The sequence below is a fragment of the Flagellimonas sp. genome (genome assembly GCF_965222555.1).
Classification (GTDB): domain Bacteria; phylum Bacteroidota; class Bacteroidia; order Flavobacteriales; family Flavobacteriaceae; genus Flagellimonas.
The window spans coordinates 576,247-691,589 of the sequence record NZ_CBDCUG010000004.1; the positions used below are offsets into that span (position 1 = coordinate 576,247).

At 39.5% G+C, this 115,343-nt stretch carries 85 protein-coding genes and 1 pseudogene (2 of these 86 only partly in view); 52 read left to right on the forward strand and 34 right to left on the reverse strand.

Annotated elements, in window-relative coordinates; translation table 11 throughout:
* The 9 genes from ACOQO1_RS07110 to ACOQO1_RS07150 all read left to right on the forward strand — a co-directional run.
* On the forward strand, positions 1–641 hold the 3' portion of the coding sequence (locus tag ACOQO1_RS07110; RefSeq protein WP_420602169.1) for an RsmB/NOP family class I SAM-dependent RNA methyltransferase. Its footprint begins 571 nt before the window's first position; only the last 641 of its 1,212 coding nucleotides appear in the window; its start codon lies beyond the left edge, outside the window; its stop codon occupies positions 639–641.
* Positions 642–1,015: 374 nt separating this feature from the next.
* The gene (purL, locus tag ACOQO1_RS07115; protein WP_420602170.1) at positions 1,016–4,684 is read left to right on the forward strand and encodes a phosphoribosylformylglycinamidine synthase; all 3,669 of its coding nucleotides are present in this window, start codon (positions 1,016–1,018) and stop codon (positions 4,682–4,684) included.
* 37 nt (positions 4,685–4,721) lie between these two features.
* Positions 4,722–6,362, forward strand: a complete 1,641-nt coding sequence (locus ACOQO1_RS07120; protein WP_420602171.1) for a beta-N-acetylhexosaminidase — start codon at positions 4,722–4,724, stop codon at positions 6,360–6,362.
* A 194-nt stretch (positions 6,363–6,556) separates the two neighbouring features.
* Positions 6,557–8,329 carry an AMP-dependent synthetase/ligase gene (locus ACOQO1_RS07125; RefSeq protein WP_420602172.1) on the forward strand — a complete coding sequence of 591 codons (1,773 nt, stop codon included), beginning with the start codon at positions 6,557–6,559 and terminating at the stop codon, positions 8,327–8,329.
* Between the two features lie 140 nt (positions 8,330–8,469).
* Positions 8,470–8,916, forward strand: coding sequence for a MarR family winged helix-turn-helix transcriptional regulator (locus ACOQO1_RS07130; protein ID WP_420602173.1), 447 nt, complete (start codon positions 8,470–8,472; stop codon positions 8,914–8,916).
* 13 nt (positions 8,917–8,929) lie between these two features.
* Positions 8,930–11,335 carry a 3-hydroxyacyl-CoA dehydrogenase/enoyl-CoA hydratase family protein gene (locus ACOQO1_RS07135; RefSeq protein ID WP_420602174.1) on the forward strand — a complete coding sequence of 802 codons (2,406 nt, stop codon included), beginning with the start codon at positions 8,930–8,932 and terminating at the stop codon, positions 11,333–11,335.
* A 94-nt stretch (positions 11,336–11,429) separates the two neighbouring features.
* Entirely contained in the window at positions 11,430–12,620 is a 1,191-nt protein-coding gene (locus ACOQO1_RS07140) for an acetyl-CoA C-acyltransferase (RefSeq protein WP_420602175.1), read from the forward strand.
* A 14-nt stretch (positions 12,621–12,634) separates the two neighbouring features.
* Positions 12,635–14,446 (forward strand): acyl-CoA dehydrogenase family protein, encoded by a 1,812-nt coding sequence (locus ACOQO1_RS07145; protein WP_420602176.1) that lies wholly within the window; start codon positions 12,635–12,637, stop codon positions 14,444–14,446.
* Between the two features lie 103 nt (positions 14,447–14,549).
* Complete coding sequence (locus tag ACOQO1_RS07150) at positions 14,550–15,995, forward strand: pyridoxal phosphate-dependent decarboxylase family protein (protein ID WP_420602177.1); 1,446 nt, start codon at positions 14,550–14,552, stop codon at positions 15,993–15,995.
* On the opposite strand, the gene ACOQO1_RS07155 is transcribed toward ACOQO1_RS07150, so the two are convergent.
* Positions 15,988–17,787, reverse strand: coding sequence for a glycoside hydrolase family 15 protein (locus ACOQO1_RS07155; protein ID WP_420602178.1), 1,800 nt, complete (start codon positions 17,785–17,787; stop codon positions 15,988–15,990). The genes ACOQO1_RS07150 and ACOQO1_RS07155 overlap by 8 nt on opposite strands.
* Before the next feature lie 99 nt (positions 17,788–17,886).
* On the opposite strand from ACOQO1_RS07155, the gene ACOQO1_RS07160 reads away from it, so the two are divergent.
* The 6 genes from ACOQO1_RS07160 (at position 17,887) to ACOQO1_RS07185 (ending at position 25,832) form a co-directional block, all read left to right on the forward strand.
* Complete coding sequence (locus ACOQO1_RS07160; protein WP_420602179.1) at positions 17,887–20,097, forward strand: bifunctional alpha,alpha-trehalose-phosphate synthase (UDP-forming)/trehalose-phosphatase; 2,211 nt, start codon at positions 17,887–17,889, stop codon at positions 20,095–20,097.
* Complete coding sequence (locus tag ACOQO1_RS07165; RefSeq protein WP_420602180.1) at positions 20,094–21,620, forward strand: nuclear transport factor 2 family protein; 1,527 nt, start codon at positions 20,094–20,096, stop codon at positions 21,618–21,620. The genes ACOQO1_RS07160 and ACOQO1_RS07165 overlap by 4 nt, the downstream gene beginning before the upstream one ends.
* A 127-nt stretch (positions 21,621–21,747) precedes the next feature.
* Positions 21,748–22,251 (forward strand): VOC family protein, encoded by a 504-nt coding sequence (locus ACOQO1_RS07170; RefSeq protein WP_420602181.1) that lies wholly within the window; start codon positions 21,748–21,750, stop codon positions 22,249–22,251.
* A gap of 10 nt (positions 22,252–22,261) precedes the next feature.
* The gene (locus ACOQO1_RS07175) at positions 22,262–23,596 is read left to right on the forward strand and encodes a M28 family metallopeptidase (protein WP_420602182.1); all 1,335 of its coding nucleotides are present in this window, start codon (positions 22,262–22,264) and stop codon (positions 23,594–23,596) included.
* Positions 23,597–23,641: 45 nt separating this feature from the next.
* The gene (locus tag ACOQO1_RS07180; protein WP_420602183.1) at positions 23,642–25,255 is read left to right on the forward strand and encodes a M1 family metallopeptidase; all 1,614 of its coding nucleotides are present in this window, start codon (positions 23,642–23,644) and stop codon (positions 25,253–25,255) included.
* A gap of 1 nt (position 25,256) precedes the next feature.
* Positions 25,257–25,832: a YdeI/OmpD-associated family protein gene (locus ACOQO1_RS07185; protein ID WP_420602184.1), complete on the forward strand. Its 576-nt coding sequence runs from the start codon at positions 25,257–25,259 to the stop codon at positions 25,830–25,832.
* A gap of 3 nt (positions 25,833–25,835) precedes the next feature.
* Here ACOQO1_RS07185 and ACOQO1_RS07190 read toward each other — a convergent pair whose 3' ends face one another.
* A complete protein-coding gene (locus ACOQO1_RS07190; protein ID WP_420602185.1) occupies positions 25,836–27,092 on the reverse strand; it encodes an MFS transporter in 1,257 nt (418 codons plus the stop codon).
* Positions 27,093–27,244: 152 nt separating this feature from the next.
* Between ACOQO1_RS07190 and ACOQO1_RS07195 the strand changes: the two genes are divergently transcribed.
* Entirely contained in the window at positions 27,245–28,642 is a 1,398-nt protein-coding gene (locus ACOQO1_RS07195; RefSeq protein ID WP_420602186.1) for an amidohydrolase family protein, read from the forward strand.
* 90 nt (positions 28,643–28,732) lie between these two features.
* Here the strand turns inward: ACOQO1_RS07195 and ACOQO1_RS07200 are convergent, their stop codons facing one another.
* Positions 28,733–29,200 carry a hypothetical protein gene (locus ACOQO1_RS07200; protein ID WP_420602187.1) on the reverse strand — a complete coding sequence of 156 codons (468 nt, stop codon included), beginning with the start codon at positions 29,198–29,200 and terminating at the stop codon, positions 28,733–28,735.
* A 217-nt stretch (positions 29,201–29,417) separates the two neighbouring features.
* On the opposite strand from ACOQO1_RS07200, the pseudogene ACOQO1_RS07205 reads away from it, so the two are divergent.
* From ACOQO1_RS07205 to ACOQO1_RS07235, 7 genes and pseudogenes are all read left to right on the forward strand, one after another.
* Positions 29,418–32,625, forward strand: a pseudogene (locus ACOQO1_RS07205) (WD40/YVTN/BNR-like repeat-containing protein).
* A gap of 92 nt (positions 32,626–32,717) precedes the next feature.
* Positions 32,718–33,443 carry a DUF2490 domain-containing protein gene (locus tag ACOQO1_RS07210; RefSeq protein ID WP_420602188.1) on the forward strand — a complete coding sequence of 242 codons (726 nt, stop codon included), beginning with the start codon at positions 32,718–32,720 and terminating at the stop codon, positions 33,441–33,443.
* A gap of 17 nt (positions 33,444–33,460) precedes the next feature.
* A complete protein-coding gene (locus ACOQO1_RS07215) occupies positions 33,461–34,681 on the forward strand; it encodes an alpha/beta fold hydrolase (protein ID WP_420602189.1) in 1,221 nt (406 codons plus the stop codon).
* Between the two features lie 408 nt (positions 34,682–35,089).
* Positions 35,090–35,671, forward strand: coding sequence for a superoxide dismutase family protein (locus ACOQO1_RS07220; RefSeq protein ID WP_420602190.1), 582 nt, complete (start codon positions 35,090–35,092; stop codon positions 35,669–35,671).
* Positions 35,672–35,752: 81 nt separating this feature from the next.
* Positions 35,753–36,262 carry a nuclear transport factor 2 family protein gene (locus tag ACOQO1_RS07225; protein WP_420602191.1) on the forward strand — a complete coding sequence of 170 codons (510 nt, stop codon included), beginning with the start codon at positions 35,753–35,755 and terminating at the stop codon, positions 36,260–36,262.
* An 18-nt stretch (positions 36,263–36,280) separates the two neighbouring features.
* Positions 36,281–36,652, forward strand: coding sequence for a VOC family protein (locus ACOQO1_RS07230; protein ID WP_420602192.1), 372 nt, complete (start codon positions 36,281–36,283; stop codon positions 36,650–36,652).
* Between the two features lie 75 nt (positions 36,653–36,727).
* The gene (locus tag ACOQO1_RS07235) at positions 36,728–37,726 is read left to right on the forward strand and encodes a GNAT family N-acetyltransferase (RefSeq protein WP_420602193.1); all 999 of its coding nucleotides are present in this window, start codon (positions 36,728–36,730) and stop codon (positions 37,724–37,726) included.
* 75 nt (positions 37,727–37,801) lie between these two features.
* Here ACOQO1_RS07235 and ACOQO1_RS07240 read toward each other — a convergent pair whose 3' ends face one another.
* Entirely contained in the window at positions 37,802–38,449 is a 648-nt protein-coding gene (locus ACOQO1_RS07240) for an OmpW/AlkL family protein (RefSeq protein ID WP_420602194.1), read from the reverse strand.
* 209 nt (positions 38,450–38,658) lie between these two features.
* Between ACOQO1_RS07240 and ACOQO1_RS07245 the strand changes: the two genes are divergently transcribed.
* Together ACOQO1_RS07245 and ACOQO1_RS07250 are read left to right on the forward strand one after the other, a co-directional pair.
* Positions 38,659–39,201 carry a mechanosensitive ion channel family protein gene (locus tag ACOQO1_RS07245; protein ID WP_420602195.1) on the forward strand — a complete coding sequence of 181 codons (543 nt, stop codon included), beginning with the start codon at positions 38,659–38,661 and terminating at the stop codon, positions 39,199–39,201.
* A gap of 65 nt (positions 39,202–39,266) precedes the next feature.
* Positions 39,267–40,457, forward strand: coding sequence for an LETM1-related biofilm-associated protein (locus ACOQO1_RS07250; protein ID WP_420602196.1), 1,191 nt, complete (start codon positions 39,267–39,269; stop codon positions 40,455–40,457).
* A gap of 91 nt (positions 40,458–40,548) precedes the next feature.
* Here ACOQO1_RS07250 and ACOQO1_RS07255 read toward each other — a convergent pair whose 3' ends face one another.
* From ACOQO1_RS07255 to ACOQO1_RS07290, 8 genes are all read right to left on the reverse strand, one after another.
* Positions 40,549–41,304 (reverse strand): LytR/AlgR family response regulator transcription factor, encoded by a 756-nt coding sequence (locus ACOQO1_RS07255; protein ID WP_420602197.1) that lies wholly within the window; start codon positions 41,302–41,304, stop codon positions 40,549–40,551.
* A 50-nt stretch (positions 41,305–41,354) separates the two neighbouring features.
* Positions 41,355–41,684 carry a 2TM domain-containing protein gene (locus ACOQO1_RS07260; RefSeq protein WP_420602198.1) on the reverse strand — a complete coding sequence of 110 codons (330 nt, stop codon included), beginning with the start codon at positions 41,682–41,684 and terminating at the stop codon, positions 41,355–41,357.
* Positions 41,685–41,728: 44 nt separating this feature from the next.
* A complete protein-coding gene (locus tag ACOQO1_RS07265) occupies positions 41,729–42,037 on the reverse strand; it encodes a 2TM domain-containing protein (RefSeq protein ID WP_420602199.1) in 309 nt (102 codons plus the stop codon).
* Entirely contained in the window at positions 42,037–42,342 is a 306-nt protein-coding gene (locus ACOQO1_RS07270; protein ID WP_420602200.1) for a 2TM domain-containing protein, read from the reverse strand. The genes ACOQO1_RS07265 and ACOQO1_RS07270 overlap by 1 nt, the downstream gene beginning before the upstream one ends.
* A gap of 38 nt (positions 42,343–42,380) precedes the next feature.
* Complete coding sequence (locus tag ACOQO1_RS07275) at positions 42,381–42,659, reverse strand: 2TM domain-containing protein (protein WP_420602201.1); 279 nt, start codon at positions 42,657–42,659, stop codon at positions 42,381–42,383.
* A gap of 126 nt (positions 42,660–42,785) precedes the next feature.
* Complete coding sequence (locus tag ACOQO1_RS07280) at positions 42,786–44,108, reverse strand: 2TM domain-containing protein (protein ID WP_420602202.1); 1,323 nt, start codon at positions 44,106–44,108, stop codon at positions 42,786–42,788.
* A 2-nt stretch (positions 44,109–44,110) separates the two neighbouring features.
* Positions 44,111–44,734 (reverse strand): hypothetical protein, encoded by a 624-nt coding sequence (locus tag ACOQO1_RS07285; RefSeq protein WP_420602203.1) that lies wholly within the window; start codon positions 44,732–44,734, stop codon positions 44,111–44,113.
* A 161-nt stretch (positions 44,735–44,895) separates the two neighbouring features.
* Complete coding sequence (locus ACOQO1_RS07290) at positions 44,896–46,038, reverse strand: hypothetical protein (protein WP_420602204.1); 1,143 nt, start codon at positions 46,036–46,038, stop codon at positions 44,896–44,898.
* A gap of 274 nt (positions 46,039–46,312) precedes the next feature.
* On the opposite strand from ACOQO1_RS07290, the gene ACOQO1_RS07295 reads away from it, so the two are divergent.
* The 8 genes from ACOQO1_RS07295 to ACOQO1_RS07330 all read left to right on the forward strand — a co-directional run bounded on the left by ACOQO1_RS07295 (position 46,313) and on the right by ACOQO1_RS07330 (position 55,191).
* On the forward strand, positions 46,313–48,700 hold the full coding sequence (locus ACOQO1_RS07295) for a TonB-dependent receptor (protein WP_420602205.1): 2,388 nt from the start codon (positions 46,313–46,315) through the stop codon (positions 48,698–48,700).
* Between the two features lies 1 nt (position 48,701).
* Positions 48,702–49,550, forward strand: coding sequence for a DUF4249 domain-containing protein (locus ACOQO1_RS07300; protein ID WP_420602206.1), 849 nt, complete (start codon positions 48,702–48,704; stop codon positions 49,548–49,550).
* 391 nt (positions 49,551–49,941) lie between these two features.
* On the forward strand, positions 49,942–50,709 hold the full coding sequence (locus ACOQO1_RS07305; protein WP_420602207.1) for a hypothetical protein: 768 nt from the start codon (positions 49,942–49,944) through the stop codon (positions 50,707–50,709).
* Positions 50,710–50,769: 60 nt separating this feature from the next.
* Complete coding sequence (locus ACOQO1_RS07310) at positions 50,770–51,528, forward strand: hypothetical protein (protein ID WP_420602208.1); 759 nt, start codon at positions 50,770–50,772, stop codon at positions 51,526–51,528.
* A gap of 125 nt (positions 51,529–51,653) precedes the next feature.
* Positions 51,654–52,643 (forward strand): DUF3500 domain-containing protein, encoded by a 990-nt coding sequence (locus ACOQO1_RS07315; protein WP_420602209.1) that lies wholly within the window; start codon positions 51,654–51,656, stop codon positions 52,641–52,643.
* A gap of 148 nt (positions 52,644–52,791) precedes the next feature.
* Positions 52,792–53,697, forward strand: a complete 906-nt coding sequence (locus ACOQO1_RS07320; protein ID WP_420602210.1) for a DUF4382 domain-containing protein — start codon at positions 52,792–52,794, stop codon at positions 53,695–53,697.
* A gap of 120 nt (positions 53,698–53,817) precedes the next feature.
* Positions 53,818–54,570, forward strand: coding sequence for a DUF3179 domain-containing (seleno)protein (locus ACOQO1_RS07325; RefSeq protein ID WP_420602211.1), 753 nt, complete (start codon positions 53,818–53,820; stop codon positions 54,568–54,570).
* Between the two features lie 12 nt (positions 54,571–54,582).
* A complete protein-coding gene (locus ACOQO1_RS07330; RefSeq protein ID WP_420602212.1) occupies positions 54,583–55,191 on the forward strand; it encodes an FMN-binding negative transcriptional regulator in 609 nt (202 codons plus the stop codon).
* On the opposite strand, the gene ACOQO1_RS07335 is transcribed toward ACOQO1_RS07330, so the two are convergent.
* Complete coding sequence (locus ACOQO1_RS07335; RefSeq protein ID WP_420602213.1) at positions 55,192–56,961, reverse strand: type IX secretion system membrane protein PorP/SprF; 1,770 nt, start codon at positions 56,959–56,961, stop codon at positions 55,192–55,194.
* A 306-nt stretch (positions 56,962–57,267) separates the two neighbouring features.
* On the opposite strand from ACOQO1_RS07335, the gene ACOQO1_RS07340 reads away from it, so the two are divergent.
* Positions 57,268–57,747 carry a GNAT family N-acetyltransferase gene (locus tag ACOQO1_RS07340; protein WP_420602214.1) on the forward strand — a complete coding sequence of 160 codons (480 nt, stop codon included), beginning with the start codon at positions 57,268–57,270 and terminating at the stop codon, positions 57,745–57,747.
* 135 nt (positions 57,748–57,882) lie between these two features.
* Complete coding sequence (locus tag ACOQO1_RS07345; RefSeq protein ID WP_420602215.1) at positions 57,883–58,305, forward strand: DoxX family protein; 423 nt, start codon at positions 57,883–57,885, stop codon at positions 58,303–58,305.
* 18 nt (positions 58,306–58,323) lie between these two features.
* Here the strand turns inward: ACOQO1_RS07345 and ACOQO1_RS07350 are convergent, their stop codons facing one another.
* Positions 58,324–60,486 (reverse strand): TonB-dependent receptor, encoded by a 2,163-nt coding sequence (locus ACOQO1_RS07350; protein ID WP_420602216.1) that lies wholly within the window; start codon positions 60,484–60,486, stop codon positions 58,324–58,326.
* 239 nt (positions 60,487–60,725) lie between these two features.
* On the opposite strand from ACOQO1_RS07350, the gene ACOQO1_RS07355 reads away from it, so the two are divergent.
* Positions 60,726–64,121 (forward strand): response regulator, encoded by a 3,396-nt coding sequence (locus tag ACOQO1_RS07355; protein ID WP_420602217.1) that lies wholly within the window; start codon positions 60,726–60,728, stop codon positions 64,119–64,121.
* Here ACOQO1_RS07355 and ACOQO1_RS07360 read toward each other — a convergent pair whose 3' ends face one another.
* From ACOQO1_RS07360 to ACOQO1_RS07370, 3 genes are all read right to left on the reverse strand, one after another.
* Positions 64,122–67,580 (reverse strand): 4Fe-4S binding protein, encoded by a 3,459-nt coding sequence (locus ACOQO1_RS07360; protein ID WP_420602218.1) that lies wholly within the window; start codon positions 67,578–67,580, stop codon positions 64,122–64,124.
* A 68-nt stretch (positions 67,581–67,648) separates the two neighbouring features.
* Positions 67,649–68,203, reverse strand: coding sequence for an OsmC family protein (locus tag ACOQO1_RS07365; protein WP_420602219.1), 555 nt, complete (start codon positions 68,201–68,203; stop codon positions 67,649–67,651).
* Between the two features lie 174 nt (positions 68,204–68,377).
* Positions 68,378–70,228: a sigma 54-interacting transcriptional regulator gene (locus tag ACOQO1_RS07370; RefSeq protein ID WP_420602220.1), complete on the reverse strand. Its 1,851-nt coding sequence runs from the start codon at positions 70,226–70,228 to the stop codon at positions 68,378–68,380.
* A gap of 175 nt (positions 70,229–70,403) precedes the next feature.
* Here ACOQO1_RS07370 and ACOQO1_RS07375 point away from each other — a divergent pair, with 175 nt between their 5' ends.
* On the forward strand, positions 70,404–71,348 hold the full coding sequence (locus ACOQO1_RS07375; RefSeq protein WP_420602221.1) for a hydrogen peroxide-inducible genes activator: 945 nt from the start codon (positions 70,404–70,406) through the stop codon (positions 71,346–71,348).
* Between the two features lie 424 nt (positions 71,349–71,772).
* Positions 71,773–73,014 carry a D-alanyl-D-alanine carboxypeptidase gene (locus ACOQO1_RS07380; protein ID WP_420602222.1) on the forward strand — a complete coding sequence of 414 codons (1,242 nt, stop codon included), beginning with the start codon at positions 71,773–71,775 and terminating at the stop codon, positions 73,012–73,014.
* Here the strand turns inward: ACOQO1_RS07380 and ACOQO1_RS07385 are convergent.
* The 7 genes from ACOQO1_RS07385 to ACOQO1_RS07415 all read right to left on the reverse strand — a co-directional run bounded on the left by ACOQO1_RS07385 (position 72,989) and on the right by ACOQO1_RS07415 (position 78,527).
* Complete coding sequence (locus tag ACOQO1_RS07385) at positions 72,989–73,507, reverse strand: peptide-methionine (S)-S-oxide reductase (RefSeq protein ID WP_420602223.1); 519 nt, start codon at positions 73,505–73,507, stop codon at positions 72,989–72,991. The two genes, ACOQO1_RS07380 and ACOQO1_RS07385, sit on opposite strands and share 26 nt — an antisense overlap.
* A gap of 21 nt (positions 73,508–73,528) precedes the next feature.
* A complete protein-coding gene (locus ACOQO1_RS07390) occupies positions 73,529–74,113 on the reverse strand; it encodes an NUDIX domain-containing protein (protein WP_420602224.1) in 585 nt (194 codons plus the stop codon).
* Between the two features lie 198 nt (positions 74,114–74,311).
* The gene (locus ACOQO1_RS07395; protein WP_420602225.1) at positions 74,312–74,965 is read right to left on the reverse strand and encodes a DUF2461 domain-containing protein; all 654 of its coding nucleotides are present in this window, start codon (positions 74,963–74,965) and stop codon (positions 74,312–74,314) included.
* 76 nt (positions 74,966–75,041) lie between these two features.
* The gene (locus ACOQO1_RS07400) at positions 75,042–75,839 is read right to left on the reverse strand and encodes a TIGR00266 family protein (protein ID WP_420602226.1); all 798 of its coding nucleotides are present in this window, start codon (positions 75,837–75,839) and stop codon (positions 75,042–75,044) included.
* A 137-nt stretch (positions 75,840–75,976) separates the two neighbouring features.
* The gene (locus ACOQO1_RS07405) at positions 75,977–76,306 is read right to left on the reverse strand and encodes a YegP family protein (RefSeq protein WP_420602227.1); all 330 of its coding nucleotides are present in this window, start codon (positions 76,304–76,306) and stop codon (positions 75,977–75,979) included.
* A gap of 130 nt (positions 76,307–76,436) precedes the next feature.
* A complete protein-coding gene (locus ACOQO1_RS07410) occupies positions 76,437–78,011 on the reverse strand; it encodes a PQQ-binding-like beta-propeller repeat protein (protein WP_420602228.1) in 1,575 nt (524 codons plus the stop codon).
* A gap of 57 nt (positions 78,012–78,068) precedes the next feature.
* Positions 78,069–78,527 carry a DUF4442 domain-containing protein gene (locus ACOQO1_RS07415; RefSeq protein ID WP_420602229.1) on the reverse strand — a complete coding sequence of 153 codons (459 nt, stop codon included), beginning with the start codon at positions 78,525–78,527 and terminating at the stop codon, positions 78,069–78,071.
* 169 nt (positions 78,528–78,696) lie between these two features.
* On the opposite strand from ACOQO1_RS07415, the gene ACOQO1_RS07420 reads away from it, so the two are divergent.
* The 5 genes from ACOQO1_RS07420 (at position 78,697) to ACOQO1_RS07440 (ending at position 82,822) form a co-directional block, all read left to right on the forward strand.
* Positions 78,697–79,179, forward strand: coding sequence for a DUF4870 domain-containing protein (locus ACOQO1_RS07420; RefSeq protein ID WP_420602230.1), 483 nt, complete (start codon positions 78,697–78,699; stop codon positions 79,177–79,179).
* A gap of 116 nt (positions 79,180–79,295) precedes the next feature.
* On the forward strand, positions 79,296–79,625 hold the full coding sequence (locus ACOQO1_RS07425) for a PadR family transcriptional regulator (RefSeq protein WP_420602231.1): 330 nt from the start codon (positions 79,296–79,298) through the stop codon (positions 79,623–79,625).
* A gap of 11 nt (positions 79,626–79,636) precedes the next feature.
* A complete protein-coding gene (locus ACOQO1_RS07430; protein WP_420602232.1) occupies positions 79,637–81,382 on the forward strand; it encodes a PspC domain-containing protein in 1,746 nt (581 codons plus the stop codon).
* 85 nt (positions 81,383–81,467) lie between these two features.
* Positions 81,468–82,190, forward strand: a complete 723-nt coding sequence (locus tag ACOQO1_RS07435) for a head GIN domain-containing protein (protein ID WP_420602233.1) — start codon at positions 81,468–81,470, stop codon at positions 82,188–82,190.
* 182 nt (positions 82,191–82,372) lie between these two features.
* On the forward strand, positions 82,373–82,822 hold the full coding sequence (locus tag ACOQO1_RS07440) for a hypothetical protein (RefSeq protein ID WP_420602234.1): 450 nt from the start codon (positions 82,373–82,375) through the stop codon (positions 82,820–82,822).
* 75 nt (positions 82,823–82,897) lie between these two features.
* On the opposite strand, the gene trxB is transcribed toward ACOQO1_RS07440, so the two are convergent.
* The 8 genes from trxB to ACOQO1_RS07480 form a co-directional block, all read right to left on the reverse strand.
* Positions 82,898–83,863 carry a thioredoxin-disulfide reductase gene (trxB, locus tag ACOQO1_RS07445; RefSeq protein WP_420602235.1) on the reverse strand — a complete coding sequence of 322 codons (966 nt, stop codon included), beginning with the start codon at positions 83,861–83,863 and terminating at the stop codon, positions 82,898–82,900.
* Between the two features lie 633 nt (positions 83,864–84,496).
* Entirely contained in the window at positions 84,497–85,462 is a 966-nt protein-coding gene (locus ACOQO1_RS07450) for a metallophosphoesterase family protein (RefSeq protein ID WP_420602236.1), read from the reverse strand.
* A gap of 148 nt (positions 85,463–85,610) precedes the next feature.
* A complete protein-coding gene (locus ACOQO1_RS07455; protein ID WP_420602237.1) occupies positions 85,611–87,194 on the reverse strand; it encodes a SusD/RagB family nutrient-binding outer membrane lipoprotein in 1,584 nt (527 codons plus the stop codon).
* A gap of 36 nt (positions 87,195–87,230) precedes the next feature.
* A complete protein-coding gene (locus ACOQO1_RS07460; RefSeq protein ID WP_420602238.1) occupies positions 87,231–90,884 on the reverse strand; it encodes a SusC/RagA family TonB-linked outer membrane protein in 3,654 nt (1,217 codons plus the stop codon).
* Between the two features lie 150 nt (positions 90,885–91,034).
* Positions 91,035–92,252: a FecR family protein gene (locus tag ACOQO1_RS07465; protein WP_420602239.1), complete on the reverse strand. Its 1,218-nt coding sequence runs from the start codon at positions 92,250–92,252 to the stop codon at positions 91,035–91,037.
* A gap of 223 nt (positions 92,253–92,475) precedes the next feature.
* A complete protein-coding gene (locus ACOQO1_RS07470; RefSeq protein ID WP_420602240.1) occupies positions 92,476–93,069 on the reverse strand; it encodes an RNA polymerase sigma factor in 594 nt (197 codons plus the stop codon).
* Between the two features lie 294 nt (positions 93,070–93,363).
* The gene (locus ACOQO1_RS07475; protein WP_420602241.1) at positions 93,364–94,251 is read right to left on the reverse strand and encodes a sugar phosphate nucleotidyltransferase; all 888 of its coding nucleotides are present in this window, start codon (positions 94,249–94,251) and stop codon (positions 93,364–93,366) included.
* Positions 94,252–94,254: 3 nt separating this feature from the next.
* Entirely contained in the window at positions 94,255–95,358 is a 1,104-nt protein-coding gene (locus tag ACOQO1_RS07480) for a mevalonate kinase (protein WP_420602242.1), read from the reverse strand.
* Between the two features lie 145 nt (positions 95,359–95,503).
* On the opposite strand from ACOQO1_RS07480, the gene ACOQO1_RS07485 reads away from it, so the two are divergent.
* Positions 95,504–96,541 carry a substrate-binding domain-containing protein gene (locus ACOQO1_RS07485; protein WP_420602243.1) on the forward strand — a complete coding sequence of 346 codons (1,038 nt, stop codon included), beginning with the start codon at positions 95,504–95,506 and terminating at the stop codon, positions 96,539–96,541.
* A 10-nt stretch (positions 96,542–96,551) separates the two neighbouring features.
* Positions 96,552–99,170 carry an alkaline phosphatase D family protein gene (locus tag ACOQO1_RS07490; RefSeq protein WP_420602244.1) on the forward strand — a complete coding sequence of 873 codons (2,619 nt, stop codon included), beginning with the start codon at positions 96,552–96,554 and terminating at the stop codon, positions 99,168–99,170.
* Positions 99,171–99,203: 33 nt separating this feature from the next.
* Here ACOQO1_RS07490 and ACOQO1_RS07495 read toward each other — a convergent pair whose 3' ends face one another.
* Complete coding sequence (locus tag ACOQO1_RS07495) at positions 99,204–100,916, reverse strand: ATP-binding protein (protein ID WP_420602245.1); 1,713 nt, start codon at positions 100,914–100,916, stop codon at positions 99,204–99,206.
* A 59-nt stretch (positions 100,917–100,975) separates the two neighbouring features.
* Positions 100,976–103,360 (reverse strand): ligand-binding sensor domain-containing protein, encoded by a 2,385-nt coding sequence (locus ACOQO1_RS07500; protein WP_420602246.1) that lies wholly within the window; start codon positions 103,358–103,360, stop codon positions 100,976–100,978.
* Positions 103,361–103,698: 338 nt separating this feature from the next.
* Between ACOQO1_RS07500 and ACOQO1_RS07505 the strand changes: the two genes are divergently transcribed.
* The 7 genes from ACOQO1_RS07505 to ACOQO1_RS07535 form a co-directional block, all read left to right on the forward strand.
* Positions 103,699–105,057 (forward strand): Gfo/Idh/MocA family protein, encoded by a 1,359-nt coding sequence (locus tag ACOQO1_RS07505; RefSeq protein WP_420602247.1) that lies wholly within the window; start codon positions 103,699–103,701, stop codon positions 105,055–105,057.
* Between the two features lie 62 nt (positions 105,058–105,119).
* Positions 105,120–108,401 (forward strand): SusC/RagA family TonB-linked outer membrane protein, encoded by a 3,282-nt coding sequence (locus tag ACOQO1_RS07510; protein ID WP_420602248.1) that lies wholly within the window; start codon positions 105,120–105,122, stop codon positions 108,399–108,401.
* 10 nt (positions 108,402–108,411) lie between these two features.
* Positions 108,412–110,196, forward strand: coding sequence for a RagB/SusD family nutrient uptake outer membrane protein (locus ACOQO1_RS07515; RefSeq protein ID WP_420602249.1), 1,785 nt, complete (start codon positions 108,412–108,414; stop codon positions 110,194–110,196).
* A 21-nt stretch (positions 110,197–110,217) separates the two neighbouring features.
* Positions 110,218–111,795, forward strand: coding sequence for a LamG-like jellyroll fold domain-containing protein (locus ACOQO1_RS07520; RefSeq protein ID WP_420602250.1), 1,578 nt, complete (start codon positions 110,218–110,220; stop codon positions 111,793–111,795).
* A 134-nt stretch (positions 111,796–111,929) separates the two neighbouring features.
* Positions 111,930–113,342 (forward strand): sulfatase, encoded by a 1,413-nt coding sequence (locus ACOQO1_RS07525; protein WP_420602251.1) that lies wholly within the window; start codon positions 111,930–111,932, stop codon positions 113,340–113,342.
* Positions 113,343–113,344: 2 nt separating this feature from the next.
* Positions 113,345–114,991: a discoidin domain-containing protein gene (locus tag ACOQO1_RS07530; RefSeq protein ID WP_420602252.1), complete on the forward strand. Its 1,647-nt coding sequence runs from the start codon at positions 113,345–113,347 to the stop codon at positions 114,989–114,991.
* Between the two features lie 19 nt (positions 114,992–115,010).
* Positions 115,011–115,343, forward strand: the start of a protein-coding gene (locus ACOQO1_RS07535) for an arylsulfatase (protein ID WP_420602253.1). The gene runs 1,281 nt beyond the window's last position; only the first 333 of its 1,614 coding nucleotides appear in the window; the start codon lies at positions 115,011–115,013; its stop codon lies off the right edge, out of view.

Genomic DNA, 115,343 nt, shown 5'->3' on the forward strand with positions numbered 1-115,343 from the left:
AACGTAAAAATGTCTTTGTCACCGAAGCTTTTAAAAATGGCTTTTTTGAAGTACAGGATGCTTCCTCCCAATTGGTTACTCCTTTTTTGGAAGTTAAACCTGGACAACGTGTTGTTGATGCTTGCGCCGGAGCCGGTGGAAAAACGCTTCATTCAGCTTCCCAAATGGAAAACAAAGGTCAGCTGATCGCTCTGGATATTTATGAGAGTAAATTGAAAAAGCTTAAAAAACGAACTCGAAGAAATGGAGTGCACAATGTAGAAACCCGGGTAATCGATTCCACCAAAGTCATTAAAAAGCTGCACAACAGTGCAGACAGACTTCTGCTTGATGCTCCTTGTTCCGGGTTGGGTGTCATTAGAAGAAACCCAGATTCAAAATGGAAACTGGAGCCTCAATTTATTGACCGAATCATGGGCGTACAACAAGAAATTCTCCAGAATTATAGCAAAATGGTTAAAAAGGGAGGGCAAATGGTTTACGCCACATGTTCCATTCTACCGCAAGAAAACACGGAGCAAGTTTCAAAATTTTTGAATTCGGAAGCGGGAAGAGAATTCAAGTTGGTCAAAGAACAAAATATCTATGCCTCAGAAAAGGGATACGATGGGTTTTATATGGCCTTGCTAAGCAAGCCTTAACGTTCAGAACATTACGGAACAATTAACCAATTATCTGCTTTTACTCCAAGTACATAAAATAAAAAAACAAGAATCAAGGAAAAGACTATTAATAGCATATTCCCATGGATTAATTGTTTTAAAGCATGGTATTCTTCACGATTACTAAACTTCATGATTTTGTTTTATTGGATTTTATGGAAAACTACACTTAAAAAAAGCAGCTAAAAGATGGTAATTGACCAATAGCCATTTTGAATTGATGGATACATTCTAAAATCCAAAACCATAAGTTATTGACACCGATGGTTCAAAACTGTTATAAAACCCTCTGAAAAATCAAACCTAAAACTGTAAATTTGCACTTTCTTAATCCGTTCAACAACTAGGCTGATATGATTCATTTCTTTGGGGACGTGGCAACAAAGGTTTTTGCCGTCCAGACTGCTCAAGAAATTGCACCTCAAGACATTCAAAAATTAACATGGTTGTTCGGCAACCAACCTAAGATAAACGCGGCGTCTCTTGACGCCTTTTTTATTGGGCCAAGGGCCGCCATGATTACCCCCTGGAGCACCAATGCTACCGAAATAACCCAGAATATGGGCGTGAAAGGAATCCTTCGGATTGAGGAATTCCATGCTGTGGATGAAGACCATGCCGACTTCGACCCCATGCTTTTTCAAAAGTATGAAGGGCTAGATCAACAAATTTTCACCATTGATATTGTTCCCGAAGCCATTTTGGAAGTTGACGATATCTCAGCCTACAATCAACAAGAGGGTCTGGCTCTGAGTGACGATGAGATAGCCTATTTGGAGAATCTCTCTAAAAAACTGGGTAGAAAATTAACCGATTCTGAAGTATTTGGTTTCAGTCAAGTGAATTCAGAGCATTGTCGACATAAAATTTTCAACGGTACTTTTGTTATTGATGGTGAGGAAAAACCTAGTTCCCTTTTTAAACTGATCAAAAAAACATCGGAAGAAAACCCAAACGATATTGTTTCGGCCTACAAAGACAATGTTGCTTTTATAAAAGGGCCAAAAGCAGTGCAGTTTGCACCAAAAAGTGCGGACAAACCTGATTTTTACGAGGAAAAAGATTTTGATTCCGTTATATCCCTAAAAGCGGAAACCCATAATTTCCCAACTACAGTGGAACCCTTTAATGGTGCCGCTACGGGTTCCGGAGGTGAAATCAGGGATAGATTGGCTGGTGGGAAAGGCTCCTTGCCTTTGGCAGGAACCGCAGTCTATATGACTTCATATTCTCGCCTGGAAGAAAACAGACCTTGGGAAAATGGAATGCAAGAACGGAAATGGTTGTACCAGACACCAATGGATATTTTAATCAAAGCATCCAACGGAGCGTCTGATTTTGGAAACAAATTTGGACAACCATTGATTTCCGGATCAGTTCTCACTTTTGAGCATAAAGAAGAAGCTCGTCGATTAGGTTTTGATAAAGTAATTATGCTGGCTGGTGGTATCGGCTATGGAAAAGCAGAACAAGCTTTAAAAGACACCCCAAACAAAGGGGATAAAATAGTTATTCTTGGTGGTGACAACTACCGTATTGGAATGGGTGGTGCAGCTGTTTCCAGCGCTGATACGGGTGAATTCAGTTCAGCAATTGAATTGAATGCCGTGCAACGCTCCAATCCAGAAATGCAAAAAAGAGCTTCCAATGCTATTCGTGGAATGGTGGAAAGCCATGACAATCCCATTGTTTCCATTCATGATCATGGGGCCGGCGGACATCTTAACTGTTTATCAGAATTAGTTGAGGAAACAGGTGGTGTCATAAATACGGATAAACTCCCGGTAGGTGACCCAACACTATCGGCAAAAGAGCTTATTGGCAACGAATCCCAAGAGCGTATGGGGTTGGTAATCGGTGAAAAAGATATAGAACTCCTTGATCGTATCGCATCTCGCGAACGCTCTCCGATGTACGATGTTGGAACTGTAACTGGCGACCACAGATTTACCTTTGCTTCAGAAAAAACTGGGGAAAAACCTATGGATTTGGAGTTGAACGACATGTTCGGAAGTTCTCCAAAGACCATTATGGAAGATAGCTCAGCAGCAAGAACTTATGACGCCCCCACCTATTCATTGGAGCATTTCCACGATTATTTGGAGCAAGTGTTGCAATTGGAAGCAGTTGCTTGCAAAGATTGGCTCACTAATAAAGTGGATCGCTGCGTAGGCGGACATGTGGCCAAACAGCAATGTGCTGGTCCTTTACAACTACCTTTGAACAATTGTGGGGTCATGTCCCTTGATTTTAAAGGAAAGGAAGGAATTGCAACAAGTATAGGCCACTCCCCTGTTTCCGCTTTGATAGACCCATCAGCGGGAAGTAGGAATAGTATTGCTGAAGCACTTACAAACATAGTATGGGCTCCGCTCAAAGATGGTTTACAATCCGTTTCGCTATCTGCGAACTGGATGTGGCCCTGTAGAAACGAAGGTGAAGATGCCCGATTGTACGAAGCTGTGGAAGCGGTATCCAATTTTGCTATCGCATTGGGAATCAATGTCCCTACAGGAAAGGATTCGCTTTCCATGAAGCAGAAATATAAAGATGGGGATGTCATCTCTCCCGGTACCGTAATTATATCTGCGGCCGCGAATTGTAATGACATCACTAAAATTGTAGAGCCTGTATTCCAAAAAAATGGAGGCGATATTTATTATATCAATATTTCCAAGGATAATTTTAAACTGGGGGGCTCTTCTTTTGGGCAAGTACTAAATTCTGTAGGCAACGAAACTCCAACAATTGTGGATGCTGCTTATGTAAAGCAGACTTTCAATACGTTACAAGAGCTTATCAAAAATGATATGATCATAGCTGGTCACGACGTTGCTTCCGGCGGATTGATCACAACCCTATTGGAAATGTGTTTTGCTGATATCGATTTAGGAGCGAACCTCGATTTATCCAATCTTGGAGAAGAAGATATCATCAAACTATTATTCTCAGAAAATGCAGGGCTTGTTTTCCAAGTTAAAGATAACACCGTGGAAAAAGTTTTGGCGGATGCCGGAATTGATTACAAAAAAATAGGTTCTGTAAGCTCCGAAGGAACTTTGAACATCAGAAATAATAGTATTGAAATTGGGTTGAATGTGGCCTCACTACGGGATACTTGGTTCAAGACTTCTTATTTACTGGATGATAAGCAAACAGCCAATAATTTGGCCAAAGCCAGATATGAAAATTATAAGAATCAAGCCTTAAACTATAAATTCCCCTCAGGTTTTGATGGTAAGCTGCCTCCAAGAGAACAATCGAAAGTGGAACGCCCAAAAGCTGCCATTTTAAGGGAAAAAGGCAGTAATTCGGAGCGCGAAATGGCCAATGCCATGTATTTGGCAGGATTTGATGTAAAGGATGTGCACATGACCGACTTGATAACTGGTCGGGAAACCTTGGAAGATATTCAGTTTATTGGCGCTGTTGGTGGATTTTCCAATTCAGATGTTCTGGGAAGTGCCAAAGGATGGGCCGGTGCCTTCAAGTACAACGAGAAAGCAAATAAAGCCCTTAGAGATTTCTTTGCACGACCCGACACACTTTCTGTGGGAATATGCAATGGGTGTCAGCTGTTCATGGAATTGGATTTAATAAATCCTGAGCATGAAACCCATGGCAGAATGACCTACAATGATTCAGGTAAGCACGAAAGCAATTTTACCTCTGTGAAAATTCAAGAGAACAACTCCGTCATGCTTTCTACAATGGCGGGTACCACTTTAGGTGTTTGGATTTCTCATGGAGAAGGGAAATTTAGCCTTCCCCATTCAGAAAAAGAGTATGACATTGTTGCCAAATATGGCTATGAAGCTTATCCGGCAAATCCAAACGGAAGTGATTACAATACCGCTATGCTCTGCGATAAAACAGGACGCCACTTGGTAACCATGCCGCATATCGAGCGCTCCACATTTCCGTGGAACTGGGCACACTATCCAAAGGATAGAAACGATGTTGTTTCACCTTGGCTACAGGCATTTATCAATGCCAAGGAATGGATAGTGAACAATAAATAACTATTTTTAGAGACCAATAAATTTTTAAAACCAAAAAATGAATTCCAAAAATCGCTTTGCCAAGGGAATCCTTTTCCTCGGCTCAATTTTATTAATTTTCAATACGGGGTGTGTACGTAAACACAGAAGCTTTACTTCAGATGAAATCAATTTACTGCCCCAACCCAACGAGGTGACATTATCAGAAAATTCCTTTGCTCTAAAGGATGGAATGGACATTGTTTTCTCAGACGATGCCTCAGAAGATTTGGTTTCTGCTTTCAGCGAGGAGATAACCCAACGAACCGGATTGGAACTCTCTGTTTCCAACAATGGGCAAGGAGATATTGTATTTACCAGCCTCCCAGATTTAGGGGAAGAAGCTTACCAACTGGATGTCAATCCAAAGAAAATCAATATTTCAGCTAGTACCTCTGCTGGATTTTTCTACGGAATTGAAACATTAAAGCAGTTGCTGACAAAAGACACTGAGGAATCCGTATGGTTAATTCCATCAATAACCATCAAAGATGCTCCCCGTTTTGGGTGGCGGGCTTATATGCTTGATGAGTCCCGTTATTTTCACGGGGCGGATTTCGTTAAGCAAGTATTGGATCAGATGGCTTCGCTTAAAATGAACATTTTTCATTGGCATTTGACGGATGATGCTGGTTGGCGCATCGAAATAAAAAAATACCCCAAACTAACCGAAGTAGGTAGCTATAGAACAGATTCGGAAATTGAAACCTGGAAAAGTGGAAAATTATCCGGTGAACCTCACGGTGGGTTTTACACCCAAGAAGAAATTAAGGAATTGGTGGCCTATGCAGCGGAAAGACACATTACCATTGTCCCTGAATTTGAAATTCCTGGTCACAGTAGCGCCGCCATTGCCGCATATACTTGGCTAGGTACTGCTGGAAAAGATATTGATGTTCCTGTGAAATTTGGTCGTCATTACGACAATTATGATGTGACCAATCCAAAAGTAGAGCAGTTTGTAAAGGATGTTTTATTGGAACTTTTTGAGCTTTTTCCCTCGGAAGTGGTTCATATTGGCGGTGATGAAGTAGGCTATGACGTTTGGAATGAATCCAGACATGTGCAGGAATACATGAAGGAACATGGTATAAAAACTGCTGCCGACCTTCAAATACAGTTCACCAACAAAATTTCGAAATTTATTGAACAACATGGAAGACGTATGATGGGTTGGAATGAAATAATGGGAAAAAACATCCATGGTGATTTTGAGGAAAAGAAACATGATAAAGAAGCTGAGACCGAACTGGCCAAAAATACGGTTGTCCATTTTTGGAAGGGCGATCTTAATCTTGCCACCGAAGCTGCTCAAAAAGGATATGGTATTGTAAACTCATTGCACAGCAACACCTATCTCGACTATAATTACAATAGCATTTCATTGGAAAAAGCCTATGGTTTTGATCCAATCCCTGAAGGTTTGGAACCTCAATATCATGAAAACATTTATGGTTTGGGTTGTCAAATGTGGAGCGAATGGACTCCCACCAATAAAGATGTGGAGCGTCAGACTTTTCCAAGAATTGCTGCCTATGCAGAGGTAGGCTGGACCGATCCTGAAAACAAAAATTTCGAAAGTTTCAAAACCGCTTTAAAAATCAAGCAAAAAGAATGGGACACCTTGGGAATCAACTATGCAAAAGTTCTAGAGGAATAAAATCAACTAAAATTTAATCGAGGGTTTTAATCGAATCTTTGATAAATACCAACCATACGGGGCCTTCAAATTGAAGGCCTTTTTTATTCCCTTAAAATTGATTGATTTTCAAATAAGGAGCGTGACAATTGAATTTTCCATTTTAAAATCCGACTTCCTTTCCCTATTTTGCAATTACCTAACAGAAACTTACTATGCAAACAGTAACTAGACTTTTTGATTTTCCCTATCATCAATTGGAAAAATTTCCCCTTGAAAAATCGCTGGTCACTAAATATGATGGCAAATGGGTTGCCACTTCTACCAAAGCCTATATTGATCAAGCCAACGCGGTAAGTCGTGCACTTTTAAAACTAGGTGTAAAACCAAACGATAAAGTGGCGGTAATATCCATGACCAATAGAACGGAATGGAACATTATGGATATTGGAATCTTACAGATTGGTGCACAAAATGTCCCAATTTATCCAACCATATCATCCTCAGATTACGAATATGTCCTTAATCATTCAGAAGCAAAGTACTGTTTTGTTTCATGCACGGAAGTTTTAGAAAAGGTATTGGAGGTAACCCCAAAACTGAAGAAGTTGAAGGATGTCTATTCCTTTGACACCCTTGGAAACTGTAAAAATTGGAAAGAGGTCTTGGAACTGGGTGCCGATGATTCCAATCAAGAGGAAGTAGAAAAATTAAAGGCAGCGGTAAAACCAGAAGATTTGGCCACTTTGATCTATACATCGGGAACAACGGGGAGACCAAAAGGCGTGATGCTGTCCCATGATAATTTAGTGAGTAATGCCATAGAGAGTTCAAAACGTTTTCCCATAGTGGACGGAGAAACAAAGTCATTAAGTTTTTTACCCCTCTGTCATGTTTATGAACGCATGCTCATCTACTTATACCAATACAGAGGTGTAACCATTTATTACGCCGAGTCCCTTGAGACCATAAGTGATAACCTCAAGGAAACGGCCCCACATGTAATGACGGCTGTTCCAAGATTGTTGGAAAAGGTATACGACAAAATCATAACCAAAGGCACAGAGCTTAGCGGAATAAAACGAAAACTCTTCTTTTGGGCTGTTGAAATTGGGCTCCAATTTGAGCCTTACGGAAAAAATGGCTGGTGGTACGAAAAGAAATTGGCCTTGGCCAGAAAATTGATCTTTAGCAAATGGAAAGAAGGCCTTGGCGGCAACCTAAAACTTATAGCATCAGGTAGTGCAGCCCTACAACCGCGATTGGCACGTATTTTTAATGCCGCCGAGATGGGTGTTATGGAAGGCTATGGTTTGACAGAGACCTCTCCGGTGGTTTCGGTCAACGATATGCGTGAAAATGGTTTTAAAATTGGTACAGTTGGTAAACCCATAGATAGGACTGAGGTTAAAATTGCTGAAGATGGGGAAATTTGTATAAAAGGCCCCCAAGTAATGATGGGGTATTATAAAGACCCAGAAAAAACGGCAGAGGTAATCAAAGACGGTTACTTTCATACTGGAGATATTGGGGAAGTTGATGCCGAAGGCTTTTTAAAGATTACGGATCGTAAAAAGGAAATGTTCAAAACATCGGGAGGGAAATATGTTGCTCCCCAATTGCTCGAAAACAGATTTAAACAATCTCGTTTTATAGAACAAATCATGGTTGTGGGCGAAGGAGAAAAAATGCCCGCTGCCCTGATTCAACCGAATTTTGAATTCCTATATGAATGGGCAAACAGACATAGCATTACCTTGGGTGAAAATTCGGATATTATATTAAATGAAAAGGTTATTGGTAGAATCCAAGAAGAAATTGACCTTGCCAACCAGGATTTTGCCAAATGGGAAAAAGTAAAGCAGTTTAGATTAACACCAGATGTTTGGAGCATAGACGATGGACACATGACTCCTACCATGAAACTTCGGAGAAAAATTATCAAGGAAAAATACATTGACCTTTACAACAGCATCTACGGTCACTAGAGATAACATATCACTTTCCAACCAGATTTTAGAAGGTTCAAATTCAATTTTTGAGCCTTCTTTTTTTCAGCCATAATAATTGTTATTTATTATGCATGCATAATAAATTTTTGTATATTTGGACACACCAAACCGGATTTATGAAAGAGTTGACCATTGATTATGCGCTAAGGGCCACTTGGCAAGCCGTTAGTAAAATGTACAATGAAGAGGCAAAAAACTACGGACTTACAATGGCTATTGGATTTACTCTTTTAAGCATCGATCCTAAAAAAGGTACCCCTAGTACTGCTTTAGGCCCTAAAATGGGCATGGAAGCAACAAGTTTATCAAGAATTTTGAAGAGTATTGAAGAAAAAGGCTATATCCAACGAAAACCAAATCCAAAAGATGGTCGCGGGGTGTTGATACATTTAACGGCCTTGGGTTTGGAAAAAAGAAAAGATTCCAAAGATGTGGTGTTGAGATTCAATGAAGTGGTAAAGGAAAATGTAACAGAAGAAGATTTATCCGGTTTTTTCAAAACTGCTGAAATCATCAATAAACTGATTGTCGATAAAAAGATATATATCAAAACAACGAATTAATTCTAACTCATAAATGAAAAGGCATATTAATAAAGTTGCCGTTATCGGCTCGGGTATTATGGGAAGTGGCATAGCCTGTCACTTTGCCAATATTGGTGTCGAAGTTTTGTTATTGGATATAGTTCCCCGAGAACTTAACGATAAAGAAAAGGCCAAAGGGCTCACCTTGGACAATAAGAATGTCCGGAATAGGTTGGTCAATGATTCATTGGCCGCTGCCCTCAAATCCAAACCCTCCCCTATCTATCATAAAAAGTTTGCCAATAGAATCTCGACTGGGAATCTAGAGGATGATATCGCCAAAGTTGGTGAGGTTGATTGGATTATTGAGGTTGTAGTAGAACGTTTGGATATCAAAAAGCAAGTGTTTGAAAATTTGGAAAAGCACAGAAAACCTGGCACATTAATTACTTCCAACACTTCTGGTATTCCTATTAAATTTATGAGTGAAGGAAGAAGTGAAGATTTTCAAAAACACTTCTGCGGAACACACTTTTTTAATCCGGCCCGATACCTGAAATTATTTGAGATTATTCCTGGACCAAAAACTTCCTCCGAAGTATTGGACTTTTTGAACGGGTATGGTGAACAATATCTAGGAAAAACCTCAGTAGTAGCTAAAGATACACCTGCTTTTATTGGCAACCGAATCGGAATTTTCAGCATCCAAAGCCTTTTTCATGCTGTTAAGGATTTGGGAATGACCGTTGAGGAAGTAGACAAGCTAACAGGTCCCGTTATTGGAAGACCAAAGTCGGCAACCTTCCGAACAGTGGATGTCGTTGGACTGGACACCTTGGTACATGTTGCCAACGGAATCCATGAAAACTGCAAGGATGATGAACGATTGGAGCTTTTCCAATTACCGGATTTCATCAATACCATGATGGAAAACAAATGGTTGGGGAGTAAATCTGGGCAGGGATTCTATAAAAAGGTCAAGGATGACAAGGGCAAAAGTGAAATCTTGACACTGGATTTGGACACTATGGACTATCGCGCCAAGAAAAGTGCCAAGTTTGCCACTTTGGAATTGACAAAAACCATTGACAAGGTAGTTGACCGTTTTTCAGTATTGACCTCAGGCAAGGACAAAGCGGGAGAATTCTACCGAAAAAGCTTTGGGGCATTATTTGCTTATGTTTCACATCGAATTCCGGAAATATCGGATGAGCTCTATAAAATAGACGATGCCATGAAGGCCGGTTTTGGTTGGGAACATGGACCCTTCCAAATCTGGGATGCAGTTGGTTTAGAGAAAGGCCTGGAGTTTATCAAGGCAGAAAATTTAGAAGTAGCTTCTTGGGTAAATGAAATGAAGGAATCGGGAACAGATGCTTTCTATTCTGTTAAAGGTGGAGCAACCTATTATTACGATATTCCCAACAAGGCCATGGAAAAAGTTCCAGGTCAGGATGCCTTCATCATTTTGGATAACATTAGAAAATCCAACGAAGTATTTAAAAACAGTGGTGTTGTTATAGAGGATTTGGGAGAAGGAATCCTAAACGTAGAATTCCAATCCAAAATGAACACTATTGGGGGCGATGTACTGGCTGGTCTGAACAAAGCTGTTGATTTGGCCGAAAAAGACTTTCAAGGGTTGGTTGTAGGCAATCAAGGCGCAAACTTTTCTGTTGGCGCCAACATTGGAATGATCTTTATGATGGCCGTTGAGCAGGAATATGACGAGCTTAACATGGCCATAAAATACTTTCAAGACACCATGATGCGCATGCGCTATTCTTCCATCCCTACCATTTCTGCCCCTCATGGTATGTGCTTGGGTGGTGGATGTGAACTTTCATTGCATGCCGACAAGGTAGTAGCTGCGGCCGAAAGTTATATTGGTTTGGTAGAATTTGGAGTTGGAGTTATTCCTGGTGGCGGTGGATCTAAGGAAATGGCGCTACGGGCATCTGACACTTTTAGAAAAAATGACGTAGAGCTCAACGTGCTGCAAGAATATTTCTTGACCATTGGTATGGCAAAAGTTTCAACCTCAGCCTATGAAGCCTATGATTTGGGTATTCTACAAAAAGGAAAAGATGTAGTGGTTGTCAATAAAGACCGACAAATAGCTACGGCCAAGGCCCATGCAAAACTGATGGCAGAGGCAGGATACACCAGACCTGTGAAACGAAAAGATGTAAAGGTTCTTGGAAAACAGGCTTTGGGCATGTTCTTGGTAGGGACGGATTCCATGGAAGCAGGTCACTATATTTCTGAGCATGACAAGAAAATTGCCAATAAACTGGCCTATGTCATGGCAGGTGGTGATTTGTCAGAAGCAAGTTATGTATCCGAGCAATACCTTTTGGATTTGGAACGGGAAGCATTCCTTTCACTATGTACCGAAAGAAAAACACTGGAACGTATCCAACATATGTTGAAAACAGGTAAACCATTGAGAAATTAGGTATTGGATGCTTGGACTATTCGATTATTCGAACTATTTGTCCAACTATCCAAAATCCAAAAATCTGATTTATCCAAAAAAAATAATCTAAAAAATGAAAACAGCATATATAGTAAAAGCATATAGAACTGCGGTAGGCAAAGCTCCTCGTGGCTTATTCCGATTCAAAAGACCGGATGAATTGGCCGCGGAGACCATTGAACATATGATGAAGGAATTGCCTAATCTGGACAAGAAGCGCATCGACGATGTTATTGTGGGAAACGCAATGCCTGAAGCTGAGCAAGGATTGAATATGGCCCGATTGATTTCGTTAATGGGATTGAACATTGATGATGTTCCGGGTGTGACCGTCAACCGCTATTGTGCATCTGGACTGGAAACTATTGGTATAGCCACCGCAAAGATTCAATCAGGAATGGCAGATTGTATTATTGCAGGAGGTTCAGAAAGTATGAGCTACATACCAATGGGCGGTTATAAACCCACTCCAGATTATGCTACCGCCAAAGAAGGCCATGAAGATTATTATTGGGGCATGGGGCTAACGGCTGAGGCCGTCGCCAAACAATTCAATGTTTCAAGGGAAGATCAAGACGTATTTGCATACAGTTCGCATATGAAAGCCCTAAAAGCACAAGAGGAAAATCGATTCCAAGATCAGATTGTACCCATTGATGTAGAGCACACTTTTGTAAACGAAGCCGGCAAAAAGGAAACCAAGACCTATACCGTAAATAAGGATGAAGGACCAAGAAAGGGAACCAATATCCCTACATTGAACAAGCTACGCCCTGTTTTTGCAGCTGGTGGAAGTGTTACTGCCGGAAATTCCTCCCAAATGAGTGACGGTGCTGCCTTTGTCATGGTGATGAGCGAAGAAATGGTCAAGGAATTGAATTTGGAACCCATTGCTCGTTTGGTCAACTATGCAGCAGCAGGAGTAGAACCCAGGATTATGGGAATAGGTCCCGTAAAAGCCATTCCAAAAGCATTAAAGCAAGCCGGATTAAAACAAGCTGATGTAGAATTGATAGAACTGAATGAAGCCTTCGCATCTCAATCCTTGGCCGTAATCAGAGAATTGGGGCTAGATCAGGAGATTGTCAATGTAAATGGAGGTGCAATAGCCTTGGGACATCCTTTAGGATGTACAGGTGCAAAACTCTCCGTGCAGCTCTTTGATGAAATGCGCAAAAGAGACATGAAAGGTAAATATGGTATGGTAACCATGTGTGTTGGAACAGGCCAAGGTGCCGCAGGTATTTATGAATTTTTAAATTAGAAGAAAACAAAGCTATGAGTACAGAAGCCCTAAATAAGAACATCCTACGTGGCGGACAATTCTTGGTAAAAGAAACCAATTGTGAAGATGTATTCACGCTCGAAGATTTGACCGAAGAGCAAAAAATGATGAGGGAGAGCACCAAGGAGTTTGTTGATAGAGAGCTTTGGGCTCATTGGGAGCGTTTTGAGAAGAAAGACTACGCATATACCGAGGAAACCATGCGAAAAGCAGGTGAACTTGGTCTGCTGAGTGTTGCCGTTCCCGAGGCTTATAGTGGAATGGGAATGGGATTTGTATCCACAATGCTGGTCTGTGATTATATTTCTGGAGCCACAGGGTCCTTCAGTACGGCATTTGGCGCTCATACAGGAATAGGTACTATGCCCATAACCCTTTATGGGACCGAAGAGCAAAAACAGAAGTATGTACCTAAATTGGCGTCTGGTGAGTGGTTTGGGGCATATTGTTTGACAGAACCAGGAGCTGGTTCCGATGCCAATTCAGGAAAAACAAAGGCTGTGCTTTCCAAAGATGGGAAACATTATAGTATAACAGGACAGAAAATGTGGATTTCCAATGCCGGATTCTGCAACTTGTTCATCGTTTTTGCCAGAATTGAGGACGATAAAAATATCACTGGATTCATTGTTGAAAATGATTCGGATAACGGCATCACTTTAGGTGATGAAGAGAAAAAACTGGGGATTCACTCCTCCTCCACCCGTCAGGTATTTTTCAATGAGACCAAGGTTCCTGTTGAAAACATGCTTTCGGAAAGAGGAAATGGGTTCAAAATTGCTATGAATGCCCTTAATGTAGGTAGAATTAAACTGGCTGCCGCATGTCTGGAAGCACAAAGACGTGTGCTGACCGAAGCTACCAAATATGCCAATGAACGCATCCAGTTTAAGACGCCAATAATGAATTTTGGGGCTATCAAGGCAAAGATTGCGGATATGGCTGCCAACGCTTATGTGGATGAATCTGCATGTTACAGAGCTGCAAAAAATATTGAGGATAGAATTGCCATCAGAGAAGCTGATGGAAATTCTCATCAAGAAGCCGAACTAAAAGGCGTGGAGGAATATGCCATTGAATGTTCCATTCTAAAGGTAGCTGTTTCAGAACATGTGCAGCACACCACAGATGAGGGTATCCAAATTTTTGGTGGAATGGGCTTTAGTGCAGATACTCCTATGGAATCTGCCTGGAGAGATGCCCGTATTTCCAGAATCTATGAAGGCACCAACGAAATTAACAGAATGCTGGCCGTTGGCATGTTGGTCAAAAAAGCAATGAAGGGTCATGTTGACCTATTAGGTCCCGCAACTGCCGTTGGAGAAGAATTGATGGGAATTCCTTCTTTTGATACACCGGATTTCTCAGAGCTGTTTTCGGAAGAAAAAGATTTGATCTCCCGTTTAAAAAAGGTGTTTTTAATGATTGCCGGTAGTGCGGTCCAAAAGTTTGGCCCCAGTCTGGAAGAACACCAAATGTTGCTAATGTCCGCTTCTGATATTTTAATACAGGTTTATTTGTCAGAATCCGCTATATTGCGCACTGAGAAAAATGCTAAAAGGTTTGGGGAAAAATCGCAAGAAACACAGATTGCAATATCCAAACTATATTTATATAGAGCTGTAGATATTATCATTCAAAAAGGAAAAGAAGCCATAGTTTCTTTTGCCGAAGGTGATGAACAGCGAATGATGCTAATGGGGCTAAAACGTTTTACGAAATATACAAATCAACCCAATGTCGTAGCACTCCGCACGCAAATTGCGGACAAAGTAGCCGCGGATAACGGGTATACCTTTGACTAATTCAAATGATGCTGAAACAAAGCTAATTTGTGAACCGCTCCGAAAGGGGCGGTTTTTTTGTGTATTATTTTGAAGCCTTGTCCCTTCCCCATAACTTTATCCAATGGATAAAAAATTATTGAGCTCTTTATATACTTCAGAAAGTTTTAGAAAGACCGGCCATGAACTTATCGATCTATTGGCAGATCATGTTCACAATTCCACTTCCGGTGCTAATTCCAAAACCATTGATTGGAACCTCCCAGACGATGAATTAAATTTCTGGAAGAATTTTCTTGAAAATGGAAGCCAAGAAGACTTCTTCAAAGAAATCCTCAAAAGAACCACCCATACCCACAATCCAAAGTATGTAGGGCACCAAGTGGCAGCCCCAGCTCCAATCACTGCACTCACAGGAATGATCGCATCATTGTTGAACAATGGTATGGCGGTTTACGAAATGGGGATGTCTCCCACCGCAATGGAGCGGATAACAACAGACTTTTTAGGGCAAAAGATAGGGTACGATACTACTTCAAGGGGAATCCTAACTTCAGGAGGCACCTTGGCAAACTTGACAGCACTTCTAGCTGCCCGGAAAGCCAAAGCCGAACATGATGTTTGGACAAAAGGGCACACTCAGCCCCTTGGCATCATGGTAAGCGAAGAAGCACATTATTGTGTGGACAGAGCAGCTAAAATTATGGGACGGGGCGAGCAAGGAATCATTAAAGTGCCGGTAGATTCAAGTTTTGCCATGGATACTTCAAAACTTGAGGCATATTATCAAAAAGCTCTGAATAATGGAATCCAAGTTCTCGCCATTGTAGGCAGTGCGCCTTCAACCGCAACCGGAATTTATGATGATCTGGAAGCTGTTGCCCATTTTGCCGAAAAGCACAACCTTTGGTTCCATGTGGATGGAGCTCATGGTGGGGCAGCTATTTTTTCAAAAAAATACAGCCATTTGCTAAAAGGAATAGAGAATTCAGATTCGGTGGTGATCGATGGTCATAAGATGATGATGATGCCGACCATTACAACCGCTCTTATATTCAAGGATGGTGAAAATTCGCACACCACCTTCAGTCAAAAAGCCGATTACCTGTTGACGGAAACGGATGAGGAAGATTGGTACAATGGAGGCAAAAGAACCTTTGAGTGCACTAAAAGTATGATGAGTCTGCATTGGTTTATACTGCTGAAGATGTATGGTGAAGAGGCTTTTGACCAAAACGTAACCGTTCTGTACGATTTAGCCAGGGAATTTGCCAAGGTGCTCAAAACCAATAAAAACTTTGAATTGGCCATAGAGCCCGCATCCAACATTTTGTGCTTCAGGTATGTAATTCCCGATTTGTCGTTAGAAGAATCAAATACACTGAATCAATCCATTAGACAAGAGTTGTTGGAAGATGGTGAATTTTATCTGGTGCAGACCAAGTTGAACGGGGTACACTATCTCAGAACCACTTTGATGAATCCATTTACAACCATGGAACACCTAAAGTTGCTCATGGAAAAGGTTAAAGCCTGTGCCGAAAAACTCCTTGCAAGCAAAATCAGCTGATGGATTCCAGTATTTTTTCCTCGCTCTTTTTCCTAGAGAAATTGATGGCGCATTCAATCAATGCCAAATGTGAATAAGCCTGTGGGAAGTTCCCTAACAAGCGTTTGCTCTTAAAATCAATATCCTCGCTGAAAAGTCCAAGATGATTACTGTATCCCAATAAACGTTCAAAATACGCCAATGCCTTATCCTCTTCGCCTATTTTGAAAAGACTGTTGATGAACCAAAAAGTGCATATGGTAAACGAGGAAGAGGGTAATCCAAAGTCATCCTCATTTTTATAGCGATACAACAACCCATCATTGTTTAAATCTTCTTCAATGGCACGTACCGTACTAACAAATTTTGGGTCTTTGGCATGAATAAATCCATAGGATTCCATCAAAAGCACGGATGCATCTAAATGACTCGACCCATACGATTGAACAAAGGCATTGATATCATCATTCCATGCATTTTCAAGGATATCCTGTTTTATTTCCTGTTCAAGCAATGTCCATTCGTTTATCTTTCGTTCCTTCCCAAAAATTTTGGCAACTTTTATAGCCCTGTCAAGCGCTACCCAGCATAATACCTTAGAAAAAGTGAAGTGCCTATCCTCTCCCCTAAACTCCCAAATTCCTTTGTCCGGCTCTCTCCAATGTTTGTTTACGATCCAAACTATTCCTTTGGTAATGCTCCAAAGGTCCTCACCATTTTCAATATCATTTTCAAACGTAACCAATTGCTCATAAATAACATCCATCAAAATACCGTAGATGTCATTCTGCTTTTGTTTGTACGCTGCATTCCCTATTCTGACAGGTTTTGAACCTTTATAACCATCCAAATGATCCAGTGTCTTTTCGGTAAGCATCTTTTCCCTGTTGATGCCATACATAATCTGCAATTTCTCATCTTTATCGGGCATTAAATCAATAATAAACTGCAAGTACCGTCTAGCGGAATTCTTATGACCCAGTTCAGACATCACTTTGATTACCATTGAAGCATCCCGTATCCAACAAAATCGGTAATCCCAATTTCTTACTTCTCCTATAGTTTCTGGTAAAGAAGTAGTTGCGGCGGCCAAAACAGCACCTGTTTTGTCATAAGTGAGCATTTTAAGTGTTATGGCACTCCGCATGATCTCCGCATTAAACTGCTTATATGTGGGCGTTCTGTCCACCCAATCCAACCAGTAAATTTTGGTTCGCTCAAGTTCCAAGGACATTTTTTCCGTAGTCGGCCTAAAAATTTTCTCGTTATAACAGACCAAAAAATACCCATCCTCTTTTAATACAATTTCCTCACCTTCCAAAACCTGTCTTTTGTTAAATGAGGTATAGAGAAACAGTGTGTCAAACTTTTGTTTGTTGGTCAGGCTGACTATGAAATTCTTTTTAATATGATGGGTTGTCTTCCCTTGGGCATATTCCAGCTTAGGATCATAAAGCACACTAAATCTTGGAGCTCCGGATATGTGTTTCACATAACGCACAATCTCTGGTGGGGCATTGTACTTTCCGGTGAGTTTATGATATCTTGGCATAAAATCATGCACCTCAAAAGTATTTTCGCCATCTGAATACCGCGTTACAAGAATTGCAGTATTTCTATGATATTCTTGATGTATCTCGTAGTTGTATTTTGTTCGGATTTCAAAACTGCCCCCTTTTTTATCATCCAATAATTTGGCAAATACCGATGTAGAGTCAAACTGAGGTAGACAACACCAGTCAAGGGAACCTGTATCTGATATTAAAGCTGCACTTCTGCAATTTCCAATTATTCCGTAATTTAGGTTATCCATAGTAAGGATTTGTATTTCTGTTGGTTATTGTAGGTTTTACCCTATTATAAATCGAAAAAATAGGAATTTTATTACATTTTTGTCCTAAAACCACCTTTCATGAGTAAAACTATAATTATTTCCAATAGACTACCAGTTCAACTACAAATTAGTGATGGTGGCCTCACGGCGACACCTAGTGTTGGTGGTTTGGCCACAGGAATGAAATCTGTGCATAGTGGTGGAGAAAGCTTATGGATAGGCTGGTCAGGACTTACGGATGAGGAAACCCCAAAAGCGCTTGAAGCCGATATTGATAAAGCACTGAAACAGCATGGTTGTGCCAAGGTTGGCCTAACGGAGAAGGATATTGAAGGCTTCTACTTTGGATTTAGCAATAGGACCATTTGGCCATTGTTCCATTATTTTTTGGAATATTCAGAATTTGAATTGGAGTTTTGGAATATCTACAAATCTGTGAATCAGAAATTTGCAGACGCCATTATAGAAAAATCCGAGGAAGGCGATACCATTTGGGTGCACGATTACCAATTAATGCTGGTCCCGCAAATGGTTAGGGAAAAACGTCCCAACACCTCCATAGGTTTCTTTTTGCATATCCCCTTTCCTTCCTATGAGATTTTCAGGACGCTCCCGTGGCGAGAAGAACTATTGGAAGGACTTTTGGGTGCTGACCTTATTGGTTTCCATACATACGACTATGAACGGCATTTTTTAAGTTCGGTACGTAGACTTTTAGGTCTGGAGGTTAGCTTCAACGATGTTTATTTAGATCACAGAACTATAAAGGTGGATTCTTTCCCTATGGGAATTGATTACAAAAAGTTCAAGGATGCTGCTATTTCACACCAAAAGAACACGAACGAAAAACGTAGTGACCTTCAAATAAAATTGGATGACCACAAGGCATCGGCTCCCGATACCAAACTCATCTTGTCCATAGATCGATTGGATTATAGCAAGGGCATTGCCAAAAGAATCAACGCTTTTGAGTATTTTTTGAACAAGTATCCAGAGTACAAGGAAAAGGTGCGGTTGATTATCCTGGCAGTTCCATCAAGGTCAAATGTGCCACAATATCAATTGCTCAAAAAAGAAATTGATGAACTTGTGGGCAGGATCAACGGCGAGCTATCAACGGTCAATTGGACTCCTATCTGGTATTTCTATCGCTCTTTGCCTTTTGAAAATTTAATCGACCTGTATACCTCCAGTGATATTGCTTGGCTTACACCACTTCGTGATGGAATGAACCTTGTCGCCAAGGAGTATATTGCCACTCGTATAGATAAAACCGGAGTTCTAATTTTGAGTGAAATGGCAGGTTCTGCCTATGAAATGAACGAAGCACTTTTAATCAATCCCAACAACTTTGAACAACAAGCGGACACCCTAAAAAAAGCCATTACCATGCCGCGTGAAGAACAGGTTGCACGCAATATGTTCTTGCAAAACAGATTGGAGCGCTACAATGTTGAAGTCTGGGCCAACGAATTTATGAATGCCCTAAATAGCAAAAGTGAAGGTGAAAATCCGAATATCTCGCAGAAAGTATCAGATACCATTCTAAAGGAAATTGGAAAGGACTATACAAAGGCAAAAAACAGATTATTGTTTTTGGATTATGATGGCACCTTGGCCGGATTCCATAAAGATCCTCAAAAAGCTTCTCCAGATGAAGAACTTTATACTCTTTTGGACAAGCTACATCAACAAGAGAACACTACTATTTTTCTTATCAGTGGAAGGGACAAACAAACCTTTACCAAATGGTTTTTACCCAAAGGGTACAATATGATCGTGGAGCATGGGGTTTGGATATCCAGAAATGGGGAAGAGTTTAAGCTCTTGGAACAAGTTAAGGATGAGTGGATGGGTAAGATCAAACCGGTTCTTGAGTCTTTCGTGGATAGAACCCCGGGCTCTTTCATTGAAGAGAAAAACTATTCCATGGCCTGGCATTACAGGAACACGGACCCTGATTTTGGCGAAAAAAGGGCCACAGAACTTAATACGGTATTGACAAGCCTTATCGGCAACGATGACATTAGCGTCCTTAACGGAAACAAAGTCATGGAGGTTAAAAGTAGCAATGTGAACAAAGGACGGGCTTCCGTTCGTATTTTAGGTGAAGACGATTACGATTTTGTCTTTGCCATTGGTGACGATTGGACCGACGAGTATATGTTTCAAGAACTTCCAGATTCTGCTATAACCGTTAAAGTGGGGCTTAAAAAGACCCAAGCTAAATACCACGTTGAAAACACCAAGCGGGTTAGGCAACTGCTCAAAACATTTACTGAAAAATGATGTTTAGGAAATTAATCATACCTACAATAGTATTATGTTCCTTATCCATAAACAGTCAGGTAAACACCGAAGTCTATTTATTTGATTTGAAAAGAAACGGTGCAGATCTCTTATTGTCGAACCCAAAGAATATTTCCAATAACGAAGGTTATGACAACCAACCGTCCTTTATGGACGACAATACGGTTTTGTTCTCATCAACCAGAGCGGATCAGACAGACATAAGAAGGTTCAATATTGAAGCCGGAAGCACTTCTTCCTGGATTTCCAATACCCCAACAGGAAGCGAGTATTCACCTTTAAAAATCCCAGGGAAGAATGCTGTTTCGGCCATACGTTTAGATTTGGATGGGCTACAACGGCTTTATGAATATAATTTGAAATCGGGAGAATCTACCCCCATCCTAGATAAAAAGGTGGGCTATCATGTGTGGTACAACGACCATATGTTGGTTTCCACTGTTTTGGTCGACAATAGGATGGATCTTGTGATCAGTAATCTCACTGACGGCTCCAACAAAACGGTGCAACGGAATGTGGGTCGCTCTTTATCTAAAATTCCCAATTCGAACTTGGTCAGTTATATCAGCAAGAAAAACACAATCTGGGAAATAAAATCATTGGACCCGGATTCTGGTGCTACGCAAAAAATAGCCAATGTACCAGAAAAAAGTGAGGATATATGCTGGTTGGATGCCAACACCATATTATCAGGAGTTGGAAAATCAATTGTAAAGTTCAACACCAAATCGGATAAAGACTGGGAATCCGTAATTGATTTTAAACTGGATGAAATCAACAACATAAGTCGAATAGCTGTCAATGGCAGTCGAAACCGATTGGCCTTTGTAGCTGAAGAATCCCCTTTACGATTAATTGACAGACAGGTACGGACATTCAACAATAGGGACTTATTTGGTTTTGTCTCGTGCTACGCAGAAGATGTACTGGTACAGCGTTTTCCAAACAAGGTCATGTATATAGGAAGGCAAAAAATGACGGAAAACTATGAACGTTTCTATCAAAACACCAAAAATGCCCAGGTAGAGGTCATTAAGCGTATCAGAATTGGAAACAAGGTGGTTGATGAGGAAATCAGTATTGTGGATGGGCGTAAAGGTCACCAAGTGGCCATCTACGAAGTTGAAAACGGTTTAATCGCATCTATGACCTTTATTTTTCCCGAAAGAGAGCTTAACGATGCCGAGTCTATTGTCCAAGAGCAACTTGACGCCTACAATTCCAAAGATATTGATGCTTTTATGGCCACTTATTCCGAAGATGTGAAACTTTATAACTTTCCGAACGAGCTCTCAATACAAGGGCAGCATAAGATGAAAGAACGCTATAGTTCATTTTTTGAAAAAACCCCCGATTTACACTGTGAAATAAAAAACCGTATTGTAATAGGCAACAAGGTGATTGACGAAGAGTTCATAACCGCCAATGGTGCAAGTTTTAGCGCTGTTGCTATTTATGAAGTGGAGAATGGAAAAATTACCAAGGTTACTTTTCTCAAATAGCATCACTGATTTCTATGAATCCATTACGGTGTTTTGGTTTTAACATTGTTCTTTATCCAATTGCGCTTATCTTTTTGCTGATTTTTGTTACTTTCATGGACTTCTAAAAAACATAAACTATACTATTATGAAACATGCACTTCTAATTGGTTTGCTTTTAACCGTCACCCATGGGTTTTGTCAAACAGAAACTGAATTTGACAAACCGTACATTTCAATGGGAGTAATTGTTTCAGATTTAGATGCCTCACTGGACTTTTACACCAATATAATTGGCATGAAAGAAACCGGAGGTTTTACGGTGAATGATGCCATGGGCAAAAAAACTGGACTCACCGGAGGTGTTGCTTTTGATGTGAAGGTGTTAAAACTCTATGACGATCCAAATGCCACCGAATACAAGTTGATGTCCTTTGGAAATCAAAAAAGCAAGGAAGAAACCCATATACAGGAACGTAACGGAATGCGGTACATTACGTTATTTTACAAATCTCTTGATGCAGTAAATCAGCGGCTCAAGGACAACAACATAACTTTTCTAAGCGAAGAACCTACCCATATTCCAGATGGAAGAAGGTTTATTTTGGTTCAGGATCCCGATGGTGTTTTTATTGAACTCATTGGAAATTAAACGTCAGCACATGAAGACATATCTCAGCTTTTTATTCGCCTTATTCAGCTTTTCAGTTCTTTTTTCACAAACCGATTCCCGTTTATACGATATCATCAATGCAGTTTCAGCTGAACGTATTAAAGGTGATATTACGACCCTTGCCAATTTTGGGACCCGACATACGTTAAGTGACACTATTTCCCAAACTCGAGGTATTGGTGCGGCAAGACGATGGATAAAATCGGAGTTTGAAAAGATTTCATCCAATTGTAATGATTGCCTAGACGTATTTTATCAAAAAGATTTGGTCAAAAAGGGAGAAGGCTCAAGAATCGTTAAAGATGTTTGGGTGGTTAATGTTGTTGCCGTACAGAAAGGTACAAAGTATCCTAACCGTTTCATTATTATGAGCGGTGATATCGATTCGCGGGTGAGCGACCCCAATGATTTCACTTCGGATTCTCCAGGTGCCAATGATAATGCCAGCGGTATGGCAGGAACCATAGAAGCTGCGCGAGTCTTGTCAAAATACCAGTTTGAAAGCAGTATTATTTATGTTGGACTTTCCGGGGAAGAACAAGGATTGTATGGAGGTAGAGGATTAGCGGCACATGCCAAAAAGGAAGGTTGGAACATTTTTGGCATCATAAATAATGATATGATCGGCAACATAACTGGTGTTGATGGTGTTGTCAGTAATCGTGATTTTAGGATTTTCTCAGAACCCGTTCCTCCAACCGAAACGGAAGAGCAACGCAGAGCCCGTAGATTTTATGGCGGTGAAGTAGATGGTATTTCCCGTCAATTGGCGCGCTATGTGCACAAAACCACCAAAACCTACATGCCAGAGATGAATCCTATGATGATTTACCGTTTGGACAGGTTTGGAAGAGGAGGGCATCACCGGCCTTTTAATGATGCTGGTTTTGCAGGAATCAGAATTATGGAAGCACATGAAAATTATACGCAACAGCACCAAGATATCCGTGTTGAAAATGGTATAGCCTATGGTGATGTGCTGGAGCACGTAAATTTTGAATACGCAAAAAAACTAACCGCTGTAAATGCCATTAATTTGGCATCAATTGCCTGGGCCCCACCTGCCCCAACAACTGTTGAAATAGGTGGAATTGTTGAACCCTCGGCAAAACTAAAATGGAATAAAGTAGAAGGTGCGGTTGGATATAAAATTTATTGGAGGGATACCACCTCCCCAACTTGGGACAACTCAAAATATGTTGGGAATAGTACAGAATATATGCTAAATGGCATTGTTATTGACAATTTCCTGTTTGGAGTAGCATCCGTGGGAAAGGATGGCCATGAAAGCCTTGTTACTTTTCCAAACAAAATCTTTAGATAGTATAATTTAACCTCAAGCACATTCAAGAGGTTTTTAAAATAATTTATGAAGCAATTTTTCACACTCTTTCTATTTATCTCCGCAACCTATTTTTCCGTTGCACAAAACTTTACCAGACAAGACACCCTCAGAGGAAGTATCACCCCGGAACGGGAATGGTGGGATCTAAACTACTATGACCTGAACATCAAAGTGGACCCAGAAACAGAAACCATTGAAGGGTATAACACCATTCGATACAAAGTTTTGGAGGAATCCGATGTACTTCAGGTAGACTTGCAGGAACCCTTAAAAATAGAATCGGTTGTACAGGATGGTGAAGAGCTGGACTATACTTCCGAAGGTGCAGCCCATTTTGTAAAATTGAAGAAGAAGCAGGTATCTGGAGCGTATAACCATATTATTGTCAAATATTCCGGAGAACCTAAAAAGGCCGTCCGCGCGCCTTGGGATGGGGGCTTTTCTTGGGACAGGGATAAAAAAGGAAATCCGTTTGCGGCCACTTCCTGTCAAGGATTGGGGGCCAGTGTTTGGTGGCCCAATAAAGACCATATGTATGACGAGGTGGATAGTATGCGTATCAGCGTTGCTGTTCCCGAAACCCTGATGAATGTGTCCAATGGAAGGCTCCGTAGGGTTGATGAGCGAAAAGGTGAAAAAATCTATACGTGGTTTGTATCTAATCCCATTAACAACTATTGTGTAAATGTAAATATTGGGGATTATGTGCATTTTGGTGAAAAATATGAGGGAGAAAAAGGAGAATTGGATGTTGACTATTATGTGCTTCGCCACAACTTAAAAAAAGCCAAAGAGCAGTTTAAACAAACATCCATGATGCTTGAAGCCTTTGAACATTGGTTTGGCCCCTACCCTTTTTATGAGGATAGCTTTAAGCTGGTGGAAGTTCCGTATTTGGGTATGGAACATCAAAGTTCAGTTACCTACGGTAACAATTACCAAAATGGGTATTTGGGTCGCGATCTCTCCAAATCCGGATGGGGCTTAAAATTTGACTTTATTATAATCCATGAAGGTGGCCACGAGTGGTTCGCCAATAATATTACCTATAAAGACATTGCCGATATGTGGATCCATGAAAGTTTCACCGCCTATTCGGAGAATCTTTACTTGGACTATCACTTTGGAAAGAAAGCTTCAGCCGAATATGTTATTGGAACCCGGGCTAATATTCAGAACGACCGCCCTATTATCGGATATTATAATGTGAATAAATCGGGTTCAGGTGATATGTACTACAAAGGTGCCAACATGCTGCATACTTTACGTCAGCTCATTGAAGATGATGAGTTATGGCGACAAACGTTAAGGGGGCTCAATGCTGAATTTTACCATCAAACTGTAACAACGGAGCAGATTGAAAATTACATCAGTAAAAAGACAAAAAAAGACTTGTCGGCTTTCTTCAATCAATATTTGCGCACTACCATGATTCCAACTTTGGAATACTCGCTTTCAGGGAATACCTTAAAATATCGATATGTAGACATTGTTGAGGATTTTGACATGCCCGTTAGAGTTTTTATTGGTGAAAAAGAGCATTGGCTTTTTCCAAATTCCGAATGGAAAACTGAAACTTTAAGTGAAGGGGATCTTGTTTTTGACAACAACTTCTACATAGAAACCAAAAAGATTTAGTTTGGACAGTTTTCCAGAACTCTATTTTAAAAACGATAAAGAATGGAGGGTGTGGCTCCATGAGAATCATGCCACCACCCAGGGTATTTTCTTGATTTTTTATAAAGTGGAGCATGAAATGGAAAGTATGCGGTGGGAAGAAGCGGTGCGGGTAGCCTTATGCTATGGTTGGATAGATAGCACGGTAAAAAGCTTGGGCAATGGGAAGCGTAGGCAATACTTCTGCCCAAGAAAACCCAAAAGTGTATGGAGCAAAGTCAACAAGACCCATATCATCGAACTAATTGAGGGTGATTTGATGCACAAAAGCGGACTTATATCCATTGAAATTGCCAAAAAGAATGGCTCCTGGGCAGCTTTGGATGATGTGGAGAATGGTGTTATTCCCAAAGATTTGCAAAAAGCTTTCAGTAGCAATAAAATAGCTTTTCAGAATTTTCAAAATTTCACACACAGCCAACGAAAAAGTTACCTCTATTGGCTCCATCAAGCAAAACGCGATGAAACCAGACAAAAAAGAATCGTCGAAATTATAGCTTGTTGCAAAGAGAACATCAAATCGAGAAGTACTCGGTAAATTCTAGTCGGTTCTTCCATAAATTCTGTGATAAGCCAATGCCGCCATTCCGCCAACCATGGAAAATGCTGTTAACATCCAAAAAACGTTCTGATGCCCAAGCTCCTCTCCCCTATGGGCATCCAATAACACTCCATAAGCTGGCCCAGCAAAAATATCCGGAGTATATCCAATCAAGGAAATAAGACCAACAGCCGTTCCCGTTAACATCAAAGGAATTTTTCCTTTTTGCATCACCCCAAAATACAAAGCTCTGGCAGCATAAATTCCGGCTGCGACAATTACCACGGATAAAAAGAATAGCATGGTAGTAGATGGACCAATAATACCTGACCCAAATAAGATGCCCCCGATAATGCAAGCTCCAAAACTATACACCAACCAAAGTGTTATCCTAAAACGATCCACTATTAGCCCTACCAAAATACCTGTTGCTGGTCTTAAAAACTGAAAAAGCGTTCCAGTTTGTGCTGCTTTCACTTCATTGTACAACATCACCTCATTGGCATATTGTGAGATGACATCCGTAATCTTATACCCTACATAGGCACAAAGAATGATGATCATCAACAACCAAACCGAGGGAATCCTTAAAACGATACCTATTTCTTTTTTGGAAATACGCTCTACCAAGATTTTACTTTCGTCCACCCCCGATTTCATGAACAGCCAGACCAAAACACCAATTAAAGCAATGATTATACATGAGGTATAAATCACATATCGAAAAGCCTCTTGTCGTTCCTCGAGCAAACTGCCATCAACCTCTTCTCCAAGAAAAAATGAAAAAATAAGCACCCCCATTAAACCAAAAAGCGCACCTGTAAGACCTCGACCTCCATCTAGCAATCCAAAAGCCTTACCCTGTGCTGTATCTCCTCCCCAAACTCTTGTTGCTTTGATCATAGGTGCCCAAAACAAAAAAATGGTGGTAAAACCCCAATAACCATATAAAAGTTGTAACTGTCCAAAGCTGGGAAATTGTACAAATACCAACCCTCCCAATGCAGTCATCCAAAGTGCAATTGCAATCAATTTTCTTGGTGGATACTTGTCGGCCAAAGGCCCTCCAAGCAAATAGGAGATTAAAGCTACAATGCCATACAATGAAAAGCACAACCCCAATTGCGTGTTGTCCAATGCAAAAACATCCAGTACGGTACTTCTAAAAATGCGGGGTAAAACAAAAGGAAGTATAAAAACAGCCTCGCCTGCCAGAATCAACAATATAAGATAAAACCAAGGGGCCTTTTTCTCCATTGTTGCTAAAAATAAGAAAATTATACCCCCTTAAGAATTCCGCTGTCCAATTTTGGTATCTTTAGTTGATTTTGTCCTTTTGCATGCCAGTTAGCAAGAGAAACCTGAAAATAGCTCGACCAACTTTTTAATGCATCTGAAATACATTGACAATGAAAACTAAGTTTAAAAAAATTACTCTTTTCCTGCTTGTTTGCGTATTTGGAAGCTCATGTCAGGAAAAACAGAAAGTAGAAGAGATAAGTCCCAGCTTAATTCTTATTTCCAAAGCCAATGTTATAGATGTTAGAACAGGACAGATCAAAACCGGTCAGAACATTTTTATCGATTCAGGAAAGATAAAGGAAATCAATACATTGGAAATTGATGATCTGTCAAAATACAAAACGGTCATTAAGGCTGAAGGCCAATTTGTTATTCCCGGGATGACTGAAATGCATGCCCATATTCCACAACCCCCAACTTCAAAGGAACGCCTTGAAGATGTGTTGTTTTTGTACTTGGCCAATGGCGTCACAACAATTCGAGGAATGCTGGGACATCCTGATCATTTGGAGCTCAAAAAAAAGGTGCAGGACAGAACGGTTTTAGGTCCGAGAATATTTACGTCAAGTCCTTCACTTAATGGAAATTCGGTAAAAACAGCAGAAGAAGCCATTGAAAAAGTGACTGCCTACCAAAAAGAAGGTTATGATTTTCTAAAAATTCACCCGGGTATTCAACGAAGTGTGTTTGACCAGTTGGTAAAAACAGCCAATGAAGTTGGTATTTCATTTGCCGGGCATGTCCCAGTTGATGTGGGCATCCGCCATGCACTTGAAAGCAAATTCGCAACAATTGATCATGTTGATGGGTTTTTAGAAGGCTTGGTTCCCGAATCTGAAAATGTGGACCCTACCGCCAATGGCTTTTTTGGCTACAACTTCACCCCTTTGGCAGATACCTCTAAAATTGACGAATTAGTACAATTATCAAAGGACAATAAGGTATGGATAGTTCCCACGCAAAGTCTGTTCGAGCGATGGTTTGCACCGGCAAATGTTGACAGCTTGTTAGCAGAGCCAGAGATGAAATATATGCCAAAATCCACATTGGAGAATTGGAGACGGGTAAAACAGCAGAGTATGGAAAACTCAGGTTTTAATGTTTCACAATGGGAGCAATTTGATGCCATTCGAAAAACTCTCATTAAGAAACTTCAAGATAATGGCCATGGAATTCTACTAGGTTCAGACGCCCCTCAGTTGTTCAACGTCCCAGGGTTCTCCATTCAACATGAAATGCAAGGAATGGCAAAAGCGGGAATGCAACCTTTGGAAATCTTGCAATCCGCCACGATCAACCCTGCTATCTTTTTTGATATGGAAAATATTTTCGGAGAAATTAAAGAAGGTGCTGAAGCAGATTTGATTCTTCTTGCCAAGAATCCGTTGGACGACATTAAAAATTATATGGAGGTTTCTGGAATTATGACCCGTGGCACTTGGATTTCTAGGGATGACATCGAAAAAAGGTTAAAAGAAATTGCTGAAAGTGCAGCTAAAAACTAAATCTGCCTAGGATTATTTCCTGTAGTTTTTCTTAATGACATTAATGATTAGCCTCCAAGTATGTAGTCCATGCATGTTTTGATGGAAATCTCATAGAGATATGGCTTGTACAAATGCTTTCCATTTCTCGCCATCTCCATTTATCTCAAACCTTTTGTTTTTCTTAAAAATAGTTGATAGGCCTCCCACTGCCGAACCCAAAATTGCTCCGCTAAAAGACAAAATTGCAATATTCTCCGCTTGGGTTGCTCCAAACAAACCGTTATCATCCGCATCTACAATGCCAATAAGTGCACCAGCAATAGCTCCGATGCCCACATTGGTTCCTCCGGCTCTTCCCATTTTAATCTTACCAATATTGTTTATCGGCAATTTCATGGACAACTTCCTAGTTTTTATGCGAAGTTCATTTTCCGATAGGGATTGTATTTTCCCTTTGGCTATTTTGTTGCCCTGAAGATCAAACACTCGAACAAACTTTCCAATACTCTTTGAGTTTTCTTGTGAAAAAGAATTTACAGATAAAAACAATACAATGGCTAAAGCTGTAAGTCTCATAACGTTGATTTGTGAAAGTTAACGGGGAGGCAACACCTTAAAGATGGGAATTCAAAATCAAAAAACCAAGTAAACAACTAAAATACAAAGGTTTAAAACGATAACACACCCACATATTGAGCTAAAATTTTAGGTATGGAAATCTATTTCCCTTAACACCTTTTTAAGAAATCCACTTGCCGTTTTTGGTATCTTTAGCCGACTAATTGAACCTGTAATGAAACACTTCTACTTGATGGTGATGCTGTTGGCATCCATTCCCTTTTTTGCACAAGATTTTTCCATGGACCTGGTCCAGGACATGAAACCTAGGAATATTGGCCCAGCGGGCATGAGTGGTCGTGTAACCGCTATTGATGTGGTTCATTCCAATCCAGATATAATGTACGTTGGTACCGCATCGGGCGGCCTATGGAAATCTACCTCTGGTGGAATAAAATGGGAGCCCATTTTTGATAAAGAAGTCACTGCTTCCATCGGGGCTATTGCTATCCAACAATCCAATCCCTCCGTGATATGGGCCGGAACCGGAGAAGGAAACCCAAGAAACAGTCTTAATGGGGGGTACGGAATCTACAAAACCCTTGACGGTGGAAAAACATGGAAATCCATGGGCTTGGAAAAAACCCGCCATATTCATAGAGTTATTATCGACCCTACCAACCCAAACATTGTTTATGCCGGAGCCATAGGTTCTCCATGGGGAGTTCATCCAGAGCGTGGCGTATACAAAACTGTGGATGGTGGAAAAACATGGAAAAAAATCCTATTTGTAAACAATAAGACCGGTGTGGCCGATTTGGTCATGGACCCATCCAATCCAAATAAGCTGATCGCAGCCTTTTGGGAACACAAAAGAGACCCTTGGTTCTTTAAATCCGGAGGTGAAGGAAGTGGTTTGTACATTACCCATGATGGCGGAGCAAACTGGAAAAAAATAACAGATGAAGATGGTCTTCCCAAGGGAGAGTTAGGTAGAATTGGAATAGCTATTGCCAAAAATAAACCCAATGTGCTTTATGCCTTGGTAGAAGCCAAGAAAAATGCGCTCTACAAATCCGAAGATGGTGGATTCAAATGGAAAAAGGTCAATGACAAAAATGACATCGGCAATAGACCTTTTTATTATTCAGAAATCTACGTTGACCCTGAAAATGAAAACCGGGTATACTCCATTTTCACTTATGTGAATGTTTCTGAGGATGGAGGAAAAAACTTTAAACAATTAATGCCCGCTTACCAAGTGAACAATGGAGTTCACCCTGACCATCACGCCTGGTGGATTCATCCAGATAATGGGCAATTTATGATCGACGGGAATGATGGAGGTCTGAACATTACCAAAGATGGCGGAAAAACATGGCGTTTTATTGGAAACTTGCCGGTTGCACAATTCTATCACATCAATGTTGATAATGAATATCCATATAATGTGTATGGGGGAATGCAGGACAACGGTTCCTGGAGAGGTCCAGCTTATGTTTGGCGTGCCCAGGGAATCAGAAATGCCTATTGGCAGGAAATTGCCTTTGGCGATGGTTTTGATGTTGTCCCTGATTTGGACGACAATCAATTTGGCTATGCCATGAGTCAGCAAGGCTTTGTGTCAAGGTACGATTGGAAAACAGGAAACAATTATACGGTAAGGCCAACACCACCAGATGCAAAGACCAAACTTCGGTTCAATTGGAACGCCGGTATTGGACAAGACCCTTTTGATAACAGCACGGTGTATTTTGGAAGTCAGTTTGTGCATAAATCCACCAATAAAGGTTTAACATGGGAAGTTATTTCCCCTGACCTGACCACCAATGATAAGGAGAAGCAAAAACAAAGCGAAAGTGGTGGGCTTACCATGGATGCCACCGGAGCAGAGAACCATTGCACCATTTTAGTGGTTGAGCCTTCCGCTGTGGAAAAAGATATGCTTTGGGTAGGTACTGACGATGGTCGGGTGCATTATACCCAAAATGGAGGTGCCAACTGGACTGAAGTGACCAAAAATATAAAGGGGTTACCAGCCGGAAGTTGGATTCCACAAATAAAAGCATCCAAAAGAAATAAAGGCGAAGCCTTGTTGATTGCAAACGACTACAGAAGGTTCAACTATACTCCTTACGCCTATCGAACCAAGGATTATGGGAAGACCTGGACCAGAATAGTGGATGCAAATGATGTTGCGAGCTATACCCTTTCCATTGTGGAAGATGTGGAAAATCCAAATTTGATGTTCTTGGGAACTGATGATGGACTTTACATCTCCTTCAATGCTGGTGCCAAATGGCAAAAGTGGACGGAAGGGTTTCCAACGGTCTCCACCAAAGATTTAGCAATCCAGCCCCGGGAAAACGATTTGGTCATAGGCACCTTTGGACGGGCCGCTTGGGTTTTGGATGATATTCGACCGCTAAGAGCTTTAGCCAGCAATTCAACTATGCTACAAAAGGAAATAAGTCTTTTTGATAGTCCCGATGCCTATCATGCAGCGTACCAGCAAGCCACAGGAACCCGCTTTGGAGGGGATGCCCTTTACAATGGTGAAAACAGAAAATCGGGGGCAATGATTACGTACTACCTCAAAGAAGGGAATTCTCCTGGCAAAGAAGAGGACAAGAGAGATGGGGAAAAGGAGAAAGATGATAAGGAAACAGCCAAAAAAGAAAAAACCAAGGATTCTGTTTTCTTCAAATTTTATGATGGAGATCGTTTGATACGTACCCTTAAATATAAAACTCCTAAAAAGCCAGGATTCCACAGAATCTATTGGAACCTTGATGAAAAAGGTCCGGATAGGCCTTCAAGAAAAGTACGAAAGAAAAAAACGGAACAAGGCGGAATGAGGGTTAAGCCTGGCACATATAAAGTAAAAGTATTCTATGGGGACTTTATGGATTCCACTAAGGTAACCGTTAAATCAGACCCAAGACTGCAGGTTTCAACTGCTTCGGTAAACGAGGTGTACGAATTGAGCAAGAAATTGCAAGGACAATATACAAACCGCGGCGGATGCAGTAGAACAATTGGTAAAAAGCAAGGATTTGGCCAATAAGTTTCAGAAAGAGATGAAGGAATTGGATAAGGAGAAATATAAAGAGCAAATTGAAGCTTCCGGTGCGGTTGTAAAGCAAATTGATTCCATAGTTGCGCTATATATTGGCAAAGAGGACAAAAGACAAGGTATTACAAGAAATCCTGAAATTAACGTGATGCAACGCTTGAATACTGCAAGTTTTTATACTGGAACACGAAAATCCGGTATCACCGAAACTGAAAGAAACCTTGTAAAGTATGCTGAAGATGACTTAAAATCTGCTTTGGGCAAAACCAATGCTTTCTTTGATGAAAAGTGGAAGCCATATAGAAAATCCATAGAATCTCTTGACCTATCCCCTTTTAAAGAAACTGAAAGATTCAGCTTGGAATAAACAAAATTTGTTCCCCTCTCGAGCGCAGTCTAGAGGGTTTAAAATAATAATTAAAATAAGGTTGACTGCGCTCGGCCTAATAAGATTTTTTTATGAAAAAAATATTTTTTCTACTTGCTGCAAGCACGTGCTTTTTTAACTATGCCCAACAAGCGGGAGAAGATGAACTGGGCGCATGGTATATGTATTTTGGTACCAATAAAGTCGCTGATCGATTTAGTGTTCATACCGAAGCTCAATTTCGATTTTATGAAACCGCATCCAATTTTAACCAACTATTACTTCGTACCGGATTAAATTACCATATCAACCCAAACGCCATTGCAACCGCCGGGTATGGTTATATTTCCACAGATGGCACTTTTCTGGAGTTTCCGGGAGAGATAGATTCCAAGGAACATCGAATTTTTGAGCAGTTTATTCTAAAGAATAAGGTATGGGAATTTCTTTTTGAACATCGCTATAGGTTAGAACAACGCTTTTTGGATTTTGGGGCCAGAACGGATACGCAGCATCGTGCTCGATATCGAATTCAGGTGACACTTCCTTTGACAGATACTTTTTTCTTGAACTTTTATGATGAGCTGTTCATCAATTTACAGAATGACCTTTTTGGGCAAAATCGACTGTACGGTGCCCTGGGAATCCATATTACGGATAACAGCAGTGTTCAATTCGGATATTTGAGAAATCAATTCAGTAATGCTGTTTTTGATCGCCTACAGATAGGATTCTTTTATAATCCCGACCTAAGGGGTATATTTAAAAGAAGGCGAAAAGCGAATAACCAAATTTTTGCATTGAGCCTTGATTGTTAAACCATACGTTTTACATTATGGCCTTGCAAAAAGTAACATTTAAGAATTCCGAAGGGCAACTCTTGGTAGGTAGGTTAGAACTTCCGGCCGATAGACATCCACATAATTTCGCTGTATTTGCGCATTGTTTTACCTGTAATAAAAACCTGCTGGCAGTAAAAAATATTGGCAAAGCACTCACATCCAACGGGTTTGGTGTGTTGCGGTTTGACTTTACCGGTTTGGGGGAAAGTGAAGGTGATTTTGCCGATACCAATTTCTCCGGCAATGTGGAAGACTTGGTTGCCGCTGCAAAATTTCTGGAAGCCAATCATGAAGCCCCCACATTAATGATAGGTCATTCCCTAGGTGGAGCTGCTGCAATCTTTGCGGCCAGTGAAATCCCATCCATTAAAGCTGTAGCAACCGTGGGAGCACCATCAAACCCCGTACATGTAAAACATTTGTTGAAAAGCGGAATTGACGAAATTAAATCTACCGGAAGAGCTACCATAAATTTAAGTGGAAGGGATTTTACCATAAAAAAACAGTTTTTGGATGACCTGGAAACCAAATCGTTGCCGGAAACTGCAAAAGCGCTCCGTAAACCTTTGTTGATTTTGCACTCTCCCCAAGATGATACGGTAGGTATTAAAAATGCCGAGGAAATTTACATCGCCGCACATCATCCCAAAAGTTTTGTGTCTTTGGATGGAGCTGACCATCTACTTTCCAAAAAAGAAGATTCGGTGTATGTAGGAAATGTTATTGCGGGTTGGGCCAAACGCTACTTGGACACTTCGGAAGAAAACAAACCCCTAAAAACAAAGCACCAAGTAGCAGCAAGCCTGAACGGTTCAGATGGATTTACAACTGAAATGAAGGTAGGCAATCACTATATGATCGCAGATGAACCCGAAAGTTATGGGGGCAACGACTTTGGGCCATCTCCTTACGAATTGGTTTCGGCAGGGCTTTCTGCATGCACCGCCATGACCATTCAAATGTATGCCAAACGCAAAGGCTGGCCTGTCGAAAATGTTGAAGTGCATACTTCATACAGCAAATCACACGCAGAAGATTGTGAGAACTGTGAAAACGACAATGCCAAAATTGACACTTTCCATCGCGAAATCAAGTTAACTGGAAATTTAGATGACAAGCAGAGAGCAAGAATGATGCAAATTGCCGATAAATGTCCGGTGCACAAAACACTGCATAGCGAAACACAGGTAATAAGTCGTTTGATTTCTGGGTAGTGGCTAACTCAAGCGCATATAGAGAATATCAAAATATTCCAATTCCAACTCTATGGCCGCCCTATGGATTTTGCGTAAGGATCTAACATAATCATGTTGATTAATGTATCCCCTACCCCTATCTTTTTTTAGACGTTGGTACCCCTTACAAAAAGATTTTCTCTTTTTGTAGTATTTCAGTAGGTCTATATAATTTGAAGGTTGACTAACCAACATATTTAACTATTTAGATACCTTAATGGGGGAAATCAAGGTCTTTTAGAAAATAACGCTGTAAAGAAAAAAATAGTATTTCGTCGATATTATTTTACCGTTCATCGGCAATAATCGTAAAATATATTGAAAACAAAACTATTGTCACCTGCCTAAATAATGAGTAACTTAGGCCAAAACCTAAAAATACTTACAATGAAAAAAATCATTGCACTTCCTTTAGCACTTATATTGATAACTGCATTCAGCTGTAAACAAGCTAAGAAGGAAGCAGAAACTACAACCGAAGAGGTGGTTGAAGAAATTATGGAAGAAGTCATGGAAGTTAAACCCATCAAGTTTTCCATGGAAGCCAAAAGTGACAGCAACGTAAGTGGGGAAGTCACCTTTACCGAAGAAAATGGAACCGTTATTATGAAAGCCAACCTTTCAGGTCTTACAGAAGGGGAACATGCCATCCATATTCATGAAAAAGCAGACTGTTCCTCAGCTGATGGTAAATCTACGGGAGGCCATTGGAATCCAACTTTTCAGCCTCATGCCAAATGGGGAGCGGAAGGCGGTTACCACAAAGGTGATATTGGCAACTTTGTAGCGGATGCGGAAGGAAACGCCACAGTGGATTTTGCCACCAATGAATGGTGCATTGGATGTGATGATGACACCAAAAACATTGTGGGAAAGGCAGTCATTGTTCACCAAGGAATAGATGATTATACATCCCAACCCAGTGGTGCTGCGGGCGCTAGAGTAGCCTGCACAGGTATCATTCAGTAAAAAAGAAACATGTAAAAAAGGATTCCCAAAAGGAGTCCTTTTTTATGCATTATTCTTTCATTTCATGAAATAAAAGAATCCATGAGTAAAATCATGTCAACTTATCAAAATATCAGGTTGAGCCAAATAGCTTTACCTATTGTCATTATCTTAGTCGCCTTTGGTTTATTTGGCTGTGAAGCTAAACCGCACAACTTGTCCAAAAAGCAGGAAAAAGAGTTGGTGTCATCAATAGAACAATTCAATACTGCCTTTGCCAATAGTGATGTTACTGTAATTTCATCTATGATAACAGAAAACTATATGCATACCAATGGAACTTCGGAAGCAATTGATAAGGAAACTTGGCTCAAATACATAAGAAAAAGAAATCAAGAAATAGAGTCAGGGGTTTTGGTAATCAATAACTACAAAATGGGTCAGCTAAAAATAGAGTTTCATGCTAGCGCAGCTATTGCAACGGGCAAGGTGAATTCTTCTTATACCAAAGAAGGTGTGACAAGGGAAAATGAATTTCGGGTTACCCACCTATGGGTATACGAAAAGGGAGCATGGAAAAGAGCCGGATTCCATGATGGAAAAATAAAATAATCCAAAAAGCAAAGTAATATGAAACTAGGTGCATTCTCTATAAGTCTAGCTGTAAAAGATTTAGAAGTTTCCAAAACGTTTTACGAAAAAATGGGGTTTACAGTCTTTGCAGGTGAAATGGAGCGGAATTATTTGATCATGAAAAATGGTAACGCCCTTATCGGGCTTTTTCAAGGCATGTTTGAAAACAACATTCTTACCTTTAACCCAGGCTGGGATGAAAATGCCCAATTGGTAAAAGATTTTGATGATGTACGTAGCATTCAAAAGCATTTAAAGAAAAACGATATCGCCTTGATATCAGAAGCCGATGAAAGCACCTCCGGCCCCGCAAGCGTTATTATCACCGATCCCGATGGTAATACCATCCTACTAGACCAGCACGTTTAAACCAAAATATCCGTAATTTACGTAACTAGATACGTAAATTTTATATATTTGTGTAACCAGTTACGCAAATTACTCATGGATCAAGACTTTTTACCTACTTTAAAGCACCTGGGGTTCACCGCCCGTATTAAAAGACTCAATGAAAAAATTGTTTCCAGTACTGTGGAGCATTACACAAACTTAAACTTGGACATAGAGCCCAATTGGCATGTCATTTTTTTGTTACTCAAGCAGAAAGGCAAGCTTACAGTTACAGAAATTGCCAGCACCTTGGGGTTTTCTCATCCCGCTATGATCAAAATAACTCGCAAAATGAAAGACAAAGGGTACTTGGAAAGTCATAAGGATGCTAAAGACGGGAGGCGTACCTATATTCAAATCTCAAAAAAAGGTAAGAAGGCATTTCCTCTTTTTGAAGAAGAGTGGTATCGAATTCAGGAAGTGCTCCAAGAGTTTGTTACTGATGATTTCCTTGAAAAGTTCGACCAATTGGAGGCACAATTACAAAAGCAAAGCTTTAAGGAAAGGTATAACACAAGGTTCAAACAGAAAGATTCGGAAGCATTTACCATAAGAAATGCCAAACCCTCAGAATTTAAAAAAATAGGACAGTTGATGGTCAGTGTTTATTCTGGATTAAAGGGGTTTCCAAAAGCAGATGAACAACCTACGTATTACAGTTCCTTGGCCAACATAGGCGATTTCACCAAAAAACCCAACACTGAATTGCTTATTGCAATAGCTCCAGATCAGAAAATTTTTGGAGCTGTTCTTTTCTTCAGTGATATGCAGTACTATGGCTCTGGAGGCACAGCCACCTTAGAAAAAGACGCATCTGGATTTAGACTCTTGGCCGTTGATTCTGCCGCAAGAGGACTGGGAGTTGGCAAAGCCCTCAGTAAGGTTTGTATTGAAAAGGCTAGACAGAACAAGCATAAAAACGTTGTTATCCATACAACGGAATTCATGAAAGTTGCTTGGAAAATGTATGAAAGACTAGGATTTAAAAGAGCCAAAGACTTGGATTTTAAACAGGTCAACCTCCAAGTATATGGATTTAGATTAAAGCTTTGATTTGATTCTTTAAAATTACTTCAAAAAGAAAACGGCTTGGTCTCCCAAGCCGCCTTCCGTTTGGAAAAGTTTGGCTTAAAGCTTTACACCTACCCCAACTCCAATAATCCAAGGATTAATATCAACGTCGGCTCCAACGGTGGCACCAAGTGCTGTGGTTGCATTTATAGTTGCATCCGTACTCAAGAACAGTTTTTTTACATCCAAGTTCAAAAACCATTTATCGTTCAACATATAGTCAAATCCACCCTGCAAGGCATAACCCACAGAGGTGTCATAATCCACATCATCAGCTGTCGGACCCTCATCCACCCCATAAAATAGGGTAAGGTTCAGTCCCGCACCCAAATAAGGCACAAAATCACCACCGGTAAAATGGTACTGTCCTGTTAATGTAGGCGGAAGCAACCACACATGTCCCAAATCTATTTTTCCAGCCGATGTCTGAACGGCCTCTACGTCATGTTTGGTTGTGGCCAATATCAGTTCCAATGACCAATTCTCATTAAAAAAGTAAGTGATGTCAAATTCCGGAACAACAGCTGTTGAAATAGAAACATCCCCTCCAATTGCCTGTATATCTGCACTTTCATCGGGTGTAACGGCAATACCCCTTAGTCGAAATTGCCATTTGCTCCCACTGTCAGTTTGTGAGTCTTGTGCGATAGTAAAATTTGTAAAGGCCAAAATCACTACCATTAAACTAATTACTACTTTTTTCATTTTCTGGTGTTTTAAATTTGGTCAAAGCTACCTCCCGATATTTTCTAAGAATATGATCTTTATCATTGTCCAAAAAATTGCACCAAACCCATTAAAACAGATGTTGAATCTTGAACTTCATAAACAAAAACCAAGTCAATAAATATGTTTAGAACACCTATCCATACATGGAAATAATTAATTTGCAATACTTTAAACAAGATCAAGGTATGTTAGATTTAATGTCATTTAAAAATGAAATCCTGACAACAGCAATTGTACTAGTTGTTATTGTTGGATTGAACTCATTGAGCAAAAGGGCCATAAGGAGATTTGGCCGAACCAGTTCCATTGATATCAATAGTAGAAAAATCATTTTCTATTTAAGCAATTTGTTCTTTTATGGAGTTGGTATCATTTTAATTACTTTGATTTGGGGCGTAAACCTGCAAGAATTTTCAGTTTTTATTTCTTCGGTTCTTGCCATTGTAGGTATCGGCTTTGTGGCCCAATGGTCCATACTTTCCAATTTGACCGCAAGCGTTATTCTATTTTTTAGCCATCCTTTGCGACTTGGTGACAGAATTAGGGTACTGGACAGCGATTTTGATTGGACTGGAAAAGTTGAGGATATAAGTGGCTTTTATCTTTTTATGCGTACCGATGATGGTCGAAGAATTACAATTCCGACCAACTTGGTCATTCAAAAAGGCATTGAGATCCTACAACCTGACGAACCAGAAACACCGACAGATAAAATTGAAACAAAATAAATACCTCTGGTATCGGTATAAAAGTCCTTTAATTTACGTTATTTTGAGCGGCAAACATTAACCTAATGAACCCTTCTGCTTCAGGTTGGATTAACAAATTTGGACACCTTGTCAAAAATGAGGCACTTGCATTCCAAAACTTTGAAACGCTATACCAAGAGCTAAAAAAGAATGGATTTGTCTACGGTATTCATTTAAACATTTCCGATTTCATCAGTGTTGAACATACATTGACCGAAGATGAAATCGCAAAAATAAATCTACTTACAGCACTTTACTTCACTTTTAGGTTTGAAAAGGAAGAAAACGATTTTGAAATATTCGTCAATACGGTTTTTAACTACTACCAGTCTCTCGAAGTTGGGAAAATCTCCTTTCTAAATAAGATTTTGAGTGGAAAACATACGGAGTCGCAACTTGAAAAGTTAATAGACTCTCGAATTTATTTAGGGGGAAATGCATTCAACAGGGCATTTGGCAATAGCTTGACCAACTCCCTTCTCTATGTTGATGTTCTAATTTTTAAAACTTATTTACAAGGCTATGACCCCATTATGGAACATGCCCAATCATTGGAATATGTTACCATGAACATCGCATACCATACCCTTAACTCAAAAGATATTGATAAAAGGGACACTAGATTGATACAACTTTTGGACTCTTCGTTAACCTATGTGAATCCAGATGAAACAAATTTTGATGGTTTTTATCGAGGTTTGCTAAAGCAAAAATTCACAAAATGTGAAAAAGATTACTTCATGGATATGGCCTGCTTGACCATATGGGAAGACAAGGCATTGGACCCAACTGAAATGGACTTTATTTTAGGTCTTGGAACAGATTTGGAGATGTCCAAAAACGAGGTGAAATCTTCATTGAATTCTGTGCAAATCTTCTTCAAAAAAAACAGTGATAAAGTTGCCTACTTAAACGACAAAAATTTAGCCTTTCAATTCTATGAAGGAATGATGAAAAACGTGAGTAAACTGATCTTAAGAAACAGTAAAAGATTAAAAAAAGAGCTGACTGAAAGTAAGGAGTTGGTCACGCTATTATCCAAATCTGCGGTAAAGGAATTGAACCCTGAAGAAAAGAAAAAAATTCAAAATCAGCTATTGGATATTTTCAAGACCATTCCTTCCTTGGCCATTTTTATGTTGCCCGGAGGAGCTGTTTTGTTACCAATTTTTATTAAATTAATCCCTAAGTTGCTGCCGTCTGCGTTTGATGACAATCGCATTGAGGAAAAATAGCATAAAATGCACGAAAAACGCACTATAAATTTTATTTATAGTGCGTTTTTTATACGATTCATCTAATTAAAAATCAGATTTTTATATATCATTATTCCAACCATAACTTAAAGTCCTTAACACGCTCTCTACTCACAATGATTTCTTGCTCTGAAAAGCGGTTCAGTTTAATTTGAAGCCTAGAATTGGTATACGAAATGATATCATTGATGTGTTTTATGTTGACGTAGAATTTTCTGCTTACCCGAAAAAACACTTTTGGTGAAAGCTCCTCCTCCAATTGTTCCAAAGTTGTGTCCAACAAATAATTCCTCCCATCCAAAGTAGCAGCATATGTCCCTTTATTCTCACTATAAAAACACTCCACATCATCCGCATTTATAATCTTTAAATGCTGCCCGACCTTTACCGTAAATCGTTTTTTGTATTCACGTTCCAAAGGGTTGGACAAAAGCTTTTTTATATCATTAAAATCTACTGATATTTTTTGGTTTTCAGGCTTGAAATCCTGGTACTTTTTCACCGCACTTTCTAGCTCCTCGTCATCTATAGGTTTGAGCAAATAATCTATGCTATTTAGCTTGAAAGCCTGAAGGGCATATTCATCATAAGCAGTGGTAAAAATAATGGCACTTTTTACCTCAACGGTATCAAATATTTCAAAGGACAGACCATCCGATAATTGTATGTCCAAAAAAATCAAATCGGGGTGCTGGTTATTTTGGAACCACTCTATTGATTCTTCAACCGAATGGAGCATTGTAGAGACCTCTACATTAAGTTCCGATAGCAGCCGGTTCAATCTCCTTGCTGCCGGTTTTTCATCTTCTATGATTATAACGTCCATTTATAGTGAATGATTTATAAATCTAAATTTTGTTTACGGTTAGCTATTGGTTATTTGTACTTCCCTCTCTCTTCCTGTTCCTGTTCCATGATTTTTTTAATCTGCCTTTCTTCCCACTTTCTAAGAAATGGGAACTTATGTCTGTGTACGATTAGAGCATGTAATACAACCATCAGACCCCATATTATAAAATTGCCGTTTATCCAATCATAATAATATGCCTCTTTTGGAAACCATTGAGGCATCAGAGGGGTCAGCAACCCACTTTTCACAAGATAAAATAGTCCATTGACAACTAAGAATATTTTTAAGTGATTGTAGAATCCCTTAAGCTCTTTAACCCTTTTCTTGGCTTTCTCGTATTTATCCAAATCTTTCATCACACCAGATTATATGCTCCCTTCCCAGGTTACTGTATTTTCCATTATTTAAACTTGTCCATTTCCTTTTTATCCTTTTCAATGTACTTTTGGATTTGCCGCTCCTCCCAATTTTTCCCAAACAACAAGTTAAATCCAAAGGTTTTGGACGCATGGAAAAATAATCCCATCCCCCAAGCGCCCAGGGTTATAAAATGGGGCCATTGCCAAAAGTTGTCGGTATGCAAGTAGATATTTATCAAAAGGAACGTATTGATCACCGTGTATATCGCTAAATGGATATAAAATCCCTTAAGCTCTTCAATCTGCTTTTTTGCTCTTTTGTATTTTTCCTTTTCGTCCTGGTTCATCATTATCTCCATTTTTTGCCATTTTCATCTTCCTCCTCCATAAATTCCTTGATTTTACGCTCTTCCCAACGCTTTCCAAAAAATGGGTTAAGATTAAAGGTTCCTATGGCATGAAATGCAAGTCCTATTCCCCAGCCAAATGCTGCCCAGAGAAACCACATATACCTAAACTCGTTTGTTAGATAATTGATCAGCGCTAGTGCCGATATGACCATGATGTAGGACCAGAGGTTTGCATAGAACTTTTTTAGTTCATCAACCCGTTCCTTTGCCTTAATATATCTGCTTTCTTTATTTAATTTTTCCATGTTGATTGGTGTTGATCGTTACTAAATATAGATATTCGTTAGAATTTATCGTTGTCCATGAATTCCTGGATTTTACGCTTTTCCCAATCCTTTCCAAAAAATGGATTGTAGCCTGTTACATGCATCCAATGCATCAATAATCCAAATCCCCAACCTACTGCAGGGAAAATAACCCATGTAAAACTTGTTGTCCTATAGTTGATATATGCCAAAAATGGAATTACAATGCAATATGTCAACAAATTTTTATGAAAACCCTTTAACGCATCAACCTTTTCTTTGGCTCTTCGGTATTTATATTCATTTTGATTTTCCATGTCAATTGTTTTAGTGTTTCTTAATTACACATCAAACTTCGCCATATTGAAAAGACTTTGAAAAAGCAAGTTCGCGAACTGTTGGTTTTAGTGGATGAGCTGTATTTTTATTGTGATGCGTTCAAATTAAAAATCCTCTTTGTCCATAAGCTCCTGAATCTTACGTTCTTCCCATCGCTTGCCCCATAATGGATTGTAACCATATGCCTCCATACCATGGGCAATAACGCCAAACCCCCAGCCCAAAGTTGGAAAAAATGCCCATAAAAAATCAGTTGTCCTAAAGTTGATCCACCATAGAAAAGGAATAACCACACAGTACGTTATCAAATTGGTGTAAAAGTCCTTAATGGCCTTTACTTTTTCTTTGGCCTTTATATACCTTTTTTCCTCAATGTGCGTCTGCTGTGTTTCCATAACGGACACCCTTGTGGTAAGCATGGGCAGAGACACACTGAAGTTTGATATGGTCTTATCAATAATCACTTCCCTGTCGGTTAAAATATTATAGCGCTGTTTTATATTTTGCAGCCCTACCCCACTACTCCTTTTCACTACTTGTTTTTCCTGAAGGTTATTGCTCACTACCAGCATTCCGTTATGTTCGCTGACTTCAATTCGGAGTGGCTTGGAGGTGGTTACCACATTATGTTTCACAGCATTCTCTAGGAGTAACTGCAAAGAAAGCGGAACAATTTTAGCCTCAGGATTGCTGCATTTTTCAGGGACTTCAAAAACAATACTATCCTCAAACCTCATTTTTAAAAGTCTTACATAAGTCTGTGCAAAACTGAGTTCTTCATCTACTGTAACCAAGTCCTTGTTTTTCTGTTCAAGGACATATCGGTATACTTTAGAAAGTGAGGTGGTGAATTTTTGTGCTTGGTTAGGATCTTCTTCAATAAGGCTTGTCAGTACATTTAGACTATTGAACAAGAAATGGGGATCTAGTTGATTTTTAAGCGCATCGAACCTGGCCGAGGCTGTTCCCGCTATAATTTTTTGTTTTTTGACCTCTTTCTTTTGTAAAGCCCTATAAAAATAAAAGGCATGTGTAAAAAGTGAGGCTATCACGGTAATTACAATAGCTATAATATAGGAGTCGGGTTTCTCCTTGCTAAAGAACTCAAAGAAGGACTGTCCTGTGTAATAAAAGTGAATTATGTACCTGAGTATCCCAAAAGTGATTATGGTAAGCAAAAAAGATCCAATGGCTCCAAACCACAACCTCTTTTGAGGTTTTTTTTCCCAAGGATATTTAATGTTCATCCAATCGTGGTAATATGAGTTTACCACCGTAAGACCGAACGAAAAAATAAAACCGATAATAATATTTCTGGTTATACTATCAAAGGAGTAATCGCCATCCCCAAAGACAAAAATGCTTAGGATGGCGACCAGTACGGTTATCAGTAAAGAAACTTTAACAACCTTAATGAAGTTCTGCATATTTATGACTTACATTGCTCTAATACCTGCTCTGCTCTATTTTTCCCCCATGAGGGATAGAACGGTGTATCATTGCTAAAATTAGCAAAAAGTTCCAAGGCCCTTTCCACATCTTTACAATAAGGTGTGGTATCCTTGCCAAAATATCGGGCAGACCCCATATCCCATTCCGCTTTTGAAAAAACCACTCGCGGGTTTTCCGGTGCCAGTTCCAACGCTCTTTGATACAATTGTGCGTTTTTTCCAGATAAGGTCATGCCATATGTGGCGCCATCAAACGCAATCCAAGCGGTGTTGATCATGGCTTCTTGCACTAAAATTTCAGGATTGTCAGGAGAAATGGCCTTGGCCAAATCCAAAAACTCTTTTGCTTTTTCCAATTGTTTGGATAGTTTTTCCAAATCTTTTTCACCAAAAGAAGATATGGTATTTATTTGTGCCACATAATAATGCGGCAACCAATTGTCCTGCTCCGCCATGGCTATGCGCTCAAAAAGATTGGCAGCTTCTGTGGGCTTTTGATCTCCCCAAAGTTGAAAAGCCTTTTCCATTCCTTTGGTGTATTGATCCTGAGCACTAAGGGCTCCTACAAATAATAGTACTAAAATCTTGGCTAACGTTTGCATAACTGTTCGTTTTTAAATTATTGCTATGCAAAGATGCCCTTGGAAAAAGCCATACCACAGAAACAATTACCGAACTGTAGTTTTTAGAGGATGAGTTGTACCATAAAAAAATGCCCCGCTGACCAAGAGGCCGCGGGGCATTCATACAAAACTTAAAACTACTATTTACTACTATAATCTTTATATATAGCCTCTTCAAAAGCTTTCCAATGCGCATCCGTCATTCTTCCCGGGGTAAAAAGACATATTCCCTTGGCTCCATTCCGCATTGAGCCGGCAATCGCCTCTCCTATTTCTTCAGGTAAAAGACCATGGTTTTCTGGATCCTTTTCATTACCCTTCTTTTCTGGTTTTGGGCAAATAAACAGTCCACTGTATACCGGAACTCCCTTTTTGGCACTGCCAACCTCTTCTTTTACAATTTCACCTACCCATTCCGGTCCTTCCAAATAAAAATCATTGTAATTCATAGGATAGACGGCATCCAAATTCCACTTGTCCCACTCTTGCCTAACCAATTTTTTGGAAATTGAAGGACCAGGAAAAACTGCAGCATTTATTTTTTTGCCCTTGGAATGCACCACATCGGCCAATCGACCTACCATATTGGTAATCAAATCATATCTGAATTGCTTCCACTCAACTACTTGGGTGGCATCCTCAACCTCCTTTATATCTATTCCACTCTTTTCCTTAAAATCAGAAGTACAATCATCACAATAACAATAGTCATACGGTGCATACTCCTTGTCCATCACCAGACCATATTTGTCCCAAAGACCTCGAGCCAAAATAACATCGGGAAAACGGATATAATCCAAGTGAATTCCGTCTACTTCTTCTACGTCGGCAACACCGCCATATAATTCTGCCAAAAAGTTGTAGGTCCCCTCTTTGCTCGGACATAAAAACTTATAATAATCTACATAGGCAGGCTTTTCAAAGGCCGACTCGCCATTACGGTTAACCGCGTACCATTCTTTTTTCAATTTTGGGTTCTCGCCCTGAACCATGGTTGGAATCCAAGTATGGAATTCCATTCCGGCAGCTTTCACAAACTTTCCTACTCTTTTGTACGTCTTTGGATCATGCCCACCATTATACATGAGTCCGTCAATTCCTTTTTCTTTTAAATCTTTGAATTGAGCAGCCAATTCCTCATCAGTGGCTTCACCTGGACCACCTATCCATGCATATACAGGAATTTTATGCTTCTCTTCTACAGTAGTGGTGCTTTCTGAATTCTTGGATTTACAGGAAACCAATAGTATAACAGCAGTAACTGTTAGGAGCAATTTGTTCATTTTGACCTTAGTTATGTTTAATTCGATATGAATTTAACCAATCTTTTTAGCCAGTTCCAGATTCTTAGCTAAATGACATCTCTACCAATACGAACACCTCATCTTCCCTGTTTTTATGGTTCCAATTTGCGTGGCCTTTCCCAATAATTAGTTAAAAATTACCCGCAGGAACATTTCTTTTTCATTTGATGCAACCTTTTCTCTTTTCAAATGTCATTAGCACGAACAAATCAAAAAACGTTTTAATCTAATCCAAAAACAAATGACAAAAAAAATGGAAAGACGCATACCCATCCGATTGCTTATTGGGATGTGTCTTTTATTGACATCAACAGCAATCTATGCCCAAAACAATTTTACCATAAGTGGAAATGTGAAGGACAAAATGAATGGGGAGACCATGTTTGGAACCTCCATTTTCCTTAAAGGAACAACAATCGGGGCCATTACCAATGAATATGGGTTCTATTCCTTGACCGCCCCCAAGGGTTCTTACACTCTTGTTTTCTCCCATTTAGGGTATAAAGAAATATCGATGCAGATTGAGCTGGACCAAAATCAAAAAATCGATATGGAAATAACCGAAACCTCAACGCAGTTGGACGAAGTAGAGGTTACTGCTGAAGAACCAGAACGGGCTATCCTAAGAAAACCTGAAATGAGTGTTTCCAAACTCAACATAAAAACGGTAAAGCAAATGCCCGTGGTCTTGGGTGAAGTGGATGTAATTAAATCACTGCAGATTTTACCCGGGATAACCAGCAACGGTGAGGGGTCAAGTGGATTTCACGTAAGAGGTGGAGCCGTGGACCAAAACCTTGTACTCTTGGATGAGGCCATTATCTACAATACCTCACATATGCTTGGCTTTTTCTCTGTTTTCAATGCGGATGCTGTTAAGGATCTTAAGCTATATAAAGGTGGTATTCCCGCAAAATTTGGTGGCCGTGTGTCATCGGTTTTGGATGTAAGGCAGAAAGATGGGAACAGTAAAAACTTTGCTTTAACAGGTGGCATTGGTGCCATTTCTAGCAGATTGGCCGCTGAAGGCCCCATGTTTAACGACCGTGGATCGTTCCTTGTTGCCGGAAGGGGATCTTATGCGCACTTGTTCTTAAAGTTAGCGGGAGAAAAAAACAGTGTAAGCTTCTATGACCTTAACCTTAAAACCAATTACAGTCTTAATAAAAATAACAAACTGTTCCTTTCGGGATATTTTGGACGGGATGTTTTTGACTTTGATGGTTCCTTTAGCAGCAGCTATGGAAATGCTTCCGGAAATTTAAGATGGAATCACATTTTTAACGATAGATTATTCTCTAACCTATCCCTTATCTATAGCAAATATGACTACGAATTGGGTATTGAGGATTTTGAATTCGATTGGATTTCATCCATCAAAAACTATAATGCCAAATATGATTTAAAGTACTATTTCAGCGATGCATTTAAGCTTGATTTTGGAGTTAGCGCCATAAAGTATGAGTTTGATCCAGGACAGATTAAACCCACCGGTCCAGACTCGGCAATAAATGAATTGCAACTAGATCAAAAGCGGGCACTGGAAAGTGCGGCCTATATCAATGCTGAACATAAATTAACAGATAGATTGACCGCTCAATACGGTATAAGATTCAGTCATTTTAACAGAATGGGTGGACAACCATTATCTGAATATGCCAATGATCAACCTTTGGTGTACAATCCAACTTTACGATTTTATCAAAGAACGGATCCAATCAGCGAGACTGTCTATAAGAAAAGTGAAAGCATTAAAACATTTAGCAATTTTGAACCACGTCTGTCCTTGGCCTACCAACTCAATGATTACTCATCGGTAAAACTGGGATATTCAAGAGCGGCACAGTACATCCATTTATTGTCAAACACATCTTCGGTTACACCATTGGATGTCTGGACTCCTAGTGGAAAGTACATCAAACCGCAATTATCGGATCAATATGCGATAGGGTATTTTAGAAACTTCAAGGACAAAATGTATTCCATGGAGGTTGAAGCCTACTACAAAACGGTAGACAATCGTATCGATTATATTGACGGTTCAGACTTGATAGGCAACAATACCATTGAACGTGAAATTCTAAATGGGGAATCCAGGGCCTACGGTTTGGAGTTGCTGCTTCGCAAGAACGAAGGCCCCCTGACCGGTTGGATTTCATACACCTTATCAAAATCAGAGCAAAGAACGTTCGGGGGGAACGCAGGTGGTCCTGGAATAAATAATGGAGACTGGTATAACACTCCACATGACAGAACCCATGATATTTCGGTGACCGGAGCTTATCAGTTTAATGAGAAATGGAGTTTTGGAGCCAATGCCATTTTTCAAACAGGTAGACCAGTTACTTATCCCAATGGACAATATGAATACGAAGGGATATCCATAGCTTCTTACTCCGATCGTAATGCAGATAGACTTCCCGCGTACTACAGATTGGATGTTTCGGCTACTTATAAGCCCAACAAAAGACCTGACAAAAAATGGAAGGGAGAATGGGTATTTGGCATCTACAATGTATTCAACAGAAAAAATGCTGCGTCCATCTCATTTGGGCAAAATTTTGAGACTGGTGCCAATGAGGCAACGCGTACCGCAATCTTTGGCATAGTCCCTTCAGTTACTTACAATTTTAAATTCTAACATGATGAAACTTATATATAAAATCCTATTGAGCACTTTAATACTAAGCGTTGTTTCCTGTACCGATGTTATCGAAGTAGATGTTCCTGAAGGACCTATCAGATTGACCATCGAAGCATCATTGGATTGGGAAAAAGGTACGTCTGGAAACCAACAGACCATTCTGTTGAGTACATCAACCCCTTATTTTCAAAGCCAACGTAACTCAGCAGTTACCGGAGCTACCGTTCAGGTAAGAAATAATGATAGCGGAGCCGTATTTGTATTTCAAGACCAAAACGATGGTCGATACACTACATCCACATTTGTACCCGTAATGGGAAATTCCTATACCCTTGAAGTAGCATACGAAGGTGAAAGATACACCGCTACTGAAACCATGTTTCCTGTAAGTGATTTTTCCGCTATAACCCAATCCAAAGAAGATGGAGAAGACGATGAAGCCTTGGAGGTCAACGTATCCTTTCAGGATCCCGTAGACATTGAAAATTATTATTTTCTTCGATTTCAGAGTAGGAATGATCGTTTGCCCGAACTTTTTTACATCAAAGATGAATTTGTGGATGGTAATGAGGTAACCTTCTACTACGAGAAGATTGAAGATGAAGAGGATAACATTAAAGAATTTGAACCTGGGGATACCGTGGACATTGTGCTTTTGGGCATCTCAGAGGATTATCATAACTATTTGCGACTCTTGGTTGAACAATTTGAAAGTGCTGGTAATCCTTTCAGCGCCACCCCGGTTGCCTTGGTTGGTAATTGTATAAACACAGATAATCCAGATAACACTCCTTATGGGTATTTCAGGGTTTCGGAAAAAGTAGAAAGCAGTTTTACGTTTGAGTAGTTTTTGTTTTAGGTTGTAGGTTGCTAATCCCAAAGTTCGAATCTTCGGCTTTGGGATTTTTTGTTTTAATTGAAAATGTAAACATGGGACAGTTACCCTAATTTGTTATAAAGTACGCTATTCTTTGTAGGAAACTTTGCATAAACAACAATTTCTTGTCAATTAACCTCTAATTAATCTATTTTTTAATTCATTGATTACCAGTTTTTTATTATATTAGGTAACTGGGATTTTAACATTTACCGCCCCCCACCTTCCTAGTTTGTTCCCCATATAAAAGCTCCTTACTTGCACTCGTGTAGGTTGATTCATGCTGTTCGGAAATGAGCAAGTTGTCCATTGCAGATCATACAGCTAATTCAAATTATATCAACCTCTAATTCTAAATTTTATGAAAACAACTGCATGTAAGCTGTTTACAGCTTTGATCACACTGACCCTTACCTGTTCTGTATTCGCTCAGGAAAAAACCACACAAGCCTTTTGGGTGCATGAAGACCAAGTTAAACCTTCCATGCTAATGGAATATGAGAAAGCTGCCAAGGAACTTGTGGATAATTGCAAAAAACATGATATCAAAACCTTGGGGTGGTTAGCATCTCAAACAGATGATTTCAGATACCTATTCGTGTCTCCCATCAGCTCAATGGCCGATATTAGTTATGATGGTTTTAAGCCGTTACGTGAAAAAATGGGCGCCGACGCATTTGATAAAATGTTTTCGGATATGGACAAGTGCTATAGCTCCCATGGAGATTATGTTCTGATCTTGGACCATGATCTATCGTACATGCCCGATGGAATGACCCAAACACCCGAGGGGCAAGATTACCGACGTTTTTTCTTTTTGCATACCACACCAGGAGATCTCAATGATTTAACAGCCGCAATAAAGGATGTGAAAAAGATGTATGAGGAAAAAGGCTCTAAATCACATTATCGAATTTACCGCAGTGGTTTTGGGAACGTGGGCAACTATTTTATGGTGGCAGTGGCCTCAAAGGATGGTATCTCCTATGAGACACAGGGTGCGGCAAACGACAAACTCCTTGGCCCGGAGGCTCAAGAAGTATTTGGAAAAGCAATGAAATATGTTACTAAAATGGAAGAAGTAAGCGGAAGGATTCGTCCTGACCTTACGTATTCCCCATCTGAATAACTAACAATCCGGACAAGTTTGTCCGGATTTCTTTTTACTAACCCTTTTAAACTAACTAAAATGAAAAGATTAATTTTTATTCTATTTCTGGTTCCATGCGTACTACTGGCACAGGAGAACCAGCAAGTTCCAATGTTCATGAACGTGATGCTAACTGCACATCCCGCTAAGATTTCCGAATTTGAAGCAGGTTTGGCTGCCCACAACAAAAAGTACCACGCGGAAGGAGCTGCCTCCGTAAGTGTCTTTTGGGTTGCCAGCGGAAAAAACTCCGGTAAATATATTTGGAGTAATGGCCCCACTACCTGGGCGGCTATGGACGAGGTCAACAATCCAGACCCGGCACATTCTGCCGATTGGAACACAAATGTTGCACCATACGCCATGGCCGAAATGGAAACCACATTTTGGAAAAATGACCCAACCCACTCCAATTTTACTAAAGATTTTAAGTTAAAAAACCTATCGATTTTTATGCTGGACATCAAACGTTTTAAACAACAGCAATTTATGGCGGCTCTGGATAAAGTGTATGAAGTCTTTAAAGCCAAGGATAGTGATCGCCAGTGGGGAGTGTACTTTAATGAACTGAACAATATGGATGGTCAGGACATGGTATGGGTCGACTTCTTTGACAAATCTGCATGGATGGGAAGGGAAGACAAATTTCCACAATGGTTTGAAGAAGTTCATGGAGCAGGAACCTTTATGGCCTTTTTAACCGATTTTGAAAATTCCACCAATGGTGACAATCAAGAACTATGGATATTCAGAGAGGATCTTAGCGGATCCAGCGGAGATGTACAAGCACGCCAATAAAACAGAATGTAAGGTAGGGGCATAAAATGCCCCTACTCTTTCGTAGTATTAAACACTTAACAAAATCCTTCTGAATTGTCCATCACTTTTCCAATACCTTTACTAAAAGCAATATGATGGGCAAAATGATCAGAGTATTCTTAATTTTTGGTTTTATAGGTGCCATGGGCTTTGGCCAAAGCCCAATGACAGATTTTCTAAATTCCTTGAATCAAAAGCAGTTAAACCAAGCTGTGTTGCCATTTAACGACACTTCTCGAGAATCTTGGCATTTTTTCCCCGCATCAATGTTGGACAAAAAGGGTATTCAACTTGGAGAACTCAATCCATCCCAAAAAGATTTTTTCCATAACATGCTCAAAAGCCACCTCAGCCAATCAGGCTACCAAAAGACCCTGAAGATTATTGATCTGGAGAATGTACTTCTTGAACTGGAAGGAAATGCAAACATGAGAGATGCTGAAAAGTACTATATCGCCTTCTACGGAAACCCTAAAAGCGAACATGTTTGGGGCTGGTCCTTTGAAGGTCACCATCTATCATTAAATTTTACCGTGGTCGGTAACCACATTTCTTTCGCACCAAGGTTCATGGGTGCCGCCCCAGCAACCATCAAGCATGGAAAAAGAAAAGGTCAACGCGTATTGGTGCAGGAACAGGATTTAGGGTTGGAGTTGATAAACTTGCTAACTCCAGATCAAAGACCCAGTGCAGTTTTTCGGCAAGTCGCTTTTAGGGAGATCGTCACTTTTGTTGAATCCACGGTAAAACCATTGGAAGCTGTTGGTATAAATGCAAAAGACCTTGACGTACAACAGCAAAAATTACTTTGGAAGCTGATTTATGAATACATTTCGGCCATGCCTGAGGATTTAGCAAAAAAACGAATGGAAAATGTAAAGAAAGAGCAACCTTCCAATATCCATTTTGGTTGGGCGGGTGCTACTTCTTCCGGTAAACCCCACTATTATCGTATTCAAGGTAAAACGTTCTTAATAGAGTTTGACAATACCCAGAGTAATGCCAACCATATCCATTCTGTTTGGCGTGATTTTGATGGCGATTTTGGAAGAGATCTAATCCGGGAGCACTACCAAAAATCCAATCACAATTAGTTAACACACTGAAAGTAAAAGCCTACAAATCAGTGTATTTCGTCGAAAATTTTCATAATTGAGCTTCTAAATAATGTGATGTTCGCATATTTGGGAAACACTAAACATTAATATCAGGGTTCTACAATCCCTTAAAAAAGCCTCAACTATGAAAATTAAATTCTTTTTTGGCCTTATTCTGGCCATGGCACTTACATTTTTAAACTGTTCCGAAGACAATAACTCAGATTCCAATTCAAAAACAGGTAAACTTACCCTTCAACTCACCGATGCTCCTTTTCCATTTGATATGGTAGCGGAAGCAAATGTTACCATATTTAAAGTGGAAGCAAGAAAAGTTGATGATGAAATGGATGAAAATGCTGAGGATGATTCTTCCGAAGACGATATGGATTCTGATGACAATTCTCCTTTCATCGTTCTAATGGAGGAAGAAATGGATGTGAATCTTTTGGAGCTTACAAATGGTGTAACGGAGCAATTGGCTGATCTTGAGGTTCCAGTTGGCACCTATGACCTCATTAGAGTATATGTAAAGGGTGTCAATGTTGTTTTGACAGATGGGCGCACTTTTGATTTAAAAGTACCCAGTGGTGAACAAACGGGTATTAAAGTTTTTATCAAACCAGGTATTACCGTAGCTGGGGGATTATCCGCGGACCTTCTGTTGGATTTTGATGTAAGCCGTTCTTTTGTTGCTAAGGGCAATACCAACACGGTTGATGGTATTCATGGGTTTAATTTTAAGCCGGTAATTAAAGTAAGTAATCTTTCCACTGCAGGAAGTTTAACCGGAAACGTAAGTACATTGGAAGATGAAATGCAGGTGGCCTTGGAAGGGGCACAAATTTCGGTATTGGCTGCCGATACCTTGAATACTTCTGGATTTAGCGATGCCGATGGCAATTATACCATCATGGGACTGGAAGCAGGCACCTATAATGTTTTTGCTGAATTGGATGGATATGTAAAAAGCGACACCTTAGAGGTTCAAATCACTGCTGCCAATAAAACGGTTCAGGACTTTCAACTTGAAAAAGAAGTGGTGGAATAGAAAATCTAAGGCAGTACTTTAAAAAAATAAGCGGGATTGCATTCCCGCTTTTTCTTTTTGTACAATTTCCATTGAAAAGCCCATTGACAATCCCAAAACTGTTTATCTTTAAACAAAAAGATGAAAGCTAAATTATCCCTCATATTTATGCTCTGTTGTCTTCTGACATTTTCCCAAAGACCCAGTGCCTTGGAAAATGGTAAATTCTTTGAAAAAGATGGAGCCAAAATGCTTTATGGTGGAGAAAAGGGAGCCCAACATTTTGTAATAAACAATCTTGATCTGGAGCCCGCACAGTTTCATTATGGCATTGGTCGCGAGCGGTTCCCTGCACTTTTAGAACCTGAATTTCAATCCGTACAAGAAGCAGATGAAAACTGGACACCTGAAAGTCGTTTCCTATTGGCAAAAAAGGGAGGCGATATCAAAGTTTATTCCGTAGCTGATTTAACCCGACACGAAGTGGTCAACGATATGTTGGATGGTGAACCTATCTTTGCGGCCTATTGCATTTTGGCCGATTTAGGAGCAGTTTACAAAAGAACATATGCCGATAAGGTTTTTACTTTCGCTGTGAGCGGCTATACGTATTTTGATTCCAAAGTTTGGGATGGACTGGATGGTTTTATTTTATGGGACAGGGAAACGGAAAGCTTATGGTGGCCATTGATAGATAAAGCAGTGTCCGGATCGCTTAAAAATGTGAAGCTCCAAAAACTGGAAGGTGCCTATTGGGAAGATACTACTTGGGGATACATAAAAGAGAATTATCCAAATGCACAAGTCATGAAATCAGGTTTGGACTACGAACGTCCCAATACATGGAAAAGATACGGTGACGTGTCTGATATTGTAAAAAAATATAGCAACTGAATCTTTTTAGGATTGTATATACCTCAGAATTACCGGAACGAAAATATTGACGAAGTAAAAGCCTTTATCAAAGAAAACAGCTTTGGTATTTTGGTCAATCAGGTTGATGGAAAACCATGGGCCACCCATATTCCCCTGGAACTGGAATCTGACCCTCAGGGAAGGGATATTCTTGAAGGGCATATTTCCAAAGCCAATCCACAGTGGAAGACTTTTGAAGAAGCAAATGAAGTTTTATGCATTTTTAATGGTCCCCACGCTTATATTTCTTCTTCTTGGTACCAAGAAGAAGAGGTGCCCACCTGGGATTACATTGCCGTACATGTTTATGGTAAATTAATGGTTTTGGATGATGAAGAAACCATGACATCCTTGCACAGGTTAGTGGACAAATACGAAGAAGGTTCCAAAAACCCGGTATCGCTGCATGATATGTCGCCAAAAACATTGCGACAAGTAAAAGGCATCGTTGGGTTTAAAATTGAGATTACTGATATTCAAGCTGCCTACAAACTTTCACAGACCCGACCACAGGACCATCCCAAAATTGTTTCTGAACTTTTACAATGTCCAGGTGACCATAGCAAAGCTATAGCCCAACATATCGAATCTCAAGAATAGTTATTCGTTATCCTGAAATTTGGTGTCCGCCCACCCAGAATAGCGTGGGTTATCCACGTGCATAATCCAGATTTCATCTTTGTACGCTCCCTTCATTTGTGAACGGTAAGCTGCATAAGCATCTTCATTTTGTTGATACTTTGCCAAGTACACATAATTTAGGCCATTATCAGGGTTCTTAAAATAATCGGCTTTTAGTCCTTTTTTCTTCAAATCTGCCATGAAGCTCTTAAGGTAGCGCTCATTTTTAAACACGTTGGCCACAATGTAATGCCCCTTGCCTACTCCATCCAGGTTAATGAACTTTTCAATGGGCTTATAAGCTCCTCCTGTAAATGCACCTTTCTTGGTTGTTTCTTTTGGCTGTTGTTTTGCATTTGTGTTATCAGCCAAAGCGGTGACCTCCAAAGCTTCGGCCACTGAATCCAAATCAGAGTTTTTTGCCAAGTACAGTTTTTGCGCATTCTCTTCAATATCTGGTCTTTTATTATCGGTTTGACGCTTGACCAAACGCATTACCATTTCAAAACGTTTTTCCAAATCGCGCTGTCTATTTTGCTCCAAGGAATCCATCTTAAAGATCAACTCGTTGATTACGGCATAATTATCATCCTGTTGCTCTTTCAGTAGCTTGACTTGTTCTTCCCAAAAAGCAAGATCTTCCTTGTTTGTTGGGCGCAACATTGTTTCCGTATCAAGTTTGCTCTTTTTCTTCTTTTTATGGTCTTTAATATCGGCTACAAAGGTCCCTTCAATTGGTTTTTGGGTGGAACCGTCTTCATTTGATGCCAATGTATTTCTGGAGAGAGTAGGAACAAATGAGAAAGCTATGGAAATTTCATGGGTAACCCCTAAGTCAACAAAATTTCTGTTGAGGTTTTTCTCAAAGTTATATCCAAAGGACAGCCTTCTATTCAAATTGAAGCCTGTACCGGCAGAAGCTCCATAAAATTGATCATAGCCTCCTTGGATCCATCCAAGTTTTGGCAAATCTAGAATTAATCCTCCTCCAAAGATAGGATCCTGAGCACCTTCAAATCGGGCTCGTGCCAAAGGCAGCAAGCGCCCATCTTCAAAAATTCCTGCTCCATTTTTAAACTCATGGGCAAACTGAATATGTCCAGAAAAAGTCTTTTGGTTAAAATCCGTCAATGACTTTCCAGATTTCATATTGTAGTCCACTAAGTTTTGGGCAAATACACCAAAATCAAACTTACCTAGAGACAAGTTTAATCCCGGTTGAAAAGATATAATTGAATTTTGCGTAGCATCATTCAACAGTGGGTCATCTTCCAAAGTTACCGCTCTATCAGGATCAAAACTGCTCACATAATACGGGATGTTCACTCCAAAACTAAGATTGCTCTTTGCTCCCAATTGAATTCCATGGGAGTAGTTTGCCATAACCCCAAGATTGGAAATTACGCCTTCCTGTTGATTATACAGACTTAATCCCAAGCCAATACGCTCGTTAACACGACCGCTATAGCTCAAAAAATAATTTTGATTATTGTCAGTTAAATTGGAACCTTGACTTCTATGGAAAAGGTTCACATAAGATTTATCCTCCCGAACCGCAGAGAAAGTTGGATTAATCAAAAAACGATTAAACTTCAATAAATTCTGAAAAGGCACATCATAACTTACATAGGGATTGCTTTCCTGAGCAATAATTTCACTGCCCAACAAAAGTGGAACGACAAGAAAAAGTGCCAGTTTATGGTATTGAGGAACAATATGTTTGTAAAACAGGGGTATTTTTACGTCCATAGCCAAATGATGTTAGTAGGTTAATAGACCCGAGGGAAACAGGTATGTATTTTTTGTTTGGTCTCATTGCAAGATTTGGGATACTTGTAAGAGTTTTATTATTAACTATAATGTAATTATAACCTTTTTGTCGACAAAAAACCAATTTAATCGTTGAACTACATGGTTATTTGATGACATGCGTTCATATGTAACGGTAATCTTTCCATTTTCTTATACAATTGATTTTGAGGTGTTTCCAATTGTCTGCCTTTCCTTTGTAATTTCACATTATTTTTATGGCTCTTTATCTTGTTCTTTACAACTATGAATGAATCCATACAAATAGTTCCTTGTACCGAGAAATACTTTGAAGCCTTCCGCATATTGAATGAGGAATGGATTGTCAAATATTTTAAGATCGAGGAGATGGACAGAATTTCCTTGAACAATCCAAAGGAATACATTTTGGATAAGGGAGGGTATATAGCTGTTGCTCTGCTTGATGGGCAAGCTGTTGGTGTCTGCGCTTTGATTAAAAGTAATCATTTGGGTTTTGATTTTGAGCTTGCCAAAATGGGGGTGTCACCTGTTGTACAAGGCAAGGGCATTGGAAAGCTCTTGGGGCAACATATCATTGAAAAGGCTAAATCATTTGGTGCACAAAGACTGTATTTAGAAAGCAATAGAGTTTTAGGTCCTGCTATCAATTTATACAAAAAACTAGGTTTTAAAGAAATCAAGGGAGCCTCCTCTCCCTATGAACGAAGTGATATTCAAATGGAATTGGATTTGACAGATTCTTAAGGAATACCTTGCTTTTATATCACAAAAATTCCAATAATTCCCTACCAAAACCATACTTCTACCCTCCTGTTTTAGGATTTCCATATCTCATTAAAAATGAGTATATTATAGAATTCATTTCAAAAATTCTATGTCATGGGAACAGTAAAGAGTTTGAACAAATGGGCCAATGCCCATACGTATTATCCTTTGGATTTGGTCCGTATTGCCCTTGGAGTTTTTCTTTTTTACAAGGGAGTGGAATTTATGACCAACCATGAACAAATGGCTGCCATGGTAAGGCCTTTTCAAGAAATGCCCGGAGGGATGATTTTACTGCACTACATTGCTCCTGCCCATTTTGTTGGTGGTTTTTTAATTGTATTTGGTCTATTAACTCGGTGGGCTGCGGCGGCCCAATTGCCGATATTAATAGGAGCGGTATTGACCAACTTTTTAGGTGAAATGAATTCCACAAACCTTATTTTGGCAACAATTACCTTATTGGCCTGCATCTTTTTCTTTGTCTACGGGTCTGGGAAGCACTCAGCTGATTATTATTTAAAAATGCAACAGTAGATTAAATAGACGTCGGAATTATAAGTTATCCAACTGATTGCTTTTACCATCTGTGCTGATTGTCCAAAAGAAACCAACAAAGAAAAAACTATCGGCCGGAGGGGTTATGGCTCTTCTATTGTATACTCCGCTTCCTTTTGGAGTATTTGCATACTGATAGTCACTTACATTATTAAAGCTCAAGATGTTACTTACCGAAAAGTATAGAATTTTTTGTTGATCAATCAAATAGGCCCAATTGACACTAAGGTTATTGTAAGGTTTGGTTTTCTCTGCTAAAAATTCAGATGTATTGGGATTATCATAAGGCCTTCCCGATCCATAGGAATAGGAAAGTCCTACCTGCGAACGTAGTTTATCCACCCAATACTTGGTCACCAACGAGAAATTGTGCTTAGGAGCAAAATTGGGTGTGGCTCTTTCCCTGAAATTCTGATAGTCGCGTTCTGTATCCAAATACGAATAAGAAATCCAATAATCCAGGTTGTCAATAGTCTTGTTATCTCTCCAGAAAACATCAACACCCGCGGCATACCCACTCCCTAGATTAGTGAAATTGGAATTAAACTGTGGTTGCTCTGTATCATATTTTACCAGGTTGTCATAATCCTTGTAGTAGCCTTCCGCTCTAAAAGTCTTTCCATCACCAACATACTGGTAGTTTAAAATGTAATGAGAAGTTTTCTCCGATGAAAGTGGTTCACCAAATTTGGATACATCGGCCAACGGATTCTGATAGAAATCCCCATAGGCCAACGAAAATTGACCATTATCCCCTGGTTTATACGCTAAAGATATTCTTGGTGAAACGGTAACATCTTTTATCAAAGAACTGTGTTCTCCCCTAACCCCAAGTTTCATTGCAAATTGATTGCTCAAGAAAATATCCGTTTCCATGAAACCTGCCCATAGTTGATCATCAAAATTGCTGTCAAAAGTGAAACCATCATTTGCTGTATAAGTCTCTTTGTAGTTAGTATTAAACAGTTCCGAACCAAAGGTTAAATTGAATCTATTGCTAAAACTCTTTTTCAACTTTAGCTTAATGTGCGAAGCGGTCTCTTTATTTTCAACTTTGTCATCCATCAAACCAATGTTGTTGGAATCCCAAGAAATAGCTGCTCCAGATGTCAGACTCCAATCGTTTTCAAAAAAGTATTTGTAAGATGAATTAAAATAGAGGTTGTTGTTCTTTAATTTAAATCTGATATAATCATCAAAATTGATATCTTCTTGATCTATATCCAAATTGGCATGATTGAATCCGGTATATAGCTTGAACATACTTTTTTCGCCTTTGTTTCTGAATACTGCCTCCCCTGCAATGGATTCATAGGGGCTGTTCCAACGAACACCCTGATTGGAGGGAATCAATGCTTCATAAGGAGAAAGGTTGATATAGGAAGTGTTTATGCTCAGCGATTGATCTCCCCAAATCTTTGTATGGCCCAATCCTCCTCCTACTGACATCACGGAAATATCAGTTTTCTCCTGATCAGGGACATCTGTGGTATTCAATAGCAAGACACTTGATAAGGCTTGACCATATTCTGCCGAATAACCTCCGGTACTAAAAGTAATTCCTTTAAACAGAAATGGTGAAAATCGTCCGCGTGTGGGCATATTATTTGCCGTTGCGTTAAAAGGCTGAAAGACTCTAAGGCCATCAATAAACACCTGTGTCTCTTCTGCAGACCCACCCCGGACAAAAAGCCTACCATCTTCGTTGACTGTTGTTGTGCCCGGCAGGGTTTGCAAAGCCGCGACAAAATCACCGGCTGCCCCAGCCGTAGTCACTATGTCCAAAGGCTTTAATACCGAGACCTTAGAGTTATCACCGGCTTCAAAAGTACCCGCCGTCAAAGTAACTCCTGTCAAAGAATTAATGGATTCCACCAGTTTTATTTGGAGGTTTTTGAAATATGAAACATCCCCTACTTCGTAGTGTGTGTCAAAGGACAACATAGATACTATCAAGGTTTGGGTACCTTTTTCTGTCGTCTCAAAACTGAATTGACCGTTCTCCGTTGAAGAAGCCCCATCATAGGTACCTTCCAAATACACGTTTGCACCAACTATTGGATTATTTTTTACATCTGTGACCGTACCCGATATTGTAGTTTGGCAAAAAAGTACCCCGGCATTTAATAATGTAAAAAATAGTAGCATCTGGTTTTTCATAACTGTTCGTTGTTTGATGTCGCAAAAATGCTCCATGAGTTTTGCGCATACCAATCAGAAACACCCAACTGTAGAATTTTAATGATGAACGGGAAAAGGAGCACAAGGGACAAGAACCTCCATTTGGGAAATCTGGCACCCCATTTTGTGCTTTACACTTTAAGCCTTACATTTAAGTAACTGTTAGTCAACCACTTTAAACCAACATTATAAAAACCTCAATCCACATAATTCTCTTTATGTGCTTTTCCGTTATTTCGGTAAAGGCGCAAAACGCAATTATTGACAGTTTACAGGAAATCTATCCAAATGCCCAAACCGATTCGGCCAGAGTAAAAATTCTAAAAGATATCTCTTGGCAGTATCTCAACCATAGAAGCAATGCCGAACTAGCTAAAAAACACATTGATAGTTTTTATTCCATCAGTGAGAATGCAAAAATTCCTTGGGGCGTATCGCTTGCCAACTATCAATACGCAGTGCTGGAAAGACAAAAAGGCAACTATACAGAGGCGTTGGGTTTTATAGACAAGTATCTGGATTTTTATAAAACCAAACAGGAACCTTTTTCCATGGCAAATGGTTTGTATCAAAAAGCCGTTATTCATGATGATATGGGGGATTTTGACAAAAGTCTGGAAATCTATTATTCCATCTTAAAAATTTATGAGGAATTGGACGATCCATTCAGTATTGCCACCACCTTGAATGCGATGGGTGAAATCCTAAAAAACACGGGCAAAAAATTGGACGCCATGGATTCTTATACTCGCGCGCTCAACCTCTTTACAACAATTGGCGATAAAACCGAAATGGCAAATTGTCTATTCAACATTGGGGACACCTATATGCAAATGGAACAATATGACCGGGCTTTGGAATATTTGAACAGGGCTTTGGAACTTGATCAAGAAACCCAAAGTGATTGGGGTATGGCTTATGACTATGAAGCACTTGGCAAAGTATATGGTTTTCAAGAAAAGTTCACTGATGCACTGGAATACCATAATCAAGCCCTTGTTTTACGTGAAAAACTTGGTCTACAACGTGAACTGGCCATGAGTCATTCCCAAATCGGGGTTATCAACCTTAAGTTGAAACGATATTCAAGCGCTGAAACAAGTTTGAACAATGCCATTGAAATAGCCGAAGAAATTGGAGCCAAGGCCGTGCTAAAGGAAAATTATGACGTACTCTCCAAACTTTATGAAGAAACGAATGATTATAAAAAATCACTGGCCTTTAAAAATAAGTTTATTGCCGTAAAGGATAGTCTTTTCACTGAGTCCAAGTCCAAACAGGTCGAGGAACTTCAGGTGAGATTTGAAACCGAAAAAAAGCAAAATGCCATTGCCGCTCTTGAAAAAGATGCTGAAATTACCGGGCTTAGACTTGAGCGACAAACTACGTTAAGGAACATTATCATTGGAGCTGCTCTCGTTATCCTACTATTTGTCTATTTCGCCTTTAACAGATACAAACATAACCAACGGGTAAGACAAGCTGACGAAGAAAAGAAAAGGTTAATCATTGAGGAGCGAAAACGAACGGAGATTGAAAAACAACGTGTATTGGAGCTTCAAAAAATAGACAAACTCAAAGATGAATTCTTAGCAAACACCTCCCACGAATTGCGGACTCCATTGGTTGGTATTATTGGTTTAACAGAATCACTTAAAGATGGGATAGCGGGAAAACTTCCCAAGGCCGCCATGGAGAACCTGGATATGATAGCCAACAGTGGCAAGCGCCTTTCACACTTGGTAAACGATATTCTTGATTTTTCAAAATTGAAGAATAAAGATATTGAGTTGGCCATGCGCCCTGTAGACATCCATGCATTGTCTACCATCGTGCTTCGGTTGTCCCATCCTTTGGTGCAGGACAAAAAATTGAAGCTCATCAACTCAATTCCCAAAGATGCGCCCTTAGTAGATGCTGATGAAAATAGGTTGCAGCAAATCATGCATAACTTGGTTGGCAATGCGATAAAATTTACCCAAAAGGGCTATGTTACCCTACTTTCCGAAGTCAAAAATGATATGCTCAGCATCTCCATAACGGATACTGGCATTGGCATTCCATCGAACAAATTGAAAACCATCTTTAACTCTTTTGAGCAGGCTGATGGATCTACACAGCGAGAATACGGAGGCACAGGTTTGGGACTTTCCGTGACCAAACAACTGATCGAGTTACATGGTGGTATCATAGAGGTCTCCTCCGAGGAAGGTAGAGGTTCTATTTTCACTTTTACATTGCCCTTGAGCACAACGGATCGCAAAGATTATAAATCTAACGGGCTTAGCTCAACAGATTTTGTTCAGTCCATTTCAACACATCAAGGAAAGTTACCTCTACCTGGAGCAAAAAAGACATTGGGTCATGAAGTTCCCAAGATCTTGATTGTTGATGATGAACCTGTGAATAGAAGAGTGCTTGAAAATCATTTGACCATTGCAGGCTACGAAATCACCGAAGTTAGCTCGGGCAAGGAAGCCTTGGAGGAATTGAACGATGGCCATTCATACAATCTTGTCCTTCTGGATGTTATGATGCCCGGAATTTCCGGTTATGAAGTCTGTGAAAAAATAAGGGAACGATATATTGCAAGTGACCTTCCTATAATTCTGTTGACGGCAAAAAATACCATTAACGAGCTCGTAGTTGGATTCAATGCGGGGGCCAACGATTATTTAACCAAACCCATTTCAAAAAATGAGCTGCTTAGTAGGATCAAAACACATATCAACCTAAATACCATTCACAGGGCCACTTCCAGATTTGTCCCCTCGGAATTTGTGCAATCAGTGGGAAAACAATCCATTACAGATGTAAAGCTCGGGGACCATATAGAGAAGAACGTCACTGTTTTGTTTTCTGATATTCGGGATTACACAACCCTTGCTGAAAGCATGACCCCTGAACAAAATTTTAAATTCGTTAATGCCTACGTAGGGCGAATGGGGCCCATAATAAAGGAAAATGATGGTTTTGTAAACCAGTATTTGGGAGATGGTATCATGGCCTTATTTCCGCACAAACCTGAAGGTGCATTGGATGCGGCCATCGAAATGCAAAGAACGCTTGCCCTTTATAATAAAAGACGTGTCAAGGAAAAAGGTTACGCTCCCATCTCTGTTGGAATGGGGTTACATACCGGGCAATTGATTATGGGCATTATTGGAGATGCACAGAGAAATGACCCTGCGGTAATAGCAGATACCGTCAACAGTGCTTCACGGGTAGAAGGTGTGACCAAACATTTTGGTGCCAATATTATTGTTAGCGAAGATACCTTAACCGCCATGGCAGATAGCAGCGGGTTCAATTTTAGATATTTAGGAAAAGTCAAGGTAAAAGGAAAACAAAAAGCCATAGGCATATATGAATGCATAGATGGTGATAGCGTGGAGAGCATAAGCCTAAAATTGGAAGCAAAAACCGACTATGAACATGGGGTAAAGCTATTTTTTAAGCAAAACTTTGCCGATGCACTAGCCGTGTTTGAAAAGATTCTGGTGAAAAATACGAAAGATACCGTAACGCAATATTTTGTTTCCAAAACAAAAAAGTACATGTCAGAAGGGACTCCCGAAAACTGGCAGTCCATGACTGTAATGCATGAAAAATAATTAAGTTGTTTTTTCAAAGACCTCTTCACGGAGAATTGATCTGTTCATTGATTCTTGCAACTTATAGTTGGCAAACCTTTGGTCAATATAGGCCTGTGCTTTTCCGATAATCGCCTCAAAGGTTTCCATATCCTCCTCGAAAAGAACTTCAAATCGTTTTTCTATCCTAAAATACTCATCAATGGGAAGGGTAGGAGTTTCAGAATCCAATTGCAGAGGATTTAAACCCAGTTCTTTCCTTAACGGGTTATTCCTATAAAGTAACCATTGCCCAGATGCTACCGCGGCTTTATGATACTGTGATGGACTTTTCATATCAATTCCATGCGCCGGGCTATGACAATACGCTATGATTAACGATGGACCATCATGTTTTTCGGCTTCAATAAATGCTTTCAGTGTCTGTTCTTGATTCGCTCCAATGGCTACGGATGCCACATAAACATCATCATAGTTCATGGCCAAAAGCCCTAAATCCTTCTTTTGTTTTTGTTTTCCTTTGGCTGCAAACTTTGCAGAGGCACCAAAAGGGGTGGCTTTTGACATTTGTCCTCCAGTATTGGAGTATACCTCATTATCCAGTACTAAAATGTTCACGTTTTTCCCAGAAGCCAATACATGGTCCAAGCCTCCATATCCAATGTCATAGGCCCAACCGTCTCCCCCAACAATCCAAACACTTTTTTTGACCAAGCTATCAATATTCTCCTTAAGAAATTTTACTTCTTCATGCAATATACCATTGAGTTGAACTTTCAATTGCTCAACTCGAATTCGCTGGTTTTCAATTTCGGCCTCAGTATTTTGTTTTGCATTCAAAACTTCTTCAACCAATCTTGAATCCAGATTAGTTTTCCATTTTTTAAGCATCTTTCGAATCTGGTTTTCCTGTTGATCTAGGGATAATCTGAATCCCAGGCCAAATTCAGCATTATCCTCAAACAATGAGTTAGACCAAGCTGGTCCCCTCCCCTTTTGATTCTTAGACCAAGGAGTAGTGGGTAAAGCACCACCAAAAATAGAGCTTGCACCAGTTGCATTGGCTACTACCATACGATCACCAAACAATTGTGACACCAATTTTAGATAAGGTGCTTCTCCGCAACCATCTACCCCCATGGCATATTTAAAAAGTGGTTCCTGTAACTGTTGTTGACTTATTTTGGTAGTATCAATTTTAGTTCTGTCAAACTCTGGAATGGTTTTGAAATATTCCCAGTTCTCTTTTTCTTTTTTGACATCCAATTTGTCTTTGGCCATAATAAGTGCTTTAGCTGGGCAGGCATCCACACAGTTATTGCACGAAGTGCATTGGTCAGGGTTTACTTGAACGGTATAATTCAATAAATCAAACCCATCTATATTTTCAACAAATTCCACGGACTTGAAATGGCTGGGTGCTTGTGTCAAATAGTCCTCATCATATGCTTTTATACGAAGAGCTCCTTGTGGACACGCCATGCTACAAGCACCGCATTGTGTACATAGATCAGTATCCCAAATGGGGAGTTCTTGGTTTTCTTTCCTTTTGTTGAATATAGAAGTGTTGCTTTCAAAAGTTCCATCTTCAGGCAAAGCACTTACTGGAATCGCATTTCCTTTTTGGGCCAATAACTGTCCCAGCAAGGTTTTTGAAAAAGCATCATCTATTAGCATTTCTTCCTCAGCTGACAATGTTGAAGTATCAACCTTTTGAATAGATTTATTTATACGGGCAATGTTGGGATGATTCAAAAATTTATTGGTCAGTGACAAATGACTTGCTTGTAATATTGATATATAATACTCTTCAATATGTATAAGTTCAGGCAACTCGTTAAGATTGATCAGATACAATTCTATTTTTTTAGATTGCATGGTCGTTTGCTCTTCACAGGATAGCTTTTTCCATAGCTCCTTTGAATCAAGTTTGGACTGCACCAAAATTTTCCCACCCGGTTTTATGTTCTCCAACACTGAATCTTCTTTAAAAAAAGAAATCGATTCGCAAGCCACAAAATCCGCATTGGTAATTAAATATGGTGCTTTAATTGTTGATGAAGCGGTACGCAAATGGGCTATACTTCTTGAATTTGACTTCTTGTAGTCGCATTCAATATAACCTTGGACATACGTGTTGAAATCCTTTCCCAATAACTTCAAATAGTGATTAAACAGGTTGTTCGTTTGTTCAGTCTTTGTCCCATAAAACAATGCCTGTTGATAATCAGCCTCGATTTGAAATGTTCTATCACAAATTAGACTTAGATTAGTGATATCATCCTGAATTCCAACAGTGAAACCATTGTTAGGTGTTTCCAACTTCAAATTGTCCACAACTGCTTTCACCATTGTAGGAGTAAATTCCTTGGAACTCAATCCATAGCGACCACCCACAATTTTGGGAAGTCTTTTAAATTTATCCGCAGCCTGAACAAGGGATTGCGCCACATCTAAATAAAGAGGTTCTCCAGTTGCTCCGGGTTCTTTGGTCCTATCCAACACGGCTATGCTTTTACAGGTTGAAGGGATGCTGTTGATTAAATGCTCAGTGCTGAAAGGTCGAAATAATCGAACCTTAATCAACCCAATTCGTTCACCATTAGCGTTCAATTTTTTAATGGTTTCCTCTATAGTTTCCGTGGCAGAGGCCATGGCAACAATTACTTGTTCTGCATCTGGATGACCTACATAATCAAAAAGTCTATATTGTCTTCCTGTTAATTTATAAAACTTGTCCATTTGGGCCTGAACAATTTCCGGACAAGCATTATAATAAGAATTAGTGGCTTCCCTACTTTGAAAAAATACATCCGGCCCTTGAGAAGTTCCCCGGATGACAGGGTTGTTAGGGTTAAGAGCTCTGTTTCTGTGAGCACTTATCAGTTTTTTATCGACCATGGCTTTTATGGCGGAGTTGGGAATCATTTCAATTTTTGCTGATTCGTGAGAAGTTCTAAATCCATCAAAAAAATGGACAAATGGGATTCTGGAGGCAAGTGATGCGGTTTGTGAAATCAGAGCCATATCCATCGCTTCTTGAACCGAACACGATCCCAAAAATGCATATCCAGTGTTTCGTGCGGCCATGATATCACTATGATCCCCAAAAACGGACAAGGCATGGGTAGCAACAGATCTAGTAGCCACATGGATTACGTTTGGAGTTAGCTCACCAGCAATCTTGTACATATTGGGTATCATCAACAAAAGACCCTGTGAAGCCGTAAATGTAGTTGCCAATGAACCTATTTGTAGTGCGCCGTGCATAGCGCCGGCCACACCAGCCTCGCTTTGCATTTCAAAAACTGCAGGGACACCGCTAAAAATATTTTCTTGTTGTTCAGCACTCCACTCCTCAACCAGCTCAGACATTTCAGAAGCGGGAGTTATAGGATAAATGGCACAGACCTCATTGGTTCTATATGCAACATGGGCTGCTGCTTGATTACCATTTAATATGTAGTGCTGATTTTTCATTTTAAGGTGGTATGGAAAATTGGTGGGTAGAAGGAATAAGCCGCCCATCCGGGCGGCCTATTTCAGTTTTACTTTTCAAACTCGATGGAAACAGGAGTTGGATTAGTAAGCATGTCAAATACTGGTGAGAATTGTGACAAAGCTTTCAATTGCTCTTCGGAAGCATCGGATTTTACTTTGAATTTCACCTTGATTCCGTTAAAACCTTTTCTGACCTCTGGATCCAATCCAAGGAAACCGTGTAAATCACATCCACCTTCTAAGGTAGATTCCATTCCCTCAATGTCAATTCCATTGGCAGCAGCGTGGTACACCATAGCTCCTGTAAGGCAAGAACCCAAAGCGTGCAATACAGTTTCTGCAGGGTTAGGTGCCAAATCTTTACCTAAAAGAGGTTCTACATGATCAGCTTCCATAGTGAAAGCGTCTTTGCTTCTCTCCGTATGCTCGGCACCAACACCATACCAATCTTTGATACTGGTTACGCAATGTCCGCCATCAATCCAGTTTGTTTTGGCTCTAAACTCAAATTTTGCCAATGATGGTTCTTCTTGAACGTGATTGATGGTTTCTACCAATTGATCTACGTTTACTCCGTTTTTAATGTTTGCTGTTGTAATCATTTTTTTAATTTTTAAAGATTATTTTTTGTATTTGCCTTTACTAATGCAGTTGGCATGCCAAAGATTATAACTTATTAAAAATCAATTGATTATGTTCAAATCCAGTATATTTAAAAGTAACGATATTTCGTAAAATAACGAAATATCGTGAGTGTATTTATGAAATCTCGTGAATTATACAGGACGTACAATGCCCAGTGCCTTTATTTTGGAAGTTAAGGTAGTAGGGCGCAATTGTAAAAGTGCCGCAGCGCCATTTTCGCCAGAAATTTTCCAATGGGTTCGCTTCAACGCCTTGAGGATATTTTCTTTTTCCAGTTGTACCATTTCCTTTGAGGTGAGAATTCGATTTGAATCAATACCATCCTCTGCCAACTCTTCGGACCTGGACAGAGGAATTATAGTTTGCCAATTCACCAAGCCATTGTTCGAAACAATAATGGCTCGCTCAATTAGATTTTGCAACTCCCTTACGTTACCAGGCCAAGCATATTCCTTGAACAATTTCTTTTGGTCAGCGGATAAGGGTTCAATGTACTTGTTCATTTTTTTAGAGAACTGTTTTATCATTCTGTCAGCTATAATGCAAACATCATCTCCCCGATCTCTCAATGCAGGAACAGTTATTGGGAACACATTTAGCCTATAGTATAAATCCTCCCTAAATTTTCCAGTTTTGGAAAATTCCAATAAATCTCTATGGGTGGCCGCTATAATCCTGACATCTACTTTAGTAGTTGCTGAACTTCCAACAGGGTCAAACTCACCCTCCTGAATTATACGTAGAAGTTTAGGTTGTAAATCCAAGGGGAGTTCACCTATTTCGTCCAAAAATATAGTCCCCTTATCAGCTAGCAGAAATCTTCCTTTGCGGCTTGTTGTTGCACCGGTAAATGCTCCTTTTTCATGGCCAAATAGTTCACTTTCAATCAAATTGGCTGGAATTGCCCCACAATTGATTCGTATCAGTGGTTTTTCACTACGGTCACTCGCGTTATGAATTGCCCTGGCCACCAATTCCTTTCCGGTACCCGTCTCTCCTTGAATCAAAACGGTTGCTTCGGTAACTGCAACCTGTTCTACCAAATCAAGCACTTGGGCCATGGTACGATCTTGGGCAATTATCCCATAGTCGTTGGTCAGTTGTTTTATTTCTTCCTGTAGATATGCAGTTTGGTTTGTTAGGGAATTTATTCTTCGTTCTGCCAGTATCTTATCATCAATATTTCTGAGAATCAGGGTGTAAAATATCTTATCTCCAGAGCCATAAGAACTAATGGTCCCTTCGTTTAAGGTTTCCGTTTCGTTGGAACCAATCACTTTTACTTCTGACGGAAGATAAGTGTTCATCCCATCGTTTTGTCCATTTAAATGCGATTTGACCAACGATTCCAGCATATTGTTACTTTTCTCATCCAAAAAGAAAAGCACATTTCGCTTGACCACATCCTCATTTTCCAAAATGGAATGGGCAGAGGCATTGGCCAGTACAATTTTAAAATTGCTGTCGAACATGATGATGGCATCCATGGCACCATCTATTAGGCCCAACATTTTGGAATTAGACAGTTCGATTTCCTTTTTAGAGGCAGCCAAGCTTTCCTGGATAATGTCCAACTCCCGATGTCGTTTGATCAAAACCGATAAGACTCCCTTTGTGAAGCCTCTATCGGTTGTGATAAGGTTCACAAAGTTCTTGGGTTTGATTTTAAGCAGTGACGTATCTTTCAAAGCAGTTACCGACGCTGACCGCGGCTCTTCATCAATTAATGCATATTCGCCAAAGCAATCTGTTGGGGACAATACACTATATAAATGGTTTTGGTCATGAACCTTGACCTGTCCATCCAATATAACGTACATTCCATCAGCCGCAGCTCCCTTTTGAATAATGCACTCATTCTTTTCAAAGCGTTCCGTTTGTGCTTCCTTACACAATTGCAATAGAGAAGCTTTATCTACTTCAGAAAAAAAAGGGACTCTTTTCAGAAAACCCACAAGATGATTTAGTTCGGTTGTGGCCATGGTTACCTTTTGCTGGTTCAGCAGTAAATAAATATAAAGATTTGAAAACTAATCAGCATATCGTTCACAAGAAGGATATGTTTTTAGCGTGTTCCAAAAAAAATTATTCTTTAAGCTATCTACTATAAATATAACTGATGGTTTTTCATACTTTTATCTTTCAAATTTATAATTAATGACCATTACCCAATTGCAATATGTTTTGGCGGTAGCCGAGTATAAAAATTTTACCCTCGCTGCCGAAAAAAGCTTTGTTACCCAGCCTACGCTTAGTATGCAGGTGCAAAAACTTGAGGATGAACTGGATGTTTTGATATTTGACCGAAGTAAGAAACCAATTTCCATTACGGAAGTAGGAAAAAAAATTGTAGCCCAAGCTAAAAACATCGTGGCTGAAGCGGAACGCATCAAAGATATTGTTGATCAAGATAAAGGTTTTATAGGTGGAGACTATACCATAGGTATAATTCCAACAGTGATGCCAACATTACTTCCTATGTTTTTGAATACTTTTATTAAAAAGTATCCCAAGGTTAACCTAATCATTAAAGAACAACCCACTGACGCACTGATACGGAATATTCTTGACGGACATTTGGATGCGGGGATTGCTGCTACACCTTTGGAAATTGAGTTTATTAAAGAGCGACCGCTGTATTATGAGCCCTTTGTAGGGTATGTTCCCAAAAACCATCGCTTATCTTCCCAACAACTTTTGACAACGGAAGATTTACATGTGAACGATATTCTTTTGCTTCAAGATGGACATTGTTTTAGGGATGGTGTAATCAACTTGTGCAAATCCTCAAAGAGTTTGAACGGTGAGCAATTTAAAATTGAAAGTGGAAGTTTTGAAACGCTTGTCAGCTTGGCTGATGAAGGGATGGGAATGACGCTACTTCCCTATCTCAATACCCTTGAGTTAGATCAAAAGAAAACACAATTTTTAAAGCAATTCAAAAACCCTAGTCCAGCTCGAGAAATAAGTCTGATCTACCATAAAAGTGAGCTTAAAATCCAGATTACCGATGCCTTAAAGGAGGTGATTTCGAGTATTGTTAGAGGGGCGATAGCTTTTCAAGACGTAAAAATTATAAGCCCACTCGGAAAAACCAATTGATCTCAGGTTTTCCCTCAGTTTAAGTAGTACTGTAAAAAATAAAGGCCGCTTACAGCGGCCTCTTTTATGCTTTTATCAACAATAATGTGGGTTGTAATTCTGGCTTATCCAATATATAATATTGTAACCAGATCTTGAGTTCTTCAATTTCATTTGGTAATAACCTTGAAACAGCTTTTTTTAATTCTTTGGCGAAGAGTTTAGCATCAAAACTAACTTTTTGGAGAACAGTTTTGGTGTAATCTAACATTGCTCTGGGCATAGAAATTTGATTAAATTGGTTTAAAAGGTTGCTCCCCTAAATTAAGAAAAAACATGGTTCAATGCATCAAATTGCAGTTAAAAATTAAATAATTTCTTGTTAAATTCGACAAACAGTAAAATGTACCTCACATATTATCAGCAAATTAAGTATTTGACAATCATGTTGTTAACAGGGATTTTCTTGTTTTCAGCTTGTTCATCATCCCGTTTGGCCAAGTTTGACAAACGATTTGAAAATGACCCATTAAAAAATTCTTTTCATGGGTTGGTAGTACTGGATGCCCAAACAAAAAAAGTGGTGTACAATACCAATGGTAATCGCTATTTCACTCCTGCAAGTAATACAAAAATTGCTACCCTGTATACCGGTTTAAAAATGATTCCCGAGCATTTTCCCACATTGAAATATGTAGAAAACAAAGATTCTGTTTCTGTAATTCCTTCAGGTGACCCCTCCTGGCTACATCCCTATTTTAAAGATAGTACCGCAATTAATTTTCTTAAAGACAAGCATGTCTCCATATACTTAGAAGATTCATCAGAGGAAAGATTCGGTCCGGGCTGGGCATGGGAAGATTATGGTTTCTACTTTTCGCCGGAGAAAAGTCCACTTCCATTGTATGGCAATGTAGTCTCTTTGTCAAATATTGACGGAATGGAAGCTTCTCCCCTATTCTTTCTTGACGATGTTGTAGTTAAGGATACATCCATATATAGGAAGGAATTTAAAAACCAGTTTTACATTCATCCCGAAGAACAAGATACCCTCCAGACACCTTTTATTGTCGACCGTAATCTGGTCAAAAATCTACTGGAATCCGTTTTGCAAAAGGAGGTCACGCTCTTGGACGGTATTCCAAAAGGCAAAAAGGAGATTCTTTATGGGATAAAATCCGACTCCATCTTTAAACGAATGATGCATGAAAGCGACAATTTCCTGGCTGAACAGATATTGATGACAGCTTCTTCAACACTTTCTGATACCTTGGGCACCAAAAAGATAATAAACCATATGCTAGAGCATGAACTGTCGTTTTTGGAACACCAACCCCGTTGGGTAGATGGTTCGGGTTTATCTAGGTACAATCTGTTCACACCGAAATCCTTTGTACAGATACTACAAAAATTACATCAGGAGGTGGATGAAGGGCGTTTATTTACCTTATTCCCCAATTGGGATGCCACGGGAACCATTTCAAAGTGGGAAAATCCAAATAATCAACCTTTTATTTTTGCGAAATCCGGGTCATTTGGCAACAATTACAACTTGAGCGGTTATTTAAGAACGAAATCCGGGAAGCTGTTCATCTTTAGTTTTATGAACAACCATTTTAGAATTCCAAGTAGTGAGGTTCGGTCGCATATGTATAATCTTCTTAAATCAATTCACGAGAAGCATTGATTTTTTCGCCATTTGTCAATTTCCCAAACTTGGTCAAAAGTGTTTTAAGCTTTGGTGAAATATAAGTTTCACAAAAGGGTTTTTCCGGATTTGCGTAGTAATAATTCCAAAACTGTTCATCAGATGGCCTGAACTGTTTAAAATCGTACACCTGGGTAACAAGTTTTTGCCCAAAATCAGCATTCAATAGGTTCAGAATATCCGTCGCTTTCACATAGTCTTTTTGGGAATACACATAAACAGCAGACCTATATTTATGTCTGAACGAATGCGCTGAAGTGCTATTGTGGGTATGAAGATGGACTTCAATCAAGTTCTTCATGGAAATCACGGAATTGTCATAAGTAACCACTACAGCTTCCGAAAATGATTTTGCCTTGCCATGAGAAGCAACAAATCCTTGTTCAACTTCATTAACTCCTTTAAGGGATAAAAATACCGCTTCAGTACACCAATGACATCCGCCTCCCAAGGCAATTTTTGAGGTGTTCATGTCCTATTGGTCGTTAAAAACTCAATCAAATAACTTGTTGATTTGGGCATACTGTAGCAGCATAATGGTCTTGGCATCCTTTATTTCTCCATCAGATATCATTTGCAATGCTTTTTCAAATGACATTTCCAAAACTTCAATGTTCTCAGTTTCATCCTCAGCTCCTCCACCTTCGCTTACTTTCATTCCATCTTCATATTGACCAATAAAAAAGTAGAGAATCTCCGTTACCGATCCAGGTGACATGTACGACTCAAATACTTTTTCAACCTTATCAATCTTAAACCCTGTTTCCTCTTCCACTTCCATGATAATGGTCTGTTCCGCATTTCCCTTTTCCAAAATACCTGCACAAGCCTCTATCATCATTCCATCTTCATTTCCATTTAAGTAGGTGGGCATTCTAAACTGCTTGGTAAGTACCACATTCCCCTTTTCCAAATTGTACAGCAAAATAACCGCTCCATTTCCGCGGTCGTACGCTTCCCGTATCTGGGTTTCCCACTCACCATCCTCCCGTTGGTATTCAAACGACACTTTGTTCAAATAGTACCAATTGTCTGACAGGAGTTCTTTTTTGATGTTTCTTACACTTCCGTATTTCATTGGTTTAGGGTTTAGGGTTTAGGGTTTTAGGGTTTAGGGTTTAGGGTTTAGGGTTTAGGGTTTAGGGTTTAGGGTTTAGGGTTTAGGGTTTAGGGTTTAGGGTTTAGGGTTTAGGGTTTAGGGAAAATATATATTATGATGCAAATCAACAACCCGCACTCATAACTCATAACTCATAACTCATAACTCATAACAAAACTATACCGATGCTGCATTATTCAAATATTGACGGAACGGGAGCATTTCCAAATACACCTTTTTAATTTTCTCTTTGAAATCGTTCCTTAGAACATCCTCCACACTCAATTGATGCTCCACTGCAAAGGTTTTATTTCGTAACAATTCAATATGCGAATGATCATTTGTGAAGCCTTTAGGTGCATTGGTGAGCTTTTCATCTTCATACAACCCACCGAACAATTTTTTGAACGAGGGTCTATCCAGAATTTCTTGAAGCTCTTCCCCGTTGTAATCTATTCCATCACGAATACTTCGCAATGTTTTGGGTTCTGGCCTCCAAAATCCACCTGCTAGGAGGCACTGCTTTACTCCTATTTCAATATAAAAGTCTGCTGAATTTGGTGCTTTGTCCAACCCTGCCCCAAAATGATCTTTGTAGACGGGTTTATGCGGATGGAACATTAGATTGTTATTAATACGATTGATTCCCCTTTTTCCCGGCGTTGGAAAATAATCATTATGAAGTTGGGTCATGGTCCAATCCAAATCGTCCAACCATCTTATAAATTCTTCTCGAAGGGACCGATACCATTTTCGATTGGCATCCATCCATTCCTTATTGTTGTTTTTTTGGAGCTCAGTAAGAAAGTCAAAAAGGTTTTGGAAATTCATACTGCGAACTTAGTGAAAACACCCCTAAAGTCCCCTCAAGGGGACAATTTTAGTGTTTGGTAGATTACTTTTGGCTTCAAAACTTGTTATCGCCCATAACAATGTCCCCAAGTCCTCCAAGAAGGCTGCCTTCGCCTTTGTCTTTTCCTCCCCTAGGAACCGAGGCCAAAACTCTGCCGGCCAGTCGGCTAAATGGCAACGATTGTATATATACTGTTCCAGGACCCCTAAGCGTAGCAAAAAACAGACCTTCCCCTCCAAATACGGTATTCTTGATTCCACCTACAAACTCTATGTTATAATCCACAGTTTGAGAAAAGCCCACAATACAACCTGTATCTACTTTCAAAACTTCACCAGGTGCAAGTTCTTTTTTGGCCATGGTTCCACCAGCGTGTACAAATGCCATACCATCCCCTTCCAGCTTTTGCATAATGAAGCCTTCGCCACCAAAAAGTCCACGGCCCAGGCGTTTGGAAAACTCTATACCCACGGAAACGCCTTTGGCAGCACATAAAAAAGCATCTTTTTGACAAATAAACTTACCTCCTTTTTCAGAAAGGTCAATAGGCAATATTTTACCTGGATAGGGTGAAGCAAAACTTACTTGTTTCTTGCCTTGCCCTACATTTAAAAAAGCGGTCATGAACAGACTTTCCCCTGTCAATAAACGTTTACCGGCAGAAAACAGTTTTCCCAACACTCCAGAATCTTGATTAGAGCCATCTCCGAAAATGGTATCCATCTTAATATCGGTGTCCATCATCATAAAACTGCCAGCTTCGGCAACAACGGCTTCTTGAGGGTCGAGCTCAATCTCTACGTATTGCATTTCCTCCCCATAAATTTCATAGTCTATTTCGTGTGCGTTCATTTTTTTATAGTTTTTGTTGATACTTGTTAGTTGACGATTTTTAGGTTCTGTTACAAAAATCGGCACAAAAAAAGCAGCCAAAATTGACTGCTTAAATTCTGTTACATCTCTTGGGTGCTATTATTCCACTCGATGTTTTAAGAGTTATCCTCTACCTCCGCATCCGGGGCATTTTTCTTAACTGATTCTATACCATTTTCCATGGCCGAGGTAGATGTATACATTTCACTTTGTCCAATCACTTGGCCATTGGCAGCATTCAACGTAAAATAAGGGCTTCCATCCTTAGCGGTTTTGCGCTCAAAACGGCCATCATCTTTAGAGTTGGTACGAACAGACTCTATTCCGTTTTTACATCCGTCCATGCTAGCATAAGATTGGCTTGTTAAAATTACCTGTCCATTGCCCGCTTTAAGATTGAACATTGTTTTACCAGCGCTAGTAGACTTAATTTCAAATTTTCCCATGTGTGTTTAGTTTTCTATTAATTTCTGTTAATGGTGAATTTACTAAAAATTGTAATACCCCTAAGATATGAAGTTTATACCTTATTTTATACAGCTCTTTCAAAATTATAATAAGAAAAAGGGTGCGATTCTATTTCTTGTCAATGCAAATCAGATGTTTTAAGGTTCTGTGATAGAGTTTCCCATTGGCAAAGGAAGGAGAATTCACCGACCAGGTCTTTCCTTTTGGGCCAAGATCGTTTAGACTTATAAAGGCGCTTTCATCAAAAAACTCGGTTGTAGTGTCCATACAGTATACAATTCCGAGCATGGTAGTGAAAAACAATTTTCCGTTCACAGCCACTGGGTTACCGTTAAAATTCCAATGCCACCCATCCCTTCTAGACCTTTTATCATTGGAGACATCAAGGCCTCTTACATTCAAGGTTTCTGTGGTAAGTTCTTGATTCCAAATATAAGATTTGACTCCATTCTCATAATCCACTTGAACAGGCACTTGCAAATATTCCGCTTTCCCTGTTTTAAGATCTATTTTGGCGATGGTATATTCCGGACCAATGCTTTTCCTATAATTTCCCTCTTTAAAACACATAAAAAAGAGTTTGTCATTCACAATAATGTTGGTATACCAAGCAGGAAAAATGGTCAATCCCATTTCAGCTTTTACATCAATGTTCTTTTTTACAACATATTTGCCCAAAGTAGTATCATAACTTCTAACATCCGCATTTTCTGTTAGTGATACCTTGCGCAGCAGTTCACCAGACTTGGCATCGACAATATGGACTACATTTTGACTCTCTGTGTACCATACCGCATAGTCCTTGTTCCATGTAGAATGGTATAGGGCCAATCCTTCATCGGCTTTATACTGCCATATTCTTTTTCCAGTTTCCACATCTATTAGGGAATATCCTGTTGGTGTTTCAGGGACACCATGGTGTCCTCCTCTTCCAATCATAATTGCAGGTTTTCCATTGGCCGTTTCTGACAGGAAAGGAGTATTGTAATGTGTTAAGCCATCTTCAGAAATCCAAATTTCCTTACCAGTTTTTTTATCAAGACCATACAGATAATTCCAGCCATAATTTCTATGGCCATCTTTTTTCCAATAGGTCTCCATGTTTATGACCAAGTTGTCCACAATAAAGGGCTCAAACTGTTTATTGAATGGAAAATGTACCCCGTCCAACTCTTCAACAGGTTTCCAGTTTCTCTCCCAGATCAGGTTCCCCTCAAAATCAAAACAGTTCAGGTTACCACTTGCGTTGTAGAACCATACATGTTCACCATCGGTGACCGGTCCCGGAGTGGAGGAATCACTGAAACCATACATGTACTCGCTCTTAGCACTCCCTTTAAGTTCTCTTTGCCAAATGATATGGCCATCGTTGGCATCAATGCACAAAGCCAAAACATCCGATCCCTTGATTTCACCTCCCTCTTCAACTTCAAAAATGGGTTTCATGACAGTTAGGAAAATCGTGTCATTCCAAATAGCAATCCCACTTTGTCCTCCTTCCGGTAACTCAGCTTTCCAAAGAACATTATTTTCGGTGGTAACGCTAAATTCCGTGGGGACGTCATAATTTGTTTGTAAGGTCCAATCTCCATTGGGACCCGCAGGTTGAGGCCAATTATTCTCCTTCTGGGCGTTAATTGGAATAATTAATACTAGGCTAACGATTAGCAGTGTAAATTTCATATGCTGTTTCAATGTTGGTTGGATTTAGAGTACTACTTCTTTTCTAGATTGGTTTGGTTAAGATTTCTTGAGTTTTAGTGTCCATTCAAAATTAAATGTGGAAACCACTATTCCTTCTTTATTGACTCCCACGGATTTCATCCAAACCGTTTGACCCTCTCCTGTTTTTATTGTGTTCTGAATGGCATCTACCACCAACCCCCCTTCGTCGCAAGTGAAGGTGATTCTGCCCGTAGCTTTTTTAGAAAAGTTGGCATTGTTGTTCTGTACCAACATGGATATTCTTTTACCGCTTTTCTGAATTTCACTCATGACCAAGGCACCCGTACTAAGCTCGGCAGCCATTCCCTGAACGGCCCAAAACATGGATCTAAATGGATTTTGATTTATCCATTTGTGTTTAACAGTAGTTATCGCCTTTTTCTCATCAATATATTTTAAACGAACACCGCACCACCATGCAGATGGAAGTTTAAAAAACGTAAATGAGTTGATTTTACTAGGTGTAAGGCCCATAATAGAGTTTTATTGATGCTAAAAATAACTAAAATACCCGCTATTTCAATATGTTAAATTAATGTTAATATTTAGTACTTTGTTTTGCATAGTACCATCTTTTGGACATATATTTGCATTGTAAGCTAATAGGTAAACTAATTTTGTTGTACAATATCAATCAAAAACCATGACAGAATCACTAACAAAACACGAACGAAATTTGTCCGCCATTATACATGCGTCAACTTTTTCAAAGTACTTTATCCCCTTTGGTAATTTTATCTTGCCATTGATTTTGTGGACCGCGAATAAGAAGGAACACAAGTTTGTGGATTACAACGGCAAACAAGCTCTAAACTTTCAAATAAGCATGTTGCTCTACTCTATTGTAGTGGGTCTGATCAGCATTCCCTTCTTTGTAGGTTTTTTGCCTGACTTGTTTGATGGAAACTTTTTCGGATTTCACCGTTTAAGTGATCTAAACAATCTAAACATCCATATAAGTAGTGATGACTTTAGGTTTGGTCGATTTTTTTGGCCAATCGGCATCACGGGGCTATTGCAAGCTGCTTTGGTGGTAATCAATGTGGTGTATACCATTTTAGCCACCATTAAAACCAACGAAGGCGAAACATTTAAGTACCCTTTCACCATAAAATTCATCAAATGACATAGCGAGTTTATTCATCAATCAAATCAATCAAAAACAAAAATCATCAATCATCAATCATCAATCATCAATCATCAATCAAAAACGAACAGTTAATTTAATAGAACCATGAAGTTATGAATATAGAAAACACAAAAGCACAGATGCGCAAAGGGGTTCTAGAGTATTGCATACTTTCTATCCTAAGTGATAAGGATAAATATGCATCTGAAATTCTAGGAGCTCTTAAAGACGCTAAGATGCTGGTGGTGGAAGGTACAATTTACCCTCTTTTAACAAGGCTGAAAAATGCTGGGTTGCTCAACTATCGTTGGGAAGAATCCACCTCTGGCCCACCGCGCAAATATTACGCACTTACCGAAACAGGCCAATTGTTCCTTAATGAACTCAACGGCACCTGGGATGAGCTTAGAAATGCAGTTAATCTGGTAACCAACACAAAATAAGAATCAAAAAAATGAACAAGACAGTAAATATAAATCTCGCAAATACCCTCTTTCATATAGATGATGAGGCGTATAACAGGCTAAGGCGTTACCTGGAATCTATAAAACGGTCGTTTTCAGGAACAGCAGGGAGCGAAGAGATCATTGCCGATATTGAAGCAAGGGTGGCCGAACTCTTTTTGGAGAAAATGGAAAACGAACGACAGGTCATCACCCAAAAGGAAGTGGATGAAGTCATCAATATTATGGGACAGCCCGAAGACTACATGGTAGACGAGGATATTTTTGAGGACGAACCTCGAAAAGCCCATTCCCATTCTGCTCGCAAGACCAAAAAACTGTACAGGGACATTGACCAAAAGTACATTGGAGGCGTCTGCTCAGGCCTAGAACACTATTTAGGGTTTGATGCACTTTGGATACGCTTGATCTTTATCCTATTGGCAGTGTTCACCGGTTTTGGACTAATAGCCTATATCCTCTTATGGATCTTGGTACCAGAAGCTGCCTCCACCTCCCAAAAATTGGACATGACGGGGGAGCCCATCAACATCAGCAATATAGAACGCAAAGTTAAAGAGGGGTTTGATGATGTTACGGATAAAGTAAAAAGTGTTGACTACGAAAAAGTGGGCAACAAGGTCAAAAGCAGCTCCAAGACCTTTTTTGACACCATTGGGGACATTATCATGTTCCTTTTTAAAATCTTTGGAAAATTCATAGGAATCCTATTGATCATTATCGGTGCCTCTACACTTATTGGATTGTTCATTGGAGCATTTACAATGGGCATGTTTGATGCGGTGAATCTACCAGGGGTTGATTTTTATGAGATAGTGAATACTACAGGTGCACCTGTTTGGGTTGTTTCCGTATTAATGTTCTTTGCCATTGGCATTCCTTTCTTTTTCCTTCTTTATTTAGGGTTGAAGATTTTGGTGAACAACTTAAAATCTATTGGGAACATAGCAAAATTCTCGCTTTTGGGCCTTTGGTTAATATCTATTGGAGCGTTAATTGCTCTGGGTGTTCGTCAAGCTGCTGAATTTGCCAACGTAGGAAGTGTAAATATCAAGGATCGAGTTCTTGTGGAAAATTTGACAGATACCTTGTTTATAAAAATAAAGGACTCCGAGTTGGATTATGGTATGGAGGATGTTCATTTTGGACGTATGACCTTCACCTATGATGAAAACGACAACAGAATACTTATTTCTGATGATGTTGACATCAAAGTGAGGAAATCAGATGATTCCTATATCAAAATCAATGTAAGAAAGGATGCGCACGGTAGCTCTACATTAAAGGCCAGGGAAAGGGCCAAACAAATCAACTATGGGTACCAACTTCAGGAAAACGAGATTATCCTAGATGAGTTTCTTACCACGGCCACATCTAACAAAGCCAGAAACCAGGAGGTTACCTCAACCATATACATTCCAGAAGGAAAAATGGTACAGTTTGAGGAATCTACCAGAGGTTTTATTGGTAGGGGAATCAAAAATGACAAGGATTATTATCGAAGCTCCATTGTAGGCTATACATGGGTCATGGGAGAAAATGGGGAACTAAAATGCCAAAATTGTCCATTGGAAGAAGACGAAGACGATTACGAAGATGAAGATTTAGAGGGCGGTAAGATCATTATAGATGAAAACGGCGTGAACATTGACGTTAAGGACAGAGATGACCAGTTTGAAATGAAAATAGACGAAAACGGCATCAAAATAAAAGCAGGTGAAAAAAAGGACAATTGAGTAGCCATTTTCAACAACTCAGAAACCTTTAATACCTAAAAAACAATTTAAACACGAATTTTAATCAATCATTAAAACAACAATCATGACAACACTAGCACGAATAGCAATCGCAATTTTATTTGCCATCTTTGCCTCCTCCTGCAAATTCGACATCAACTTTGGGAATGGCAAACAAGGAAACGGACAAGTAGTAGAGGAAACCCGAAAAGTTACGGAGGACTTCACCATAGTATCGGCTTCTGAAGGCTTGGACGTATTTGTAACTCAAGACCAGGATTTCAAGATTACGGTAGAAGGAGATGAAAACATCATTGACCTTATAGGGACTGATATCAGGGACGGGAAGCTTAAAATACATGCCATAGAGAACATTGGAAGGGCAACCAAAAAAGTATATGTGTCCTTACCTGAGATTACAGCTTTGAAAAGCTCGAGCGGAGCCGATCTTATTGCCCAAAATGTGATCAACACTGAAAAAATAGAATTGGACGCCAGCAGTGGATCCGATCTAAGGGTAGAATTAGTAGCCTCAGAAGTTTCGGCTGATGCAAGCAGCGGTGCCGGTATAAAGGTTTCTGGGAAAACGGATATCCTATATGCGGATGCCAGCAGTGGTTCAGATATCAGGGCGCGTGAACTGATGACCAAAAAATGCAATGCAGATGCTAGTAGTGGTGCTGACATTACGGTCAACGTATCAGAATCTTTGGTCGCAGATGCCAGTAGCGGAGCGGATATTAGATATACGGGTGAAGCCAGCGTTCAAACCAAAAAATCCGTATCTGGAAGCGTTCATAAATATTAAATGCTCTAATCAATCAAAAAAACTAAGTAGACCAATCCAATTCAGGGCCTAGTTATTGACTAGGCCCTTTTTTATGAATTAAATTGCGATATTCTCAATTTAATACCTTTATTCTTAATTAATTAACAAAAAAATTCATATCTTATAAGAGAAAACAAACCGGTAACTCTAAACGCTCAACTATGAAAAAATTACTTGGATTGGTTTTTCTGATGTTCATTCTAGTTTCTGCTACCAAATTTGCATCTCCAAAACCTGTAACAATGCATTCTATTGAAGGAACATGGGAGCTTCAAAGTTTTTACAATTTTGACGATGGAGTTCACATTTCTGATACCGTACCTACCGCAGATGGGTACAGACAGGTAAAGATGTTTTATAATGGCAAAGTAATGTGGTCCAGATATGCACCACAAGATTCTTTGGAATGGTTTGGATATGGAACCTATAGAATTACTTCAGATTCCTTGATTGAAACCTTGGAGTATGCCTCATCTCCAATGATGAGAGCCATGGATACACTTCGTGTATTTAATTTTGAGTTAAGAATAACGGATGACTCCTATAGTCAAATTAGTTTTGACGAGGAAGGTAATCGGACCTTTTCCGAAAACTACAAACGAATTGATTAATTGAATTAGCACTCCACTAAAAAAGGCGCTGTATAAAACAGCGCCTTTTTTATAGCCTTCTATTTATATAAAATCTTAGGAAGCTACTGCCTCGCTTTCTATTGACGCCAAATAACGTTCGGCATCCAATGCCGCCATACATCCCGTACCTGCTGCCGTAACGGCCTGTCTGTATTCCTTATCTTGTACATCCCCACTTGCAAATACCCCAGGTTTGTTGGTCTTGGTTGATTTCCCTTCCGTAATAATATATCCGGTATCGTCCATATCCAATTGACCTTTAAAAATATCTGTATTGGGTTTGTGCCCAATAGCAATGAAAAGACCTGTAATTGCTATATCCTCTTTTTCTCCTGTTTGGTTGTTCACCATTCTAAGGCCCTCTACTACCTGCTCGCCCAAAACTTCATCTACCTCAGTATTATATTTAATCTCAATATTATCCAGGCTGTTCACTCTATGTTGCATCGCTTTGGAAGCCCTCATATAATCTTTACGGACCAACATAGTCACCTTTTTACAGATATTGGCCAAATAGGAAGCTTCTTCAGCTGCAGTATCACCTGCGCCTACTATAGCAACTTCCTGACCCTTGTAAAAGAATCCATCACATACCGCGCAAGCAGAAACTCCTCCACCTCTTAAACGTTGCTCACTTGGAATATTTAGGTATTTGGCAGTAGCGCCTGTTGAGATTATCACTGTTTCCGCCTCAATCAATGTGGAATCGTCCACGGTTACTTTGTGTATTCCACCTATTTCATCGCTAAAATCCACTGCAGTAACCATCCCAATCCTTACCTCGGTTCCAAATCGCTCCGCCTGTTGTTGCAATTGAACCATCATGGTTGGGCCATCTATACCCTCAGGGTATCCAGGAAAGTTATCCACCTCAGTGGTTGTGGTCAACTGACCTCCCGGTTCCATGCCTGTATACATAACCGGTTTCAAATCTGCTCTTGAAGCATAGATTGCCGCCGTATATCCCGCTGGACCCGATCCAATAATCAACGTTTTTATTCTTTCTATCTGTTCTGACATAACAAAATCTTCCGCTATAAATTAGTAATACAAAAGTAGGTTTTTTGTTCAGAAACTTACATTATGTTATTGGTTGATTTTGTTTGCAATGTCAATGCGCTTTTGAAGCACCAAAACACAAGCGTTTTGTTGGCTGTTTCCTCAAAAGAAAAATACTTGCCAAGCACAAAAAAACCGTTACAACCAAGGAGCTCAACCTCAAAAAACCCCTCGGCGTAACGGTAACCTCATAAAAACGAATTAAGGGTTGAACACTAAAAAGTACCCCACAAACACCCCATATCCAATTCTCAGAGGTCTTTAACTTAAATTTTATACCTCTTTTGTTACTTGGGGTAAACTTACCATTGAATCATTCATAAGTAGGGGTATAATTAATCAATGCACCATATCCGTTAATGAATGCCCCTTTTGGATCAACATTTATTTTTTGTGGAGGGTCTATTGGGTAAAAAAAGAGACATGAAAACAATCTTTTATAGATTGTTTTCATGTCTCTTCAAATCTTTTTGACAAAAAGTAGTTAGTCTATAGATATAAATAGTACACCACGGTAGTGGAGAAATTAGATTAAAGAGCAAAACACTCACCCCGCTTCCCTTGTTTATGGGAGAATGAATGACACCAATTTTCTCAAAGCTTCATCACAAACTTGGAAATAGTAGGCACAATTGGGTCATTGGGCAATGTTTTGGGCAAGTTCATTTCTTCAGGTCCTGGCCCAACAAAATCCGTCTTTTTCGGCTCAATAATAATTTTGTCATGCTTTAGCGTCACAAAAGTGTACAATGGATCTTTATAAGGAATTGTGTATTTGATCCATTCGTATTTTTCATCGATTTCCTTACTATAGCGTATAACTTTATGGTCTCCCCCAACCCATCTATATGAAGCACTGTTTATTTGAACGTAATAAATTCCATTGATCTTGGTCATAAAATCTGTATGGGTATGGCCACTGATACAGCACATCACTTTTTGAAATCCTGCTGTTTTATTCTCATTTTCCAAAATACTTCTTATTTCACCCATATTGGCAACACCATCATATTCCAGTTCCAATGATTGATGGCTAAAGATAATTGTGGGCTTATTGGTTTGCTGAAGATCATTTTTAAGCCACTCCTGTTGTTCTTTTCCAATGTAACGGTTATACCCCGACCATGGTTTTGGGTTTGGGTCGTTACCATCTAACACAATAAAATGAACCCCTTTGCTGTCGAAAGAATAATAATTCTTGGGCATATCCCAAAAAGCCCTTGCCTGATCACGTGTAAATCCACCATCCATATCATGATTGCCAAGAACATGGTATTTTACTCCTCTAAAGCTGTTCCAGATGTCCATGAAAGGTTTATTGTAATCATAGGGTCTGCAAAAATCCCCTAACTGGAGGATAAAATCCGGTTGTTTTTTGTCTGCAGCGGTTATAAAAGATTGCAAACGTTCATCTGCATCGTGCATTACATCTTTGTGCACGTCTGCAATTAAACCAAACTCTACGGTCTCTCTTTTTAACATGGAAGGGATCACGTCAATAGGCAATGTTAGGGCCACTCCCATCATACCGGTTCTCTTGACAAACTTTCTCCTATTCATGTTAGTTTTGAAATTGCTCATACTCTAATTCAATTTTTGCTTTATGATTATTTATTTGGACGATGTTTTACAAGTTATAATAAATATAAAGGAGAGGCCTGCAAACGACCTCTCCTCTAACTCAAACTAAACAAAAAACTAACTCAAATTAATTTATATCCCAGAAAATTTTAGTGGTCATATTGTCCATAGACGAAACCGCTTGAAAATTTTCAGAGTTACGAGATCTTTCATTATCAGGGTATAACCATCTTACCGGAGGTAACGATTGTGTATTTGCATTATCTGGTAAAAATTCCAATTCTGGTAAATCCAAACGGCGTTGTTCCGCCCAATTTTCATGTAACTGCACCACACCGTAATGAATCCATTTTTCAGTAGCGATCAATTTCATTTTGTCAGCGTCACTACCGCTCCACATAACATCTGCACTGGCAAGGTAATCATCAACTTCGGTAGCTCCTAAGGGCGTTAAAGGTCCGGATACATCATCTGCAGAAAGGGTTCTTACCCAATAGTACCATGTTGTAGATTGCTCAACACCCATTTCATAAGCAGTTTGAGCCATAGCATCATTCCCTCCTCGCAAATAATATTCCGCCTTGATGAAGTTCACTTCTGCAGCACTTATTAGGACTCCTGGGAAGAATTCATTTTGGTTAAAAGCAGAACGATTGAACAGGCTAATCTCTCCATTATCCGCTGCTGTTGTTTGAGCAGTACCGTCATCTAAAGGATTAATACCTCGGTATTCTCCATCATCTTCTGCTGGTTCGAAAAAGACGCGAATTCTAGGATCGTTGTTGTCGTTCATATGATCCACCATTTTCTTTCCAGCAAAATTGGTGTACCAACCATCACTTCCGAATCCATTTTCAAATCCTTTGGAATTAATAGGCGAATCTAAATCTACAACCTCAACCTGGATGTTTTCATCGTTGGCATCCACAATTGGAAAACTTCCTGAATTACTCAAAATATCATTTATCTCTGAATCCGCACGGGAAGAAAATTCCGAAACTCCAGAAACACGATTTAGTATTCTCAAGCGTAAAGAATTACAATATTTTTTCCAAAGTGTAATATCCCCATGATTTATATAGTCTTGGGTATCAAATATTGTTTTTGTGGATGCACTGATTGAAATGGTATTTAGCTCATCGGCAAATGCTTTAAGCTCATCAAGCATTTTTGTGTAAATCTCCTGAGAAGAATCATATGTAGGTAATGAAGAGAGATAGTCACCTCCATTTTGACTCAATCTACCCGCATCCGAAAACGGAATATGTCCGAATAAATCTACCATTTTTTGTGTGTGGTCAAACACGTATATATTGGCAGCTAACCAAAATATCCTGTTTTTTGCCTGCTCTTCCTCGGGCAAATCATTATAAACTCTTTCCAGCTCTCTATATTGCTGAAACATTCTATAATAATTCCTGTTCCACTGCTCATCTACACTAGCAGACCCAACTACGTATTGGCTAAGACCATTTATTGAACCTGCTGCTTGTGTCCAAGGCAATAAGGTAGGTCTGAATATGATAAAATAGTTATTATAATTAGGAACTACATAATCTCTGTTGGTTGCTAAAATCCCGGTAAATTGTTTTGGTACCGTAGTTTCGGCAATTTTATTGGGGTCTGCATAATTATCAGCAAAGTCAGCTTTCTGACAGCCCGTATATGTGACCGTAACCGCCAGCAACATTATATATATATATTTCTTCATGTTTTAAACTTTTTTAATTATTCTTTTTCTTATCATCTAGAGTTTAGCACGTACACTCAATCCAAATGTTCTGCTTGCAGGGTTTGTTCCTGCATTACTTACATTTTGTGCCCATCTAGAACCAGCTGTAAGCTGCTCCGCATCCATGTCTTTTATATTTCTATATAAATAGAAAAGGTTTCTTCCGAACACTGATAGTTGTATATCCTGAAACCCTATTTTCTTAGATACCTCTTTAGGGAGTTGGTAACCTAAAGAAAGCTCACGCATTTTGAAATATGTATTCTCTTTAATGTACAACTCGTAACGTGTATTTGGGCTATATTGAGGCCCACCCCAGTTATATACTGTCCAATAATACTCAGGATTTGAGGTAATGTAATCGTTAGGTGATCCGTCCGCTTTAACACCGTCCAAAACAATACCGTTATCGTAAACTACCTCTCCATTAGGACCCTGTGCTGTTCCTGCAGCTATTAAATTGCGGTCTCCAGTATTGGCGTCTGCATACCACGATAAACCACCATGTTCAGTATCCATTCCATTTAAACTCTCTTCAGTTAAGCCTCTACCGGTCATCCAGTTTATAGCAGTTGGCATAACATAACCACCTATTCTATAATCGATCAAGCCACTTAATGAGAAGTTTTTATATCTGAAGTAGTTTGAAACCCCACCAACAGCTTTTGGTTGTGCGCTACCTACTTTTATCCACTCATCGGGGTCTACCTTGTACAATCCATTAGGATCCACAATTTTACCGCCATTAGCATGGGTCGCTACTGGATGTGTATAAAAAACACCTACAGGTTCGCCTGGCTCTGATCTTAATTGAGCACCGCCTCCATCAAAATCTCTGTGCAGCAATTCTTCTAAGCCTGGAGCCAATGATTCTACCTTGTTTTCATTTTTTGCAAAATTGATATTCATGTCCCATGTAAAATCTGCAGTAGAAATCGGTGTTGCATTTAAGCCTATTTCAAATCCTTTATTGCGCATGGTTCCGATATTGGTCAATATGCTACCCGCTCCTGAAGAGTTTGGTAAAGAAAGTGGGATAATCTGATCCTCTAGCCTAGAATCATAATAAGCCATATCAAGGCCTATTCTACCTTGAAAAAACTTAAGGTCTAAACCAAATTCGATTTCTCGTAAGGTTTCAGATTTTATCCCATCGTTACCTGCTCTATCCGGAATTGTAGTATAAATTACAGAACCTCCTCCTTGAGACCCCAAGGTGTTTTGGTCATAGGCAACATTTGCCGCGTACCTTCCAGGGAAGTTTCCTACTTTACCCCAAGATGCCCTAAGTTTTCCATAAGAGAGAAATTCTGGCATATCAAAAGCATCAGAAAATACAAATCCAGAATTTACTGATGGATAGTAAAATGCGTTATCGTCGGGATGCATTGTTGATGTACGGTCACGTCTAATTGTACCTTCTAAATACAAGTAGCCTTTGTAGTCAAAATTTGCTGTTGCCAAAAATGCATCTTTGGTCAATGCCTCTTCATCACTTCCCGAATTCGCTGTATTGGTAGAAGCATTTAGTGAAAACCAATTTTCTACACTCAATCCTCCATTGACACCTCTATTGGTCCTAAAAAACGTCTCTTTGGTAGCATTATAACCTGCCATCAATCTCATTCCCAAATCTGGAGTAAGTTCTTTGGAATATGTTAAAAGTACATCGCCATAAAAGATTTTGCTTATTGAATTCTCGATGCCATAATGGCCAGAAGGGCCATAAATTAAAGGTCTTGTTGATGTGTTTTTGGATTGGGATTGATAACTTGTGAAGTCCGTAGAAATCCTACCTCTTAAGTTTAACGCATTAGTAATATCCCAATGCTGTGTAATACTTGCAATGACACGATCCGTGTTTTCTTCGTATCTATTTTCATTAACACGCCAGGTATAATCCAATACGTCACCACGGTAACCAGGAATTCTTATATTTTCGTCTGGAGTAAAAGTGTTTGTGTTATCCCCTGTTACATAACGGTAACCCAAGCTGGTCTTGTAGTATTCTTGATACCAGTTTCCACTATCGAAACGGGTCATCATACCGCCAAAGTTATTTGTTAAACGATCAATAGAGTATGGTCTGCTTTTCACTTTAGCGTTAACATAGTTAACCAAAATATCAGTCTTTAAATCATCATTCCATTGAAAGCTGGTGTTTAAATTAAAAATGTTTTTATCATTTTCAGAATTTCTACTTAAGCCTTCATTGTCCTGACGCGTATAAGAGAATCTAAGGTTAGAATTTTCCGTACTGTTTACAATAGAGATGTTATTGATGAAGTTGTGTGCATCTTGATACAAACCTTCCGGTCCATTTTGTGCAGTGTAAGGTATTACATCACCTGTCCAAGCCAAAGTCGGCTGACCATCAAATTTAGGTCCATAGTTCAATGTTGTACCAATAGGAATACGATTGCCATCTCTTTCCAACCACATATCTTCTCCTTGACCAACATCATTCAGATAAACAGGATAACCAGGACCTCTTACATTTTGGAATCTGGGGAAGTAAGCAGCCTTGTCAGTAGTATATGTTGAATTGACACTAACTCCCAAGCCTTTTTTCCCACCTTTACCAGTTTTTGTGGTAATAAGAACAACACCGTTTAAAGCTTCGTTTCCATAAAGGGCTGCAGCAGAAGCACCTTTAAGAATAGATATATTAGCAACATCCTCTGGGTTAATATCCAAAAGACCATTACCTCTAACTCGTTGATCTGCCCAATAGTTGTCATTACTAACATCATCGTTACGAATTGGTATACCATCTAACACAATAAGTGGCTGGGTACTTCCTGTTATAGATCCAATACCACGAATTTGAATATTTACAGCACTTGTAGACCCGCCGGAAGTAGCCGCAATACGAACACCAGGTGCTTTACCATATAATGCAGTGGCAACGTTAGGTGTACCTGTTTTAACAATTTCCTCTGCTTTAATTGTAGATGTTGCATAACCTATAGCTCGTTTTTCTCTTGTAATACCCAAAGAAGTTACTACAACTTCTCCGAGAACCTGAGTATCTTCCGCAAGGGTTACATTTATCGTATTCTGACCGCTAATTGGGATTTCCTTGGTTTCATATCCAATATAAGAGAATACCAACGTAGCCGAAGTGTTTGAAACACTTATGGAATAATTTCCGTCAAAATCGGTTTGTGTTCCATTACCGGTTCCTTTCTCTATGACGGTGGCACCAGGTAAAGGTTGACCATCTTGGTCTAAAATCTGTCCAGTAACCGTATGATCTTGTAGTAGAGTATTAGTAGACAGTCTATTTTTTTCTGAAGCTCTCATCTTTCCCGTTTTCAAAGAAATACGCTTCTTCTTAACCACAAAATAGATATTAGTGTCAGAAAACAACGACTCAAGAATGTCATTAATCCGTTCTTGTTGTGCATTAACGGATACTCTTCTATTCACATCTACTTTGGCATGGTTGTATAGAAATCTAAATTCAGAAAGGGATTCTATTTTATCAAAAACCTCCTCTACAGTGGCATTGTCCAATTTTAATGTAATCTTGGTGTTTTGAGAATATGTACTAGCCTGTATTTGGAACAGTGAAACTATAAGTAAAAGTGACGTTAGTTTCATCTTTAGATTAGTAATAAGCAACCTTTCCCATAGGGAAAGACCGCCTAGGTTTAATTTTTTCATACTTTTGAATGGTTTGCTGATTTAACTTAGTTTTTAGGTTAAGTCACTTTTTACGCCGGAAAATGCTCCAACATTTTCCGGTTATTTTTTTTTAGAGTGACTTTTATGGTTCTCTTTACGCTCTTTTTATTGCATAGGCTTTTTGGTTATTTAGTTAATTGAATCAGTTATAATTAGCTTGTTATTTTCTATCCTATATTCAAAAGGAGTATCTTCCTTAAAAGCCTCCATTACCTCCTCAAGACTTTCGTTATTAAATGTGGCGGTGTATACCTGGGATTCTAAAAACCCATATTTGTTTTCAATGGTAATGTCAAAGTACCTTTCCAACTTTTTTCTAATGTTGCCAAAAGAGGATCTTTTGAATAGTAAAACCCCGTCCTTCCATGCAGTATAAATTTCAACATCCACTGGTATAACCTCGATTTTCTTTTCTGCTTTGTCCCACGCTGCCATATTTCCAGGAGTAAGCAAAGTGTGAGATTCGGGGTTTTGTTCCTTGTACCTATCATATATTTTAACAGAGCCTTCGACCAAAACCGTATTAACGGCCAAATCCTCCGGATACGAAGAAACGTTGAATTCCGTACCCAGCACTTCCACGTTAATATCATTTGCATTGACCACAAAAGGATGCGCTATATCTTCAGTTACATCAAAATATGCCTCTCCCTTTACAAAGACCTTTCTGTTTTGTCCTGTTATAAACTGTACGGGATACTTTATTATGGTACCCGCATTGACCTTTACCTTAGTTCCATCAGATAGAACCAAGTCAAACCTTTTTCCATATGGCACAGTAAGTTCATTGTAAACAAGCTCCTTTAACTTTGGTTGCCCAGTATTGTAATCTATTTGGTTGCCTTTTTGGAACCCTACCACATTTCCGTCAACATCGGAAATTTTACGTTGTTCGTTTTCAGAAACAACTTCTATATTACCGTTATCCAATTTAAGTGTAATGGCATTGGAATCTGGCAAAGAGTTATCCGAAGGAGCCGACTTGAAAAACAATCCATTTTGGTAACCATAGAACAGTCCAACTACTATTACAACAGAGGCGGCAACCCTAAATATTGTACTAGTGGAAATCATCCTCATGGGTTTTAGGTTTCTTTGAGGATTTTCCTGTTTTTCCATATGCTCTACCCTATTCATCACAAGTTCAAGAAGAGCTCCTTCCTCTTTGCTGGTCTTTTTTTTTCCAGAAGCATCAATACTTCTCCAATGTGAGTCCATGACTTCCTTTATCTTTTTTTCGGAATTGGGATCTTTAATGAAATTCATCAAAACCTCATACTCCTTTTTAGTAATGGTATTGTCAATGAACTTTTGAAAAAGTTGATCTATGTGATGTTCGTTGTCCATGGTCAGCTTCGTCGGATTGAATTATATATATCCTTATATATGTTACACTTGAAAATGCCAAAAGTCCCAAGTAGAAACTCATTTTTTCTGATAATCATCAAAACAAATATCCAATCAACATTGAATCAATGACTTACAAAGTCACAAAAATCAAGTTATTAACATGTCGATGCATCTCCATAATGCAAATAATAAGTCATTTTGATTTAAGTAGGAAAGGCTTTTAAGATGCAGCGAGCAATATTAAAATAGCTCCAACGGTATCGACCAAATGAGGCTGAAGTTGTTCCCTGATGATCTGCAATGTTTTCCACAGGTGGTTTTTAACTGTCTTAGGAGAGATTCCTAGCAAATCAGCTATCTCCTGATTGCTTTTTCCTTGTTGTTTGGACAACACAAAAATACTTCGTTTTTGGGTTGGTATATTTTCCAAAATATCATTCACTATATCCTGATATTCGGCCAATAGTATAGCATTTTGGGTTTGATCGTGGATATGGCTAAGGTTTTTCCAGAGTTCTTCTTTTAAACTCTCTCTATTGGCAATACTCCTCAGATGGTTATAGGTGGCGTTTTTGGCAATCGTGTAGATAAATGAATTGAAAGAACTGGAAATATCAATGGTCTTCCTTTTGGTCCAGACTGTTATAAACACTTCTTGAAGTATCTCCTCCGTAACATAATCCGATTTTGCTATTGAAAAAACAAAATAGAACAATTTTGGCCTATATAATTTGAATATTGCCCTAAAAGCAATCTTATCCCCCTTTTTTAGGGATAACAAAAGTTGTTCTAAGTTTGCACTACTTTCCTTCATTTTCTGGGGGCTATCCTCACGGACTTCTTTAATGAACACAAAGCTTAAAAGCTCTTGAATAATGACAAAGACAGGTCTAAATCATTGCCATTTTACCTGTAAAATTACACAAATAGTGTTCTCAATGATTCGAAAGTATTTCTAATTTGAGTGAACACCCACTTCATTTTATACAAAAAACAATACTTTTTTTGCATAAATAGGAATTTTAGTACTTTTTAAGTTAACTAATGATTACTTTTTAAAAAGATAGTCAAGTTTTATATAGACATAGTACAATCCAATCTTCTTGACTTAGTTAGAACCCCAATCCAATTTTGTGTATTTTGAATTCAAGTATTTCTTTACCTCAACAATATCTTCCTTAGCGGTTAAATCTGGAACATGCTCAGAAAATGGAATTCCAATTGCTGTTTTTGGGTAATCCTTGAGCATATTAAGCAGGGCCGTGGGCAACTCCTTTTCGTTTCGTTCCGGATGCACTGGACAGTCTTTTAAATATTGATACATCTTCTGACCATCAAATTTAAAAGCGTTCATACTCACCCTGAGTTTACCATCCGTATCCCGGTACTCTTCCACCTCATCTTCAGAAGGCTTTTCAATAATATCCAACAGATACCCTTCCTTATCCACCTTAACAACGGCAAATCGTGAAATACGCTCAGAAGGAAATTCCATAGCATCACGATCATAACCAATAAATGCGTTGGGGACATCTGTATTTCTAAGTGCCTCGAGTGCCTCTACAGAATAAAGATTGTCACTGTTGCAAACAGAATAGTAATCCTCATTGAGTTCTGGGAATTGTTCGACTGCCTGAAACAAAGCATCGGCAGTTCCAAATGGTTTCTTTCTGCCCTCCGGAATGTACTGTACTGCAAATGAAATGCTAAGTCCATGAAAAGAATTGTTTTTACTTTCGCTTCCATAATACTCCCGAAACAACTCCCCATTTTCACCTATTACAATATAGATATTGCTATAACCAGCTTTTTTGGCATTATATAGCACATAATCCATCATAGGCCTTCCCTCCGCTCCTACCGTTATAAGTCCCTTGCTACGTTGATTGGCCTGGTCAATTTCATCTTGGGTAAGTCCTTTGGAACTTGTTTCTGGTTTTTTCATTCTGGATGATGCTCCACCTGCCAGTATGATTAAATTTTTATGTTTGTTCATTCTTTACTCAGATTCAATTATTTTAATTCCTTGATCTACATTAACCGGGTATGCATCCTTGGCACCTGCTTTTAAGAGTGCATCTACAACCTTCTGTTGTTCACCATCTTTGGACAGAACCACAATACTACCACCACGACCAGACCCCACAATTTTGGCGCCAAGGGCTCCTGCATGTAAAGCCCCATTGATCATATCGTCAATTTTAGGAACCGTAATATGCAGGTAATCCTTAAGAATATGGTGGTGTTCATTCATTAAAGTACCAATCTGTTTTAAATCGAGTGTGGACATTTTGAACTCAACCAAAGCCCGTTTGGTAATATCATGATTAATTATGGCCGCCTCAAAGAATATTTTAAGGTTATCAGGCACATAGTTTAAATATTTTGAGAGATCATTAATATCCAAATCGCCCACTTCAAAATTGGGAACTCTTTCTTTCACCTTATGAATGGCCAAAAGAGCATTTTCTTTAAGTTCCCTTAAAACACCCGTAGTCTGCTTGGGTATTCCTGATTCTCCCACAATAAGTCCAGGCAATGGTTTTTTTATCATCTCATAAGACAATGAATCCCCCGTTTCAAGATATATGATGTTCCCCAACCCAATTGCATATTGGTCCATTTTGCCTCCTGGAGCTCCGTGAAAGGTCACTTCTGCCTCATAAGCAATTTGGGAAATCAATTCCCTACTCACTGGCACATTACAGCCATATGCTTCAATCAAAAACTGTATCCAGGCCACAACAACAGCGCTTGAGCTTGAAATTCCCGCATTTATTGCCACATTTCCGGAAATGGTTATATCGTAACCAACATGGGGAATACAATCATATCCCTGCAGGATTTTCAAGGCGGCCAATAAATGGTCCCCTTTTGAAACTTGACTTATTTCATCATCAATAGCAAGGATTCGCTTTTCATTGATATCCGGTTTATTGATTACCAGCTCACGAGTGGTGTTTAAAGTAGCCACAAGCTTAATATGCCTATCAATGGCACAGGCAATTACTGGAAGCCCTAAATAATCTTGATGATCACCAAACAGGCACGTTCTTCCTGGGGATTGTGTAACTATTTTTTCTTTTGTACGGTCTGAATTCAAAATTATATACTATTAACTATTTAGGGTTTTTCCTTACTTTTTTGATTGTTCTGGCTTAAGTAAGAAATCTTTTAACAATGCAAAGAAACAAAAAAATGTTATCGTACACACAAACTCTATATCTTTTTTATATCTTGCTACTGAAATGAAGAAAAAACATACCATAAAGGATATAGCCAAAGCGGCTGGAGTATCCATAGGCACAGTGGACAGAGTACTTCATAAAAGAGGAAAGGTGTCTGAAAAAGCCTTAAAAGCGGTTACCAATGCACTAAAGGAATTTGATTATAAACCTAACCCCATTGCCCGTACCCTAAAAAACAATGCCATCTATTCCATAAAAGTACTGATCCCAGATCCTCAAAAAGATCCCTATTGGGAACCGTGCATGGAAGGTGTAAATGACATTATTGAAGAGTTCAGCGCATTCGACCTCGAAATAGAAACGCATTGTTATGACCCCTCCAACCCTAGCTCATTCTTAACGATCGGGGAACAATTGATCCAAACGGAAAATCTAAATGCTTTTCTCTTTGTTCCTTTGTTTGAAAAAGAAAGTAATGCACTCTTAGAAAAGCTCGATGCCAAACAAATCTTATCAGCTACTTTCAATAGCAGTCTTTCCAGTGAGCATGTGGACCAACATACTGGGCAAGATCTATATTCCAGCGGTCGGGTGGGCGCAAAACTCGTTCACAGTTTAATAAACCCGCATTCAAAAATTGCAATTGTACATATTGATGAAACTTTCAACAATGCAATCCACATGAAACAAAAGGAACAAGGGTTTAATTCTTTTTTTAAAGAAATGGGTTCTTTCCAAATAAAGACGTTGACCTTAAACAGTAATGAATTTGGGAGTAAGTTCCCTGGTATTGTAGCGCAGTTCGATTCTTCAGATGCTTTTTTCGTAACAACCTCAAAAGCATACGAAGTAGCTAAGGCATTAAAAAAGGAAGGAAAAAAATGTAGCATCGTCGGGTATGATTTACTGGCGAATAACGTAACATGTTTGAAGACCGGCGAAATAGATTTTCTTATACACCAGAGCCCCAAAACCCAAGCCTCCCTTGGATTAAAAGGCCTAATCGAAACCTTGCTTTTTGGAAAGGAAATCCCAAAAAAACGTTTACTCCCAATTGATATTGTAAACTCAGAGAATGTTGAAAGTTATCTGATCTGAAAAACTCCAAATGAAAAGAAGAAATTACCTAAAAACCATATTAATGGGAGCGGTTGCGCCCTGTATTTCTCCTTCAGTATTAGCCCATAGCACTTTTAAGTCTTGGCCCTATCCCCAAGGCTTGAGTTTTAATAGTAATTGGCATAACTGGCCAAACATGAAATGGGTTGGACCCGAATATTGGGGCAACAGATTACAGGATTGGTTCTTAAAAGATGGCAAGGTTATTTGTGATGTAACCGATAAAAACAGAAGCCTTCATTTGCTGCCGATTCAAAAACCGGAAAAAATGGTCGGCTTCATCACTTCAGTAGTAATTGATGTGCTTAACCCAAATTTGGAAACCATTGACGAAGGATGCCTAGGGGTAAGACTGGGGGTAACCGGACCTAATGAGGACTACAGGTCGGCTGCAGTATTTGGTAAAGGAACGGCTATAGGATTAACAACAAAAGGTGACCTTAAAATTGGCAATCAAATTTTTGAAACCTCTTTGAGTACAATTCCCAAGCAATTTGGATTGGTGATTGAGGCAGTTCCTAATAAAGAGACCTACGGGGTTACTGTTTCAGTGACAGCCCCTCAAACGGACGATCTACTTTACAAAAAAGAAATTAGCGAGTTATCCAATGCTCAGCTTACCGGCAATTTTTCCTTGTTGTCTGATTTTAAACTCAAAAAAGGATTAAAAACAGAAATTCCAAGTGCGGCATTTTCCAATTGGCATATTACCTCAGAGGATTTGACATTCAAAGAAGATAATTTCTTCGGGCCCATTTGCTTTACTCAATACACCTTGAACAAGGGCAAGCTTAAGCTTACCGCGCAGATGGCTCCAATTGAAGAGATAAATGGTCACTCCATACACTTTCAGGTGAAGGATAATATTGGAAAGTGGACAACCCTTCAATCTGGGAATATGGATCCAGAAGGAAGGTCGGTTCTTTTTTCATTTATAGATTTTGAAATGGAACAGGATATTCCTTTTAGAATTAGCGTGGATATTCCTTTGAGGAACAAAATGGAAACCTACCATTATGAGGGAACCATAACCAAGGAACCACATGACAAGAATGAAATAAGGACTGCTGTTTTTAGCTGTAATTTCCACTATGGCTTTCCAGATTCAGACATTCCCGAAAATGTATCCAAATTAAATCCGGACGTTATCTTGTTTCTTGGAGATCAGTTTTATGAGGCTACTGGAGGTTTTGGGGCCATGTTCAGGGGGGAATTTGACAAAACGTGTCTGGATTATCTTAGAAAATGGTACATGTTTGGTTGGTCCTATCGAGATCTGTACAGGCATAGACCATGCGCCATAATCCCTGATGACCACGATGTTTACCATGGAAATATTTGGGGCGAGGAAGGTGAAAAAGCGGACACATCCAAAGGTTTTGGGGCCTTTGCCCAAGATAGCGGAGGTTATAAAATGCCTGCTAAATGGGTAAATATGGTACAACGTACGCAAACAGGTCACCTTCCGGATGCATTTGATTCAACCCCTGTAAAACAAGGTATTGGGGTTTACTATACCCATTGGAACTATGGCGGTATCAGTTTTGCCATTCTTGAGGACAGAAAATTCAAATCGGCCCCAAAAAATGTACTTCCCAAAAGTGCCCAGGTCAATAATGGTTGGATCATGAGTGATGATTTTGATATTAAGGAATATCGTGATATTGACGCTGACCTTTTAGGTAAAAGACAGCATGAATTTCTTGATAATTGGACTTTGGATTGGAGCAATAATGCCCAAATGAAGGTGGTACTTTCCCAAACTAATTTTGCAACCTTGGCCACGCTGCCTGAGGGCGCAAAGACGGGGGCGGTCATACCCTCTCTTCCCATTCCTAAAAAAGGGGAATATGTTAAAGGAGACAGGCCCACTGTAGATATGGATTCCAATGGTTGGCCAGCCAAAGGACGTAATCTTGCCGTAAAAACTATTAGAAAAGCATTTGCGTTTCATATAGCCGGAGATCAGCATTTGGCCAGTTTTATTCAGTATGGTTTGGGCGAACATAATGATAGTGGATATGCCTTTGCAGGACCAGCTCTCAATAACATATGGCCCAGGAGGTTTTGGCCCAATGTGGACAGCAGCAAGCACACTTATGAGAATCCTTCGTATTTGGGAGAGCATGTGGATGGCTTTGGAAACAAAATGACCGTATTTGCCGTCGCAAACCCCCATGATACTGGAAAAGAGCCAAAAATCTTACATAATAGGGCCGTTGGTTATGGTCTAGTGACATTCAATAAAAAGAAACGAACCATCAAGACCGAATGTTGGCCAAGGTTTATTGACCCCACCTCTCCAAACAGTCAATATCCAGGGTGGCCGGTTACCGTAACCCAAGAAGATAATTATCCTAGAAAGGCTGTTGCATGGCTTCCTAGAATAGAATGGGTTGGAGATTCTAGCCCTATTTTAAAAATATTTGATGTTGATGGAAAGTTGGTTTATGCTATAAGACCAAAAACCAGTGGATATACCCCAAAGGTTTTTGTAAAAGGTAAATATCAGATTGAAATCAGTATCCCGGAACTTGGCTATAAAAAGGTATATGACAACCTGAAAGCTCGTGAAAAACAAACCAAAACTATACGAATCAAAATTTAAAGGAAATGGAAAATTCAGCCTAAAAACTAAAGTCTAAGATTCTACAGACTGTACGGTCACAATATTATATTTTTTTATCAATTGTGCTATTCCAATTTCCTTGCATTCATTTTTAATGGCCGTTGGTGGTTTTCCAAATTCATCCTTAAAACACTTTGTAAAGTATTTTGAATTTTTATAGCCAACCATATATCCAGCTTCCGAAACATTATAGCCATTTTCCAAGAAAAGCAGTGCCGCATGTTTTAGTTTAAGGGTTTTGTGAAAATCGATCAGGGTTTTACCGGTAATCTCCTGACACTTCCTATAAATTACGGAATAGCTCATACGCATGCTATCCGCCAAATCCTCCAACTTAAATTCGGAGCTTTCCAGATTGCTATTCAGTTTGCTTACCAATTTTTCCATAAACAGATCATCTTTGGATTTGACCGTTTCCATTTGAGGGTCACTGATCATATCCGTTTTGTGTTTGCTGATGGTCTTCTCCTTATTATCCAGAATGTTATTCACCTTAACCAATAATTCATTGGGATTAAAAGGTTTTTGAATATACGCCAATGCACCTGTTTGCAGTCCTGTCAATTTTGTTTTAGCAGCCTCTTTGGCCGTCAGCAATACAATGGGTATATGGGATGTTGCTTTTGATTTTAATAGAATCTTGCTCATGGTTATTCCATCCATGGAAGGCATCATTATATCACTCACTATAAGATCAGGTAGTTTCTTTTTCGCCAATTTCAATCCCTCTTCTCCATTGTCCGCTATCAACACATGATATTTTTCAAAAAATAGATCTCTAAGAAATATCTGCATGTCCACATTATCCTCAACAATAAGAATGGTGGCACATTTATCCATTCGGTCCTCATAGGTAATATCCAACTCTCTAAGCAGATCTATTTCCGCTAACGATGGAACATTTAATGAACTTGCGACCATATTAGCCCCTTTTTCATCCCTTGAGAAAATATTGCCTGTTTTTAAGCTTACCGTAAAACAGGTTCCTTCATCTGATGAAGAAACCTTGATTTTACCCTGGTGAAGGTCTACCAGTTCTTTGGTGAGTGCTAATCCAATGCCCAATCCTTTTACATTTTTTCCAACTTCGGACTGATAGAACATTTCAAAAATATCCTCTCGTTCCTCAATTGGAATACCAGGTCCCGAGTCAATAACACAAATTTTCAGTCTTTTTTTACCTTCTTTTAACCTTAGCACAATTTGTCCACCACGAGGAGTGAACTTGAAAGCATTGGACAATAAATTGTAAAAAATGTGCTCCAACTTTTCAGCATCGTACCAGAGAAAAAACTCTTCCTTAGGATAGTCCTGAACAAAGTCAATATCTTTAAATCTAGCTTGTTCCGAAAATGAACTGGCAATCTTTCTTAAATCATCCACAATATTCTTTCTCAGGGCATAAATGCGAAGTTTGTCCAACTCCCTATCCCTTACGGTCATTAAACCTTTTGAAATCCTGGAAAGTCGCTGTGCATTGTTTTTGATCAATGAAAGTCGTTGACGCAATAATAGATTTCCATTGGATGTGGCTCGTTGCAACATATCATCTATTGGACCTGTAATGAGCGTTAAAGGTGTTTGGATCTCATGGGACATTTTGGCAAAGAAATTCATCTTCAATGCATACAGTTCTTTTTCCTTGTTAAATTGAAATTCTTCCCGATGCAACTTGTTTCTGAGCCTTACCCAAAAAACAATGCCAAGAAAAAGCAATCCGGTCAATAATACATATATGGAATATGCAATATTGCTGGCCCACCAAGGCGATTTAATGGATATGGCTATCTGTTTTGTGGGAATATTCCAAATTCCTTTTGGGTTCCAGCTTTTACCTCAAAGGAATATTCGCCGGGTGGAATGTTTGTATAAGTTGCTACACGTTCTCCCCTTGGAGTAATCCATTCCCTATCAAAACCCTTTAATCTGTACGCATAATGGTACTCAGGTTTAAGTACGTCACCAATTGCCGCAAACTGAAAGGAGAAAGATGATTGATCATAAGCCAAGTTCAACGATTCCACATATTCAACCCCCTTTTCTATTTGATCAGGTATCAAATCTGAAGCAGGTTTGTTCAACACTTCAATTTTATTGATGGCCAAATTTGGAACCAGTTTATTTTTCTTTATCGAGCCAGGATAAAAAGCACTTACTCCATCATCCCCTCCAAAATAAAGCATCCCATTATCAGCCTTGAACGCTCCTTTGCGTGTAAAGCTATTGCCCTGAAGGCCGTCAATATTAAAATACGAGCCTAAGGAATCTTTTTGAACATCGAAATGGTGGAGTCCATTTCTACTGCTCAACCATAATTTGTCGTCACCATCAAACAACATTGCAGTTATGGTCAGATCTTTAAAGCTGCTATGGTTCATGAAGGATTTATATGATTGGTCTTTCGTATTAAGGTACATCAAGGTACCAGAAAGGGAAGTAATCCAAAGGTTATCATCTTTATCGGACACCATGTAAGCCGGATCGTAATTGTTGGTATCCTCTTTATGTGTCTTATGGTAGTATTCTATTTTCGTAAAGGTGGAGTTTTGAAGAATGTCATTGTTTTCTTCCATCTTAAAGAGGCCTCCTCTGTTCACACCTATCCAAATTGTGCCATCTCGCGTCTCATAAATACTTTCAGAAATAACTCCCAACAATCCATGTGAACCATAGTTAAAATGTGCCAATAGCTTTTCATATTCATCAAAAAGAAGAATGCCCTCCGTAGTAGTGGCCCAAATACGATTCTTTGTGTCCCTGTAAAGAAAACGTATATCGGCACTTGACTTTTCCGAAATTCCTGGGATTTCAACCTTTTTGAATTTATCCAACTTTGGATGATATACAAAAAGACCATTTTTGTAGGTAGCTATCCAAACCTTTTTGTTGGAATCCTCAACAATGCGTTGAATATACCTTCCTTTAAAATTTGAGTAATCGTCATTTTTGGTTCCATATTGTATACTCCGCCCATTAGCCAACACTCGGTTCAATCCTTTTCCGTCAGTACCTATCCAAAGTGATCCATCGGTGGTTTTGAGCATGCAAAGAACAGGAGAGGGAACATTGTCCTCTGAACCCGTATAATATTGAATATTGCTATTATAATTGGGAAGAATATGCGTTATTCCCTGTTTGCATACAATCCAAAGATTACCATGGGTGTCTTCGGAGATGTTGGTGACGGTATTATTGGTAAGCGAAAATCTATTATTATCCTGGTGCCTAAATTGCGTGATTTTATGATTGTCTTTGTTAATTTTAATCAACCCTTCTCCATCCGTACCTGCCCAAACGTTCCCACTTTTATCACAATACAGCACATAGAACGATGGTGTACGACCTGAAAGTTTTATTTGAGTATCTGAAATTGGGAAAGATTCCAATCGTTGAGAAGCCGGTTCATACCAATAAAGCCCAAAAAGCTCTGAAGCTATCCAAAGCTTGCCTTTTTTATCTGCAACCAAAAGAAGTGAATGCGAAATCTCATCATCAAAAGGCATTCTCAACTCTTGGAGTTGTTTAATATTTTGTTTGTACCCATAAACCTTACCTCCCAGTGTGCTGATCCATATTTGGTTGGAATCGGTTGCGGCTATATTGTTGATTATTTGTGGAAGGTTTTGAACATTGGGCAATGTTGCGATCCTGTATATTTGTGAGCTGGAATAGTCAAATTTGTAGAGCGAACCTTCTGCAGAACCGAACCAAACTGAATCTTCATAGGGAACGACTGAAGTGATTCTGAATGATTTTTCGCCTTTGGACAAACTATCCTTATAATGGATATACCTGCCATTTCTGTCCATTCTGGTCAGTTCTCCATTATAGGTGGCCAACCAATAGTTATTCCTTGTGTCCTTTTTAAAGTAAACCCTTCGCTTATTAATAAACTCGTAACCGAAAATGGTGGAAAATGATTTAAAGTCAAAGTCATATCCATTGTATTTGTATATGCCCTGCGTGGAGGAGATAAGTACATTCCCTAAACTATCGTTTTCAATTGTCGAGGATGGGTGGAATGTCTTTTCAAAATGGATAAAGTTTTGAAGTTCTTGGCCCTTGACCACTGGAAAGCACAAAAAGATGACTACAAAACTTAACGTAACGTAAAATCTATCTTTAAGTCCTTGCGTCCAATTCATCAAAAACATCGACATATTTTTCATAATTCCTTTTAACCGATTCTCCATTTTCTTTGATAGGTTTTGGAAACCATCAATCAACATATTTATCTGAATTATTAAATCTTTATTCAAATTACATTTTTTCAGTAAACCACAGCTTTTTAAAGTTGAAAAACAACAATTGTTGTCGTACACATTCTACTGTCTGTTTATATACAAATATGTTTCAAATTACGGATTTTCAAGCTGAAAAGAACCAAATGCAGAAAAATGAGGTGGTCTTAGACTAAAATGTATACCCTCCAAACAAGGGGCAATGGCAATATTTGAAGAGAAGAAATTTAATGCTAAAAAAATAGGGTACACCTCAAAATTCAATTATGAGTTCAAGAAGAAGTTTTGTTAAAAAATCTGCCATAGCTGGAGCCGGTTTGGCTCTTGCGCCCAGTATTTCATTAGGTGCCGCAAAAGGTGCAATTGCAGCCAAATTAAATGTTGGTCTCATCGGTGTTGGTTTACGTGGAACCAACCATTTGAACAACCTTTTACTAAGGGATGATGTCAATGTTGCGGCAATTTGCGATGTGGACGATTCAAGAATAGGATTAGCGCTGGATATCATGGCCAAAAAAGGGAAGGGCAAACCAAAAACTTTTGGTAAAGACGAATATGACTATCGCAACCTTCTTGAATTAAAAGAGTTGGACGCTGTAATCATTGCTACACCATGGTTATGGCATACACGCATGGCCAAAGATTCAATGCTTGCTGGAAAATATACAGGGTTGGAAGTTTCAGCGGCCAATACACTTGAAGAATGCTGGGATTTGGTCAATACCCATGAACAAACCGGAGTACACTTAATGCTCTTGGAAAATGTAAATTATAGAAGGGATGTTTTGGCCGTTCTCAATATGGTAAAACAAAATGTCTTTGGAGAAATGGTACATTTTAGGTGTGGGTACCAGCATGATCTTAGAGGGGTACTTTTCAATGATGGAAAAACAGCCTATGGAAAAGGAGCGGAATTTGGTGACAAAGGAATTTCTGAATCCAAATGGCGAACACAGCACTCCCTATACAGAAATGGAGATTTTTATCCTACACATGGCGTAGGGCCCATTGCAGCCATGGCAGATATTAATCATGGAAATCGTTTTGAAACCATTACCTCCCATGCCACAAATGCTGTCGGTTTCAAAGATTATATCACCAAATTGGGAGGAGAAGGACATCCAAACGCCAAACTAAAATGGAAACAAGGAGATGTTGTAACCAGTACCATTGAGACTTCAAATGGTGAAACAATCATTATAACAAATGATTGCAACCTCCCCAGACCCTATTCACTAGGTTTCCGAGTACAGGGGGCAAAAGGATTGTGGGAAGTGGATGGTCGACGAATCTACATAGAAGGAAAATCCAAACCACACCGTTGGGACGAAGCCAAAGAATGGTTGGAAAAATACGATCACCCGCTTTGGAAAAAATATGGAGATTATGCCAAAGGAGCCGGTCATGGCGGAATGGATTTCTTTGTTATCAATGCTTTTGTCCAATCGGCATTACAAAATATTGCTCCCCCCATGGATGCCTATGATGCTGCCGCCTGGAGTGCAATTACCCCACTCTCTGAACAGTCTATTGCAAATAATGGGGAACCTCAGGATTTTCCCGATTTCACCCGGGGAAACTGGATAAAAAGAAAGCCTTACAATTGGATTAAGGACACTTATTAAAAGAACAATGCAAGCAAATTAAATAACCTAAAACTGATTTACTAACTAAAATCAAATGATTAATGCAAAAACTGAAAACTAAACTCGTATTTCTGTTATCACTGGCGTTTTGTGGCTCACTATTTGGCCAGAACATCCAGGTGACTGGAAATGTAACCGATGTTGAAACCGGAATGCCCATTCCAGGCGCCAGCGTCATAGAACAGGGCACTACCAATGGTGTAGCCGCAGATTTTGACGGAAATTATGAAATTACCGTTCCCCCTAATGCCTCATTGGTAATAAGTTCCATTGGTTTCCTTTCGCAAACGATTTCGTTAAATGGGCAAACCTCCATAAATGTCTCCCTATCACCAGATGTCTCACAGTTGGACGAGGTGGTCGTGGTTGGCTTTGGCACGCAAAAGAGGGAAAATGTTACAGGAGCGGCCTCTTATGTACAAATGGACGAGATTATCAATGATCGTCCTATTATAGATGCCACCCAAGCATTGCAGGGAGCAGCAGCTGGATTGCAAATTGTCCAAAGCTCAGGGCAGCCCGGTGATAGAAGTACCTCCATAAACATTAGAGGATTTACTTCCATAAACGGTGGTTCCCCGTTGATCCTTATCAACAACGTACCCGGAGATATAGAAGATCTAAACCCCAGGGACATTGAATCTATATCTGTTCTTAAGGATGCGGCGGCTTCATCCATTTATGGTGCTCGCGCTGCTTTTGGAGTGGTATTGATTACTACAAAAAGTGCTGGAAGAAACCAGAAAGTTTCATTTAGTTATGATGTTACCACCAGTGTTTCCCGTGCGGTTGATCAACCGGAAAAGGCTACCACCCGCCAGTTTGTGGAGTCTCTGGACACCTTTGGTGTAAACGCTTATTTTGCCGGTCAGAATGTGGACAGGTGGATCGAACTTTTGGATCTTTATGATGCAAACCAATTAAGTCAACTTAATCTGGTAACCGATCCCATCAACAATACCACTTATCCAATACATTTTGAGGAATCCAGCAGTCAATTTTACCCTTTGGCAGATTCTGACATTATTGATGACTTCATCAAAAATTTTGGATATTCCACCATTCATAACTTCGCTGTTTCAGGAGGGGGTGAAAAAATAGGATACCGCCTCAGTACTGGATATTCATTTGAGGATGGGGTTATGGTCACCGATAAGGACTCCTTCAAAAAATACAATATTAATGCTCAAGTGGATGCCGACATAACACCAAAGTTGACCTCAACGTCCAATATATTGTTTCGGTCAAGTATCCAATCCGTTCCCAATGCACAATACAATCAAGCTTTACAGTTGAGAATGTATGACCCTACCGGGTTCTTTGATGATGGAACTGGAGACGTGTTACCTTTCGCCAGCCCAGGAAATGTTGTTCGTTTTTCTGTGCCCACCAAAAGAGATGAAGATAATGTTAGATTGTTTCAGCGCTTGGAATGGAAACCTTTCAAAGATTTCTCCTTGACCGGGGAATATACCTTTGAGAAAAAGTACATCAACACGGTGAGCGTAAACAATGCCCAACGCTACTATAGTACTTTTAGATTTAATCCAACGGTTTCTGAGGAAGATGCATTAAGAAATTCGAGCCTAAGAAAAACACAGACCAATAGGATTTACAATGGGTTTAATATTTATGGGAAATATAACCTGACCCTTGGCGATCATAATTTCAACTTTCTATTGGGATTCAATAAAGAAGATGAAAAGCAGGATTCTTTCAGTGCTTTCAGAAATGATTTGATAGACCCGGACACCCCAACCTTTAATCTGGCTCAAGGAGAGAACTTTACCATTACTGATTCCTTTTATGACTGGGCAGTGGTTGGGTACTTTGGCCGATTGAACTATACGTTACTTGATCGCTATTTTATTGAAGCTAATTTGCGTTACGATGGTTCTTCAAGATTTGCAGAAGGTAGCCGATATGCATGGTTGCCATCGGTTTCAGTTGGTTGGGATATTAGCGAAGAACCTTTTATGGAAAGTGCGGATTTTATTTCCCTTTTAAAGCCAAGAGCCTCATGGGGGAAAATTGGAAACCAAGAGTATAGAAGACCTGGCACCAATGTACAAGAATATTATCCTTCCATTCCAGGTTATGAAAGCTTTTTGTCTGATTGGATCAATCTGAGTACAGACCAACGTTTTATCACCTTCAATCCAGCTCAATTGGTAAGCGATACCTTTACTTGGGAAGAAGTGGTTACAAAGAATTTGGGAATCGATGCCAATTTCTTTAAAAACCGTTTGAGCACGTCTTTTGATATTTATACTAGGGAAACCCTCGGAATGCTCAAAGCAGCGCTACCATTGCCCGCAATACTTGGAACGTCGGCTCCTTTACAAAACGATGCCGATTTGGAAACTAAAGGTTGGGACTTGGAAATTGGTTGGAACGACAAAATTGGAGATTTCAGTTATGGAATTAATGTTAATGTTTTTGACAGTAAGTCTGAAATTACCCGTTTTGAAACTGCTGACAAATTTATCGGTCAATTTTATGAAGGTCATGAAATAGGTGAAATCTGGGGGTATGTCACGGATGGGTTCTACACGGCCGACGATTTTGTGGAGGGTACTTTGAATGCAGACCTTTCTGGTTCTAACAGACAGTTGAAAGATGGTGTTCCTTTTGTGGAGAATTCCCCCGTTCCTTACCCAGGTGACATTAAATATAAAGACCTTGATGGAGACGGCCTGATTACGGATGGTAATGGAACGGTAGCTCCCCAATTTGATGATAATGGAAATTTAATAGCGGACACAGGTCCAGGTGATCGCAAGCGAATTGGTAATAATACAAGAAGATATCAGTTTGGAATCAACGGTAATGCCGCTTACAAAGGATTTGATTTTTCATTTGTGTTGAGCGGTGTGGGTAAACGAGATCGCTGGAGAGCAACTGGAGCAGATTTGGATGTGATTTTCCCCTACCCTTCTGTTTTTGATCATATCTATGCCAATCAGTTGGATTTTTGGACCCCAGATAACCAAGATGCTTTTTATCCCAGAATATATGGCGATGCAAGTACAGGTAATATTGATAGTAATTATGCTAGAAGCCGATTCGTACAGACCAAATATCTAAGCGATGAAAGTTATCTGAGAATTCAAAATCTAACCTTTGGTTACTCTTTTAATGACAACTTGTTGGAGCGTTTAAGATTAAACAAATTAAGAGTTTTTGTCTCTGCAAACAATCCGTTCATTTTTGACAATTTGCAAAGAGGTCTTGATCCTGATCAACAGAACAATGGCGCTGGAATAAGAACAAGATATCCAATAATGGCACAATACTCTGTAGGACTTAATGTATCATTCTAAAAAAATTGAAATGAAAAATTTTAAACACCTTATAACTTTGATATGCTTGACCGTCCTTACCGTGGGTTGTGATGACGACCTAGACCTTTCTCCTCAGGACGAATTATCGGAAGCAACAATATTTAGTACATATAATAACGTACGTACCTATGCGTGGAGCTTCTATGACTTTTTAGAGGCATTCCCTAGGAGTACAACTTGGGCTGCAACAAGAGACTTGGATGGGGATTTAATGCAAAATGGAGGAAGCAGTGTATCACGTCCTTATATCGGACAGAATATTAACGTTCCCGCCAATAGTGCTGGAACAATATATGGAGTTTCCTATGCAAACATCCGTAAGATCAACATCATGTTAGATCGTATCGCAAACTCTGAAATGACCACAGAAGAAATTGCGCACTGGCGTGGAGTGGGTCTCTTCTTTAGGGCGCATGAATTCTTTGACCTTCTCAACACCTATGGTGGGGTAACTTGGTTAGAGAATGAATTAACTGATACGGACACCGACATTCTAAATGCCCCAAGAGATTCCAGGGATTTGGTCGCAAATAATATTTTGAGAGACCTACAGGAAGCCATTGGCATTATTAAAGAAGATGGAGATGGCCCAAATACCGTTAACCCAGATGTGGCTAGAGCATTGTTGGCTCGTTTTGCCCTTTTTGAAGGAACATGGCGCAAATACCATGGACTCGGGGATCATGACAAGTTTTTAAACGTTGCAGTGCAGACCTCGGCAGAGTTGATCGATAAATACCCAAATTTACATCCCAACTACGATCGTGTTTTTAACAGCATTGATCTGGGACCAATAGAAGGTGTATTATTGTATAAGCACTATGTCATTGATGAAGTGACCCATACCGCTTCCACAAATACTAGATCCACCAATAACAAATATGACATCACCCGAAAGGGAATCGACAAGTTTTTGACAAAGAATGGACTTCCGGTGACCAATCCGACCAATGCTCAATTTCAGGGAGACAAGGATTTTCATGCAGAATTCAGAGATCGTGATGATCGCCTATTGATTATGAGTCCACCCCCATATAAGGTAAATGGCGATGGAAGTCAGAACTGGACATCTACTGGGAATCCCGACGATGAAGAATTTTTTCCAATCCTTCAAGCTATTACCGGAGGATTCCCATACAAAGAATTACCAGATCGTAACTGGTCAAAAAGGGTTACTGGAGAAGTACCCAATTTTGATAGGCTTGTTCCTACTCAAACAGGAAACGGATATCGTTTCTGGAAAATATGGAATGACCATAACGATGCGGTTTCTTCTAGAGACCTGAACGATGACCCCATATTTAGAATGGGCGAGATATTCTTGATACATGCTGAAGCAAAATTTGAAGTAGGAGATTTTAATCAGTCTGTTGCAGATATAACCATTAATAAATTAAGGCAACGTGGAGGTGTGGCACCAATGACAATTGCACAAATCACATCAGATTTTGACCCAACCAGAGATCCTGACGTAGATCCCGTACTTTTCGAAATTAGACGGGAAAGAGCAGTGGAAATGATGGGAGAAGGAGTAAGAAGGGATGACCTTAGAAGGTGGAAAAAAATGGATTATGCCACAGAAGTGAAATTAGGTAGATGGATCAAGCAAGCCGATTATGCCCAGAACATCCCCATTCAGGGTGATGCGCCTGAAGGGTATGTACAATTGATTCCACTTGTTCCGTCAGCATTTCCAGATCATTACTATCTTTTTCCTTTACCTGCTGATCAGCTGGTGCTCAACCCAAATATTGAACAAAACCCAGGATGGTAACCACACTAAAAACTAAAGAGCATGAAAAGTAATACCATATATAAAAAAGCAAAGACTCTAGGCCTAATAGTCATTGCGGCCACATTTTTTGGGTCTTGTGCAAGAAATGATGATGGCTATCTGAGAGAATCCAATGTTGATTCAGCGTTATTGCCCACGGCAGATTTTACTGCATCACAGACTACTGTTGATCAAGATGGAACAATAACGTTTACCGATGCATCCACAAATACTCCTTTTTTGTACACATGGACCTTTGATGGCGGGAACCCTCCCTCCAGTACTGAGGCAAGCCCAACGGTTGAGTATCCTATTTCTGGAGAATTTAACGTAAGCCTAAAAGTTCGTAACGAATTTGGCGCTGATGAAGTCATCAAAGAAGGGTTCATTATTGTAGAAAGTACTGCTGAACCCTTAGATCCAGCTATAACGGTTCGAATGAACTATGAAGAAAGTTTATTGAACGAAGGTTCAGCTGGCGGAGCAGGCGCCTCTACTGGGGCACCTGCTTACGAAACCGGGATAATTGGTGAAAATGCGTACGCCTTTGATGGGAGCAATGCGGTCACGTTAACTGGATACACAGGAGTGAACGGCCCCAATTCAAGAACCGTCTCTGCATGGGTGAAGACCACTACCACGGAGAGGATTACAATTTCCCATTGGGGCGAGTCGGGAACCGGTAGCAGGGCTACCTTTGCGATAAACCCAGACGGAACCATACGTTCAGAGTTTCAGGGTGGTGGCCTGAACAGTGCTGCCGTCGTAAACGACGGCGAGTGGCACCATGTGGCCTATACCTATGACGGGGCTGTGCTTACGGTCTATGTAGATGGTGTGGCTAGTGCTTCATTGCCCACGACAACCATAGATACAGGGAACGCCGGAGAGACAGATGTGGAGATAGGGGCTCAGTTTGGGGCCAGGATATTCAATGGAGCCATGGATGACTTTAGGATTTATGACATTGCCCTAGATGCTGGGAGTATTGGCTTGTTGGCCGCTCAACCAACCATCGAAACCCAATTAAACTTTGAAGGTAGCCTTTTAAACGAAGGTTCTGCGGGCGGAGCGGGCGCCTCTACTGGGGCACCTGCCTACGAAACCGGCAAAATTGGTGAAAACGCATACACCTTTGATGGGAGCAATGCGGTCACGTTAACTGGATACACAGGAGTGAACGGCCCCAATTCAAGAACCGTCTCTGCATGGGTGAAGACCACTACCACGGAGAGGATTACAATTTCCCATTGGGGCGAGTCGGGAACCGGTAGCAGGGCTACCTTTGCAGTAAACCCTGACGGGACCATACGTTCAGAGTTCCAGGGCGGTGGCCTAAACAGCGTTGCCACTGTAAACGATGGCGAGTGGCACCATGTGGCCTATACCTATGATGGGGCTGTGCTTACGGTCTATGTAGATGGCGTCGAAAGTGCATCATTGCCCACGACAACCATAGATACAGGGAACGCGGGGGAGACAGATGTCGAGATAGGGGCTCAGTTTGGGGCCAGGATATTCAATGGAGTCATGGATGACTTTAGGATTTATTCGACTGCTCTTTCTCCAGAGGCCATCATGCTTTTGTCACAATCATGATCATGTAAAAAATAAGTTTAGTTTGAGTTAGTTCTTGAAAGGTGCCCGAAACATTCGATTTATGGGTTGGTTGTTCGGGCATTCTTTCTTTTCAATAATTTAGTCGATCTTTTAATCGTAGCTTATAAGATTTTATGAAAATTAGGTTTGCATTGTTCATACTAATGGTATTCGGGTTCACAGCGTGTAGAACTAATCAATCATCTGATACCAAAACACCAACCAAACCAAACATCATTCTAATCAATATAGATGATTTAGGTTGGGGAGAACCATCTTTTATGGGAAGTGCTTTTTACGAAACCCCGGTAATAGATGATTTGTCCAAACAAGGCATGGTATTTACCAATGCCTATGCAGCCGCTGCCAACTGTGCACCTAGCAGGGCAAGTTTAATGACTGGAAAATGGACCCAAAGACATGGAATTTTAACCGTGGGAAGCTCGGAAAGGGGAAAGTCCGTGGACAGGAGGTTAATTCCTATTGCCAACAAGACCGAAATCGATAAAAAATTCTTACTCATTCCAGAATTACTGAAAAAAAATGGCTATCAAACCATACATGCAGGAAAATGGCATTTGTCCCATGATCCATTACAAAATGGATTTGCCATTAATATCGCTGGAAGTCATGCTGGACATCCGTCGGGCTATCACGCCCCGTTTAAAAATATTGACCTTAAAGCTGAAAAAGGAGAAAGGTTGACAGGTTTAATCATGGATGAGCTTATTCGAGCTTTGGAAACAAACGAAGAGCCATTTTTTGTGAACTACGCACCGTATGCCGTACATACGCCAATACAACCTGTAGATTCCTTATTAGAGAAATATCAGGCAAAGGAAAAAATTCCTGGTAAAAGCAATCCTAAATATGCAACTATGATCGAGGATGTGGATACAAACATTGGAAGGCTCATTGCATACTTAAAACAAACGGATCAATTCAAAAACACTGTAATCATATTCACGTCGGACAATGGGGGTTTATTTTTTGTAAGCAACCAAAGCCCTTTGAGAGCTGGGAAAGGAAGCTATTATGAAGGAGGAATAAGAGTCCCATTCTTTGTTGTTTGGGAAGGCAAAATAGACAGTGGAGGTACTGATAGTACTCCTATCTCAAATATCGACATTTACCCTACTTTGTTAGAAATAGCTGATATTGCCACACCAATAGATTTAATCTTGGACGGAAACAGTCTTTACCCCATACTATCAAAGAAAGAAATTTTTGAAACACGTCCTATGTTTTGGCATTTTCCCGTGTATTTGCAGGCCATTACCAAAGAAAACGAGAATCGTGACACCAAGTTCCGCACAAGACCTGGCTCTGTTGTCCGATATGGGAAATGGAAACTGCACCATTACTTTGAGGACAATGCTTTGGAGCTGTATGATTTAGAAAATGATTTGGAAGAAAAAAACAATTTGGTAAAAACCTTCCCTGAAAAAACAGAGGAGTTATTTCAACTTCTAAAGCAGTGGCGGGCAGACACCAATGCTCCCATCCCAACTGAAATAAACCCCGAATTTGTGGAACCAACAAAATAAAGATGATAAAATCAAAATATTATATATTGATTCTTTTAATGGCCTTTATGGGTTCATGCTCATCAGATAGCGTAGAAACACCAGACCCAAAAGCCACCGAAAAACCAAAGGAACCAGAAGAACCCGAAACTCCAGAAGAGGATATATGGAACATCAACCGTACCGACCAATATGCATTGAACGTAGTTTTCTTTAATCCAACCGATTATTCAGTGGATGATACATTGTTAGAAGATGTTGGTGATATGATGCTCTATGTTCAACAATGGTTTGAACTTCAAATGGAACTCAATGGTCATGGAAAAAAGACCTTTGGATTAGTGACCAATCAGCATGGTAAAGCTCGAATTCATTTGGTACAGGGTAAATTGGCTTCCACTTCATACCAAGGACATAACGAAATTGTCAATGAAATTGATCAGTATTTTGCCGCCAATCAGGGAGCAAAACAGGGAACCCATACTTTTGTTCTAGGCTTTTTGGACAGTGGTGTACCTTTTTATGGAATAAATAAAATGGCCTTTGCCAACACAGACGATTTTAAACTTCAATCAACTGGAAAATCCATTGGCAACTTTCAACTAATGAACTGTAATCGTTTGGGAGGTATAATGCACGAACTGGGACATGGACTTAATTTACCTCATTGTGCGCATAAAGGTTCAGACCTCCCTAAAGTCTCTTTAATGTCTTTTGGGAACCATACGTATCAAAACAATGGGTCTGACCGTGTTTTTCTTACCGCTTCCAGTGCTGCCATTCTTAATGTATGTGAAGCATTTAACACAAAAGACAATTCATATTATACCATGGACGTTGAAGCCGAATTTTTGGGTTATACTGTGGAAAAAAATGAAAGTAATAGCTCATTGATAGTGCAAGGCACCGTTACTGCACCAATAACATTAAACCACATTTACGTTGGCCACGATGGTTTTCCTGCAGGAGGCGGGGACAATTATGATGATATCACCTTTACCACTGCTTTGACCCCCTCAGCAAATGCCAATGAATATGAATTTAATATAGAGATTCCTTACAGTGATCTTTTCAATGAATATAAGGACGAGGCCAAAAATAATATGCAGCTGACCTTCAATGTTGTTGCTGAAAATGGAAATCGACAAAAGATTGGAGGATATGCTTATACCATTGACTTGGCAACAAAAATTCCCAATGACGATGTTATTGTTTCATACACTCCTTTTGTTCTGAGCGATAGAAGTAATTGGACCATATCTGCCAACACAACAAGCCCCAATCCAGCTCGTGTTGCCTCCACTATGTTAGATGGTGACCTTTCATCCTATTGGCATTCCAATTATCCGTACAACATAAGCAACGATGGCCAGCATGAAATTACAGTCAATCTGGGAGAAGAAAAGAATTTTAGCGGGGTCTATTTCTATTCAGACAGGGCAGGCACAAACTATAGACCAAAAAACATAATTATCCAAACCAGCGATGATGGCGCAAGTTTCACAACGGTGAAAGAGTTTGCAATTGCCAATGTCACTTCTGAAGCAAAATTATATTTGGATAGTAGTATAAGTTCACAATATTTAAGAATTTTGATAGATCAGGTGTATGTTTCCTCTGGAACTGAGGAAAATCTTATCTTCAACGAAATAGATATCATTACAGAATAATATTATTCCCTTTTGAAATATGAAAAAACCAATCCTTACGAACTCCGCAAAATTCATTGAAGCAACTAAATTTTTCTTGGTTGCCGCCCTTTTTGGATTGATGCTTGGCTCTTGTAAAAATAAAACAGAGGTAGCAACGGTCACTTCAGAAAAACCTAATATCATCTATATTCTTGCAGATGATCTTGGTTATGGTGAATTGGGCGTATATGGACAGGAAAAGATTGAAACTCCCAATATTGACGCTTTGGCGCAAAATGGAATGCTGTTTACCCAACACTATACCGGGGCGCCGGTTTGTGCACCTGCGAGGTATATGTTGATGACAGGTAAACATGCCGGTCATGCTTAT

Excerpts from the sequence above, each read along its gene's own strand:
- purL (WP_420602170.1), top strand. The coding sequence starts at position 1,016 with ATGATTCATTTCTTTGGGGACGTGGCAACAAAGGTTTTTGCCGTCCAG.
- ACOQO1_RS07120 (WP_420602171.1), top strand. The coding sequence starts at position 4,722 with ATGAATTCCAAAAATCGCTTTGCCAAGGGAATCCTTTTCCTCGGCTCA.
- ACOQO1_RS07125 (WP_420602172.1), top strand. The coding sequence starts at position 6,557 with ATGCAAACAGTAACTAGACTTTTTGATTTTCCCTATCATCAATTGGAA.
- ACOQO1_RS07130 (WP_420602173.1), top strand. The coding sequence starts at position 8,470 with ATGAAAGAGTTGACCATTGATTATGCGCTAAGGGCCACTTGGCAAGCC.
- ACOQO1_RS07135 (WP_420602174.1), top strand. The coding sequence starts at position 8,930 with ATGAAAAGGCATATTAATAAAGTTGCCGTTATCGGCTCGGGTATTATG.
- ACOQO1_RS07140 (WP_420602175.1), top strand. The coding sequence starts at position 11,430 with ATGAAAACAGCATATATAGTAAAAGCATATAGAACTGCGGTAGGCAAA.
- ACOQO1_RS07145 (WP_420602176.1), top strand. The coding sequence starts at position 12,635 with ATGAGTACAGAAGCCCTAAATAAGAACATCCTACGTGGCGGACAATTC.
- ACOQO1_RS07150 (WP_420602177.1), top strand. The coding sequence starts at position 14,550 with ATGGATAAAAAATTATTGAGCTCTTTATATACTTCAGAAAGTTTTAGA.
- ACOQO1_RS07155 (WP_420602178.1), bottom strand. The coding sequence starts at position 17,787 with ATGGATAACCTAAATTACGGAATAATTGGAAATTGCAGAAGTGCAGCT.
- ACOQO1_RS07160 (WP_420602179.1), top strand. The coding sequence starts at position 17,887 with ATGAGTAAAACTATAATTATTTCCAATAGACTACCAGTTCAACTACAA.
- ACOQO1_RS07165 (WP_420602180.1), top strand. The coding sequence starts at position 20,094 with ATGATGTTTAGGAAATTAATCATACCTACAATAGTATTATGTTCCTTA.
- ACOQO1_RS07170 (WP_420602181.1), top strand. The coding sequence starts at position 21,748 with ATGAAACATGCACTTCTAATTGGTTTGCTTTTAACCGTCACCCATGGG.
- ACOQO1_RS07175 (WP_420602182.1), top strand. The coding sequence starts at position 22,262 with ATGAAGACATATCTCAGCTTTTTATTCGCCTTATTCAGCTTTTCAGTT.
- ACOQO1_RS07180 (WP_420602183.1), top strand. The coding sequence starts at position 23,642 with ATGAAGCAATTTTTCACACTCTTTCTATTTATCTCCGCAACCTATTTT.
- ACOQO1_RS07190 (WP_420602185.1), bottom strand. The coding sequence starts at position 27,092 with ATGGAGAAAAAGGCCCCTTGGTTTTATCTTATATTGTTGATTCTGGCA.
- ACOQO1_RS07195 (WP_420602186.1), top strand. The coding sequence starts at position 27,245 with ATGAAAACTAAGTTTAAAAAAATTACTCTTTTCCTGCTTGTTTGCGTA.
- ACOQO1_RS07200 (WP_420602187.1), bottom strand. The coding sequence starts at position 29,200 with ATGAGACTTACAGCTTTAGCCATTGTATTGTTTTTATCTGTAAATTCT.
- ACOQO1_RS07210 (WP_420602188.1), top strand. The coding sequence starts at position 32,718 with ATGAAAAAAATATTTTTTCTACTTGCTGCAAGCACGTGCTTTTTTAAC.
- ACOQO1_RS07215 (WP_420602189.1), top strand. The coding sequence starts at position 33,461 with ATGGCCTTGCAAAAAGTAACATTTAAGAATTCCGAAGGGCAACTCTTG.
- ACOQO1_RS07220 (WP_420602190.1), top strand. The coding sequence starts at position 35,090 with ATGAAAAAAATCATTGCACTTCCTTTAGCACTTATATTGATAACTGCA.
- ACOQO1_RS07225 (WP_420602191.1), top strand. The coding sequence starts at position 35,753 with ATGAGTAAAATCATGTCAACTTATCAAAATATCAGGTTGAGCCAAATA.
- ACOQO1_RS07230 (WP_420602192.1), top strand. The coding sequence starts at position 36,281 with ATGAAACTAGGTGCATTCTCTATAAGTCTAGCTGTAAAAGATTTAGAA.
- ACOQO1_RS07235 (WP_420602193.1), top strand. The coding sequence starts at position 36,728 with ATGGATCAAGACTTTTTACCTACTTTAAAGCACCTGGGGTTCACCGCC.
- ACOQO1_RS07240 (WP_420602194.1), bottom strand. The coding sequence starts at position 38,449 with ATGAAAAAAGTAGTAATTAGTTTAATGGTAGTGATTTTGGCCTTTACA.
- ACOQO1_RS07245 (WP_420602195.1), top strand. The coding sequence starts at position 38,659 with ATGTTAGATTTAATGTCATTTAAAAATGAAATCCTGACAACAGCAATT.
- ACOQO1_RS07250 (WP_420602196.1), top strand. The coding sequence starts at position 39,267 with ATGAACCCTTCTGCTTCAGGTTGGATTAACAAATTTGGACACCTTGTC.
- ACOQO1_RS07255 (WP_420602197.1), bottom strand. The coding sequence starts at position 41,304 with ATGGACGTTATAATCATAGAAGATGAAAAACCGGCAGCAAGGAGATTG.
- ACOQO1_RS07260 (WP_420602198.1), bottom strand. The coding sequence starts at position 41,684 with ATGAAAGATTTGGATAAATACGAGAAAGCCAAGAAAAGGGTTAAAGAG.
- ACOQO1_RS07265 (WP_420602199.1), bottom strand. The coding sequence starts at position 42,037 with ATGATGAACCAGGACGAAAAGGAAAAATACAAAAGAGCAAAAAAGCAG.
- ACOQO1_RS07270 (WP_420602200.1), bottom strand. The coding sequence starts at position 42,342 with ATGGAAAAATTAAATAAAGAAAGCAGATATATTAAGGCAAAGGAACGG.
- ACOQO1_RS07275 (WP_420602201.1), bottom strand. The coding sequence starts at position 42,659 with ATGGAAAATCAAAATGAATATAAATACCGAAGAGCCAAAGAAAAGGTT.
- ACOQO1_RS07280 (WP_420602202.1), bottom strand. The coding sequence starts at position 44,108 with ATGCAGAACTTCATTAAGGTTGTTAAAGTTTCTTTACTGATAACCGTA.
- ACOQO1_RS07285 (WP_420602203.1), bottom strand. The coding sequence starts at position 44,734 with ATGCAAACGTTAGCCAAGATTTTAGTACTATTATTTGTAGGAGCCCTT.
- ACOQO1_RS07290 (WP_420602204.1), bottom strand. The coding sequence starts at position 46,038 with ATGAACAAATTGCTCCTAACAGTTACTGCTGTTATACTATTGGTTTCC.
- ACOQO1_RS07295 (WP_420602205.1), top strand. The coding sequence starts at position 46,313 with ATGGAAAGACGCATACCCATCCGATTGCTTATTGGGATGTGTCTTTTA.
- ACOQO1_RS07300 (WP_420602206.1), top strand. The coding sequence starts at position 48,702 with ATGATGAAACTTATATATAAAATCCTATTGAGCACTTTAATACTAAGC.
- ACOQO1_RS07305 (WP_420602207.1), top strand. The coding sequence starts at position 49,942 with ATGAAAACAACTGCATGTAAGCTGTTTACAGCTTTGATCACACTGACC.
- ACOQO1_RS07310 (WP_420602208.1), top strand. The coding sequence starts at position 50,770 with ATGAAAAGATTAATTTTTATTCTATTTCTGGTTCCATGCGTACTACTG.
- ACOQO1_RS07315 (WP_420602209.1), top strand. The coding sequence starts at position 51,654 with ATGATCAGAGTATTCTTAATTTTTGGTTTTATAGGTGCCATGGGCTTT.
- ACOQO1_RS07320 (WP_420602210.1), top strand. The coding sequence starts at position 52,792 with ATGAAAATTAAATTCTTTTTTGGCCTTATTCTGGCCATGGCACTTACA.
- ACOQO1_RS07325 (WP_420602211.1), top strand. The coding sequence starts at position 53,818 with ATGAAAGCTAAATTATCCCTCATATTTATGCTCTGTTGTCTTCTGACA.
- ACOQO1_RS07335 (WP_420602213.1), bottom strand. The coding sequence starts at position 56,961 with ATGGACGTAAAAATACCCCTGTTTTACAAACATATTGTTCCTCAATAC.
- ACOQO1_RS07340 (WP_420602214.1), top strand. The coding sequence starts at position 57,268 with ATGAATGAATCCATACAAATAGTTCCTTGTACCGAGAAATACTTTGAA.
- ACOQO1_RS07345 (WP_420602215.1), top strand. The coding sequence starts at position 57,883 with ATGGGAACAGTAAAGAGTTTGAACAAATGGGCCAATGCCCATACGTAT.
- ACOQO1_RS07350 (WP_420602216.1), bottom strand. The coding sequence starts at position 60,486 with ATGAAAAACCAGATGCTACTATTTTTTACATTATTAAATGCCGGGGTA.
- ACOQO1_RS07355 (WP_420602217.1), top strand. The coding sequence starts at position 60,726 with ATGTGCTTTTCCGTTATTTCGGTAAAGGCGCAAAACGCAATTATTGAC.
- ACOQO1_RS07360 (WP_420602218.1), bottom strand. The coding sequence starts at position 67,580 with ATGAAAAATCAGCACTACATATTAAATGGTAATCAAGCAGCAGCCCAT.
- ACOQO1_RS07365 (WP_420602219.1), bottom strand. The coding sequence starts at position 68,203 with ATGATTACAACAGCAAACATTAAAAACGGAGTAAACGTAGATCAATTG.
- ACOQO1_RS07370 (WP_420602220.1), bottom strand. The coding sequence starts at position 70,228 with ATGGCCACAACCGAACTAAATCATCTTGTGGGTTTTCTGAAAAGAGTC.
- ACOQO1_RS07375 (WP_420602221.1), top strand. The coding sequence starts at position 70,404 with ATGACCATTACCCAATTGCAATATGTTTTGGCGGTAGCCGAGTATAAA.
- ACOQO1_RS07380 (WP_420602222.1), top strand. The coding sequence starts at position 71,773 with ATGTTGTTAACAGGGATTTTCTTGTTTTCAGCTTGTTCATCATCCCGT.
- ACOQO1_RS07385 (WP_420602223.1), bottom strand. The coding sequence starts at position 73,507 with ATGAACACCTCAAAAATTGCCTTGGGAGGCGGATGTCATTGGTGTACT.
- ACOQO1_RS07390 (WP_420602224.1), bottom strand. The coding sequence starts at position 74,113 with ATGAAATACGGAAGTGTAAGAAACATCAAAAAAGAACTCCTGTCAGAC.
- ACOQO1_RS07395 (WP_420602225.1), bottom strand. The coding sequence starts at position 74,965 with ATGAATTTCCAAAACCTTTTTGACTTTCTTACTGAGCTCCAAAAAAAC.
- ACOQO1_RS07400 (WP_420602226.1), bottom strand. The coding sequence starts at position 75,839 with ATGAACGCACACGAAATAGACTATGAAATTTATGGGGAGGAAATGCAA.
- ACOQO1_RS07405 (WP_420602227.1), bottom strand. The coding sequence starts at position 76,306 with ATGGGAAAATTTGAAATTAAGTCTACTAGCGCTGGTAAAACAATGTTC.
- ACOQO1_RS07410 (WP_420602228.1), bottom strand. The coding sequence starts at position 78,011 with ATGAAATTTACACTGCTAATCGTTAGCCTAGTATTAATTATTCCAATT.
- ACOQO1_RS07415 (WP_420602229.1), bottom strand. The coding sequence starts at position 78,527 with ATGGGCCTTACACCTAGTAAAATCAACTCATTTACGTTTTTTAAACTT.
- ACOQO1_RS07420 (WP_420602230.1), top strand. The coding sequence starts at position 78,697 with ATGACAGAATCACTAACAAAACACGAACGAAATTTGTCCGCCATTATA.
- ACOQO1_RS07425 (WP_420602231.1), top strand. The coding sequence starts at position 79,296 with ATGAATATAGAAAACACAAAAGCACAGATGCGCAAAGGGGTTCTAGAG.
- ACOQO1_RS07430 (WP_420602232.1), top strand. The coding sequence starts at position 79,637 with ATGAACAAGACAGTAAATATAAATCTCGCAAATACCCTCTTTCATATA.
- ACOQO1_RS07435 (WP_420602233.1), top strand. The coding sequence starts at position 81,468 with ATGACAACACTAGCACGAATAGCAATCGCAATTTTATTTGCCATCTTT.
- ACOQO1_RS07440 (WP_420602234.1), top strand. The coding sequence starts at position 82,373 with ATGAAAAAATTACTTGGATTGGTTTTTCTGATGTTCATTCTAGTTTCT.
- trxB (WP_420602235.1), bottom strand. The coding sequence starts at position 83,863 with ATGTCAGAACAGATAGAAAGAATAAAAACGTTGATTATTGGATCGGGT.
- ACOQO1_RS07450 (WP_420602236.1), bottom strand. The coding sequence starts at position 85,462 with ATGAATAGGAGAAAGTTTGTCAAGAGAACCGGTATGATGGGAGTGGCC.
- ACOQO1_RS07455 (WP_420602237.1), bottom strand. The coding sequence starts at position 87,194 with ATGAAGAAATATATATATATAATGTTGCTGGCGGTTACGGTCACATAT.
- ACOQO1_RS07460 (WP_420602238.1), bottom strand. The coding sequence starts at position 90,884 with ATGAAAAAATTAAACCTAGGCGGTCTTTCCCTATGGGAAAGGTTGCTT.
- ACOQO1_RS07465 (WP_420602239.1), bottom strand. The coding sequence starts at position 92,252 with ATGGACAACGAACATCACATAGATCAACTTTTTCAAAAGTTCATTGAC.
- ACOQO1_RS07470 (WP_420602240.1), bottom strand. The coding sequence starts at position 93,069 with ATGAAGGAAAGTAGTGCAAACTTAGAACAACTTTTGTTATCCCTAAAA.
- ACOQO1_RS07475 (WP_420602241.1), bottom strand. The coding sequence starts at position 94,251 with ATGAACAAACATAAAAATTTAATCATACTGGCAGGTGGAGCATCATCC.
- ACOQO1_RS07485 (WP_420602243.1), top strand. The coding sequence starts at position 95,504 with ATGAAGAAAAAACATACCATAAAGGATATAGCCAAAGCGGCTGGAGTA.
- ACOQO1_RS07490 (WP_420602244.1), top strand. The coding sequence starts at position 96,552 with ATGAAAAGAAGAAATTACCTAAAAACCATATTAATGGGAGCGGTTGCG.
- ACOQO1_RS07500 (WP_420602246.1), bottom strand. The coding sequence starts at position 103,360 with ATGAAAAATATGTCGATGTTTTTGATGAATTGGACGCAAGGACTTAAA.
- ACOQO1_RS07505 (WP_420602247.1), top strand. The coding sequence starts at position 103,699 with ATGAGTTCAAGAAGAAGTTTTGTTAAAAAATCTGCCATAGCTGGAGCC.
- ACOQO1_RS07510 (WP_420602248.1), top strand. The coding sequence starts at position 105,120 with ATGCAAAAACTGAAAACTAAACTCGTATTTCTGTTATCACTGGCGTTT.
- ACOQO1_RS07515 (WP_420602249.1), top strand. The coding sequence starts at position 108,412 with ATGAAAAATTTTAAACACCTTATAACTTTGATATGCTTGACCGTCCTT.
- ACOQO1_RS07520 (WP_420602250.1), top strand. The coding sequence starts at position 110,218 with ATGAAAAGTAATACCATATATAAAAAAGCAAAGACTCTAGGCCTAATA.
- ACOQO1_RS07525 (WP_420602251.1), top strand. The coding sequence starts at position 111,930 with ATGAAAATTAGGTTTGCATTGTTCATACTAATGGTATTCGGGTTCACA.
- ACOQO1_RS07530 (WP_420602252.1), top strand. The coding sequence starts at position 113,345 with ATGATAAAATCAAAATATTATATATTGATTCTTTTAATGGCCTTTATG.